Origin of the sequence: Halorubrum sp. SS7, assembly GCF_005435055.1 — an archaeon.
GTDB classification, from domain to species: Archaea; Halobacteriota; Halobacteria; order Halobacteriales; family Haloferacaceae; genus Halorubrum; species Halorubrum salinarum.
Genome location: NZ_SGXV01000005.1, coordinates 107,842 through 213,065 on the forward strand (window position 1 = coordinate 107,842; position 105,224 = coordinate 213,065).

General features: G+C 72.4%; 107 protein-coding genes and 1 pseudogene (1 of these 108 running past the window's edge). 38 read left to right on the forward strand and 70 right to left on the reverse strand.

Annotated features, from left to right (window positions below):
• The 3 genes from EXE44_RS07670 to EXE44_RS07680 form a co-directional block, all read left to right on the forward strand.
• Positions 1-387 carry the 3' portion of an aminotransferase class V-fold PLP-dependent enzyme gene (locus EXE44_RS07670; RefSeq protein WP_137716648.1) on the forward strand. 891 nt of this gene lie to the left of the window's left edge, so only the last 387 of its 1,278 coding nucleotides appear in the window; the start codon falls outside the window, past its left edge; the stop codon is at positions 385-387.
• A 255-nt stretch (positions 388-642) separates the two neighbouring features.
• Positions 643-1,173 (forward strand): response regulator, encoded by a 531-nt coding sequence (locus EXE44_RS07675; protein WP_137716649.1) that lies wholly within the window; start codon positions 643-645, stop codon positions 1,171-1,173.
• A gap of 311 nt (positions 1,174-1,484) precedes the next feature.
• Positions 1,485-2,060: a response regulator gene (locus EXE44_RS07680; protein WP_137716650.1), complete on the forward strand. Its 576-nt coding sequence runs from the start codon at positions 1,485-1,487 to the stop codon at positions 2,058-2,060.
• Positions 2,061-2,128: 68 nt separating this feature from the next.
• Here the strand turns inward: EXE44_RS07680 and EXE44_RS20710 are convergent, their stop codons facing one another.
• On the reverse strand, positions 2,129-2,290 hold the full coding sequence (locus EXE44_RS20710) for a hypothetical protein (RefSeq protein ID WP_173229912.1): 162 nt from the start codon (positions 2,288-2,290) through the stop codon (positions 2,129-2,131).
• A 113-nt stretch (positions 2,291-2,403) separates the two neighbouring features.
• On the opposite strand from EXE44_RS20710, the gene EXE44_RS07685 reads away from it, so the two are divergent.
• The 3 genes from EXE44_RS07685 (at position 2,404) to EXE44_RS07695 (ending at position 5,761) form a co-directional block, all read left to right on the forward strand.
• Entirely contained in the window at positions 2,404-3,504 is a 1,101-nt protein-coding gene (locus tag EXE44_RS07685) for an NADH:flavin oxidoreductase/NADH oxidase (protein WP_137716651.1), read from the forward strand.
• Between the two features lie 91 nt (positions 3,505-3,595).
• On the forward strand, positions 3,596-4,849 hold the full coding sequence (eis, locus tag EXE44_RS07690) for an enhanced intracellular survival protein Eis (protein WP_137716652.1): 1,254 nt from the start codon (positions 3,596-3,598) through the stop codon (positions 4,847-4,849).
• A gap of 75 nt (positions 4,850-4,924) precedes the next feature.
• Positions 4,925-5,761: a hypothetical protein gene (locus EXE44_RS07695; RefSeq protein ID WP_137716653.1), complete on the forward strand. Its 837-nt coding sequence runs from the start codon at positions 4,925-4,927 to the stop codon at positions 5,759-5,761.
• Positions 5,762-5,767: 6 nt separating this feature from the next.
• Here EXE44_RS07695 and EXE44_RS07700 read toward each other — a convergent pair whose 3' ends face one another.
• The 8 genes from EXE44_RS07700 to EXE44_RS07735 form a co-directional block, all read right to left on the reverse strand.
• Complete coding sequence (locus tag EXE44_RS07700) at positions 5,768-6,517, reverse strand: sugar phosphate isomerase/epimerase (protein WP_137716654.1); 750 nt, start codon at positions 6,515-6,517, stop codon at positions 5,768-5,770.
• A gap of 115 nt (positions 6,518-6,632) precedes the next feature.
• Positions 6,633-6,839 carry a hypothetical protein gene (locus EXE44_RS07705; protein ID WP_053770670.1) on the reverse strand — a complete coding sequence of 69 codons (207 nt, stop codon included), beginning with the start codon at positions 6,837-6,839 and terminating at the stop codon, positions 6,633-6,635.
• Between the two features lie 154 nt (positions 6,840-6,993).
• Positions 6,994-8,067, reverse strand: a complete 1,074-nt coding sequence (locus EXE44_RS07710; protein WP_137716655.1) for a methionine synthase — start codon at positions 8,065-8,067, stop codon at positions 6,994-6,996.
• The gene (locus EXE44_RS07715; RefSeq protein WP_137716656.1) at positions 8,067-9,083 is read right to left on the reverse strand and encodes a 5-methyltetrahydropteroyltriglutamate--homocysteine methyltransferase; all 1,017 of its coding nucleotides are present in this window, start codon (positions 9,081-9,083) and stop codon (positions 8,067-8,069) included. Before EXE44_RS07715 ends, EXE44_RS07710 begins: the two co-directional genes overlap by 1 nt.
• A gap of 75 nt (positions 9,084-9,158) precedes the next feature.
• Positions 9,159-9,776: a HemK2/MTQ2 family protein methyltransferase gene (locus EXE44_RS07720; protein ID WP_137716657.1), complete on the reverse strand. Its 618-nt coding sequence runs from the start codon at positions 9,774-9,776 to the stop codon at positions 9,159-9,161.
• Positions 9,773-10,951 (reverse strand): mechanosensitive ion channel family protein, encoded by a 1,179-nt coding sequence (locus EXE44_RS07725; RefSeq protein WP_137716658.1) that lies wholly within the window; start codon positions 10,949-10,951, stop codon positions 9,773-9,775. Before EXE44_RS07725 ends, EXE44_RS07720 begins: the two co-directional genes overlap by 4 nt.
• A 2-nt stretch (positions 10,952-10,953) precedes the next feature.
• Positions 10,954-11,865, reverse strand: a complete 912-nt coding sequence (locus EXE44_RS07730) for a 16S ribosomal RNA methyltransferase A (protein ID WP_137716659.1) — start codon at positions 11,863-11,865, stop codon at positions 10,954-10,956.
• A gap of 73 nt (positions 11,866-11,938) precedes the next feature.
• Positions 11,939-12,574 (reverse strand): DUF655 domain-containing protein, encoded by a 636-nt coding sequence (locus EXE44_RS07735; protein WP_137716660.1) that lies wholly within the window; start codon positions 12,572-12,574, stop codon positions 11,939-11,941.
• A 102-nt stretch (positions 12,575-12,676) separates the two neighbouring features.
• Here EXE44_RS07735 and EXE44_RS07740 point away from each other — a divergent pair, with 102 nt between their 5' ends.
• Both EXE44_RS07740 and EXE44_RS07745 read left to right on the forward strand, forming a co-directional pair.
• A complete protein-coding gene (locus tag EXE44_RS07740) occupies positions 12,677-13,480 on the forward strand; it encodes a hypothetical protein (protein WP_137716661.1) in 804 nt (267 codons plus the stop codon).
• Positions 13,438-14,187, forward strand: coding sequence for a class I SAM-dependent methyltransferase (locus EXE44_RS07745; RefSeq protein WP_137716662.1), 750 nt, complete (start codon positions 13,438-13,440; stop codon positions 14,185-14,187). Before EXE44_RS07740 ends, EXE44_RS07745 begins: the two co-directional genes overlap by 43 nt.
• 27 nt (positions 14,188-14,214) lie before the next feature.
• Here the strand turns inward: EXE44_RS07745 and EXE44_RS07750 are convergent, their stop codons facing one another.
• The 3 genes from EXE44_RS07750 to EXE44_RS07760 form a co-directional block, all read right to left on the reverse strand.
• Positions 14,215-14,649: a universal stress protein gene (locus EXE44_RS07750; protein ID WP_121562906.1), complete on the reverse strand. Its 435-nt coding sequence runs from the start codon at positions 14,647-14,649 to the stop codon at positions 14,215-14,217.
• 75 nt (positions 14,650-14,724) lie between these two features.
• Positions 14,725-15,081, reverse strand: coding sequence for an RNA polymerase Rpb4 family protein (locus tag EXE44_RS07755; RefSeq protein WP_137716663.1), 357 nt, complete (start codon positions 15,079-15,081; stop codon positions 14,725-14,727).
• Between the two features lies 1 nt (position 15,082).
• Positions 15,083-15,376 (reverse strand): 50S ribosomal protein L21e, encoded by a 294-nt coding sequence (locus tag EXE44_RS07760; RefSeq protein ID WP_008441398.1) that lies wholly within the window; start codon positions 15,374-15,376, stop codon positions 15,083-15,085.
• A gap of 273 nt (positions 15,377-15,649) precedes the next feature.
• Between EXE44_RS07760 and mptA the strand changes: the two genes are divergently transcribed.
• Positions 15,650-16,576 carry a GTP cyclohydrolase MptA gene (mptA, locus tag EXE44_RS07765; protein WP_137716664.1) on the forward strand — a complete coding sequence of 309 codons (927 nt, stop codon included), beginning with the start codon at positions 15,650-15,652 and terminating at the stop codon, positions 16,574-16,576.
• Between the two features lie 15 nt (positions 16,577-16,591).
• Here the strand turns inward: mptA and EXE44_RS07770 are convergent, their stop codons facing one another.
• The 3 genes from EXE44_RS07770 to EXE44_RS07780 form a co-directional block, all read right to left on the reverse strand.
• Positions 16,592-17,395: a TrmB family transcriptional regulator gene (locus EXE44_RS07770; RefSeq protein ID WP_137716665.1), complete on the reverse strand. Its 804-nt coding sequence runs from the start codon at positions 17,393-17,395 to the stop codon at positions 16,592-16,594.
• A gap of 124 nt (positions 17,396-17,519) precedes the next feature.
• Complete coding sequence (locus EXE44_RS07775; RefSeq protein WP_137716666.1) at positions 17,520-19,178, reverse strand: DUF255 domain-containing protein; 1,659 nt, start codon at positions 19,176-19,178, stop codon at positions 17,520-17,522.
• 179 nt (positions 19,179-19,357) lie between these two features.
• Positions 19,358-19,579, reverse strand: coding sequence for a hypothetical protein (locus EXE44_RS07780; RefSeq protein WP_137716667.1), 222 nt, complete (start codon positions 19,577-19,579; stop codon positions 19,358-19,360).
• Positions 19,580-19,859: 280 nt separating this feature from the next.
• Between EXE44_RS07780 and EXE44_RS07785 the strand changes: the two genes are divergently transcribed.
• Both EXE44_RS07785 and EXE44_RS07790 read left to right on the forward strand, forming a co-directional pair.
• A complete protein-coding gene (locus EXE44_RS07785) occupies positions 19,860-20,918 on the forward strand; it encodes an asparaginase (RefSeq protein ID WP_137716668.1) in 1,059 nt (352 codons plus the stop codon).
• A gap of 104 nt (positions 20,919-21,022) precedes the next feature.
• Positions 21,023-21,703 (forward strand): annotated as a pseudogene (locus EXE44_RS07790) (hypothetical protein); the annotation flags it as partial.
• A 109-nt stretch (positions 21,704-21,812) separates the two neighbouring features.
• On the opposite strand, the gene EXE44_RS07795 reads toward EXE44_RS07790, so the two are convergent.
• The 9 genes from EXE44_RS07795 to cheB all read right to left on the reverse strand — a co-directional run bounded on the left by EXE44_RS07795 (position 21,813) and on the right by cheB (position 31,942).
• The gene (locus tag EXE44_RS07795; protein WP_137716670.1) at positions 21,813-23,063 is read right to left on the reverse strand and encodes a carbohydrate kinase family protein; all 1,251 of its coding nucleotides are present in this window, start codon (positions 23,061-23,063) and stop codon (positions 21,813-21,815) included.
• On the reverse strand, positions 23,060-24,031 hold the full coding sequence (locus tag EXE44_RS07800) for a ribose 1,5-bisphosphate isomerase (RefSeq protein WP_137716671.1): 972 nt from the start codon (positions 24,029-24,031) through the stop codon (positions 23,060-23,062). The genes EXE44_RS07795 and EXE44_RS07800 overlap by 4 nt, the downstream gene beginning before the upstream one ends.
• Before the next feature lie 97 nt (positions 24,032-24,128).
• Positions 24,129-24,821 carry a class II aldolase/adducin family protein gene (locus EXE44_RS07805; protein ID WP_121600129.1) on the reverse strand — a complete coding sequence of 231 codons (693 nt, stop codon included), beginning with the start codon at positions 24,819-24,821 and terminating at the stop codon, positions 24,129-24,131.
• A complete protein-coding gene (locus EXE44_RS07810) occupies positions 24,818-25,531 on the reverse strand; it encodes an HAD family hydrolase (protein WP_137716672.1) in 714 nt (237 codons plus the stop codon). The genes EXE44_RS07805 and EXE44_RS07810 overlap by 4 nt, the downstream gene beginning before the upstream one ends.
• An 84-nt stretch (positions 25,532-25,615) precedes the next feature.
• Complete coding sequence (locus EXE44_RS07815; RefSeq protein WP_137716673.1) at positions 25,616-26,488, reverse strand: CheF family chemotaxis protein; 873 nt, start codon at positions 26,486-26,488, stop codon at positions 25,616-25,618.
• The gene (locus EXE44_RS07820; RefSeq protein WP_137716674.1) at positions 26,489-27,703 is read right to left on the reverse strand and encodes a HEAT repeat domain-containing protein; all 1,215 of its coding nucleotides are present in this window, start codon (positions 27,701-27,703) and stop codon (positions 26,489-26,491) included.
• Positions 27,703-28,521: a protein-glutamate O-methyltransferase CheR gene (locus tag EXE44_RS07825; RefSeq protein ID WP_137716675.1), complete on the reverse strand. Its 819-nt coding sequence runs from the start codon at positions 28,519-28,521 to the stop codon at positions 27,703-27,705. The genes EXE44_RS07820 and EXE44_RS07825 overlap by 1 nt, the downstream gene beginning before the upstream one ends.
• Positions 28,518-30,848 (reverse strand): chemotaxis protein CheA, encoded by a 2,331-nt coding sequence (locus EXE44_RS07830; protein WP_137716676.1) that lies wholly within the window; start codon positions 30,846-30,848, stop codon positions 28,518-28,520. Before EXE44_RS07830 ends, EXE44_RS07825 begins: the two co-directional genes overlap by 4 nt.
• Positions 30,848-31,942, reverse strand: coding sequence for a chemotaxis-specific protein-glutamate methyltransferase CheB (cheB, locus tag EXE44_RS07835; RefSeq protein WP_137716677.1), 1,095 nt, complete (start codon positions 31,940-31,942; stop codon positions 30,848-30,850). The genes EXE44_RS07830 and cheB overlap by 1 nt, the downstream gene beginning before the upstream one ends.
• Positions 31,943-32,044: 102 nt before the next feature.
• Between cheB and EXE44_RS07840 the strand changes: the two genes are divergently transcribed.
• The 4 genes from EXE44_RS07840 to EXE44_RS07855 all read left to right on the forward strand — a co-directional run bounded on the left by EXE44_RS07840 (position 32,045) and on the right by EXE44_RS07855 (position 34,366).
• The gene (locus tag EXE44_RS07840) at positions 32,045-32,518 is read left to right on the forward strand and encodes a chemotaxis protein CheW (RefSeq protein ID WP_137716678.1); all 474 of its coding nucleotides are present in this window, start codon (positions 32,045-32,047) and stop codon (positions 32,516-32,518) included.
• 108 nt (positions 32,519-32,626) lie between these two features.
• On the forward strand, positions 32,627-33,322 hold the full coding sequence (locus EXE44_RS07845) for an RAD55 family ATPase (RefSeq protein ID WP_137716679.1): 696 nt from the start codon (positions 32,627-32,629) through the stop codon (positions 33,320-33,322).
• Positions 33,322-33,714 (forward strand): hypothetical protein, encoded by a 393-nt coding sequence (locus EXE44_RS07850; protein WP_137716680.1) that lies wholly within the window; start codon positions 33,322-33,324, stop codon positions 33,712-33,714. Before EXE44_RS07845 ends, EXE44_RS07850 begins: the two co-directional genes overlap by 1 nt.
• Before the next feature lie 43 nt (positions 33,715-33,757).
• Positions 33,758-34,366 (forward strand): hypothetical protein, encoded by a 609-nt coding sequence (locus tag EXE44_RS07855; protein WP_137716681.1) that lies wholly within the window; start codon positions 33,758-33,760, stop codon positions 34,364-34,366.
• A 48-nt stretch (positions 34,367-34,414) separates the two neighbouring features.
• On the opposite strand, the gene EXE44_RS07860 is transcribed toward EXE44_RS07855, so the two are convergent.
• Positions 34,415-35,005 carry a DUF6517 family protein gene (locus tag EXE44_RS07860; protein WP_137716682.1) on the reverse strand — a complete coding sequence of 197 codons (591 nt, stop codon included), beginning with the start codon at positions 35,003-35,005 and terminating at the stop codon, positions 34,415-34,417.
• A 126-nt stretch (positions 35,006-35,131) separates the two neighbouring features.
• On the opposite strand from EXE44_RS07860, the gene glmM reads away from it, so the two are divergent.
• On the forward strand, positions 35,132-36,496 hold the full coding sequence (gene glmM, locus EXE44_RS07865) for a phosphoglucosamine mutase (protein ID WP_137716683.1): 1,365 nt from the start codon (positions 35,132-35,134) through the stop codon (positions 36,494-36,496).
• Between the two features lie 209 nt (positions 36,497-36,705).
• Here the strand turns inward: glmM and EXE44_RS07870 are convergent, their stop codons facing one another.
• From EXE44_RS07870 to EXE44_RS20715, 7 genes are all read right to left on the reverse strand, one after another.
• Positions 36,706-37,380 (reverse strand): Sjogren's syndrome/scleroderma autoantigen 1 family protein, encoded by a 675-nt coding sequence (locus EXE44_RS07870; protein WP_137716684.1) that lies wholly within the window; start codon positions 37,378-37,380, stop codon positions 36,706-36,708.
• 87 nt (positions 37,381-37,467) lie between these two features.
• Positions 37,468-37,890 carry an iron-sulfur cluster assembly scaffold protein gene (locus EXE44_RS07875; protein WP_121562930.1) on the reverse strand — a complete coding sequence of 141 codons (423 nt, stop codon included), beginning with the start codon at positions 37,888-37,890 and terminating at the stop codon, positions 37,468-37,470.
• Positions 37,891-38,008: 118 nt separating this feature from the next.
• Positions 38,009-38,395 carry a co-chaperone YbbN gene (locus EXE44_RS07880; RefSeq protein ID WP_137716685.1) on the reverse strand — a complete coding sequence of 129 codons (387 nt, stop codon included), beginning with the start codon at positions 38,393-38,395 and terminating at the stop codon, positions 38,009-38,011.
• Positions 38,396-38,498: 103 nt separating this feature from the next.
• Positions 38,499-38,714, reverse strand: a complete 216-nt coding sequence (locus tag EXE44_RS07885; protein ID WP_137716686.1) for a CbaC protein — start codon at positions 38,712-38,714, stop codon at positions 38,499-38,501.
• Positions 38,711-40,501: a b(o/a)3-type cytochrome-c oxidase subunit 1 gene (locus EXE44_RS07890; protein WP_137716687.1), complete on the reverse strand. Its 1,791-nt coding sequence runs from the start codon at positions 40,499-40,501 to the stop codon at positions 38,711-38,713. Before EXE44_RS07890 ends, EXE44_RS07885 begins: the two co-directional genes overlap by 4 nt.
• Positions 40,498-41,013 (reverse strand): cytochrome c oxidase subunit II, encoded by a 516-nt coding sequence (locus tag EXE44_RS07895; RefSeq protein WP_137716688.1) that lies wholly within the window; start codon positions 41,011-41,013, stop codon positions 40,498-40,500. Before EXE44_RS07895 ends, EXE44_RS07890 begins: the two co-directional genes overlap by 4 nt.
• 7 nt (positions 41,014-41,020) lie before the next feature.
• Positions 41,021-41,197 (reverse strand): hypothetical protein, encoded by a 177-nt coding sequence (locus EXE44_RS20715; RefSeq protein ID WP_199233699.1) that lies wholly within the window; start codon positions 41,195-41,197, stop codon positions 41,021-41,023.
• Positions 41,198-41,294: 97 nt separating this feature from the next.
• Between EXE44_RS20715 and EXE44_RS07900 the strand changes: the two genes are divergently transcribed.
• Positions 41,295-41,495 carry a hypothetical protein gene (locus tag EXE44_RS07900; RefSeq protein WP_121562935.1) on the forward strand — a complete coding sequence of 67 codons (201 nt, stop codon included), beginning with the start codon at positions 41,295-41,297 and terminating at the stop codon, positions 41,493-41,495.
• Positions 41,496-41,570: 75 nt separating this feature from the next.
• Positions 41,571-44,006 (forward strand): cation-translocating P-type ATPase, encoded by a 2,436-nt coding sequence (locus tag EXE44_RS07905; RefSeq protein WP_137716689.1) that lies wholly within the window; start codon positions 41,571-41,573, stop codon positions 44,004-44,006.
• Between the two features lie 5 nt (positions 44,007-44,011).
• Here the strand turns inward: EXE44_RS07905 and EXE44_RS07910 are convergent, their stop codons facing one another.
• The 6 genes from EXE44_RS07910 to EXE44_RS07935 form a co-directional block, all read right to left on the reverse strand.
• Positions 44,012-44,599: a hypothetical protein gene (locus tag EXE44_RS07910; RefSeq protein ID WP_137716690.1), complete on the reverse strand. Its 588-nt coding sequence runs from the start codon at positions 44,597-44,599 to the stop codon at positions 44,012-44,014.
• Positions 44,600-44,710: 111 nt separating this feature from the next.
• Positions 44,711-44,953: a SelT/SelW/SelH family protein gene (locus EXE44_RS07915; RefSeq protein ID WP_137716691.1), complete on the reverse strand. Its 243-nt coding sequence runs from the start codon at positions 44,951-44,953 to the stop codon at positions 44,711-44,713.
• Between the two features lie 85 nt (positions 44,954-45,038).
• The gene (locus EXE44_RS07920) at positions 45,039-46,121 is read right to left on the reverse strand and encodes a HAMP domain-containing sensor histidine kinase (RefSeq protein WP_137716692.1); all 1,083 of its coding nucleotides are present in this window, start codon (positions 46,119-46,121) and stop codon (positions 45,039-45,041) included.
• Positions 46,122-46,204: 83 nt separating this feature from the next.
• Positions 46,205-47,608: a heme o synthase gene (locus EXE44_RS07925; protein ID WP_137716693.1), complete on the reverse strand. Its 1,404-nt coding sequence runs from the start codon at positions 47,606-47,608 to the stop codon at positions 46,205-46,207.
• Between the two features lie 79 nt (positions 47,609-47,687).
• The gene (locus tag EXE44_RS07930; RefSeq protein ID WP_137716694.1) at positions 47,688-48,140 is read right to left on the reverse strand and encodes an adenylyltransferase/cytidyltransferase family protein; all 453 of its coding nucleotides are present in this window, start codon (positions 48,138-48,140) and stop codon (positions 47,688-47,690) included.
• On the reverse strand, positions 48,137-48,652 hold the full coding sequence (locus tag EXE44_RS07935; RefSeq protein WP_137705392.1) for a Mov34/MPN/PAD-1 family protein: 516 nt from the start codon (positions 48,650-48,652) through the stop codon (positions 48,137-48,139). Before EXE44_RS07935 ends, EXE44_RS07930 begins: the two co-directional genes overlap by 4 nt.
• Positions 48,653-48,793: 141 nt before the next feature.
• Between EXE44_RS07935 and EXE44_RS07940 the strand changes: the two genes are divergently transcribed.
• Positions 48,794-50,740, forward strand: a complete 1,947-nt coding sequence (locus EXE44_RS07940) for a DHH family phosphoesterase (RefSeq protein ID WP_121562941.1) — start codon at positions 48,794-48,796, stop codon at positions 50,738-50,740.
• 66 nt (positions 50,741-50,806) lie between these two features.
• Here EXE44_RS07940 and EXE44_RS07945 read toward each other — a convergent pair whose 3' ends face one another.
• Together EXE44_RS07945 and EXE44_RS07950 are read right to left on the reverse strand one after the other, a co-directional pair.
• The gene (locus tag EXE44_RS07945) at positions 50,807-52,612 is read right to left on the reverse strand and encodes a phospholipase D-like domain-containing protein (protein ID WP_137716695.1); all 1,806 of its coding nucleotides are present in this window, start codon (positions 52,610-52,612) and stop codon (positions 50,807-50,809) included.
• A gap of 54 nt (positions 52,613-52,666) precedes the next feature.
• Positions 52,667-54,112 (reverse strand): HEAT repeat domain-containing protein, encoded by a 1,446-nt coding sequence (locus tag EXE44_RS07950; RefSeq protein ID WP_137716696.1) that lies wholly within the window; start codon positions 54,110-54,112, stop codon positions 52,667-52,669.
• A 263-nt stretch (positions 54,113-54,375) separates the two neighbouring features.
• Between EXE44_RS07950 and EXE44_RS07955 the strand changes: the two genes are divergently transcribed.
• The gene (locus EXE44_RS07955; protein WP_137716697.1) at positions 54,376-55,854 is read left to right on the forward strand and encodes an MATE family efflux transporter; all 1,479 of its coding nucleotides are present in this window, start codon (positions 54,376-54,378) and stop codon (positions 55,852-55,854) included.
• 20 nt (positions 55,855-55,874) lie between these two features.
• On the opposite strand, the gene EXE44_RS07960 is transcribed toward EXE44_RS07955, so the two are convergent.
• Both EXE44_RS07960 and EXE44_RS07965 read right to left on the reverse strand, forming a co-directional pair.
• Positions 55,875-56,468 carry a cysteine hydrolase family protein gene (locus tag EXE44_RS07960; RefSeq protein WP_137716698.1) on the reverse strand — a complete coding sequence of 198 codons (594 nt, stop codon included), beginning with the start codon at positions 56,466-56,468 and terminating at the stop codon, positions 55,875-55,877.
• Positions 56,461-57,336, reverse strand: a complete 876-nt coding sequence (locus tag EXE44_RS07965; RefSeq protein WP_137716699.1) for a YqcI/YcgG family protein — start codon at positions 57,334-57,336, stop codon at positions 56,461-56,463. The genes EXE44_RS07960 and EXE44_RS07965 overlap by 8 nt, the downstream gene beginning before the upstream one ends.
• A 184-nt stretch (positions 57,337-57,520) precedes the next feature.
• On the opposite strand from EXE44_RS07965, the gene EXE44_RS07970 reads away from it, so the two are divergent.
• On the forward strand, positions 57,521-57,874 hold the full coding sequence (locus EXE44_RS07970) for a DUF1810 domain-containing protein (RefSeq protein WP_274595372.1): 354 nt from the start codon (positions 57,521-57,523) through the stop codon (positions 57,872-57,874).
• 48 nt (positions 57,875-57,922) lie between these two features.
• Here EXE44_RS07970 and EXE44_RS07975 read toward each other — a convergent pair whose 3' ends face one another.
• Both EXE44_RS07975 and EXE44_RS07980 read right to left on the reverse strand, forming a co-directional pair.
• Positions 57,923-59,407 (reverse strand): sodium:solute symporter, encoded by a 1,485-nt coding sequence (locus tag EXE44_RS07975; RefSeq protein WP_137716700.1) that lies wholly within the window; start codon positions 59,405-59,407, stop codon positions 57,923-57,925.
• The gene (locus EXE44_RS07980) at positions 59,404-59,673 is read right to left on the reverse strand and encodes a DUF3311 domain-containing protein (RefSeq protein WP_137716701.1); all 270 of its coding nucleotides are present in this window, start codon (positions 59,671-59,673) and stop codon (positions 59,404-59,406) included. Before EXE44_RS07980 ends, EXE44_RS07975 begins: the two co-directional genes overlap by 4 nt.
• Positions 59,674-59,852: 179 nt before the next feature.
• Between EXE44_RS07980 and dnaG the strand changes: the two genes are divergently transcribed.
• On the forward strand, positions 59,853-61,487 hold the full coding sequence (gene dnaG, locus EXE44_RS07985; RefSeq protein ID WP_137716702.1) for a DNA primase DnaG: 1,635 nt from the start codon (positions 59,853-59,855) through the stop codon (positions 61,485-61,487).
• Positions 61,488-61,844: 357 nt separating this feature from the next.
• Here dnaG and EXE44_RS07990 read toward each other — a convergent pair whose 3' ends face one another.
• Entirely contained in the window at positions 61,845-62,885 is a 1,041-nt protein-coding gene (locus EXE44_RS07990) for a prepilin peptidase (RefSeq protein ID WP_137716703.1), read from the reverse strand.
• A 179-nt stretch (positions 62,886-63,064) separates the two neighbouring features.
• Between EXE44_RS07990 and EXE44_RS07995 the strand changes: the two genes are divergently transcribed.
• The gene (locus EXE44_RS07995) at positions 63,065-63,601 is read left to right on the forward strand and encodes an HPP family protein (protein ID WP_137716704.1); all 537 of its coding nucleotides are present in this window, start codon (positions 63,065-63,067) and stop codon (positions 63,599-63,601) included.
• A 6-nt stretch (positions 63,602-63,607) separates the two neighbouring features.
• Here EXE44_RS07995 and EXE44_RS08000 read toward each other — a convergent pair whose 3' ends face one another.
• The 7 genes from EXE44_RS08000 to EXE44_RS08025 all read right to left on the reverse strand — a co-directional run bounded on the left by EXE44_RS08000 (position 63,608) and on the right by EXE44_RS08025 (position 68,939).
• The gene (locus tag EXE44_RS08000) at positions 63,608-64,903 is read right to left on the reverse strand and encodes a DUF6498-containing protein (RefSeq protein ID WP_137716705.1); all 1,296 of its coding nucleotides are present in this window, start codon (positions 64,901-64,903) and stop codon (positions 63,608-63,610) included.
• A 113-nt stretch (positions 64,904-65,016) separates the two neighbouring features.
• Positions 65,017-65,229 (reverse strand): hypothetical protein, encoded by a 213-nt coding sequence (locus tag EXE44_RS08005; protein ID WP_137716706.1) that lies wholly within the window; start codon positions 65,227-65,229, stop codon positions 65,017-65,019.
• On the reverse strand, positions 65,226-66,278 hold the full coding sequence (locus EXE44_RS08010; protein WP_137716707.1) for a GNAT family N-acetyltransferase: 1,053 nt from the start codon (positions 66,276-66,278) through the stop codon (positions 65,226-65,228). The genes EXE44_RS08005 and EXE44_RS08010 overlap by 4 nt, the downstream gene beginning before the upstream one ends.
• Positions 66,275-67,570 carry a Glu-tRNA(Gln) amidotransferase subunit GatD gene (gene gatD, locus EXE44_RS08015; RefSeq protein WP_137716708.1) on the reverse strand — a complete coding sequence of 432 codons (1,296 nt, stop codon included), beginning with the start codon at positions 67,568-67,570 and terminating at the stop codon, positions 66,275-66,277. The genes EXE44_RS08010 and gatD overlap by 4 nt, the downstream gene beginning before the upstream one ends.
• Before the next feature lie 129 nt (positions 67,571-67,699).
• Positions 67,700-67,975 (reverse strand): PadR family transcriptional regulator, encoded by a 276-nt coding sequence (locus EXE44_RS08020; RefSeq protein ID WP_004597247.1) that lies wholly within the window; start codon positions 67,973-67,975, stop codon positions 67,700-67,702.
• Positions 67,976-68,434: 459 nt separating this feature from the next.
• Positions 68,435-68,581 carry a hypothetical protein gene (locus tag EXE44_RS20720; RefSeq protein WP_006112955.1) on the reverse strand — a complete coding sequence of 49 codons (147 nt, stop codon included), beginning with the start codon at positions 68,579-68,581 and terminating at the stop codon, positions 68,435-68,437.
• 133 nt (positions 68,582-68,714) lie between these two features.
• Positions 68,715-68,939, reverse strand: a complete 225-nt coding sequence (locus EXE44_RS08025; protein WP_137716709.1) for a hypothetical protein — start codon at positions 68,937-68,939, stop codon at positions 68,715-68,717.
• A gap of 104 nt (positions 68,940-69,043) precedes the next feature.
• Between EXE44_RS08025 and priS the strand changes: the two genes are divergently transcribed.
• The 4 genes from priS to EXE44_RS08045 are packed head-to-tail and all read left to right on the forward strand — an operon-like array spanning position 69,044 to position 73,287.
• Positions 69,044-70,207, forward strand: a complete 1,164-nt coding sequence (gene priS, locus EXE44_RS08030) for a DNA primase small subunit PriS (protein ID WP_137716710.1) — start codon at positions 69,044-69,046, stop codon at positions 70,205-70,207.
• 10 nt (positions 70,208-70,217) lie between these two features.
• The gene (locus tag EXE44_RS08035; RefSeq protein ID WP_137716711.1) at positions 70,218-71,360 is read left to right on the forward strand and encodes a hypothetical protein; all 1,143 of its coding nucleotides are present in this window, start codon (positions 70,218-70,220) and stop codon (positions 71,358-71,360) included.
• A gap of 9 nt (positions 71,361-71,369) precedes the next feature.
• Positions 71,370-72,011, forward strand: coding sequence for a DUF998 domain-containing protein (locus EXE44_RS08040; protein WP_137716712.1), 642 nt, complete (start codon positions 71,370-71,372; stop codon positions 72,009-72,011).
• A 25-nt stretch (positions 72,012-72,036) separates the two neighbouring features.
• On the forward strand, positions 72,037-73,287 hold the full coding sequence (locus tag EXE44_RS08045; protein ID WP_137716713.1) for an MBL fold metallo-hydrolase: 1,251 nt from the start codon (positions 72,037-72,039) through the stop codon (positions 73,285-73,287).
• A 75-nt stretch (positions 73,288-73,362) separates the two neighbouring features.
• Here EXE44_RS08045 and EXE44_RS08050 read toward each other — a convergent pair whose 3' ends face one another.
• Positions 73,363-73,620, reverse strand: a complete 258-nt coding sequence (locus EXE44_RS08050; RefSeq protein WP_121562984.1) for a hypothetical protein — start codon at positions 73,618-73,620, stop codon at positions 73,363-73,365.
• A gap of 117 nt (positions 73,621-73,737) precedes the next feature.
• On the opposite strand from EXE44_RS08050, the gene EXE44_RS08055 reads away from it, so the two are divergent.
• The 4 genes from EXE44_RS08055 to EXE44_RS08070 all read left to right on the forward strand — a co-directional run bounded on the left by EXE44_RS08055 (position 73,738) and on the right by EXE44_RS08070 (position 77,140).
• Entirely contained in the window at positions 73,738-74,610 is an 873-nt protein-coding gene (locus EXE44_RS08055; protein ID WP_137716714.1) for an inositol monophosphatase, read from the forward strand.
• Positions 74,611-75,080: 470 nt separating this feature from the next.
• On the forward strand, positions 75,081-75,611 hold the full coding sequence (locus tag EXE44_RS08060; RefSeq protein ID WP_137716715.1) for a DUF5817 domain-containing protein: 531 nt from the start codon (positions 75,081-75,083) through the stop codon (positions 75,609-75,611).
• 69 nt (positions 75,612-75,680) lie between these two features.
• Positions 75,681-76,694: a PGF-CTERM sorting domain-containing protein gene (locus tag EXE44_RS08065; protein ID WP_137716716.1), complete on the forward strand. Its 1,014-nt coding sequence runs from the start codon at positions 75,681-75,683 to the stop codon at positions 76,692-76,694.
• Positions 76,691-77,140, forward strand: a complete 450-nt coding sequence (locus EXE44_RS08070) for a hypothetical protein (protein ID WP_137716717.1) — start codon at positions 76,691-76,693, stop codon at positions 77,138-77,140. Before EXE44_RS08065 ends, EXE44_RS08070 begins: the two co-directional genes overlap by 4 nt.
• Before the next feature lie 18 nt (positions 77,141-77,158).
• Here the strand turns inward: EXE44_RS08070 and EXE44_RS08075 are convergent, their stop codons facing one another.
• Entirely contained in the window at positions 77,159-77,554 is a 396-nt protein-coding gene (locus tag EXE44_RS08075; protein ID WP_241991807.1) for a hypothetical protein, read from the reverse strand.
• A gap of 92 nt (positions 77,555-77,646) precedes the next feature.
• Positions 77,647-78,486, reverse strand: a complete 840-nt coding sequence (locus EXE44_RS08080; RefSeq protein WP_137716718.1) for a ubiquinol-cytochrome c reductase iron-sulfur subunit — start codon at positions 78,484-78,486, stop codon at positions 77,647-77,649.
• Positions 78,487-78,710: 224 nt separating this feature from the next.
• Here EXE44_RS08080 and ppc point away from each other — a divergent pair, with 224 nt between their 5' ends.
• The gene (gene ppc / locus EXE44_RS08085; RefSeq protein ID WP_137716719.1) at positions 78,711-81,413 is read left to right on the forward strand and encodes a phosphoenolpyruvate carboxylase; all 2,703 of its coding nucleotides are present in this window, start codon (positions 78,711-78,713) and stop codon (positions 81,411-81,413) included.
• Between the two features lie 49 nt (positions 81,414-81,462).
• Here ppc and EXE44_RS08090 read toward each other — a convergent pair whose 3' ends face one another.
• The 6 genes from EXE44_RS08090 to EXE44_RS08115 all read right to left on the reverse strand — a co-directional run bounded on the left by EXE44_RS08090 (position 81,463) and on the right by EXE44_RS08115 (position 88,017).
• The gene (locus EXE44_RS08090; RefSeq protein WP_137716720.1) at positions 81,463-81,939 is read right to left on the reverse strand and encodes an MOSC domain-containing protein; all 477 of its coding nucleotides are present in this window, start codon (positions 81,937-81,939) and stop codon (positions 81,463-81,465) included.
• A gap of 316 nt (positions 81,940-82,255) precedes the next feature.
• Positions 82,256-82,711: a 30S ribosomal protein S19e gene (locus EXE44_RS08095; protein ID WP_137716721.1), complete on the reverse strand. Its 456-nt coding sequence runs from the start codon at positions 82,709-82,711 to the stop codon at positions 82,256-82,258.
• Positions 82,712-82,834: 123 nt separating this feature from the next.
• Positions 82,835-84,178, reverse strand: coding sequence for a hydroxymethylglutaryl-CoA synthase (hmgB, locus tag EXE44_RS08100; RefSeq protein WP_137716722.1), 1,344 nt, complete (start codon positions 84,176-84,178; stop codon positions 82,835-82,837).
• A 77-nt stretch (positions 84,179-84,255) separates the two neighbouring features.
• Positions 84,256-85,809 carry a carboxypeptidase regulatory-like domain-containing protein gene (locus EXE44_RS08105; RefSeq protein WP_137716723.1) on the reverse strand — a complete coding sequence of 518 codons (1,554 nt, stop codon included), beginning with the start codon at positions 85,807-85,809 and terminating at the stop codon, positions 84,256-84,258.
• An 83-nt stretch (positions 85,810-85,892) separates the two neighbouring features.
• Entirely contained in the window at positions 85,893-87,731 is a 1,839-nt protein-coding gene (locus EXE44_RS08110; RefSeq protein ID WP_137716724.1) for a hypothetical protein, read from the reverse strand.
• A gap of 97 nt (positions 87,732-87,828) precedes the next feature.
• Positions 87,829-88,017 (reverse strand): hypothetical protein, encoded by a 189-nt coding sequence (locus tag EXE44_RS08115; RefSeq protein ID WP_137716725.1) that lies wholly within the window; start codon positions 88,015-88,017, stop codon positions 87,829-87,831.
• A gap of 187 nt (positions 88,018-88,204) precedes the next feature.
• On the opposite strand from EXE44_RS08115, the gene EXE44_RS08120 reads away from it, so the two are divergent.
• On the forward strand, positions 88,205-88,930 hold the full coding sequence (locus EXE44_RS08120) for a nucleoside phosphorylase (protein ID WP_137716726.1): 726 nt from the start codon (positions 88,205-88,207) through the stop codon (positions 88,928-88,930).
• Between the two features lie 30 nt (positions 88,931-88,960).
• On the opposite strand, the gene EXE44_RS08125 is transcribed toward EXE44_RS08120, so the two are convergent.
• Entirely contained in the window at positions 88,961-89,407 is a 447-nt protein-coding gene (locus tag EXE44_RS08125; protein ID WP_053770592.1) for a UPF0179 family protein, read from the reverse strand.
• Between the two features lie 129 nt (positions 89,408-89,536).
• On the opposite strand from EXE44_RS08125, the gene tmcA reads away from it, so the two are divergent.
• Entirely contained in the window at positions 89,537-91,810 is a 2,274-nt protein-coding gene (gene tmcA / locus EXE44_RS08130) for a tRNA(Met) cytidine acetyltransferase TmcA (RefSeq protein WP_137716727.1), read from the forward strand.
• 446 nt (positions 91,811-92,256) lie between these two features.
• On the opposite strand, the gene EXE44_RS08135 is transcribed toward tmcA, so the two are convergent.
• On the reverse strand, positions 92,257-92,586 hold the full coding sequence (locus EXE44_RS08135) for a ferredoxin family protein (protein WP_137716728.1): 330 nt from the start codon (positions 92,584-92,586) through the stop codon (positions 92,257-92,259).
• Positions 92,587-92,678: 92 nt separating this feature from the next.
• Positions 92,679-94,451 (reverse strand): glutamate--tRNA ligase, encoded by a 1,773-nt coding sequence (locus EXE44_RS08140; protein ID WP_137716729.1) that lies wholly within the window; start codon positions 94,449-94,451, stop codon positions 92,679-92,681.
• Positions 94,452-94,809: 358 nt separating this feature from the next.
• Here EXE44_RS08140 and EXE44_RS08145 point away from each other — a divergent pair, with 358 nt between their 5' ends.
• The gene (locus tag EXE44_RS08145) at positions 94,810-95,046 is read left to right on the forward strand and encodes a hypothetical protein (RefSeq protein ID WP_121563394.1); all 237 of its coding nucleotides are present in this window, start codon (positions 94,810-94,812) and stop codon (positions 95,044-95,046) included.
• Between the two features lie 57 nt (positions 95,047-95,103).
• Here the strand turns inward: EXE44_RS08145 and surE are convergent, their stop codons facing one another.
• Positions 95,104-95,988 carry a 5'/3'-nucleotidase SurE gene (gene surE / locus EXE44_RS08150; RefSeq protein WP_137716730.1) on the reverse strand — a complete coding sequence of 295 codons (885 nt, stop codon included), beginning with the start codon at positions 95,986-95,988 and terminating at the stop codon, positions 95,104-95,106.
• A 245-nt stretch (positions 95,989-96,233) separates the two neighbouring features.
• Complete coding sequence (carA, locus tag EXE44_RS08155) at positions 96,234-97,295, reverse strand: glutamine-hydrolyzing carbamoyl-phosphate synthase small subunit (protein ID WP_137716731.1); 1,062 nt, start codon at positions 97,293-97,295, stop codon at positions 96,234-96,236.
• A 96-nt stretch (positions 97,296-97,391) separates the two neighbouring features.
• On the opposite strand from carA, the gene EXE44_RS08160 reads away from it, so the two are divergent.
• Complete coding sequence (locus tag EXE44_RS08160) at positions 97,392-97,805, forward strand: Lrp/AsnC family transcriptional regulator (protein ID WP_137716732.1); 414 nt, start codon at positions 97,392-97,394, stop codon at positions 97,803-97,805.
• Positions 97,806-98,234: 429 nt separating this feature from the next.
• On the opposite strand, the gene icd is transcribed toward EXE44_RS08160, so the two are convergent.
• Both icd and EXE44_RS08170 read right to left on the reverse strand, forming a co-directional pair.
• On the reverse strand, positions 98,235-99,497 hold the full coding sequence (gene icd, locus EXE44_RS08165; protein WP_137716733.1) for an isocitrate dehydrogenase (NADP(+)): 1,263 nt from the start codon (positions 99,495-99,497) through the stop codon (positions 98,235-98,237).
• Positions 99,498-99,632: 135 nt separating this feature from the next.
• The gene (locus EXE44_RS08170) at positions 99,633-100,637 is read right to left on the reverse strand and encodes a glycosyltransferase (RefSeq protein WP_137716734.1); all 1,005 of its coding nucleotides are present in this window, start codon (positions 100,635-100,637) and stop codon (positions 99,633-99,635) included.
• Between the two features lie 169 nt (positions 100,638-100,806).
• Here EXE44_RS08170 and EXE44_RS08175 point away from each other — a divergent pair, with 169 nt between their 5' ends.
• Entirely contained in the window at positions 100,807-101,781 is a 975-nt protein-coding gene (locus tag EXE44_RS08175) for an isoaspartyl peptidase/L-asparaginase (RefSeq protein WP_137716735.1), read from the forward strand.
• 56 nt (positions 101,782-101,837) lie between these two features.
• On the opposite strand, the gene EXE44_RS08180 is transcribed toward EXE44_RS08175, so the two are convergent.
• Positions 101,838-102,488: a TrkA family potassium uptake protein gene (locus EXE44_RS08180; RefSeq protein ID WP_137716736.1), complete on the reverse strand. Its 651-nt coding sequence runs from the start codon at positions 102,486-102,488 to the stop codon at positions 101,838-101,840.
• Between the two features lie 3 nt (positions 102,489-102,491).
• Complete coding sequence (locus EXE44_RS08185; protein ID WP_137716737.1) at positions 102,492-103,955, reverse strand: APC family permease; 1,464 nt, start codon at positions 103,953-103,955, stop codon at positions 102,492-102,494.
• Between the two features lie 95 nt (positions 103,956-104,050).
• On the opposite strand from EXE44_RS08185, the gene cofD reads away from it, so the two are divergent.
• Positions 104,051-105,088, forward strand: a complete 1,038-nt coding sequence (gene cofD, locus EXE44_RS08190) for a 2-phospho-L-lactate transferase (RefSeq protein WP_137716738.1) — start codon at positions 104,051-104,053, stop codon at positions 105,086-105,088.
• Positions 105,089-105,224: the final 136 nt, after the last annotated feature.

Here is a 105,224-nt window from a genome sequence, read left to right on the forward strand (position 1 = left end):
ATCGCGCAGGGGGTCGGCCTCGCGGCCGCCATCGAGTACCTCGACGAGGTCGGCATGGACCGGATCGAGGCCCACGAGGACCTGCTGGCCGAGTACGCCTACGACGAGCTGACGGCGCTCGGCGGCGTCGAGATATACGGCCCGCCGGGCGACGACCGCGGCGGGCTCGTCTCGTTCAACGTCGAGGGCGTCCACGCCCACGACCTCTCCAGCATCCTCAACGACTACGGCGTCGCGATCCGCGCCGGCGACCACTGTACCCAGCCGCTCCACGACGAGATGGGCGTCGCCGCCACCGCGCGCGCCTCCTTCTACTTCTACAACACCGTCGAGGAGGTCGACGCGCTCGTCGACGCGGTCCGCGAGGCGCGCGACCTGTTCGCCTGAGCGGGCCGGGGCCCCACCGACCCGCCGCCGCGGTCGGATACGCGGACGCGAACGCGACTCGGCAACGCGCCGCCCGCACCGTCGGGGAGCCGCTCGGTGCGTATTCGGTGATACCACCGAATAATCGGCGTAGGCGCCGTGACAACGGTGATCGCACAATTATTATTAAACCACTCCGGCAATTATTGTTCGAAGAAATATCACAACTCGCGTAGTACGTTGCGCTTCGCCGAGTCGTCGCCCGCCGCCAAACGAATGACCGACCACACATCTCCGCCGTCCGACGCGCAGGCGGACACGAACGCAGCCGCCGACCGATCAGCACAGACAGCAGACGGGCCCGCGACGGAGGCCGACGAGCCGATCACCGTCCTCCAGGTCGAGCCCGACGCGCGCTCCGCTGAACTGCTGGAGACGTTCGCGACGCGGCTCACCGAACGGGTCCGGATCCGGTCCGTGGAGCGCGCCGCCGCCGCCGTCGACGCGGTCGAGGAGGGCGTCGAGGTCGACGGCGAGCGGGTCGAAGTCGACTGCGTCGTGACCGAGCAGCGGCTCCCCGACGACGACGGCGTCGGCCTCACCGGACGGCTCCGCGAGGCGGGCCACGAGGTCCCAGTCGTCTTTCACACGACGTGTTCGGGCGAGGAGTGCGAGGCGGCGGCGTTCGGCGCCGGCGCGGACGCGTACTTCGAGAAGCGGTCCGAACGCGGCCGCTTCGGTTCGATACTCGATCGGATCCGCACGGTCGTCGACGGGGATCGGGAGGCGCGCGACCTGTTCGCCTGACGCGTCCCCCGAACCGCGTCGGCCCGCATCCCGCCTCGCGTCCCGTGTTCGACCCCGACGGCGGAGTGTAAAACGAAGTTAATCCGGGGAGATCCGGGTTGACCGTCGCCCGGTAATACGTGGAAGGGGTGCGTCCGCCGATCCATGACGACGGACCGACCCACGGCTACGGGGCGACCGCGGACGGGACGCGGCGACCAGCCGGACGGCGTTCCGGACGAGCGTCCGAGACGCGCGACCGGGACACCGGGTGTCGAACGGGGGATCCCCACCGGAAACGGCGGGCGACCTCGGATCGGTGTCCCGGACAGATGAAGGACTCAGTACGGCCGTCGCCCGCGTCGGATTCCCGATCGGACGGGGTGATCGGTACCGACGGCGGGCGGGGCGCCGTCGACCGGCCCGTCCGCCTGCTCCACGTCGATCCGGACCCGTACACCACGGAACTCCTGAAGGCGTTCTCGCTGCGGCACGCCGACGGCGTTCGGGTGCGCTCCGTGAACGGCTTCGCCGAGGCGGTCGACGCGGTCGAGACGGGCGTCGAGGTCGGCGGCGAGCGGGTCGCGGTCGACTGCGTCGTGACCGAACAGCGACTCCCCGGCGGTGACGGCGTCGCCCTCACCGAGCGGCTGCGCGACGCGGGGTACGGGGTCCCGGTCGTCTTCCACACCACGTGCCCGAGCGAGGATCAGGAGGCGGCGGCGTTCGGCGCCGGCGCGGACGCCTACTTCGAGAAGCGGGCCGACCGCGGTCGGTACGACGCGCTCTTCGATCGGGTCCGCGCGCTCGTCGCCGAGCGCCGCGAGGGAGGGAGCGTCACGGATCGGGCGCCCGGGTCGACGCCGCGGACGCCGGGGGGCGGCGGGACGCTCCGCTCCGAGGAGTGAACTCGGGGGCGCCGGACGGCGCCGGAAGCGGAGCCGCCGCGGCGGCGCGAGCGGCGAGAGGAGGTTCGTTACCGTTCGAGTTCGACCGTGAGGTCGGTCGCGATCCACGCGTCGGTGTTGCCCTGTTCTGCGAAGACGGTCCGGTCCTGCGAACAGCGGGTCGCGGCGACCGTCGGCCGCTCGTCGGTCGCCGACTCGGCGTCCCGCTCGATCCGGTCTCCCGTTGTCATTACAACCCGCTCAGGGGCCGGCGGTGTTATAGATTTCGGTCGGCCTAAACCACAGGCGGCGATCCGCGCGGGGGATCGGAGGGCCTTACGTGGCGGGGGTCGTTCGTCGACCCGTGACTGACACGCTGTTCACGCCGCTTACGCTCCGCGACACAGAGTTCCGAAACCGGGTGATGCTGTCGCCGATGTGCCAGTACTCCGCCGACGACGGCCTGGCGAACGACTGGCACCGCGTCCACCTCGGCGCCCGCGCCGCCGGGGGCGCCGGCGTCGTGATGACCGAGGCGACCGCCGTCGAGGCCCGCGGCCGGATCACGCCGAACTGCCTCGGGATCTGGTCCGACGAGCACGCCGAGGCGATCGAGCCGATCGTCGAGTTCGTCCGGTCGCAGGGCGCGACGCCCGGGATCCAGCTGGCCCACGCCGGGCGGAAGGGCTCCCACAGCCCGCCCGCGGAGGGGGGCGGTCCCATCCCCGCCGACGAGCCCGCGGGCTGGCAGACCGTCTCCGCCACCGGCGAGCCGTACCCGCATTCCGAGGTCGACGACGGGGACCTGGCCGACACCCGACGGCTCGACGGAGACGGGATCGACGCGGTGATCGACTCCTTCGTGGCCGCCGCCGAGCGGGCGCGCGACGCCGGCTTCGAGGTCGCGGAGGTCCACGCGGCCCACGGCTACCTGCTTCACCAGTTCCTGTCGCCGGTCACCAACGACCGCGACGACGAGTACGGTGGGAGCTTCGAGGACCGCACCCGGCTCCTCCGGGAGGTCGTCGCGGCCGTCCGCGAGGTCTGGCCCGACGGCAAGCCGATCTTCGTCCGGATCTCCGCGACCGACTGGCTCCCCGACCGCGACTCGTGGGACGTGGACGACTCGGTCCGGCTGGCCCCCCTGCTGGCCGAGGCGGGCGCCGACCTGATCGACGTCTCCGGCGGCGGGATCCACCCGGACCAGGAGATCCCGAGCGCGGGACCGGGCTACCAGGTGCCCTACGCCGAGGCGGTCCGCGAGGGGACCGACGTGCCCGTGGCCGCGGTCGGCGGGATCACGGAGCCGACCCACGCCGACGCGCTCGTGCGAAACGGGCGGGCCGACCTCGTCGCGCTCGGCCGCGAGATGCTCCGCCACCCGTACTGGCCGCTGGAGGCCGCCCACGAGCTCGGCGAGCAGGCCGAGTGGCCGGTCCAGTACCGGCGCGGTCAGTTCGACTGAGCGAGGCGTCCGGGCGAGCGCCGGCGCTGGGGGATGAGAACCACCCGCAGGCGCCGGGAAGGCTTATCAGGCTCCCGGGCGCCGACGGCGTATGGGCGACCTCGACTACCGGCCCTTCCCCGAGGAGCGCGGCGACGAGTTCAGCGCGTTCATGCGCTACGCCTTCTCGCCCGAGGAGGGGCCGTACGACCCCGAGGAGGACGACGACGACCGCGAGCACCTCGCGGAGTACCGGGGGCTGTTCGACGGCGACGAGCCCGTCGCGGTGTGCGGACACCACGACTTCTCGCTCCGGATCCGGGGACGCGACCGCGACGTGGCCGGCCTCTCGGCGGTCGCCTCGCCGCCCGAGCACCGGCGCAACGGGCACATCGAGCGCCTCCTCCGCGAGTCGCTGACCGAGTACCGCGACGACGGGGTGCGCTTCTCCGCGCTGTGGCCCTTCGAACACCCGTTCTACCGCCGGTACGGCTGGGGGACGGTGAACCGGTATCGATGGGTGAAAACGCCCCCCGAGCAGCTGGCGTTCGCAGCCGAGGAGAGCGACGGCAGCGACGAGGCGGGGCGGTTCCGGCGGCTCGGCGAGGAGGACCACGGCGCGGCCGCCGACCTGCTGGCCGCGACCGCGGAGCGTTACGACTTCACGATGGCGCGGACCGAGGCGTGGTGGCGCGAGCGCACCCTCCGGGGGTGGCAGACGGACCCGTACGTCTACGGCTTCGAGCGCGGCGGCGACCTCAAGGCGCTCCTCTCGTACACCTTCGAGGAGCGCGACGACGGCGACGGGCGCGCGATGGTCGTCTCCGACGCCGCCGTCGCCGACCCCGCCGACTGGGACCGCGTCTTCCGGTTCTGTCGCGACCACGACTCGCAGGTCGAGCGCGTCCGGCTCCGGCTTCCCGCAGACGTGAGCCTCCTCGACCGCGTCGACGACCCGCGTGCGGTGACCGAGGAGGTCCGCGCCGGCCCCATGTTCCGGCTCGTCGACGTCCCCGACGCGCTGCCCGCGCTGGCGCCCGACCCCGAGCTCGAAACCGCGTTCACGCTCGGCGTCGACGACCCGCTCGTCGGCTGGCACGACCGACCGATCCGGGTGACCGTGGGGGACGGCGAGGTCGCCGCCGAGCGGGTCGCCCCCGAGGAGGACGGCGCTCCCGGGGCGACGGCGGTCGACGTGACGGCCGGGATCGGCGCGCTCTCGCAGCTGTACGCCGGCTACCGCGACCTCGACGACCTCCGGGCGCACGCCGACCTCGACCTCGCGAGCGGCGCCCCGGACGGCCTCGCGGGCGACCTGGCCGCCCTGTTCCCGCCGCGGCGCACGTTCCTGCGCGAGGGGTTCTGAGCGGCGCGCCGCGACCGATCGGGGCGCCACGCGGCGCTGCCGGGCTTTTTATTCGCGGCCCGCCTACGAGGCGGCATGAGTTCCCGCGACCGACGCGACGACGACCTCGAGGAGCGGCTCGACGAGCTCGAATCGGTGTTGGGCGAGCTCCGCGCCGACCTCCGGGAGAGCGAGCGCGACCGCCGCGGGCCGCCGCGGCCGCCCCGGCTCTCGGAGCTGGTGCGGTTCACCGAACAGTACACCATCCCGACGGTCATCGCGCTGCTGGAGACGACGATCAAGTCGCTGGAACTGCTCCGGGGCACCCTCCGGCTCGCCGACCCCGGCCGGAGCGTCGCCGAGGGGACCGAGGGCGCGGGCGACCGCCTCGCCGACGTCCGCGACGGCGCGACGGCCGGGCTCGCCCGGTCGCTCTCGGAGCTCCGCACCGCGCTCTCGGAGGCCGACCTCCCCGAGGACGCCGCCTCCCGGTCGATCATCGCCGACGCCCGCGACCTCACCGCGGAGATCGAGTCCCGGATCGACGAGGGGCGCCGCGAGGCGGACGCCGCCCGGGACCGCCGGCTCGGGCGCGACCGCGACCGGGGCCGCGGCGACGAGGACGGATCCCGGAGCGCGCCGGACGCCGGGCGTAACGACGACAGCCCGGTCCAGATCGACGTGACCGAGCCCGGCGACGGCGGCGACGACGCCGAGAGCGAGGCGGCCGAAGACGACCCGCCGGAGGTGGACGTCGAGTCCGAGTTGGAGTCGATAAAGCGCCAGATCGACGGGGACGCTGCGGGGGACGAGACCGACGCGGAGGCGGTCGAGGCCGACGATGCGCACGACGACGCAGACGACGCGAGCGCGGACGACGACGCGAGCGCGGACGACGATGCGGACGGGCAGGGCGACGACTGGGCGGACTGACGCCCGTCAGAAGGAGGCGCCGAGCCGGTCGGCGACGCGCTCCGCGGAGTCGACGAGGAGCGCCTCGTCGTCGGTGAACACTTCGAGCGCGACCGTGCCGTCGAAGCCGGCGAGTTCGGACGCGACGAGGTCGTAGTCGACCTCGCCGGCGCCCACGGGGAGGTGCGTGTCGCCGCGGCGGCGGGCGTCGTGGCAGTGGAGGTGCGAGACCCGGTCGCCGTGGCTCCGGAGGAACCGCTTTATCGCCTTGTTGCCGCCCTCCATGTAGGCGTGGCCAACGTCGAAGCAGACCGGCGTGTCGGTCTCGCGGGCGAGGTCGCCGAGGACGGAGAGCTGGAGCCCCGCGTGCTGGTGGCCGACGTTCTCGACGACGACCTCGACGCCCGCCTCGCGGCCGGCGTCGGCGACGCGGCGGAGCTGCTCGGCCGCGGTCTCGCGGAACTCGATGTCGTCGCGGTCGGCGGAGGTGGCGTGGATGACCGCCTTCTCCGCGCCGAGGTCGCCGACGGCTTCCAGCAGCCGGCGCTGGTAGTCGACGATGGCGTCGTTGACCTCGGGGACGTACGTCGCCAGCCGCTGGCTGTACGGGAGGTGGACGAGCAGGTCGCGACCGGCGAGCGCGTCGGTCAGCCGCTCCGGGTCGATCTCGCCGGGGACGAGCGTCGGCTCGCCGACCCCGACCTCGCAGAAGTCGAACCGCGTCGGCGACGCCGCGAGGCGGCCGAGGTCGTCGCCGACGGTGAGACCGATCTCCATGTCGGTGGTGGGGTCGGCGCGGTTTTATAAATAGTGGCGCGGGCTCCGCAGCGCGGTCGGGACCGAGCGCGGCCGCGACGCGCCCCGATCGCTCGGCCGCCGGGACCCGCGTCCGTCAGTACCGGTCCGGCGCGGAGTCCACGTACCCCTTCAACGCGATCGGAACCACGAAGAAGCCGATCACGCAGGCGATCGTCACCGCGATCTGGTCCGCCCTCGGGAGGTCGCCGAGCCCGACGAGCAGCGTCAGCGACGTGCCGAGGTAGAGGAACGCGATCGCCCATCGGACGGCGGGGTTCGCCAGCAGCCGAACGGCGTTCACGGTTAGAACCGTACGTGGTCTCGGTACGAAACGTTTGGCCTCGGTCCGACCGCGCTCGCAGCGGTCGGGGGTTTCGGAGGGGTATCGCCGACCCGGAGCGCCACAGAAGGACCGAGCCACGGGAGCGGTCCCGAGGCGAACCGTCGACGGCGCCTCAGTCGTCCGCGATCGGGTTCTCGAGGTCGATCTCGCCGGAATCGATCTCGGCCTCGACCTCGCGGACCGCGGTGACCATGTTCTCGGTCTTGCCGTACGCGATGTCGCGCGGGAGGAGCTTCAGCCCGCAGTCGGGGGAGATCGTGAGCTTCTCCGGCGGCACGACGCGCAGGCCCTGCCGGATGTTCCGCTTGATCTCCTCAACGGACTCCACCTCGGCGGTGTGGGCGTCGACGACGCCGAGCGCGAGGTCCGGCTCCAGTTCCGGCTCCTCGAAGACGGGGATCTGCTCGTAGTCGCCGTTCGACAGTTCGAGGTCGAACTCGTCGATCGGGTAGTCGTTGATCTCGGGGTACACCCGCGAGTAGTCGCCGTAGCAGACGTGGAGGCCGATCCGGACCTCCTCGGGGATGCCGGCGGCGATGCGTTCGAGCGCCTCGCCGACGATGGCGTGGTCCTCGGGGGTCGTCGCCAGCGCGGGCTCGTCGATCTGGATGTAGCGGGCACCCGCCTCGACCAGCTTCTCGACCTCCTCGTTGACGAGGTCCGCGAGGTCGTAGACGAGCTCCTCGGTCGAGGGGTACGCCTCGTTGAACGCCCAGAAGCCGAGAGTGTACGGCCCCGTGATCGGGACCTTCACCGGGCGCTCGGCGACGTTCGAGGTGAACTCGAACTCGTCGACCAGCCACGGCTCGTCGTACTCGACCTCCTCGACGACGCTCGGCTTGTCGAAGTAGTTGTGGCCCCACACCTTCACCGGCCCGTTGAACTCGTAGCCGTCGATGCGGTCGGCGAAGAACTCCACCATCTCGTTGCGGCGCATCTCGCCGTCGACGACCGTGTCGAGGCCGGCGCGCTCGTGCTCGTGCGTGATGAGCCGACAGGCGTCGTCGTGGGCCTCTTCGAGGTCAGACTCGTCGAACTTCGAGTCGGGGTCCGCCACCAGCTCGTCCGCCCGGTTGAGCCACTTCGGCTTCGGATACGAGCCGACGACGGTCGACAGCAGGAACGTCTCGTTCGGGTGGTCGTCCGGGCGGAACTGGTCGCGGTTCGCTTCGGGGTTTCGGACCATCAGTCGAGCACCTCCGCGGCGGCGGCGAGAGCGTTCAGCTTCTCTCGGTACTTGTTCGTCGGCAGGTAGAACAGCTCGGTGTTCGGCGTGAGGTAGGTCCGTTCGAACCCTTCGAGGGGGATCTGCGACTCGAACCACTCGACGCGCTCCGCGACCGTCTCGGCCTCCTCGACGAGCGTGTTCTGCCCGTCGACGAGCCCGAGCGACAGCGAGTCGGTCGAGCCGAACTCCTGGACGTTGTAGACGGTGTCGTCGCGGTCGCCGGCGACGAGGTCGAGCCCGATTGCGTCCGCGCCCGCCTCGTCGACGAGGTGGGCGTACAGCTTCTCGCCGAGCGCGCCGTAGAACGTCTGGACGACCACGTCGGCGTCGGTCGCGTCGGCGACCGTCGCGATGGCGTCCGTCGCCGTCGACTCGTCGCCCTCGGCGGGCGGGTCCGTGACGAGCGACGGTTCGAGGAGGAACAGCGTCTCGTGGGCCGGGAACGCCTCGACCTCGCCCGCGAGGAACTCGGCGACCGCGGCCTGGAACTCGGCCTCGTCGCCGTAGTGCTCGTCGGTCGCGAGGGCCGCGAGCGAGTACGGGCCGGGGAGCGTCGCGGCGAGCGACGCGTCGTCGCCGCCGTCGGCGGCCGCGAGCAGGTCGGCCGCGTCCGTCAGTTCGTCCGCCACGTCGCCGGAGAAGCGGAGGTCGTCGACGACGCGCGGGTCGCGGTAGAAGTTGTTGTTGTCGTAGTACCGGACGATCCCCCCGGTCTCGACCGCGTCGCTGACGGTCAGCGGGTGCGCGATCATGTCGTCCCAGCGGCCCTGCCCCTCGGAGATCAGGTCGAGGCCGGCGTCGAGTTGGTCGTCGACGTACTCGGCGCGCACCTCGTCGTACTCCGCGACGATCGCTTCGCCCTCGTCGCCGCTCAGGAGGTCCCCCTTCTGGTGGCCCTTCAGGTCGGAGAGCGTCTCTTTCGCCCGGTCCGGGAGCGGATACAGCCCCGGCGTCGCCGCGACACGTTCGGTCATCACCGTCCGTTGGATATGCCGTCGTATAATATTTGCTAATACGTTTTATGCCCTATAGTAATCCGCCGCGGAGGCCTACGCCCGGCGGAGGGCCAGCACCGTGAGCGTCTCGAAGGGGAACGACTCCTCGACGACCGGCTCGGCCGCGAAGCCGGCCTCGTCGACCAGGTCGAGCACCTCGTCGTAGCCGGTGAGCGAGGAGACGAGGAGGAGGACGACGCCGTCCGGCGCGAGCGCGCGCCCCACGTCCGCGAGGAACGGTTCGATGAGGTCGCGGCCCGACTCGCCCCCCGAGAGCGCGTGCTCCATCCAGTCGTCCCACTCGTTGTCGGGGTCGGTGGGCAGGTACGGCGGGTTGAAACACACCGTGTCGAACGCGTCCGCGCGGAACGGCGAGAGCAGGTCGGCGACGACCGCCTCGACGCCGCGCTCGCGGGCCTGACGCGCGGCGTGCGGGTTGAGGTCGGTCCCGACCACGTCGAGGCCGCGCTCCTCGGCGATCCGCTCGGCGACCCACCCCGACCCGGTGCCGACCTCCAGCACGCGGCCGTGCGCCTCGGCGACCGCCGCCTCCGCGAGCAGGCCGGAGTCCTCCGCGGGCTGGTAGACGACCGCGTCGTCGACGCCGCGCCGCGCCGCGAGGCCGTCGTCGTTTCCGTTTCCGCCGCCGCCCCCGCTCCCGTCGCCGCTCATCGGTCGCCCTCCACCGCGTCGCCGTCGGTCGACGCCCCGTCCGCGTCGGCCGCGTCGGCCGAGCCGCCGCGCGTCGCCGCGCGCCCCTCGACCGCGGCGTCCAGCTGCGGGCCGGAGGCGCCCTCCGTGCGGGCGGAGAGCGTCTGCTGCGGGAACGGGATGACGATCCCCTCGTCTTCGAGGGCGTCCTTCATCGCGCCCATCGCGGCGGTCTGGGTCCGCCAGCGCTTGCGCATGCTCGGGTTGCGGATCCAGTACCGGAGCCCCAACACGACCGCCGAGTCGCCGAAGCGCTTCGTCACGGCGTTCGGCTCGGGCATCTCGGCGACGTCCTCGACGCCCGCGACCGCCTCCTCGACCACCGCGGCCGCGCGCTCGACGTCGGTGTCGTAGTCGACGCCCACCTCGATCTCGATCCGCAGCCGGTTCCGGCGCGACCGGTCGACGATCGACCCGGACCGGACGTCGTCGTTCGGCATCGTGATCACCTCGCCGTCGAACGACCGCAGCCGCGTGCTCATGATCGATATCTCCGTCACGGTCCCCTCGTGGTCGCCGATCACCACCCAGTCGCCGACCTCGAACGGCCGGGAGAACATCAGGACGAACCCGGCCAGTATCGCGCCGAGCGTCTGCCGCGCCGCCATGCCGACCACGATACCCAGGAACCCCGCGCCGACGAGGAGACTGCCGACGTTGTCGGTGAACAGGCCGACGACGGCGAGGATCGCGGACGTGTAGACGCTCAGCTGCGTGATCCGCAGGATGACCTCCTGCTGGTGTTGCGAGATCGAGGCGCTCTCGGCGCCGATCTCGCGGATGACGCCCCCGAGGAAGTCCGTGAGCGCGTACGCGATCGCCAAGAGCAGCACGGCGAGGACGACGTTCGACAGCTGGTTCGCGCTCAGCGCCGACCGGGCCGTCTCGAAGAGGGCGCCGCTCTGGTCCCACACCGCGATCAGCGTGATCGCGCCCAGCGCCGTGGCGCCGCCGACGCCCGCCGACAGCAGGAGCCGCTGCGTCGAGCTGAGCTCCCTGTCTCCCCTCCGCAGTCGCCGCGTGAGGAGCCGGACCCCGAGCACCGCGGCGACGATCCCGACCGAGGCGGCGAACCGCTCGGCGTTGCCCGCGAGCGCGCGCTGAAGCTCCGTCACGAGGCCGACCCAGCCCGTCATCGTCACGCCTCCGCGGGGGAGCCGCGCTCGCGGGCCAGCTCAGCCAGCGCCGCGAACGCCGCCGGCTCCAGCGTGCCGGGGCGGCTGCTCAACAGCTCCTCGTCAGCCGCGTCCACGACGGCCTCCGGGTCGTCGAGCCCGGAGATGTGCGCCGTGTTCCGCACCGCGTTCCGCACCGTCTTGCGCCGCTGGGTGAACAGCGCCTTCACGAACCGGAGGAAGAACGCCTCGTCGCCGACGGCGTAGTCGGGGTCACGAGGGGTACAGCGCACGACGGCGCTCTCGACGGCCGGCTGGGGGTCGAACGCCTCCTTCGGCACGCGCTCGACGATCTCCACGTCGGCGTAGTGCTGCGCCGACACCGAGAGGCGGCCGTACGCGGACTCGCCGGCCGAGGCCACCATCCGGTCGGCGAACTCTGCCTGAAACATCACCACGAGCGGCTTCTTCTCCGGGAGCAGCCGGAAGGCGATCTCCGAGGAGACGCCGTACGGCAGGTTGGCGACGCAGGCGGAGAAGGGCGGGAGGTCGACGTCGAGCGCGTCGCCCTCGACCACGTCGAGGAGCCCGTCGGCGACCGCGGCCGCGAACTCCTCTCGGAGGAACTCGGCGAAGGCGCCGTCGCGCTCGATCACGGTGACGCGGCGGGGCGGGGAGTCGCCGGTCGCGGCGGCGTCGCCCGTCGCCGCGGCCAGGAGTCGGTCGGTGAGCGCCCCCGCGCCGCCGCCGATCTCGAGGAGGTGGCTCCGGTCGGCGTCGTCCGGGAGGTAGCCCGGGATCCGGTCGAGGACCCGGTCGTCGACGAGGAAGTGCTGGTCGCGGTCGGGGTCCGCCCGCGCGCCGGCCCGCCTCGCGAGCGCGTCGGGGTCGCGCTGCCCGTACGCGGCGCCCTCACCCGTCGATGAGTCGGTCATAGCCGGGGTACACGCGGTGTTCGGGTAAAAGTCTCGTTTCGGGGACACCGGGAGGACCCGGGGGCGGCGCGGCTCACTCCTCGCGCCCGACGAACGTCCGGTACTTCAGGTCGGACTCGCGGATCTCCTCGACGATCCGTTCGAGGATCACCTCCCGGGGGCGGTGGAGCCCGGAGATCCGCTCCTCGACGTCCGCGAAGCTCTCGAACGGGCCGCGCTTCCGCTCGTCTAAGAGGTCGTTGCGCAGCTTCTTGCCGATCCCCGGCAGCAGGTTCAGCTGGTGGAGCCGGAGGGTGATCGGCCCGGCCTCGTTGTAGAAGTCGACGAACCGCTCCTCGTCGGCCTCGACGATGGCCTCCGCGGCGTACTCGACCTCCGCGGCCGCGTTCCGGGTGAGGTCGTCGAACGACACCTCGCGGTAGCGGCCGACGTGCGGGCCGTCCAGCGCGATCCGGTCGCCGACGGAGGCGTCCGCGTCGTCGGCGAGCGTCAGTTCGTACAGCGCGAACGACGGCGCGCCGAGCGCGTACGCCACCGGCGACTTGCGGGACTGCGGACGGTCGTCGTCGGGGCGCCCGTTCGGCAGCACGTCGAGCAGGACGGCGGTGGGGCCGCCGCCGTCGTCGCTCCGTTCCGCTCCGGCGTCCGCGGCGGCGCCACCCCCGTTCCCGTCTTCTGCCGGCGTCCCGTCGCCGTCGGCGTTGTCCATGTATCGTTTATCGCTCCGAGCGGTGAAAAAACCGCTGGCGAGGCGGGTCGCGGCGCGGCCGCCGACGGTCGGATTCAATAGCGTCGGGTGCGACGTGGTACCATGGCGAAACCGGACCCCGAGGAGCTGGTTCGACTCGTCGAGGCGTTTCCCGGACCGTCGGTCGAGGCGGACGGCCCCGACCGCGGCGGGGCGACTGAGGCGACGGAGATCGGTCGGGTCGACGAGTTGCTCGACGGCGCGTACGGCGCCCTGACGCGGCGCTGGTACCCAGAGCTCCGCCGGCGCGCCGCGGCGCACGCGGACGGCGACTGCCTCCGCGAGCGGGTGCTCGAACACGTCGAGGCCGTGCCGTCGTTCCGCCTCTCGGACGGGCCGACCGCGCTGACGGAGCGGCGCGAGGCGCTCGCGGAGGCGGCGGCCCTGGCCGACGAGGTCCGCGAGATCGCGGAGTGGTACGGCACGCTCCGGTCGCGGCTGGAGGGCGACCGCGCGTCGCTGACGCGGGGCGAGCGGCTGCTCCACGACTTCGGCTACGCGCTGGCGCACGTCCTGTTCCTCGGCGCGTCGTCGCCGCGCGCCGTCGTCCGCCGGCTCCGGCTGGCGTACCGGTCGGTCGGCGTCAAGATCGACGAGACGGCCTCCGAGGGCGGTATCGAGGAGACGACGTTCACCTGTCCGTACCGGAACGTCGCGGCCGGGACCCGCGGGAAGCGGTGGGTGTGTCACGAGAAGCTGGACCGCGTCGACGACGGCTACGTGTCGTACCTCGCGGAGCGCGGGATCAGCTACCAGCGGCCGCGGGGCTGTGCGGGCTCGGAACAGTGTCAGTCGACGGTCGCCCGGGACGGGCCGGCGCGGTGGTGGCCGAAGACGCCCCCGGCCGCGGTCGGCGCCGACCCGTGACCCGCGACGGCGCGGCGGGCGGCCGGGAGGGTTCGGAGGCGCCCGCCGCGGAGCCGGACTCGGGGCGCCTGCGTCGGGTCCGGCGCAGCTACGACGCGTGGGCCCGCGTCTACGACTGGTTCGCGCGGGCCACGGCGTCGGTCGGCGGCGTCCGCGCCGCCTGCGTCCGCTCGCTCGACCTCGCGCCGGGCGACACCGTCGTCGAGTTCGGCTGCGGCCCGGGGGTGAACCTCCCCGCGCTCCGCGAGGCCGTCGGACCGAGCGGCCGCGTCGTCGGCGTCGACGTCTCGACCCGGATGCTCGACCGGGCCGCGGGGCTCGTCGCGCGGCGCGGCTGGGAGAACGTCTCGCTCGTCGAGGCGGACGCCGAGCGCCCGCCGGTCGCGGCCGCTGACGCCGTCCTCGCGACGTTCGTCACGTCGCTCTTCCCCGACCCGTACGCGGTCGTGCGCCGCTGGTGCGACCTGGCGGACGCCGTCGTCGTCGCGGCGTTCGTCCCGGAGGGGAACCGCGCGGCGAACGCCGCGCTCCGGGCGTTCGTGGCTCTCAACGGGCGGCTCTTCGACGCCCGGACCGGCGATCCGCTCGGCATGCTCGCGGAGCGGACCGGCGCGGCGCGGCGCGCGCTCGACGACGGCGCGGCTGTGCGCGAGCGCGACCGGCGGCTCTTCGGAACGATCGTCGTCGAGGCCGGTCGCGACCGGTGACGCGCGGGACCCGGCGCCCGCCCGGGGTCACCCGGAGACGGGGACGGAGACGACCGTGGCGTCCGCGGTCCGGATGACGCGCTCGGTCGTGCTCCCGAGGAGGTCGTCGGCCGCGGCGTCGAGGCCGCGCTTGCCCATCACGACCGCGTCGGCGTCGACGGCGTCCGCGTGCGCCGCGATCTCGTGGGCGGGGACCCCGGACTCGATCGCGGTCTCGCTGTCGATGCCCGCGTCCGCGACGGCGGTCGCGACCCGGTCGACCGCCGCCGCCAGCCGCTCGCGGCGCTCGGGGTCGTCCTCGTCGAACTTCTCCGGTTTCCCCGAGCGCTCGTACATCGGTATCTCCTCGACGACGCCGAGGACGTGTACCGTCCCCTCCGCCGCCGTGATCTCGATCGCGTCGTCGACCGCGTCGAGGGCGGCGTCGCCCTCGCCGGTCGGCACGAGGGTGGTCTGGTACATGCGGCTCGACGTAGGGGCGGAAATCTGAAAAAACGTGTCGGCGACCCATCCCGCCGGGCCGGGTGGGACCCGCGGTCAGGCGTACTTCGCGACGACGTTGAGGATCTCGTCGAGCTCGTCGCCGTCGAGCGAGTAGCGCTCCTGGGCGAACACCGAGCGGAGCTCCGTGCGGTCCTCGGGGAGCAGGTCGGCGATCTTCACCGCGGTCGGCACGTCGATCTGGTCGAGGTCGGTGAGCTCCTCGACGAGCTCGCGGGACTCGTCGGCGTCGAGGTCCGCGAACCGGTTGACGTGCTCGATCGCGCGGGCGAGCTCGTAGCGGAGGTCGCGGTCCTCGTCGGCCGCCCGCTCTTCTTCGATCTCCACGAGGATCTCCTTCGCCTCGGAGGTGGTGACGTACTCCTCGTCGAGCTTCTCTTTGAAGATCGTCATCTCAGTTCTGCTGCGCCCGCATGTGGGCGGCGGTGACGATGAGGGTCTTCGTCTTGCCGCCGTCCGGAATCTCGACTTTGAACGCCGACCCCTGCTTGCCGACGACGGTGCCGGTCCGACCGTCGAAGCGGGGGTGGAAGCGGCCATTGGGGACGCTCGGGTCGATCTTGAGGTGGACCTGCGACCCCTCGTCGAACTCCTGGATCGCTCGCTGCGGCGGGGAGGTGCCGCGGTTGCGGGGCTTGTTCGAGAGCTTGTCGCGAGTCGCCTTCTGCGGCCCATTGGAACTCGGCATGGTCTTGGGATACCTTCCGCTGCCGCCGTTATAAATCGTGCGTTACGACCCGCAGGACGTTGGCTCCTCACACACGCGGCGATCCGCGGGACCCGGCGACGCGGGAACCGCCCGATTGACGGGAGTTCGAGGACGCCGTTCTCGTGACCCGGTTCCTCGCGCGACCCGCTCCTCTCACCACTCGCTCCTCGCGCGGCCGGGTGCGCACGCGACTACCAGACGAACCTCCCCCTTCCGAAAGGGCTAATCCCGGGAGTCCCTATCATGTTCGTAATGAGTCATCAGCTGCCGGACGTACAGGCGTCGTCCCCCGACGTCACCGTCGGGCTATCGCAGGTCGGCGTCACCGGCGTGGAGAAGCTCGTCAAGCTGGCGCGCGGCGACAAGCGCCCCATCGTTCTCATGGCGGAGTTCGAGGTGTTCGTCGACCTCCCGAGCGGGCGGAAGGGGATCGACATGTCGCGGAACCTCGCGACGGTCGACGAGATATTGGAAGACATCACCCGCGAGGAGGCGTACCGCGTCGAGGACGTCTGCGGCGACGCCGCCGAGCGGCTCTTGGAGAAGCACGACTACACGACCACCGCCGAGGTGTCGATGACGGCGGAGCTCGTCACCCGCGAGCACACGCCGGCGTCGGACATCGAGACCCAGAGCACGGCGACGATCGTCGCCAGCGCGACCGCCACCGAGGACGGCACCCGCGAGGAGATCGGCGCCGAGGTCACCGGCATGACCGTCTGCCCCTGCTCGCAGGGGATGAGCGAGTCGCGGGCCCGCGAGAAGCTCGCCGAGCTGGGCGTCGACGAGGAGACGACCGAGGAGTTCCTCGACGCCGTCCCGCAACCGGGCCACTCCCAGCGCGGCCACGCGACCCTGACGATCACGACCGACGGCCACCCGGACGTGGACCTCCGGGACGTGATCGACGTCGCCCGCGACTCGATGAGCGCGCGCATCTACAATATGGCGAAACGGCCCGACGAGGACCACATGACCTACGAGGCCCACGCCGACGCGAAGTTCGTCGAGGACTGCGTCCGCGCGCTCGCCGAGGGCACCGTCACCGAGTTCCCGCACCTCTCGGACGACGCCGTGATCCACATGAAGCAGTCGAACGACGAGTCGATCCACCAGCACAACGCCCACGCCGAGCGCGAGGTCCGGCTGGGCGACCTCCGCGACGAGCTCGACCGATAGCCCGCCGCCACGGACTCAGAACGTCAGCGGCTCCGAGTCCGCCCAGCGCGGCTCGAACTGCTCTTTCACGCTCGTCGCGAAGTCGATGTCCTTCACGTCGATCATCGCGAACGGCTCGTCCGCCGACAGCGGGTGCGGGACCTCGATGCACACCTCTATCTCGTCGAAGACGTTGAACGTCCCGTCGACGTTCGGGGAGGTCCGGACCTCGAACCCGTCCATGTCGGCCAGCTCCGACGTGTACCGGCGCCCGACGCTCCGCGGGAGCGCGTCGACCGTCGCCGGCGACAGCAGCACGCGGATCTCCACGCCGCGTTCGAGCGCGGACTCGAGCTCGGCGGTCACCTGCTCGCCGATCGTTCCGAGGTCGAAGCCGGTCGCCGGCGCGCCCGCGACCACGACGACCCGACGCTCCGCGGCGGCGATCCGCTCTAAGAGGAGGTCCGTCGCCTCCTCGGCGCCGACGGCCGCGGTCCAGAACTGGCCGTCGACCGGCTCGCCGGCGTCGAGCTCCGCCGAGAGATCGTCGACCACGGCCTCGTACTGCTCGGCCTGCGTCCGCAGCTCCTCCTTCTTCTCGTCGAGCAGCCGGTCGAGCGCCGCGTCCGGCTCGACCGCGACGTACTTCTTCGGGCGGCTCGCGGCCTGACTGCGGACCAGGCTGTGTTGCTCCAAGCTGTTGAGCACGTCGTAGATCCGTCCCATCGGGACCTCGCTGGCCCGCGAGAGGTCCTTGGCCGTCGTCGGCCCGGTCCGAAGGAGCGCGCGGTACGCCCGGGCCTCGTACTCGGAGAGCCCCAGGTCGCGAAGAGATGCCATACGCTGGGATGCCCCGGCGTCCGTATAAACGCATCGTCCGTTTACGATCCGCGAAGGGCCTCGCGAACGACCGTCGAAGCGAGGTCGCTGCCCCCGACGCGTCGATCCAGCCCGGTCGCGGATCTCAGGCGAGCACGTCGCCGACCCGATCCATCAACTCGTCGGGCGTTTCCGCCGGCTCCGAGGCGCCGGCGCCGGCGAGGACGACCGCGGTCCCCTCGGGGACCGTCCGCGGCGCCGGCGCGTCGGCCTCGTGGGCGTTCGGCGCGACGACCTTCTCGTGGTCGGCGACCCGCCACGCGGCGCGGTGGAGGTCGCTCCCGGGCTCCGTCCCGACCGCGATGACCGTCGTGCCGCGCCGGAGTCGGGCGGCGAGGCTCCCGTAGGCGGCGACCTGAACGCTCAGCCGCTCGGTGGCGCCGGCGAACGCCTCGGCGGTCTCCCGCGCGACCTCGCGGTAGCGGTCCTCGCCGGTGAGCGCCGCGAGGTCGCAGAGCGCCGTCGCCATCTCGACGTTGGCGTCGAGCGGGCGGAACGACCGGTCGAGCAGCCCCGGGCCCGAGCGCGGGCCGTCGACGAAGGAGCCGTCGACGCGGAGCCGGTCGACCGCTCGGTCCGCGACCGCGCGGGCGACGGCGGCGCCCTCGCCGCGCACGCCGGCGGCGCGGACGTACGCGCCGACGACGCGGGCGGCGTCTTCGAGCAGGTCGGACTCGCCGGCCTCGTCGCTGCCGCGGTAGTGCGTCACCTCGCCGGTGTCGGCGTCGATCAGGTCGCGTTCGAGCCCGTCGAGGATGCGCCCGCCGTACTCGCGGGCCCGCTCGTCGTCGGTGTAGGCGGCCACCGCGAGGAGCGCGTCCGCGGCGAGCGCGTTGCCGCCCGCGAAGACCGTGAGGTCGCGGCGGGGCTCGTCCAGGTCCGCGCGGTCCTCGGCGGGCGCGGCGTAGTATGCGCGGCCGAGCCCCGGACCGAGGCTCCCGCCGACGCCGTAGCCCGTCCAGAGGTCGTCCGTGAGGAAGGAGACGGCGTTGAGCGCGGGGTCGAGGTAGGCCTCGTCGCCGGTGTAGAGGAAGGCGTTGGCGAACGCGCGGGTCACGGCGGCGTTCGTGTCGAGCGGCTTCTCGTAGGCCACGTCGCCCCAGTCCGACGTGCCCGCGTACCGGAAGAACCCGCCGTCGACGTCGTCGGTCAGGTGGTCGCGGACCGCGTCGAGCGTCCGGAGCGCCCGGTTCCGGTCGCGCTTCAGCGCGAACTCGACGGTGCGCGGGAGCGGGAACTTCGCGTCGGTCCCCCAGCCGGCGTGTTCGGCGTCGTACTTGGCCTCCAACTGGCCCGCGAGGTGGCTCTCTATCGCGTCGGTCACCTCGCCGCGGGGCGGCAGGTCGGCGTCGAGCGCGCGGGGGACGCGCCCGGCCTCCCGGCCCTTGTCGGCCCACATCTGCCGGACCGACTCGAGGACCTGCCGCATCCCGTCCACGTCGAGGTAGCCCGCGCCCGTCAGCAGCGTCCCCTCGGGCGCCAGGAAGGCGGTCGTCGGGAACCCGCCCATGTTGTACCGCTCGCGCACCCGCGGGTGGCGGTCGACGTCGACGCGGACGGGGACGAACCCCTCGTTGACGTTGGCCGCGATCCGCGGCTCCGCGTAGGTGATCGCGTCCATCTCGTGACAGCCCTCGCACCAGGTGGCCGACAGCGAGAGCAGCACCGGGCAGTCGCGCTCGTCGGCCTCGGCGAACGCCTCGGGGCCCCAGTCGCGCCACTCGACGCGGGTCTCGTCGCTCATATCCCCAGTCGGACTGGGGCGGGGGTAAGCGCTTCGAGAGCGGCCCGCTGGGACGGGACGCGGAAGGCCGCGGAGCGGCGGCTGTGAGGGGAAACGACGGAGGGCGGAAGGAGGGCGCTGCGTCGGTGTCCACGCGACGCGTCGGCGTTCGGACGGGCGGTTCTATCGGCGGTCCGGCGTCAGCGCTTGTAGTCGTGGCCGAGCGCGAGCGCGAGGGCGTTCGCGAACAGGAGGGCGACGAACAACTGCCCGGTGCCGCCGTCGAGCCCCGAGTACAGCAGCACGGGGTACGTCGCCGGGATGGCGATGGCCGCCCAGAAGGCGGCCGCCTTGACGGTACCGGTCATCAGCCCGGCGAGCCGTTCGCCGGAGGCGATCTGGGTGGGAGCGGGGGTTGACATGGACACTTCCGCGTACGACGGGGACCCACATATACCCCGCCGAGGGTTCGGCGAATTTCATGGCGTTTCTCGACGGATCGAGTCGTTTTACAACCGTCTCAGAAACGTTTTAACCGTTCATAGAGCTCGCTAATCCTTTGTTCTCGGATCGCCGCCGATCCGGGTATGTTGGTCGCTCACGGGGCGTCCCGCGGGGCCGACCGCGGCGCCCCGGCGAACGCGGGCCTGAACGACTGCCACGGCACCAACCGCTTTGTCCGTCGGGCGGCGAGGGAGGGGCATGACCGAGACCGATCGCCGCGACCGACGCAATGACCGGACGAGCCGAGACGACGACGCGCGCGCCGACGGCGGCCGCCCGCGGGTGGCGGTCGTCGCCTGCGGCGGGACCATCGCCTCGGAGCCAGGCGACGACGGCGCGGCGCCCGAGAAGACCGGCGACGACCTCGTGGCCGCGGTGCCGGCCGTGTCGGACCACGCCCGGGTGACGACGACCGAGGTGTGCTCGCGGCCGGGGTTCGACGTGCGGTGGCGGGACGTGCTCGCGACCGCGGGGGCCGCCCGCGACGCGGTCGGCGAGGGGGCCGACGGCGTCGTCGTCACCCACGGGACGGACACCCTCGCGGACACCGCGTTCGCGCTCGACCTGCTCACGGACCTCGACGCGCCGGTCGTCGTCACGGGCGCGCAGCGCCGCCTCGACGAGCCCTCCAGCGACGTGCCGGCGAACCTCGCGCTCGCGGTTCGGGCGGCCGCGGACGACCGGTTCTCGCCCGGCGTCCACGTCGCGTTCGACGACGAGCTCCACGCCGCGCGCGACGTCGTGAAGGGGCACAGCAACGCGCTGTCGACGATGACCTCGCCGGGGACGGGGCCCGTGGCGACGTTCACCCGCGACGCCTCGCGGCTCGTCCGGGCCCCCGAGCGCGGCGTCGCGGTCGACCCGCTCGCGGACGCGATCGAGGGCCCCTCCGACGTGCCCGAAGTCCCGGTGATCCACTCCGGGACCGGCGTCGGCGCGGGCGCGATCGAACGCGCGCTCGACGCGGGCGTCGGCGGCGTCGTCGTCGAGGGCACCGGGCTCGGGAACGTCACCGGCGCGCTCGGCGACGCGATCGGCGAGGCGGTCGCGTCCGTGCCGGTCGTCGTCGCCGGCCGCCCGCCCGCCGGGCCGACGGAGCCGGTGTACGGGACGTCGGGCGGCGCCGTCACGCTCGCGGGCCACGGCGTGACCTTCGCCGGCGACCTCTCGGCCGCGAAGGCGCGCGTCGCGCTCGCGCTCGGCCTCGCGGCGGGGCTCGACGGCGAGGGGATCGAGGCGCTGTTCGCGCCGGCGTGAGGCGACCGCGGGCGCGCTGAAGAGCGGAATCGCCCGCCGGTGTCGGTCAGACGGTTGTTTTCGTTTACACGAGGCCCTTATGTGCCGCCCGCGTATCGGGAGGTATGAGTCAGCTCACGCGACGAGCGGCCCTCTACGGCGTCGCCGGCGGCGTCGCCGCGCTCGCGGGGTGTACCGAGGCCGGCGTCCCGGCGGACGGGGACGGCACCGACGGCGGGGACGGAGACGGAAACGGCACGGACGGGAGCGACGGAGACGGAAGCGACGGAGCCGACGGGGACAGCGGTGACGGAGCCGACAGCGACGACGAGGAGGTGACGACTGTCGTCCAGCAGGTCGGTGCCGCCCTCTCGGGCCCCACGTGGGACCGGACCGAGCGGCGCGGCCTCTGCGCGCTGATCGCCGAGGAGGGGGACGCCTCGTGGCTCCTCGACGACGCGCCCGAAGCGGTCCGCGCGTTCGTCGAGGAGACCGACTTCGCGGCGTCGGTGCTCGTTTACGTCGAGTCCGTCGGTCCCGACACCTGCCACGACGAGATCACGTTCGATAGCACCGGCATGGGCGTCGAGGACGGGACCTTCGTCGCGGACGCGACGGTCCAGGGGCCGGGGAGCGACGACGTCGCCTGCGGCGAGGCGATCACTTACCCGGCCGCGCTGATCCGGGTCACGAGCGACCCGCTCCCCGACGCGGCCCGGCTCTCCGTCACCGACGGCTGGGGCGAGACGGGGACGGTGCGCGACGGCGAGGGCGTCCCGGACTCGGACAGGCTCGCCGGCGGGATCTGATCCGCCGGGGACCGCTCGACCGTTCCTGTTTCGGTCGCCAACGACGTGGAGCGGCCCGCTCCGCGCCGCTGTGCGAGGCCGCGGCCCGCGGACGACGCCCGCCCGCTCAGGCCCGGACCTCGATCAGGAGGTCCGTCTCGGGCGACTCGCCCATCCGCTCGCGGACGCGGTCCCACGAGAGGTCGGTGCGGGCGGTCACCGACTCGGTGGCGACGGCGCCGCAGGCGTTGCCGACGAGTATCGGCACCTGGTAGTCGCGCGGGTCGTGCGAGAAGCCGTCGCCGGTGATCTCCGGCTCGCGGAGCGCGGCCGCGAGGAACCCGGCCGCGAAGGCGTCGCCCGCGCCGGTCGTGTCGACCGGGTCGACGTCGAACCCCGGGTGCGAGACGCTGCCGTGCGGTGTCCGAACCGTCGCGCCCTCGTCGCCGAGCTTGATCGCGACGACGCGGTCGTCCGGCTCCCACGGGTCCACGTCGGTCGCCGCGTCGAGCGCGTCGGCCTCGCGGTCGTTTAAGAAGAGCACGTCGCTCGCGTGAAGCGCGGCGTCGAACTCGCGGTCGGCGACGCGGCGACCGGGGTCGAAGCTGCGGGTCGCGCCGGCCTCCGCGGCCGCCGTCGCGAGCGCCGCCGCGGTCTCGGGCTGCTGCCCGGTGAGGTGGAGGTGGTCGGCGGCCGCGAGGGTGTCGCGGTCGAGCCCGGCGGCGGAGAACGACTCGTTGGCGCCGTCGTTCGCGAGCATGAGCAGCTCCCCGCCGCCGTCGACGATGACGTACTTCACCGAGGTGGGCTCGTCGGCGTCGACGAGCACCTGTCCGGGGTCGACGCCGGCGCTGGCGAGCTCGCGCAGGGCCAGCGCGCCCGACTCGTCGCCCCCGACGCTGCCGTAGACGACCGACTGGCCGCCGAGGTCGACGAGCCCGACCGCGACGTTCGCGGCGCTGCCCCCGCCGGACTGTTCGAGCCGGTCGATCCGCGTCTCGCCGTCCGGCTCGGGGAGGCTGTCGACGTGGATCGTCACGTCCCAGTTGATGTGGCCCGCCGAGACGACCTTCGGCACGCGGTCGGCGTCGTCCGGGGTGAGATCCGGGTCGCGGTCGACCGCGGGGTCGACGTCGTCGGCGGGGCCGGAACCGCCCGCGGCGGTCCCGTCACCGGTGCCGGCGGCGTCGCCGCCGTCGCTCCCGTCGTCGGGAGGTTCTTCCTCCCACTCGTCGACCTCGCTTTCCCACTCCGCGACGGTCTCGTCCCAGTCGTCGACGCCCTCGCCGTCGTCGGGGTCGGCGCCGGCGGGGCGGTCGCCGTCGGCTGGGTCGTCCGCCGAGGGCTCGTCCCCCGGAGCGCCGTCGCGCCCGCTCATGGCTCGGCCCACGGCTCGGCGGCGCCCTCGCCGAACAGCTCCCGCATCAGCGTCACGATGCTCTCCGGCGGGAACTGCCCGTGTTCGGTGACGATCGCGTCCATGTACCGCGGCGGCGTCACGTCGAACGCGGGGTTCTCGACGGTTATCTCGCCGATCGCGTCGCGCGTCCCCGGCTCGATCACCTCCTCTTCCGAGCGCATTTCGATCTCGACGGTGTGGCCCGTCAGCGTCTCCGGGTGGAGCTTGATCGTTTGGGCCGCAGTCATGATCGGCACGCCGCGCTCGCGGGCGTTGACCGCGAGCCCCGAGGTGCCGATCTTGTTGATCACGCCGCCGTCCGCGGCGATGGAGTCGGCGCCGACGACGACGTGGTCGACCTCGTCGAGGTAGCGCCGGGCCGCGGAGTCGACAATGAGCGTGACCGGAACGCCCATGTCGCGGAGCGCCTCGGCCGTGATGTGCCCCTGCTGGCGCGGGCGCGTCTCCTTGACGACCGCCGAGATGGACTTGCCCTGCTCGACGGCCGCCTCGATACACGCCAGCGCGTCGGTGGAGTGGCAGTGCGTCATCACCGTGTCGCCGTCCGCGAGGCGGTTCGCGCCCACCTGGCCGAGGTCCTCCTGCGCGCGGTCGAGCTGGTCGACGAACGCCTCGCTGGCGTCGACGACGCTCCGGCGGAGCCGGTCGACCGAGTCGCCCTCCATCCGCTGGAGGACGTACCGGAGTGCGTTCGGCAGCGACACCGCGGTCGGGCGCGTCTCGCGGAGCGTCCGCGCCGCGGCGCGCATCGACGCGCGGAACGCCTCTGGGTCGCTCGCGGTCGCGTCCGCCTCGGCCGCGGCGGCCGCCTGGTCGGCGAGCGCCTCGGCGGCGGCGGATGCGATGGTGGCCGCGCCGCGGATCTCCATGGTCGCGATCGACTCGGCGGTCTCGCGGACCGCCGGCGACGGCTCCGTGTCTGTCATACCGATCCGGTAGCCGCCCGTGTATTTATAAAACCGGCCGACTGGCGGCGCGGGGCGTCGGGCCGCGTCACCGCGACCCACTCTGCGCCGGGGCGCCCTACTCCGCGTCGGGCTGTTGCCCGTAGCTCTCGAACCGCTCCTCGACCGTCGCCATCTGCTCGTCGGTGAGGACGTGCGGCTCGCCGACGGCCGACGCGCGGAGGTAGAGCCGGCAGATGTCCTCGACGTGGCGGGTGTTCTCGACCGCCGTCGCCACGTCCGGGCCGGTGACGACGAGCCCGTGGTTCGCTAAGATTGCTGCGTCGGAGTCGGCCTCGGCCATCGCGGCGACGACGTTCGCGGCCAGCTCCTCGGTGCCGTACGGCGCGTAGTCCGCCAGGGGGACCTCTCGGCCCACCGCGGCGATCATGTAGTGGATCGGCGGGAGCCGCCGGTGGAGCGTCGCCATCGTCGTCGCCCACGGCGAGTGGGTGTGGACGATCGCGCCGGGCCGGTCGTGTTGGTAAATGCCCGTGTGCATCGGCACCTCGCTCGACGGCGCCATCCGGCCAGCGAGCCGCTCGCCGTCGAGCGAGACCACCGGCACGTCGACCGCGTCGAAGGAGTCGTACGGGACGCCGGTGGGCGTGACGGCGACGCGGTCGCCCTCGCGGACGCTCAGGTTCCCGGTCCGGCCGGGCGTCAGGTCCGCGAGCGCCGGGGCGTACTCGACGACCGCCTCGCGCGCCTCGCGCAGGAGGTCGGGATTCGCGTCGGGGTCGGAGCCGGCGCCGGAGCCGTCGGGGCTCACGCCGCCACCTCCGTCAGGTCGGCGAAGGCGTCGAGCCGGTGGTCCGGGCGCTGGCGCGCCGGCAGCTCCGCATTGGGGGGCGCGTCGCCGTCGGCGACGAACAGCGCCGAATCGAGTCCGACCGCGTCGGCGCCGGAGATGTCGGTCTCGACGTTGTCGCCGACGGCCAGCGCCTCGCTCGGGCGGCGGTCGAGCTCCGCGAGCGCGGTCGTGAACGGGAGCGCGCTCGGCTTCTCGCGGCCCACCTCCTCGGAGGTGACGAGCAGGTCGATCCGGTCGTCGATCCCGAGGCGCACGAGCTTGCGAAGCTGGACCCGCGTCGTGAGGTTCGTCACGACCGCGACGTCGGTCCCCGTCGCGTCGAGGGCGTCGAAGACCGCCTCGACGCCGTCACAGAGCGACATCGCGCCGAGGAAGCCGTTCCAATAGGCGTCGCCGGCCGCCAGCGCGCCCGCGGGGTCGGGCCCCCCGGCGTGCCGGGACAGCCCGCGCTTGAAGTAGACGTGTCTGGAGTGCGAGGCCGCGGTGCCGCCGGTCTCGCGCTTCGTCTCCCGCCGCCCGGTCGCGTACAGGTCGTCGAACGCCGCGCGGTCCAGCTCGTACCCGCGCTCGCGGAGGGCGTCGAGCGCGGCCCGCTTCCCCGCCTCGTTACAGGGGGCGTACGGGTACAGCGTGTTGTCGAGGTCGAAAAGCACTGCCTCGTAGCTCATGCCCGTACTGCGCCGGGCGGCGACTTAAGCGTGGTTCGACGCGCCGACGGGGAGGCGGGATCGCCTCCGAAGAGCGGGGCCGCCCTACTGCTCGTTCATCGCCTCGCTGGCGATGTTGCGGCCGCGGGAGTTGAGCGCGACCTCGCGGCGGATCCGGACCTCCTCGACGACTTCCAGGTCGACGAGCCGCTCGAACGTCTCCTCCACGTCGTCGACGTCCATCCCGAGGAACGAGGGGATCTCGAACGGCGAGACGCCGGAGTACAGCGCCATCAGCACCTCGCGGTCGCGGCTGGAGAGGTCGACGTTCGTCGACGACCGCTCCTCGCCCTTGCGGAGCCACGACTCGACGAACCGCATCCGGCTCGGCTCGCCGGCGACGTGCGTCTCGATGCTCGTCCCCTCGTCGTCGGTGTGCGACACCTCGATGACGGGCTTCTTCTCGCCGTTCACCGTGCGCTTCGCGGCGTCGAGGCCGCTGATGTCGTCGAGGTCGAACTTCACGAACGCGCCGCGCTCTAGGGCCGCGTTGAGCCCGTTCTCGTCGATCTTCACGCGGGCCTGCTCCCACTCGGTGTCCTGGACGACGCCCCCCTCGATGGCGGGGTGTTTCGCCATCACGGTCTTCTGGTCGAGCAGGGCGCGGTACACGTCGCGCTCGAACGGCTCGTGGTCCGAGGCGGCGACGAGCAGCACCTGCTCGCCGAGGTCGAAGCTCACGTAGTTGGAGACGCGCGCGACCGACTGGTTCGCGTCGTGGCGCCCGCCGAGCCGCTCCAGTTTCGACAGCGGGACGGTCCGCTTCCCGTCGTTGCCGGCCAGGATCAGCCGGCGGTTCGAGAGGAGGACGCGACCGGGCGTCCACGACACGTCGCTCACCTTGCGGCCCTCGCGGACCGCGACGGCGAACTTCGCCTGCGTGTCCGTGATCTTGTACTCGCCGTCCTTCTGCGCCATTTACGGACCCCCCGCGCGGAGCTTCGAGACCGCCGAGAACACGCGCTTCCTGACGGCCTGGCTGTCGTCGTCGGCGTACTCTTCGAGTTGGTTGAGCGTCTCCTGCCCGCCGATCTGTCCGAGGACGAACACCGCCTTCGCGCGGGCGTCCTCCGGGTGTTCGGGCCCGAGCTTGTCGAGCAGTCGGTCCTCGACGACCGGACCGCCGAGGCTCTTCAGGCTCGTGGCCGCGAACTGGGCGGTCTGCGGGTCGTCGTCCGCGAGCGCGTCGGCGAGCGCCTCCACCGCCGCCGACGCGTCCGGGTCGGCCACGCGCCCGAGGATCCACGCCGCGTTCCGCCGCTGGCGGGACTGCTGGCCCTCGGTGAGGATCTCGACCAGCGGCTCGACGACGGTCGCGTCGTCGGCCGCCTTCAGCTCGGAGACCACCTGGTCGCGGACCGCGTGGCTCTGCTGGGTCGGCACGTTCGAGAGCAGCTCGATCACCGAGTAGACGGCGGCGTTGCGGACGACCGCGCTCTCGTCGCCGAGCGCCCGCGCGAGCGGCTCGACCGGTTCCGGGTTGCTCGCCTTCCCGAGCGCGCCGGCCGCGATCCGGCGGATCGACTCGTCGCCGTCGTCGAGCAGGTCCAGCAGCGGCGACAGCGCCTCGTCGGTCCCGATCGTGCCCAAGGCGTTCGCCGCGGCGCGCCGGACGCGGGGCTCCGCGTCGCCGAGCCGCTCGCGAAGCCCCGGGATCGCCCGGGGGTCGGCGAAGGTCCCGCAGGCCTGCGCCGCGCGGAGCCGGACGCGGGGGTCGTCGTCTTCGAGCGCGGTGACGAGGGGTTGGAGGCCGCTCGCGTCGTCGAGGCGGCCGAGCGCGTTCGCCGCCGCCATCCGGAGCTCCGGTCGGTCGGCCTTCAGCGCCCGCGCGAACTTGCGCGCGGTGACCCACTCGGCCTCCGAGTCGCCGCCGCCCCCCGTCAGCTCCTTCAGGAGCTGCTGGAGCGCGCCCTCGCCGATCTCGTCGAGCGCGTCGACCGCCGCCCCGCGGACCTCGGGGTCGTCGTCCGTCGTCGCCGCGCGGAGCAGCGCGTCGATCGTCGGCTGATCGCCTTCCTCGCCGACCTCGCCGAGGAACTCCGCCGCGCGCCGCCGGACGGCCGCGCTGTCGCTGCCGAGCGCGTCACGGAGGCGCTCCGCGTTCCCGTCCCGAGCGTGCTGGTACAGCGACATCAGCGCCTCCCGAACACCCGCCGTCGCTTGTCGATCGGTTCGTAGCGGTCGGACCGGTCCGGAGGGACGCTCTCGGTCATCCCCAACACGAGGACGCCGTCCTCGGCGAGCGACGCCTCCAGCGTGTCGAAGAGGGCGGCCTTGTGGTCGACGTCGATGTAGATCAGCAGGTTCCGACACAGCACCACGTCGAAGGGATCGCGGGCGCCGTCGCGGATCAGGTCGTGCGTCTCGAAGTCGACGAGCCGCTTGACAGCGGGGCGCACCCGGAACGCGTCGCCGTCGCGCTCGACGTACCGGTCCGGGTCCGAGAGCGGTTCGAGCTCCTCGGCGATGTCGGTCGTCCGCGTCGTGTGGTAGACGCCCTCGCGGGCGTTGTCGAGCGCCTCCTCGCTGATGTCGGAGCCGAGCACCTCCACGCGCGACTCGTCTATCTCGGGGTCGTCGCAGGCCAGCATCGCGACCGAGTACGGCTCGCGGCCGTCCGCCGACGGCGCCGACCAGACGCGGACGCGCCGCTGCTCGCTCGTCCGCTCGCGCAACACGTCGCGGAGCACGTCCCACATCTCCGGGTTGCGGAAGAACTCCGTCACGTTGATCGTGAGCGCGTCCATCAGCGCCTGCCGCTCCTCGGCGTCCTCGCGGAGGATGCGCTCGTACTCGGCGTGCGACTCGGTGTCGCGGCGGCGCATCCGCGCCGTGATCCGGCGGTCGAGGTACGACTCGTTGTAGTACCCCGGCTCGAACGGGACCGTGTCGTCGATCTGTCGGAGCACGCCTTCGAACGCCGTCTCGCCGTCGTCCGCGGACCCGCTCATAGGCTCACCACGTCGAGCACGGCCACGACGTCCCCGTCGCCGAGGACGGCCGTGCCGCTGAGGCCCGGCGTCCCCGAGAGCGGGCCGTCGAGGGGTTTAACCACCACTTCCTCCTGGTCTAACACCGCGTCGCAGTGGAGCGCGACCTGGCGCGTCTCCTCGCGGATGCGGACGAGCATGCCGTCGTCGTCGGGGTCGCCGTCGGACCCGTCGGCCGCCGTGGGGTCTGCCGGGACGAACCCGTCGTCGCCCGGCTCGTCGACCGCGACGCCGCCGTCCGCGGCGGGCGACTCGGTCGGCGCCGGCTCGGCCGCGTTCGGGTCGATCTCGCCGAGCCGCTCGTTCAGCCGGATGACCGGGTAGAGGTCGTCCTCGTGTCGCACGACCTCGTCGCCGTGGACCTCCTCGACGTCGTCGGCGCGGGCGACCTCCGCGATCGACTTGATCGGGATGCCGTACTCCGTGCCGCCGACGTCGACGAACATCACCTTCACGATGGCGACGGTGACGGGCAGCCGGAAGCGGACCGTGCTCCCCTCGCCCGGCTCGCTCTCGATGGAGACGGAGCCGTCGAGGTCGCGGGCGGTCGTCCGGACCACGTCCATCCCGACGCCGCGGCCGGAGACGTCGGTGACCTCCTCCGCGGTGGAGAAGCCGGGGTGGAACACGAGGTCGTACACCTCGTCGTCCTCCATCGCCTCGACCGCCTCGCGGCTCTTGACGCCCTCGTCGACCGCCTTGTCGCGGAGCTGGTCGGGGTCGAGCCCGCTCCCGTCGTCCGAGACCTCGATTATCACGTGGTCCCGCTCGCGCTCGGCCGTGAGCTCCACGTGGCCGGTCGGGTCCTTCCCGGCGGCCTCGCGCTCCTCGGGCGACTCGATCCCGTGGTCGACCGCGTTCCGCAGGACGTGGACGAGCGGGTCGCGCATCTCCGTGAGGATCGTGCGGTCTAACTCCACGTCGTCGCCCTCGATCTCGAAGTCGATCCGCTTGTCGAGGTCCCGCGAGATGTCGCGGACGAGCCGCGGGAACGAGTCCGACACCTGCGAGAACGGGATGAGCCGCATATCCATCGCCGTGTCCTGGAGGCTGGAGGCGAGCTTGTCGAGCTCGTCTAAGGCGTCGGACTCCGCGTCCGTCCCCTCGATCTCCCGGCGGAGCTTGATCCGGCTCGTCACCAACTGCTCGACGAGGCCGTACAGCTCGTCGACCTGGTCGACGTCGACGCGGATCGACTTGATCTCGTCGCCGGACTTGGAGTCGGAGCCCCCGGCGGAGCCGGAGTCGCCGCCGTCGTCGGACCGGTCGTCCGCCTCGTCGGCCTCCTCGTCCGAACTCGCCTCGTCGGCCGCTTCGGCGGGCGTCGGGTCGGCGGCCGCGTCGTCTTCGGCCGAGTCGTCTGCGAGCGCGTCGTCCTCCGCTGCTGTGTCGTCCTCCGCTACATCGTCCGCTTCGGTGTCGGCCGACTCGGTTTCCTCGCCGCCTGCGTCGCCCGAGTCGCCCACCGCGACGGCGGCGACGGACTCGACCTGCGTGAGCGCCCGGAGCCCCTCGGCGACGACGTCGGGGTCGGCGCCGCCGACGAAGGCGTCGAACGACTCGTCGTACTCGCCGTCCTCCAGCGCCTCCGGGGACGGGTCGGTCGCGTGGCCGTCGAACTGCTCGTCGAGGGCCTGGAGGACGAGCGCCGCGTCGACGCCCGGCATCTGGGCGTCGCCGATCGTCACGTCCGCGTACGCGACCGGGTCCGGCAGGTCGGCCGCGCCCGCGGGCGGCTCGGGGACCGACACGTCGGGCGCGTCGTCGGCGTCGCCGCCGGCGTCGCCGTCGCCGGACTCCTCCGGGTCGGCGGCCGCGTCCTCGGCATCTGCGTTCGCGGCATCGGCGTCCTCGGCGTCGGCTTCCGCCGCCTCCTCGCTCCCGCCGTCGGCGCCGTCTCCGCCGCCGACGGTGCCGTGTTCCTCCATCTCGCGCAGCCGCGATTCGAGGTCGGAGGGGTCCGTCGACACCTCGCCGGTGTCGGCGATCTCCTCGACCATCGCCTCGACGGCGTCGACCCCCTCGAAGAGGAGGTCCATCAGCTCCGGCGTCACCTCGCGCTCGCCCTGCCGGACCGCGTCCAGCAGGTCCTCCAGCGCGTGCCCGAAGTCGGAGACGTCCTCGTACCCCATCGCCGCCGCGTTCCCCTTCAGCGTGTGGGCGACGCGGAACACGTCGTCCATCGCCTCGGCGTCCTCGGGGTCGGCCTCCAGGGCGAGTAAGGCGTTGTTGAGGTCGGTGATGCCGTCCTCGGCCTCGGCGACGAACGCCGCGCGGTGGGAGTCCATCAGGCCTCACCCCCGACTATCGCGCCGGCCACGTCGTCGAGGTCGTACACCGCGTCGACCCCGCCGGTCTCGACCGCGCGCTTCGGCATCCCGTAGATGACGCAGGTGTCCTCGCTCTGCGCTAACGTGCGCGCCCCGGCGTCGGCCATCGCGCGGATCCCCTCGGCGGCGTCCGAACCCATCCCGGTCAACACGACGCCGACGAGCGGGTCGTCGATCACCTCGGCCGCGGAGCGCATCGTCACGTCGGCCGCGGGGGTGACGGTGTGGGTGTCGTCGTCCGCGTCGAGCTTGACGCGGAGTCGCCCCGCCCGGTAGCTGTCGATCACCGTGTGGCTTCCGCCGCGGGCGACGAGCGCCTCGCCGGCGCCGATCCGCGCGCCGTCGCTCGCCTCGCGCACGTCGTACGCGGAGGCGGCGTCGAGCCGGTCCGCGAACCGCGAGGTGAACGCCTCCGGCATGTGCTGGACGATCACCACCCGGCAGTCCGCCATCGGCAGCGCCGACAGCACGCGCTCGACCGCGTTCGGCCCGCCGGTCGAGGCCGCGATCACCACGGTCAGCGGCCCGTCGACGGCCGCTCCGTCCGCGTCGGAGCCGGCGTCCGGCGAGCGCGACGCCGCCCCGCTGGGGTCGTCGCGCTCCCGGGTCGCGGCGTCGAGGTCGGCGCCCGCGACCGAGCGCACCGCCTCCACGAGCCGGTCCGACTCCCGCGAGACGCCGGTCGACACCTCGCCGCCGGGCTTCGCGAAGAAGTCGACGGCCCCGCGGTCCAGCGCCTCGAAGGTGACCTCCGCGCCCTCGTCGGTGTGCGCCGACAGCATCAACACCGGCGTCGGCGTCTCCTCCATCAGCCGCTCGACCGCTTCGAGTCCCCCCATCCCGGGCATCTCCACGTCCATCGTGACGACGTCCGGGCGGGTCTCGGCGACCACCGAGAGCGCCTCTTCACCGTCCCCCGCCTCGCCGACGACCGCGACCCCGGCGTCGCTCAAGAGGTCGCTTATCAGCCCCCGCATGAACGGGGAGTCGTCGACGACCACCACCCGCGGCGACCCGTCCCGACCGCCGCGCCGATCCGTCGTCCTGCTCATGTCACAGGGCGGGCGCAGAATCAGCATAAATCCACGGACCCAGTAATCACCCCTGATAATTCAGGGAACACGGTTATTTGTCGGTTTACCGCAGGTGTGGGCATGGCAGCCACAGAGGCGGAGGCCGAACCGACCAAGGTGTTGGAGTTCGGGCTAGGCGACGGGACGTACTGTCTGGACATCGGCGTCATCGACGAGATCGTCGACGCGGGCGAACTGACGCGAATTCCCAACTCGCCGGACCACGTCGAGGGGGTAATGGACCTCCGCGGCCGGACGACGACGATCGTCGACCCGAAGACGCTGTTCGACATCGAGGGGGACGGGAAGCGCGAGCGGATCGTCGTCTTCGACGACGCCGAGATCGACGAGGGCGGCACCGTCGGCTGGATGGTCGACGAGGTGTTCCAGGTCCGCGACGTCTCGCCCGAGGACGTCGACCAGGGCACCACCGTCGAGGACGAGGGCGTCCGCGGCATCGTCAAGTCCGACGACCGGTTCGTCGTGTGGGTCTCGCCGGACGTCGACGACGCGCTCGCCGCGGACCTCGACGACGTCGACGCCGCGGAGGCGTAGACGGGGGATCCGGCCGTCGCGCGGGCGCCGACCCGCCGCGGCCGATCGGTTCTCACCCGTGAGAACCGGGTGCCAACGCTTATCAGCGGTCCAACGGGTCACATACGTATGCGTGTCTCAAGCGGCGTCCCGGGGTTCGACGACCTCGTCGACGGCGGGTTTCCCGACGGCCGGCTGTACGTGGTGAGCGGTCCGCCCGGGAGCGGCAAAACGACCTTCTGTTCGCAGTTCGCGGCCCAGGGCGCCCGGAACGGCGAAGACGTCCTCTACATCAGCATGCACGAGACCAAGGAGGGGATCCGCGAGGACATGAGCGGCTACGACTTCGGGTTCGACCGCGCGCTCGACTCCGACCGCGTCACCTTCCTCGACTCCTTCTCGTCGGACGGCCGCCGCTTCTTCGGCCTCCCCGGCGACCGCCGCGACCGGTCCGGCGTCACCAACCGGCTCACCGGCTTCATCAACTCCCGCGACATCGACCGGGTCGTCTTCGACTCGACCATGCTGTTGCGGTTCCTCCTCGACGACGACGAGGACACGATGATCCAGCTGCTCTCCTCGCTGAAGCGGACCGACGCCACGACGCTCCTGATATCGGAGATGACCGACCCGAGCGCCTACTCGGAGGAGCACTACCTCGCGCACGGCGTCGTCTTCATGCACAACTACCTCGAAGACGAGGGGATGCGGCGCGGGGTCCAGGTGCTGAAGATGCGGGGGACGAACGTCGACACCGACATCCAGGACGTGGAGTTCACCGACGGCGGGCTCCGCGTCGGCTCGGCAGCGACGGTGACGCACTGATGTACGACCGCACGTTCGGCACGGAGTGGGACGACCTCTCCCGGGAGGAGGCCGTCGAGCGCGCCTTCGCGCTCGGCGTCGCGGCCGGCGTCGACAGCCCCCGTCCGGAGGAGTTGGAACGGGTGCTGGAGGCGTTCCCGGGGAGCTACGACCAGAGCATCGTGGAGCTGGCGTACGACGAAGGGCGGACGAAGGCGCTGGAGGCGGCGGCGGAGCGGGACGACCCCGACGACGAGGCCGTCTGGCGGTCGCTCGTCGACGGGGCCGGGGAGCCGCGCGAGTCCCCGGTGCCCGCCGCGCTGCCCGGTGCGATACGCGAGCTGACACTGACCGACGGGCCGCGGGAGGGCCCGCCGTCCTCGCTCGACCTCCCTTCCATGCTCCGAAAGTGATCCCTCGGAAGGGTTTTATCCGACACTCTCTCACGTCCACCAAATGACTGTGCTTCCCGACGCTGTCCGCGGTGCCGACAGCGTCCTCATCAGCGGTCCACCGATGAGCGGGAAGTACGACCTGTTCAACCGGCTGCTCGCGGCGTGGTCCGACGGCCCCGTCGTCATCTCGACGGGGCGGACCGCCGAGAAGGTCCGCGACGACTACGAGGGGCTGACGGGCGGCGACGGCGACGACGTGGTCGTCATCGACTGCGTCACCCACGAGCAGGGCGACAAGCGCGAGGACACCCCGACGACGAAGTACGTCGCCAGCGCGGGCAACCTCACCGACATCGGGATCAAGTTCACCGACGTCGTCGAGTCCTCGGCGGGCCGCGACCGCGCCGTCGGCGTCTACTCGCTCTCGCAGCTGCTCATGTACTGGGAGCCCGAGCGTATCTACCGGTTCACCCGGGTGATGACCTCGCAGACCTCCGGCGAGGGGTGGCCGTTCGTCGGCGTCGTCGGCTCGACCGCGCACGACGAACAGGTCGTTCATACCCTCCACGAGCCGTTCGAGGTCGTCGTCGAGACCCGCGTGGACGACGACGACCGGGAGTTCCGCGTCCGCGGCCGCGTCGGCAAGCCCTCCGACTGGCAGCCGTTCTGAGCCGATCCGGGGCGGTCCGCGACCGACCGCGCGGGCGTCGTATGCCTCTCAGCCGACCAGTTCGAACTCCGCGCCGATCGGCGGCGCGTCGACGAGCCCCCAGTAGACGAACCGGTAACTCCCGGGGCCGAGCGGCGGGCAGACCGCCAGGTCGACGCCGTCGACCGCCTCGGCGATGCCCGACTCGGTCAGCGTGACGTCCCAGGCGTACGCCGAGCTCGTGTCGAGCGTCGACTCGCTCCGGGGGAGCTCGACCGCCTCGCCGGTCGTCGACCCGCGGACGTCGAGCCACCCCTCGCCCGTCTCGCGCTGGATCGAGTAGGCGGCCTCGCCGCGCGTGGGCGTCGGGGCGTCGCCGGTGTTCCGGAGGACGAGCCGGAGCGACTGGCCGTACGTCTCGGTCGTCCCCTCGGAGGAGAGCTCCACGGTGGTCTCGCCCGTCTCGACGAGGGTCTCGGTGACCGACGCCTCGAACGGCCGATCGAGGCGGACGAATCCGTCGTCGTCGCAGGTCAGCGTCGCCGGCGTGCCCTCGGGGCCCTGCGGCCCGTCGCCCGCGGCGAAGTCGAGGCAGCCCGCGGTCGCGAGGGACAGGGCGAGCGCGCCCCCGGCGAGCGCGTCGCGTCGCGTGTGGTCCATACTGGGCGAACGGGCGCCACCGCCATGAACCGCACGCGTCGTCGCGGCGGGCTCCGTCCCGCGGCTCCCGGCGCGCGGCCGCGGCGGTTCGGAACCGCTTTCCCCTCGGCCGGCGGATGGGCTCGCATGGAGCTGTTCGGATCGAGCGGCATCCGCGGGGTCGCGCTGCGGTACCTCACGCCCGCGCTCGTCCTCGACATCGCGAAGGCGGCCGGGACGGCCTGGGACGCCGACCGCGTCGCCGTCGCCCGGGACACGCGGACCACCGGCGAGCTGTTCGCGAACGCGGCCGCGAGCGGGCTCGCCGCCGTCGGCTGCGACGTCGACCGCCTCGGTGTCGTCCCCACGCCGGCGGTCGGCAACTACTGCGAGTCGGCCGGCGTCCCCGCCGTCCTCGTCACCGCCTCGCACAACCCGCCGGAGTTCAACGGGATCAAGCTCGTCGGCGACGACGGCGTCGAGCTCTCCGTCGACGTGTTAGAGCGGATCGAGCGGCGCGTCCTCGACGACGAGTACGACCACGCCGACTGGCGGTCGGCGGGCGCGACGACGCCGGTCGAGGGGGTCGTCGACGAGTACGTCGACCAGCTGACCGCCGCGGTCGACGCCGAGGCGGTCGCCGACGCCGACCTCACGGTCGCGGTCGACCCGGGCCACGGCGCCGCGTCGGTCGCGTCCCCGCGGATCTACCGCGAGCTGGGCTGCGAGGTGCTGACCGTGAACGCGACCCCGGACGGGCGCTTCCCCGGCCGCGACTCCGAGCCGGTCCCCGAGAACCTCGCGGACCTCTCGCGGCTGGTGGCGACCTCCGACGCCGACGTGGGGATCGCCCACGACGGCGACGCGGACCGGGCCGTCTTCGTCGACGAGGACGGCGGGTTCGTCGACGGCGACACCTCCTTCGCGGCGCTGGCCGACGCCTGTCTCGAACCCGGCGACGCGGTCGTCAGCGCGGTCAACGTCTCCCAGCGGCTCGTCGACGTCTGCGCCGCCAACGACGCCGACCTCGAACTGACGCCCATCGGTGCGACGAACATCATCACCCGCACCCGCGAGCTCCACGAGGGGGGGGTCAACGTCCCCATCGCCGGCGAGGGCAACGGCGGGGTCTTCTTCCCCCCGTACCGGCTCTCGCGGGACGGGGCGTACATCGGCGCGCGGTTCCTCGAACTGCTCGCCGCCGCGGACGGCGCGCCCGTCAGCGAGGTCGTGGCGCCGTACGCCGACTACCACTTCGTGCGGGAGAACGTCGAGTACGCGGACGACGACGAGCGCGCCGAGATGCTCTCGGCCGCGCGGGCGTACGTCGAGACCGCCGAGGCGGAGCCGAACACGACCGACGGCTACCGGCTCGACTACGGCGACGCGTGGGTGCTCGTCCGCCCCTCCGGCACCGAGCCGAAGATCCGGATCTACGCCGAGTCCGCCGACGCCGACCGCGCCGAGCGGCTGGCGAAAGACATGCGCGTCGCCGTCGAGAGCGGTCGATAACGCCGGACCACGAGTACGATCGCGGTAGCGCGAGCCGGCACGCGCGAGGTCGCCGGCGCTACCCGCCGGCTGTCGACCTCCGGTCCCTCGCTGGAGTCGGCCGACGGTAGGGAGGCCGACGAGGCTGGGATGGTGTGAGGTGCTGTGCGGTCGGGTGAGGATCTGGTGGTGCTCTCCGACAATCCGTTGTCAGCAGGTTATGAACAGTATCAGTCCAGCGCCGCGAGCGCCTCGGCCGCCTCGCGGGCCGCTTCGAGGTGGTCGCGGGCGCGTCGCGGGTCGTCCGTCTCCTCGGCGGCGCGGGCGAAGCGCGTCAGCGTCCGCGTCAGCGACGCCCGGGCGGGCCCGACGCTCTCGGCGTCCGCCGCCGACGGCGATGGACGCGACCGGGGGGTCTCGGCCTGCGGGTCGTCGGCGGACTGCGCCTCAGTCTCTCGGGCCGCCGTCCGCTGTGGCGGTGCTGTGGGTCGTGACTGCGCGGGGCTCGACGCTGACGCTCCCGACCGACCGGCGTCGCTCGCGGCGGCGTCGACCGCGTCCCCGCCGACCGCGCCGTTCTCGGCCGCGGCGTCGGCGCCGACCTGCGGGTCCTCGTCGGCTGAGGTCGCGGGCTCGGCGGGCGGAGCGTCGCCCGCGTCGGCCGGCGCCTCACCGGCGTCCGCGGCCGCGGCGCCCTCGACCTCGTTCCCGCAGGTGGGACAGAACTCGCGGCCGTCGTGGCGGAAGATGGGGTCGCCGCACTCCTCGCAGTGGCGGTTCGTCATCGTCGCGCCCTTCAGGAGGAGCTCGGACATCCGCTGGGTGTGCTCGCGCTTCTTCTCGTCCTCGGCGAACTTCTCGCGGAGCTTCTCGCGTTCCGCCTCCTTGTCGAAGCCGTCGCTCATGGGCGGACGAACGTGGTTCGCGGGCAAAAGTCCGGTGGGCTCGGGACGGCCCCCGCGAGGAGGTCGAGGACCGCCGACCGCGGCCGGCTACTCCTCGGTGATCGTGCGGTCGTCGGGGTCGAGCTCGCCCCGGTGGATCTTCGCGCCGTCCTGCGCGACCTGTCGCCCGAGCACCGCGCACTTCACGCGCATCGGGGAGATGTCGACGCCGAGCATCTCGGTGACGTCGTCGGTGTCGAGCGCGTCGAGGTCGTCGAGGGCCATCCCGTGGAGCCGCTCCGAGAGCATGCTCGCGGAGGCCATCGAGATGGCGCAGCCGTCGCCGGTGAACCGCACCGCCTCGACCGCCTCCTCGGCGTCGTCGAGTCGGACCTCCATCCGGATCGTGTCGCCGCAGGAGGGGTTCTCGCCGACGTGCGTGAAGTCCGGATCCTCGAGTTCCCCGTAGTTGCGCGGGTTCTTGTAGTGGTCGAGGATCTGCTGCCGGTACATGTCCGAGCCCAGTCCCATACTGGCTCCGAGTAGGCCGGTCCGGCTCAAAAGGGTTCCGTCGGCCGGGCTCCGCACCGTAATCGGCGACGGTTCATCGCGGCGTGCGCCGCCGCTCCCGCCCCCGGGAGTCGTCGCCCTACGGCGCGTGTTCCTCGACCCACGCCGTCAGTTCGTCGCCGGGGATGAACCCCTCCGCGCGCCGGGCGACCGGCTCGCCGTCGACGAAGAGGACGAACAGCGGGACGCTCCGCACGTCGAACCGCTCGACCAGCGGCGGGTCGTCGCGGGGGTTCACCAGTCCGACCGCGAGGTCGACCTCGACGCCGCGAGCGACGTTCCCGATCACCGGTTCCATGCTCGCGCAGATGCCGCAGCCGTTGGTGTAGAACTCCACGAGCGCGACGTTCGCGTCGCCGACGAAGGCGTCGAGGTCGGCCTCGTCCGACAGCGATACCGGACGGCGAGCGTCCGAGGCGCCGCCGCCGGTCGCCTCGGACGCGTTCGAGGCAGTATTGGATTCCATACACACTATCGGTCGCGGACGGCCATAACTGCTTCTGTCGGCGAAGTCGACTCCGGGGGAGAAGCGGGAAGCGAGAAGAGCGCGAACGGCGGCGCCCGCGTCGCTACGCGGGCTCGTCGCCCTCGGGTTCGGTCCGCCATCCGCCCTTCAGCGTGACGTACCAGACCGAGGCGCCGGCGAGGACGAAGACGGCGGCCATGTACGGGATGATGGGCAGTTCGATCCCGACGAAGTCGAGCACGGTCCGCATCTCGTAGACGATCACGCCGAAGATGGCGAGCGTCACGAGCAGGCCGCCGCGAGAGATGTCGACGCTCATCGGACCACCTCGACCAGCGCGGCCGACGCGTCGCCGACGGCGCCGACGAGCGCGGTCGTCGCGTTCGCGAACGCGTCGAACAGCGGCGCGAGCCACACCGGGTAGGTGCCGACGCCGGGGCCGAGCAGGCCGCCGCGCTGGATGATCGCCGCCAGCGGGAGCGCGTACGCCAAGACGACGAGCGTCAGCGCGATGCCGACCCACAGCCGGAGGTTGTCGAGCACCTTCGGCGAGTCGGCGGGCCCGGACAGCGCGGGCGGCAGCGGGTCCGCGAGCCCGGACACCGTCGGGTTCCCCATCGTGAGCAGGAGGTTCCCGATGAACAGGATCGTCGAGACGAACAGCAGCGTCCCGCCGATCGCGATCTGGACGTTGAGCTCCTCGAACCCGCCGAACATCGTGGCGTACTCGAAGCCGGAGTACTCGGGTTCGGCGGTCCGGCGCGGGACGCCCATGATCCCCTGCGCGTGCATCGCGTTCGACATCAGCGCCATGCCGATGAACCAGACGACGACCTGGACCAGCCCGATCGTCCGGCTGTAGATCGGCTTGTTACTGATCTGCGGCCAGAGCCAGTAGGTGGCGGCCATGAACGTGAGCGCCACCGCGGTCCCCACGGTGAGGTGGAAGTGGCCCGGCACCCAGATCGTGTTGTGGATCATGTAGTTGATGTTCATCCCGGCGTTCACCATGCCGGAGAAGCCGCCGGCCGCGAACATCAGCCCCGCGAGCATCATGCCGGTGAACTCGGGCTTCCGCCACGGGAGGTCGGTGAGCCAGCCGAGGATCCCGCTCCCGCCGCGCTGGCGGGCGCCGTACTCGACGCTCGCGACGACGGTGAACGCGGTGAGCAGACTCGGTAGCAGCAGGAACAGCGTGTTCGTCATCGAGATGAACTTGAACCCCTCCGCGATCCCCGGGTCGAGGTACTGGTGGTGGATCCCGACCGGGGTCGAGAGCAGGAGGAACAGCACGAACACGACCCGAGCCAGCGGGTCGCTGAACAGGCGCCCGCCGGCGATCTTCGGCAGCACGGTGTACCAAAGCAGGTACGCCGGCATCAGCCAGAAGTACACCACCGGGTGGCCGAAGAACCAGAACAGCGTGCGGGTCAGCGTCGGGTTCACCTGGTCGATCAGCCCGAGCGACCACGGCAGCAGGAAGATCAGCACCGACGCCGCCACGGCGGACGACGCGATGTACCACATCGCCATCGTCGTCAGCACCATGAACGTCTGGAGCGGGATCCGCTCGTCGGGGTGCTCGCGCTTCCACGCGAGCCACGTGCGGAAGAAGTCGGCGCCGGCGATCCACGACCCGACGATGAACACGGCGAGCCCCGCGTAGAACATCGGGTGCGCCTGGAGCGGCGCGTAGAAGGTGAACAGCACGTCGGCGCTCATGTCGATCGAGTCGACGAAGCCGGCGAGGATCGCCACGCCGGTCATCGTCATCCCGACGGCCATGAGCGCGTACCAGGTCCACGTGATCTTGGTGTTGAGGAGCGGCCGGTCGAGGCTCCGCACGACCGCCCACGTGAACAGGCCGACGAGGAAGAACGTCGTGAAGCTGATCGCGAGGAACACCCCGTGAGCGGTCAGGACGGTGTAGTAGTCGGTCGACGGGATGATCCGCGCCACGTCGGTGCGGTGGAGCGTCTGGATGATCCCGAGGATCGCCCCGATCACCAGCGCGAGGAAGGAACTGAGGAGCGCGGCGCGGACGATACGCGCCTCCTCGGGGAACTTGTCGGCGAAGGTCCGGTCGCCTTCGAGCGCCTGGCTCATTCGCCGTCACCCCCGTCGGTCCGCTCCTCGAAGGCCGACTGACTGACGACGTTCACCTTCCCTTCCATCACGTGGTGACCGGCGCCGCAGTACTCGTTACAGAGGAGGCCGTACTCCTGCGGCTCCTCGACGCGGACGGTTATCTCGGAGACCTCGCCGGGGACGACCATCGTGTTGGCGTTCGTCCCGGCGACCTCGAACCCGTGTATCACGTCCGCCGACGTGATGTAGAACGTCACCGTGCTGTTCGCCGGCACGACGATCGGGTCCGGCTGGAACCCGAACTGTCGGGCGACGACGTACGCCGCGTACTCGTTCTCTCCGACCCGTTCGACGCGGGGCTCGGAGAACCGCTCGTCCTCGTCTAACGCCCCGGCGTCGATGGTCGGTTCGGTGTCGCTCACCATCGCGACGCCGGGCCCGACGGCGCCGTAGGTGACGGAACCGAGGAGGAACAGGATCAGCAGTACCGACGCGGCCAGCCAGATCTTCTCGTAGGCGTGGATGTGCATCTCGTGATCACCCCACGACGACCAGATCGCGGCCGAGGAACTCGATGTAGTAGATGTACACCCACGACAGCACCAGGATGACGAAGTATATCCCGATGAGCGTGAGGGTCCCGATCGGATCGAACTCCTCGGTGTCACCGCTCACGTCGCCCGGCGGACCGTGTGCGGTCTCGTTTCGGCTCATGGGCGGGCTTGACAACAGAGAGCTATATAAGATCCATCCGTTCTCGGACCCTGAAAACACGGGTATTATATATTCCCAGCGGGCGCTAGGCTACGGTATGGACTTCTCGATCCAACAGGCCGTGCTCCTGATCCTCGGCGGGATCGTCCCCGCGGCGGTGTTTATCGCGGATCGGGCGGAGGTCTTCGTCGCGATCACGCTGGTGAACGTCCTGCTCATCTGGGCGAGCCTCCGGATCGCGACCGGCGGGAGCTTCCCGGGAGTAGGCGGCGACGCGAACGACGCGGAACAGGCGTAGCCGGTCGGCCCGCGAGACGCGACAGCCCGCGAGACGCGACGGACCGGTCGCGCGGGACGCCGGAATCGAATCCACATGTCACGTTGTACGCTCTGTGACCTCCCGACCGGGGACGACCCGCACACCGCCCCCGACGTCGACGGCGAGTTCTGCTGCCGCGGCTGCCTGACCGTCGCGCGCTCGCTCGACGGCGTCGAGGACCTCGACGACCTCGACGAGCGGCGCCCGGACGCGACGCCGGGCGACGATTTCGACGGCGAGACGACGTTCCTCCACGTCGACGGGATGCACTGCGCGACCTGCGAGTCCTTCCTGGAGATGCGGGCGGGCGAGCAGGAGGGGGTCGCGGCCGCGGAGGCGAGCTACGCGACCGACACGATCCGCGTCGACTACGACCCGGAGGCGGTGGACGCGGACGAGCTCCCCGATCGGCTCTCCGTCGCGGGGTACTCGGCGAGCGACCGCGCGGACCCGGACGCCGACGAGGACGACGCCGTCGTGCGGTTCCTGATCGGCGGCGGCTTCTTCGGGATGATGGCGATGCTGTGGTACGTGCTCTTCCTGTACCCGACCTACTTCGGGTACGAGCCGATCCTCGACCTCGGCGGCGTCTCCGGCACCTACCTCTTCGCGCAGATCTGGCTGTTCGCCTCGATCGTGCTGTTCTACACCGGCTACCCGATCCTGCGGGGCGCGTACGTGAGCCTCCGGGCGCGACAGCCCAACATGGACCTCCTCGTGTCGCTCGCGGCGACCAGTTCGTACGCGTACAGCACGCTCGCGCTGCTCGTCGGCCGGACCGACCTCTACTTCGACGTGACCATCGCGGTGGTCCTCGTCGTCACCGCGGGCAATCACTACGAGTCGGTCATCAAGCGCCGCGCGACCGGCATGCTCGCCGACCTGACGACGACCGAGGACCGGACGGTGCGGACCGAGGCGGGCGATCGCCTCGACGCCGACGCGGTCGACCCCGGCGACCGCCTCCTCGTGCGCCCCGGCGAGCGGGTGCCGTTCGACGGGACCGTCGCCGAGGGGACCGCCGCGGTCGACGAGGCGCTCGTCACCGGCGAGTCGCTCCCGGCGACGAAACGCGAGGGGGACCCGGTCCGCGGGGGGACCGTCGTCACGGACTCGCCGGTCGTCGTCGAGGTGGGCGAGGACGCGGCGAGCACGCTCGACACCCTCGTGCGGCTGCTGTGGGAGATCCAGAGCTCGCGGTCCGGGATCCAGCGCCTCGTCGACCGGCTGGCGACGGTCTTCGTGCCGCTCGTCGTCGCGGTCGCGGCCGTCGGCGCCGCCGCCACGCTGGCGCTCGGGTCGGCGCCGGTCGACGCCGCGCTCGTCGGGTTGACGGTGCTGATCGTCTCGTGTCCCTGCGCGCTCGGACTGGCGACCCCGCTCGCGGTCGCCGCCGGGATCCGCGACGCGGCGAAGCGGGGCATCGTCGTCGTCTCCGACGCCGTCTTCGAGTCCGCCGCCGACGTCGACACCGTCGTCCTCGACAAGACCGGCACGCTCACCGACGGCGAGATGCGGCTGCTCGACGCGACGGCCGCCGAGGGGGAGTCGGTCGAGCGCGTGCGGGAGCGCGCCGCGGCCGTCGAGCGCGCCTCGGTCCATCCGGTCGCGGAGGCGATCGTCGCGGGCGTGCTGGGCGACGGGGAGCGACCGGCGGGGTCGCGACCGGCCACCGACGGCGGCGAGGCGTCCGCCGCCGGCGACGCGACCGACGGCGCGCCGGCCCAGGTCGACGCGCTCGACTCCCTGTCCGCGACCGGCGTCGACGTGTTCGACCGCGGGGTCGCGGGGCGGGTCGACGGCGACGAGGTCGTCGTCGGCCACCCAGACTGTTTCGACGAGCGCGGCTGGCCGGCGTCCGACCGACTGCGTGAGGCGGGAACGGCCGCCCGCGACCGCGGGAACGTCCCCGTCTACGTCGGCTGGGAGGGCCGCGTGCGCGGGGTCCTCGCCGTCGGCGACGAGGTGCGCGACGGGTGGGAGTCGGTCGTCGCCGACCTCGACGCGGACGGGCGGCGCGTGGTCGTGCTCACCGGCGACGCGCCCGCGGCCGCGGCGCGGTTCGCGGACCACCCCGCGATCGACGAGGTGTTCGCCGAGGTGCCGCCGGAGGCGAAGGCCGAGACGGTCCGGCGCCTGGGGGCCGACGGCCCGGTCGCGATGGTCGGCGACGGGAGCAACGACGCGCCGGCGCTCGCGGCGGCCGACCTCGGCGTCTCGGTCGCCTCCGGCACGGACCTCGCGGCCGACGCCGCGGACGCGGTCCTGCTGGAGGACCGGCTCTCGGCGGTGCCGGAGCTGTTCGCGGTCACGCGCGGGACGAACCGGCGCCTGAAACAGAACCTCGGCTGGGCGTTCTGCTACAACGCCGTGGCGATCCCGCTCGCGCTGACGGGCGTCCTCAACCCCCTCCTGGCGGCGCTCGCGATGGCGTCGAGCAGCGTCCTCGTCGTGACGAACTCCGCGCGGGCGGTGTTCGACCCGGACTGACGCGGTCAGGTCCCGCCCCGCCCGGAGCGGTCCTCCCCCTGACCGCTGCCCGAGGGGAGGAGCCGGCGCGCCAGCGCGCCGAGGCGCTTGTACGCGAGGTTCACGTACAGCCCAGAGAGGAAGACAAGCCCGACGACGAGCGGCACGTCGTCGACGCCCTGCCCGAGGATCAGGTCCGAGAGCAGGTAGACCCCAACACCGAGCGGCAGCGCGGCCGGCAGCCGGAGGTTGTACCGGAGGAGCCTGCCGACCGAGGCGTCGAAGCGCTCGATCAGGGCGGTGGAGACGAACCCCAGCGCCCCGAGCAGGCTGAACAGGGGGACGAACGGGGGGACGATCCCGGGCCCGAGACCGTCGATCCCGGCGTACGGCGCGTCGACCGCCACGGAGGCCGCGGCGGTGAGGGCGACGGCGAGGAGGACGTCGCCGGCGACGACGGCAGTCCCGAGCCGGGACCGATACCAGGCCCGGGCGAGCCACGGCCGGTCGTCCGCGCCCGGCGCGGCGTCACCCCCGAGCGTCGAGTCGTCGGCCCCGAGCGTCGGGTCGTCGGCGGGAGGGTCGCCTCGCTGCCGCTGCGATGAGTCCGACATCGCCGGGGGTGTTCGCGGCCGAGCGACAATTAGCTTGTGCCGCGTGAACGAGACGCAAGGACGTCTGCGGTGCTACTCGAAGAAGGAACTGAAACCGAACCGCGGCCGGAGTTACGCCGTCGCGCCGACGTGCGGCTTGACCGCCCGGACGATGGCGTCGACGTCGTACTCGTCTTCGGTCTTGTCGAACACGACCTCGCCGCCCGCGCGGACGACGAACACGCCGTCGTCGCCGGTCACCAGGGCGACCTCGTCGACGCCCTCGCCGAACTGCTTGAGGATCGCCTCCGAGACGTCTTGCGCGCGGTTCAGCATGCCACAGGGGACGCAGTACTCGACTTCGACGCGTGTCATACGGCCGTAGTTCACGTCGAACGTACTTAAAATGGCCCGCGCGGTCACTGGTCCCACCGGACCGGGTCCCGTCGGTCGTGACCGTTCAGGAAGGCCGGGAGACACCGACTACCTCGAAGCGCGCGCCGCCGTCGTCGGCCTCGTCGATCCGCAGCGTCCAGCCGTGCGCGTCGACGATCCGCTCGACGATCGACAGTCCGAACCCCGTTCCGTCCTCCGCCGTCGAGAAGCCCGTCTCGCGCACCCGTTCGACTCGGTCGTCGGGGATTCCGGGGCCGTCGTCCTCGACGAAGAATCCGGTCGCTCCGTCGAGCTCGCCGACCCGAACGGTCACGTCTCGGCCGCCGTGTTCGACCGCGTTCCGAAAGAGGTTCTCGAAGACGTGCGAGAGCCGGTCGGGGTCGGCTCGCACCGTCACCGGCCCGGTCACCCGAAGCGTCGCGTCGGCCGTCTCGACCCTCGACCAGCACCGACGCGCGCACTCGTCGATGGCGACCTCTTCGACCTCATCGACGCTTTTCCCCTCGCGGGCGAGCGCGAGCGTCTCCTCGACGATTTCGCCCATCCGGTCGAGCGCGGACGCGACGACTTCCAAGTGCTCGTCGTCCGGGCGTTCCGCCGCCGCGAGGTCGACGCGGCCGCGAGCGACGTTGAGCGGGTTCCGGAGGTCGTGTGAGACGACGCTCGCGAACTCCTCGAGGCGGTCGCGCTCCCGGCGGAGCTCCGTCTGTCGCATCCGGTCGCGTTCGGCCCTGACCTCGCGTTCGATCGCTCGCGCCTCGAAGACGCCGATCGTCAGCCCGACCCCGCCGCCGAAGCTGACCGCCCACCGAACCCAACTGAACAGCTGGAAGTCCGACTCGGTGGACAGCGTCGCCATGAATCCGACGTTGATGAGCAGGAACCCCGCCGTACCGGCGAGCAGCCATCGGTTGAGTCGCGGGTATCGGGCGACCGAGAGTCCGGAGTCCGGGACCCACCGGAGGAAGTATCCGAAGCCGAGCAGGATCGCCACGGAGGAGAGGTACCCCACCCAGAAGCCGCCGGGAACGGTTCCCGCCCCGAGCGCGATGACGGCGACCTCGGCGACCAGCGAAAGGAGGACCGCGAGGCCCACCCCCCAGACCGGCCACAGCGCTCTGACGGCCGCCCGCGTCGAGGAATCCATCGCCCATCGGTTACGGTCCGAGACGTATAAACGGCGCTACCCGACTGTCGGTTTCGAGACGGTCCGTCGGCCCGAGCGGCGGGTCAGACCACCAGGGCGTCGAAGACGACCGCGAACAGCAGCAGCCCGAGGTAGGCGTTCGAGGCGTGGAACGCGCGGAACGCCGCCTTCTCCGTCTGCTCGTAGTGGAGCCGGACGACCGTCCAGAGGAAGACGGCGCCGACGCCGACGCCGACGACCGCGTACAGCGCGCCGAGCGGGTCGGCGGCCGCGGCGAGCGCGACCGCGGCGACGAGCGTCGCGCCGAGGTACCAGAGGATGTGGCGGCGGGTCGCGGTCTCGCCGCGGACGACGGGCATCATCGGGAAGCCGCCGCGCTCGTAGTCGTCCTTGTACGCCAACGCGAGGTTGTAGAAGTGCGCGGGCGTCCACAGGAAGATGACGAGGGCGAGCAGCAGCCCGCCGCCGCCGACCTCGCCCGTGACCGCGGCCCAGCCGATGAGCGCCGGCAGCGCGCCGGCCGCGCCGCCGATGACGGTGTTCTGGACCGTGTTCGGCTTGAGGACGAGCGTGTACACGACGCTGTAGAACACGATCGCGACCAGCCCGAGCGCGGCCGTCAGGGCGTTCACGCTCCAGAACAGCCCGAGCGAGACGACCGTGAGGAGCCCACCGAACGCCAGGGCGTGCGAGACCGGGACGAGGTCGGTCGCGAGCGGGCGGTCGCTGGTGCGTTGCATCCGCTTGTCCACGTCGCGTTCGAGGACGTGGTTGAACGTGCCGGAGGCGCCGATAGAGAGCGCGCCGCCGGCGAGCGTTGCGGCCACGACGCCGGGCGTGAACCCGGCCCCGCCCGCGAGCGCCATCGCGGCCGCGGCGACGAGGCAGAGCAGCCACATCAGGCGCGGCTTCATGAGCCGGAAGTACGCCGCCGCGGTCGCCCGCAATCGCGGGAGCGTCGCGGTCGGGATCTCCGGCTCCGGCGCCTCCTCGACCGGCGGGAGGTCGTCGGTGCCGGGCTCGAAGTCCTCGGGGGCGTCGCCCGGGACGCCCGTCTCGGCCTCCAGCCACCACGCGAGCGCGGCGAGGACGGCGCCGAAGATGCCGATCCCGAGGAGGAGGTGGGCGGAGCCGAGGGCGGCGGGCAGGTCGCCGAGCGCGACGAGCGCCCCGACGCCGGCCTGCGCCGGGTAGACGACGAGCGCGACCGCGAGGGCGGCGCGGACCCGGCGGTCGGCGCCGTCCCGCCACGCGAGCGCGGCGGAGAGCGCGACGAGGAGGCCGACGACGACCGCGAGGACGCGGTGGCCGAGGGCGATCCAGCCCTCGGTCGCCGTCGGCAGGGCGGCGCCGCTCCCGCAGGCGGGCCAGCCGCCGCAGGCCGCCGCCGCCTCCGTGAGGGAGGTGGTGGCGCCGACGACGACGAGGAGGTACACGCCCATCGCGGCCGCGGCCAACACCGCGGGGAACTTGTCGGGAATATTCACTCACCTCGGTTTGGGAGTCAGTCCATTTAGATGCCGCGCTTCCCCGCCCGCGCGCCGTCCGGCGGGGCCGACCGCCGGGTCACCGCGGCGTCTCGTCCGAGCCGTCGCCGCGCTCGCGGACGATCCGGTCGACGATGTCGCCGCTGGAGAGCAGTTCGTCCTCGTACTTCGGCTCTCGGCCCGACGCGCGCTCGACTCGGCAGTCGATGCCGCGGGCCGCGAGCGCGTCGGCGATGGCGGCCTCGTCGTGGTGCTGGTCGAACCCCAGCACGATCACGTCGGGGTCGAGCCGCTCGATGGGGACGAACACGTCCTCCGGGTCGCCGAGGTGGGCCTCGTCGACCGCGGCGAGCGCGGCGACCATGTCGCGGCGCTGGCGGGCGCACAGCACCGGCGCGGGCTTGTGCGTGACGTTGGTGCGACGGGCGACGATGGCGTGGAGCTCGTCGCCGTACGTCGCCGCGTCCTCGAGGTAGTGGACGTGGCCGGGGTGAAGCAGGTCGAAGGTGCCCTGCGCGACGACCCGCGTCATCGGAACCACGAGAGGAAGCCGCCGCCGTCGCGGTCATCCAGCTCGCGGTCGATGTCCTCCTGGGTAAAATCGAAGAAGTGCTCGTCGGGGACCGCCACGTCGAGCACGTCGAGAGTCGTCTGCTTGCCCTCGTTGTCGAACGCCTTCCAGTCGCCCCACCCGTAGGGGGCGCCCACGATGATGTGTACCTTCCCCTGCCCGAACGTGGCGAGGTCGGCGTCGCTCGGCCGGAGCGCGCCGTTCGGGTGGGAGTGGACCGAGCCGACGGCACGCATGTCGTTCGGCTTCATGTTGGTGCGGACGGTGGCGCTGGTCGGGCTCGACTCCGTGCCCGGGATGACGAGCACGTCGGTGATCACCTGCCCGTCTCGGTCGAGGTCGAGCTTCCGGGCGTCGTCCGCGCGGAGGAACCCCATGTACTCGTTGGGGTGAGTCTCCTCGCTCGCCTCGAGGACGAACTCCAGGGTCTCTCGGGCGATGCCGAGGAGCTCGTCCGAGCGGAACAGTCGCATGGGTCAGACAAGTCGCCGTCGCCTCATAGGGGTTCCGGACCGCGGGACGCCGGGCGGGCTCCACGCTCCGGGCGTCCGCCGGTCCGCGGGCGAGAGCCCCGAGAGAACAGGCTTAACACCGGCCGTTCCCGATTGCTCTCCATGAGCGAGAACACCGCCGGGGATTCCGGCACGCGGGGCGATTCGAGCCCCGAACCCGACGCCGACGCGGCGGAGGGGGCGGCCGACGACCGGCCGACCGTCTACGACCTGGCGCCCGACTGTACCCTCGAAGACGCCGAAATCGACGCCCTGTACCACGCCGAGGTCAACGGCGTCGTCGACTACGGCGTGTTCGTCGACCTCTCCGACGCCGTGAGCGGCCTCGTCCACGAGTCGAACCTCGACGGCGACTACGCCGTCGGCGACCGGCTGATCGTCCGGCTCACCGAGGTGAAGGAGAACGGCGACGTCGCGTTCGACGACGTCGACCCCGACGGCTACCGCACCGAGACCGTCGCCCACGAGCCGACGGTCTCGCGGGTCCGCGGCCTGACTCCGGGCGACGAGGCGACCGTCGAGGGCGAGGTCGTTCAGGCGAAACAGACCGGCGGCCCCACCATCTTCGCCGTCGCGGACGCCTCCGGGGTCGTCTCCTGTGCCGCCTTCGAGTCCGCCGGCGTCCGGGCGTACCCGGAGGTCGAGGTCGGCGACATGGTCCACGTCTCGGGGACGATCGAGAGCCGCGAGGACGCCCTCCAGCTGGAGGTCGACTCGCTGAAGCGCCTCCCCGACGACCGCGCCGCCGAGGCCCGCGAGCGCTTCGAGGCCGCCCTCGACGAGCGCGCCGAGCCCGCCGACGTCGACCCCCTCGTCGAGTGGGAGGCGTTCGAGCCCATCCACGAGGACCTCCGCGACCTCGCGCGGCTGCTCCGCCGGACCGTCCTCGCCGGCCGCCCGATCCGCGTCCGCCACCACGCCGACGGCGACGGGATGTGCGCCGCCATCCCGGTCCAGCTCGCCGTCGAGAACTTCGTTCGCGAGGTCCACGGCGACCCCGACGCGCCGCGACACCTGTTCAAGCGGCTCCCGAGCAAGGCCCCCTACTACGAGATGGAGGACGTCACCCGCGACCTCAACTTCGCCCTGGAGGGCCGCGCCCGGCACGGGCAGAAGCTCCCCTTCCTCCTCATGCTCGACAACGGGTCGACGGAGGAGGACGTGCCGGCCTACGAGAACCTCGCGCACTACGACATCCCCATCGCGGCCGTCGACCACCACCACCCGGACCCGGAGGCGGTCGAGCCGCTGCTCGACGCCCACGTGAACCCCTACCTCCACGGCGAGGACTACCGGGTCACCACCGGGATGATGTGCGTCGAGCTCGCCCGGCTGATCGACCCGTCGCTCACCGAGGAGCTCGAACACGTGCCGGCGGTCGCCGGGCTCTCCGACCGCTCGAAGGCCGAGGCGATGGACGACTACGTCGCGCTCGCCGAGGGCGCCGGCTACGACGAGTCCGACCTCCTCGACATCGGCGAGGCGCTCGACTACGCCGCCCACTGGCTCCGCTACTCCGAGGGGAAGACCCTCGTCAACGACGCGCTGAACGTGGGCTGCGACGACGAACAGCGCCACGAGGAGCTCGTCGAGTTCCTCTCGGAGCGCGCCGAGCGCGACGTGGAGCGCCAGCTCGACGCGGTCGACGACCACGTCGAACACGAGCGGCTCGCCTCCGGCGCGCACCTCTACCGGATCGACTTAGACGAGTACGCCCACCGGTTCACCTACCCCGCGCCGGGCAAGACCACCGGCGAGCTCCACGACGAGAAGGTGACCGAGACCGGCGACCCCGTCATCACCATCGGCTACGGCCCCGACTTCTGCGTCCTCCGCTCGGACGGCGTCCGGCTCGACATCCCGAACATGGTGACCGAGCTGAACGAGGAGCTGCCCGAGGCGGGCGTCTCGGGCGGCGGCCACCTCGTCGTCGGCTCCATCAAGTTCGTGAAGGGCCGCCGGAGCGAGGTGATCGAGGCGCTCGTCGAGAAGATGGCGGGCGCGGAGATCGACGAGGCGCTCTCGTCGACCATCGCGCTCGACGACTGACCCGACGGCGCCGCGACCTCCCGGGCCGGTCCCCGGCCGGGCGACCGATCGCCCCGATACCGCTTCTCAGCCGAACGCGATCTCCCGACGAGCGACAGTACCGGCCGCGGCGAGCGCGACGCCGAAGCCGGCCGCGAAGCCGACCGGGAGCTGGACCCCGCCGCCGCGCCAGTCAGCGGCGTACGCGCGGGCGTAGAAGTCCGCGACCGACTCGCTCTCTATCGCGAGCAGCACCTCCCGGTTGTTCGTCTCCGCGCTCGGGTTCCAGTTGAGGCTGCCGACGACCGCCGCGTCGTCGACGACGAGCCCCTTCGCGTGGACCTTCCCGAACCGACCGCGCGGCGCCGCGAGGTCGACCGCGATCGGTTCGTCGGCGAGCGCCTCGGAGAGGTTCCGGTTCGCCTCGCGGTCGTACCAGGCGTCCGAGAGCAGCAGGTGGACGTCGACCCCGCGGTCCGCGGCGCGCCGGAGCGCGCGGACGATCCGGTCGTTCGGCCCGCCGACCCGCGGCACGACCGCGAGCACGCGCTCGTCGGCGGCGTCGATCCGGGCGACGATCCGGTCTGCGGCGTTGCCCGGCGCCGTCAGGACGGTCACGTCGGCCGTCGACGGCGCCGCGGGCGCCTCAAACCGCGTCGGGTAGGAGCCGTTCGCGCGACCGCCCTCGTGGAACTCGGTGTCGGCGCGGAAGGCGCGCCACGGCCGCGCGTCGCGCGCCTCGAAGTCGGCGCGGAACAGCGCCGCGAGGTCGTCGGCGACCGCCGCGCTCCGGTCGGTACCGTCCCCGACACCGGCGTCGACCTCGCCCGCGGCGCCGCGGTCGTCCCCGACGAGGACGCCCCACCCGCGGTTGCCGTGCCCGCCCGTGCCGGACGGCTTCCAGTTCTCCGTGAGGACGACGGCGCGGCCGTCGGCGACCGCGTACTTCGGGTGGTGGAACCGGAACCGCTCGACCTCGCCGTCGAGGATCCGGACCGCGACGCCGGCGGCCGTCAGCCGGTCGATCAGCGCCGCGCTCCGGGCCGGGAACCCGCCGACCGGCGACCCCTCCAGCAGCACCCGGACCCGCACGCCGCGGTCGGCGGCCGCGACGAGCGCGTCGGCGACCCGCTCCGAGGTCAGCGTGTAGCCGGCCACGAACAGCCGCTCGTCCGCGGCCCGGAGCGGCTCGACCGGCATCCCGGGGCTGTCCGGGAGGACGAAGGGGGTCACGGCGGCGTCCGCGGTCGACTTCGGCGAGCGAGAGTCGTAGCCGCGCGGGCGCCACTCCCCCCAGTCGGCGCGCCACCGGTGCCCCTCGGGCGCGCGGTCGTACGCGACCACGGCGACGGCCGTGCCGTTCCGGCGGAGCTCGATCCGGTCGCCGGACGCGGCGAGCGGGAAGTGGTCGTCGAGCGCGCGGAGCGTCGGGTCCCCGGTGCCGCCGTTGCCCGGGGCCGCGGTCTCGTCGGCGAGCAGCGGCGTCGCGTTCGCGGGGTCCATCGAGAGGGCGACGACGCCGCTGGCGTTCGCCGGAATCTCGGCCTCGTGGTGGCCGTCCGAGAGCGACCAGTCGCCGCGCTCGGGGAGCCGGACGACGAGGTACTCGCCGCGGTTCTCCGCGGCCGCCGGGTTCGGGAACAGCTCGACGATCCGCGGCGTCGTCGAGACGAGCGTCACGTTCGCCGCGCTGCCGTTCGACCGTTCGGCGGCACCGCCGGGATCGACTCCGACGGCTGGCGAGCCGGGATCGACTCCGACAGCCGGCGAGCCGGGTCCGGCGTCGCCCGCGGCCGCGACCGGGACGAGGGCCGCGAGAGCGAGCAGCGCGAGCGCGACGGCAGCGACGCTCGCTGTCGCGTCGCCTGCGGAAGGAGATGAAACGAACGACACGCCGGGTCTCGCCCCGGCTTCCGATAAGAAGGGTCGGCCGAGCGGCGGGCCGCGTCAGGCGGTCGGCGCGGGCTCGGCGCCGTCGTCGAGGGCGTCGCGCGCCTTCTCGCCCTCGGTCGAGACGACGAAGGAGCGCTCGTCGGCGTACTCGGCGACCGCTTCGAGCGCCTCGCGGGTGCCGATCTGCCGGAGGGCCCAGCCGGCCGCCGCGCGCACGTCGTCGGACGGGTGCGCTTCGAGCGCGTCGGCGAGCGGGTCGACCGCGCGGGTGTCGCCGATCAGGCCGAGCGCGCGGGCGGCGTGGGGGCGGACGAGCTCGTCGGTGTCGCCGTCGGGGTCGAGCTGGTTCGCGAGCGGCTGGACGGCCTCGGCGGCGCCGATCTCGCCGAGCGCCTTGAACACCGCCTTCTGGAGCTGCGGGTTCGAGTCCTCGTCGACGTACTCGACGAGGGTGTCGGTCGCCTCCTCGGCGGCCATCTTCCCGAGGATCCGGATCGCGGGGCGGTCGCGCTTCTCGGCGCGGCCGAGGATCTCCTCGACGGACGCCTCGGTCTTGCCGCGCTTGCCCATCCGCTCGAACGCCTCCAGGCAGTGGCGCTCCATGAACTCGGACTGGAGCGAGTCGAGCGCGAGCAGGATCATGTCGACGTTGCCCCGCGCCTCGTGCTCCTTCAGCGCGGCCCACTCGACCGGGAAGTCCTTGTAGTGGCCGAGCACGTCGTAGTACCCCTGCGCACGGAGCTGCTCGTGGGTCTCGAGGTCGTCCCACTCCTCGGCGTCCTCGAGGGCGGCCTCCAGGTCGTCGGTCGCCGCGAGCAGCGCCGCGATCACGTCCGCGTCGTCGTCCGCGTCGAAGCCGGCCTCGACGACCGCCGCGGCGACGGCGTCGAGCGCGGCGGTGAGCTGATCGACGGGGATCGGCTCCGCGGCGTCGGCCTCTTCGTCGTCCGCGGGCTCCGCCAGGAGCGCCTCGGGGTCCTCCTCCGCCCCGTCGATCGCGTCGGGAGCGGCGTCGTCGATCGCGTCGGCGGCCTCGTCGACGAACGACGTGACGGCGGCCGCGATGTCGTCGTGGCCCGCCTCGGTCCACTCGGTGTCCGCGACCGTCCCGGACGCGGCCTCGACCGCGTCGGCGACGTCCTCGCCGTAGGGGCCGCGGGCGTCGTCGACGCCGTCGCGGAGCTCCGCGACGCGGTCCTCGAGGTCGCCGCGGGGGTCGTCGGCGTCCTCGTCGTCCTCGTCCGGCTCGGGGAGGTCCGCGTCCTCGATGCCGGTCTCCGCGTCGTCTAAGAGCGCCTCGACGTCGTCGAGGTCGGCCTCCGTCTCGGCGGCCTCGAGCCGGTCGGCGATCTCGTCGAGGTACTCGTTCAGGGACTCCTCGGTCGCGTCATCGGGGAGCGTCGGGGCGGCCGTCTCCGTCGACTCGTCGGCGTCCCCGCCGTCGTCCGCGGCCTCGGCCTCCTCGGAGGCGTCGGCCGGGTCGTCGTCGCCGTTGCTCATATACCACGAACTCCGTGTGTAGTCCATTAAGAGGTTTCCCTTCGCGGGCGCCGGGCGACCGCGTGCGGGGGCGAGACGGTGCGCTCGCCGGGCCGGACGGGCGCGCCGGCCCTCCGATCCGCCCGTCACCGGAACCCCGCCCCGGCGCGAGGCGGTCGACCGCTCGCTATCCCGGATCGAACCGGCCGACAGCGCCCCAACGCGAGTGTCGTGTTCACCACCAGCACACTTTTATTATCTCCTTCTAATACCGTAACGATTCGATGCTGGACGTCGACCGCGAGGCGATCACCGAGGGGCCGGTTGGGCGGGTGCTGCTCGTCCTCGCCGCGCCGCTCGTCGCGCAGAACGTCGTCTACGTCGCCAACGCGCTGGTCGACACGTTCTGGCTCGGGCGGGTCGGCGAGGACGCGGTCGCCGCCGTCGGGCTCAGCCTCCCGGTCCAGTCGCTGCTCGGCGCGACGGTCGTGATCGGCGCGGTCGGCACCCAGATCCTCGTCTCGCAGCGCGCCGGCGACGGCGACGAGGCGGGCGCGCGCCGGGTGGCGGTCAACGGCGCGCTCGTCGCGCTCGCCGTCACCGCGGCGGTCGCGCTCCCTGTGGTCGCCTACGCCGACGAGGTCGTCGCGCTGCTCGGCGCCGACCCCGCGCTCGCCGGGACGACCGCGACGTACCTCGCCATCGTGATCGCCGCCCTCCCGGTCGGCGCGGTCGGCGATACCGTCGAGAACTGCTTCACGGCGTACGGCGACACCCGCGCGGTGTTCCACGTGACCCTCGTGGGCGTCCTCGTCAACGCCGTCGCCGCGCCGGTCCTCATCTTCGGCGTCGGCCCGGCGCCGGCGCTCGGCGTCGCGGGCGCCGCCCTCGGCACCGCGCTCGCGGGCGTCGCCGGCCTCCTGTGGGTCCTCGGGTACGCCGCGGGGATCGGCCGCGACACCTTCCGGCTCACCCGCGACGCGTTCGCGCTCGACGCAGCGGCCGTCCGCGAGGTCGTCGCCGTCGGCCTCCCGCTCGGCGGCCAGCGCGGGGTGAGCGAGCTGGTCCGCGTCCTCGTCGTCGGCCTCGTCGCGGTCGCCGGCGGCGCGGCGGGCGTCGCGGCGTACACGGTCGGCGCCCGGGTGGCGACGCTCGCAATCGTCCCGGCGCTCGGGATGCAGCAGGCCGCCCAGTCGATGATCGGACAGAACCTCGGCGCGGACGCTCCCGAGCGCGCTCGCCGCACGACGACCGTCGGCACCGGGATGGTCGTCGCGGGGTTCCTCGCGCTCGGCGCCCTCCAGTTCCTGTTCGCCGGCGGGATCGCGGACCTCCTCGCGCCCGACCTCACCGCGACCGGGCGCGACCTCGCGGTCACCTACCTCCGGATCCTCGGCGCCTCCTACTGGGCGCTCGGGGGCACCTACACGCTGCTGGCCGGGTTCAACGGCGCCTCCCGCACCCGGACCTCCTTCGTCGCCGACCTGGTCAAGTACTGGGCGGTCCGGTTCCCGATCGCGGTCGCGGCCGTCCCGGTCGCGACGACGGTCGGCGCGTTCGGCGTCACCGTGACGCCGGGGCTCGGCTGGGGCGTCGAGGCGGTCTTCTGGGCGGTCGCGGCCTCGAACGTCGTCGGGTTCCTGGGCCTCGGGGCGTACTTCCTGTACACCACTCGCCGCGGCATGTTCGCGAACGCCGCCGAGCGCGCGGGTGGCGGCGACGCGGGCGACGCGGCCGCCGCGGAGGCGGCCGACGACGACTGACGGCGGTCGCGTCGGGCAGGTCAGTCGGCGAGCAGGTCGGCGCTCTCGACGACCGTCGCGAACTCGCCGTTCAGGTGCGTGAGCGCGACGCGGTGGGAGGTCTCCGGGTCGATCCGCTCGCCGTCGGGCGCCTCGCGGGCGTGGGTCGCGGTCGCGTCGGCGACCACGCGCACGTCGTAGCCGCGGTTCTCGGCCTCGCGCGTCGTCGTCGAGACGCAGTGGTCGGTGGTCAGCCCGCAGACGACGAGCGACTCGTATCCTTCCTCGCGGAGCCACGCGTCGAGGCCGGAGTCGAGGAACGCGCCGTTGACCGACTTCTCGAAGGTGGGCTCGCCCTCGACGGGCGCCGTCTCCGGCTTCCACGCGAAGCCGGGGGCGTCGGGGCGGAGCGGCGAGTCCGGCTCCGTCGAGGCGTGGCGGACGTGGGCGACCGGCCGGTCGGCGTCGCGCCAGCGGTCGAGGAGCGCGGCCGCGACCGCCTCGGCGTCGGGGTTGTTGCGCTCGCCCCACCCCGGCTCGTCGAAGCCGGTCTGGAAGTCGACGAGGAGGAGGACGGCGTCGTCGGGGACGGCCGCGTCGGGCGTCGCGTCGCCGCCCGCACCGACGTCAGTCATCGCCGAGCCCCGACGTGACCGCCGCGTCCCCGTCGGCAGCCGAGGCGTCGTCGTCCGCGAACCGGCGCCACGCGCCGGGTTCGAGGAGGTCCGCCGGCGCCCGCGGGTGGTCGCGGGCCGGCGAGAGCGGGCAGGCGTCCGGGCTCGCGTCGTCGTCCTCGCGGAACAGGTACTGTTTCCACTCGCGGTCGCCCTCGGCGCCCCAGTCGCCGAGGTCGGCGTGGGGACAGACGCCGTCGTAGTCGCCCATGCGGTCGCGGATCGCCTCGCGGGCGCGCTCGCCGGCCTCGGTGTCGGCGGTGATCCCCTCGAAGACGGCGCGGGGCTGGAAGGTTATCTCCAGCCCGACCGGCGAGTACCGGCTCTTCCGCTCCTCGTAGAACGGCGCCCGCGACGTGGGGAACAGCGGCTCGCCGCCGAAGCAGAACTCCCAGCGGGGCGTGTCCGGGTCGGTCGGGATGTCGTCGGGCCACGGCTCCGGGTCGTGGACGTGGAGGAACTCCAGCACGTGCCAGAGCCGCTCGTGGTAGTGCGCCTCGCCGCGCTCGCCGTCCGGCGGCCTGAAGAACACCGCGAGCGGCGCGCGGTCGGCGTGGTCGGGGTACGTCTCCAGGTACTCGACGAGCACGTCGCGCAGCCGAAGGAGCGCGGCGGGGTCCGTCGTCGACTCGCAGGCGGCGTACAGGAGGTCGCCCTCGCGCTCGACCTCGATGCCGAAGTAGCAGGGGAACGGCGACCCGTCGCGCTCACCCAGCATCGACTCCCGGAACGTGCGGTAGTGCTCGCGGAGCCACGGCGGCGCGTCGTCGAGCCGATCGCGGAGCGTCGCCTGGTCCAGCAGCACGCCCTCGGTGCCGGGCTCGTTCATACCCGTATTCGGGGACAGACCGGCTTTTGACTTTCGGGGAATCCGACGCGACGAGACGGATGAGCGCGGGGATTTATCACCGATCGCACCGACGCTCACCGACGACATGTCGGCAGACGACCCGCACGACCTCGAACGCTTCCTCGACGCGCAAGAGGGCGTGATCGAGTCGGCCAAGCGGTAGCTGCGGTCGGGGCGGAAGCGCGGTCACTGGATGTGGTTCGTGTTCCCGCAGGTCGAGGGGTTAGGGAGCAGCCGGACCTCGCGGCGCTACGCGATCGGGTCCCGGGAGGAGGCGGCCGCGTACCTCGCGCACCCGACGCTCGGGGCGCGGCTGCGGGAGTGTACGGCGATCGTCAACGGGATCGACGGGCGGACCGCCCGCGAGGTGTTCGGGTCGCCGGACGACCTGAAGTTCCGGTCGTCGATGACGCTGTTCGACGCGGTCGCGGACGGGTCCGAACCCTTCGGGACCGCGCTTGACCACTACTACGACGGGCCCGACGAGAAGACGCTCCGGTTCCTGCGAGGGGAGTGAGGTCGGCGGCCGAGAAGTCGACCGCCCGACCGGCCGCCGATCCCGGGCTCAGTCGCCCGCCACCGCGAACCGCGAGGCGTCCTCCTCCTCGGTCGGCGCGGTGAGCAGCGAGACGCCGACGGTGAGGACGGCCGACAGCGCCATCAGCCCGAGCGCCACGTCCCAGCCGCCCGCGACGGTGCGCGGCAGCGTCGGGACGGCGCCGACGACCGCCGACAGCACGACCGCGAGGTACGCGACCTGTGGGACGGCGACGCCGGCGAGCATGCCCGTGCGCGTCGTCCGCGGCCAGTAGAGCGCGCAGATCACGGGGAGCGCGAGCAGCGCGAACCCGGAGAACGCGGTGCCCCCGACCTCGACCAGCGTCCCGGGACGGAACAGGCTGGCGACGAACGCGAGCGCCGCGAACCCGGCGACGCCGACGCGCGCGACCCACGCCTCGCGGCGCTCGGAGGCGTCGGCGTTCACCACGGGTCGGTACAGGTCCCGCGTGAAGTACGACGACCCCGACAGGAGCATCGAGTCGGACGAGGACATCATCGCGGCCATCGCGCCGGCGATGACGAGCGCCGTGAACCACGCCGGCGTGTACTCGCCGAGCACGACCGGGAGCACGTTGGCGTTCTCGGGGACCGTCACCGGCGTCCCGGCCGCCCACGCGCCGAGCATGAACGCGGGGAGGAAGAGCAGGAGGACGAGCACGGGCCACAGCGCGAACGACCGCTTCAGCGTCGCGGCCGACTTCGCGACGAAGAACCGCTGGTTGATCTGCGGGAACATCGTCACGCCGAACGCGATGGTGATCGCCGTCGAGATGATGAACCCGGGCGTGTACGTCCCGCCGCCGAAGCTCCCGAACTCGGGCCGGGCGGCCAGCATCCCCTCGGTCGCGGCGCCGACGCCGCCGAGCGCCGAGACCAGCCACGCGGCGGCGATCCAGACGACGGAGAGCATGAACAGCCCCTGGAGCGTGTCGGTCCACGCCACGCCCCGGAGCCCGGCGACGGCGACGTAGAGGATCATGAACGCCGTGATCAGCGCCGCGCCGCCCCAGTAGGGGACCGCGCCGTCGGTGAGCCCCACGAGCGCCTCGCCGGCGCCCATCTGCTGGAGCATGACGTACGGGAACAGCCAGAGGAGGCTGACGCCGGCGACCAGCGCGCGCAGCCCGGTCGAGCCGAACCGGTCGCCGAGCATCTCGCCGAGCGTCACGTAGCCGTTGCGGGCGCCGATCAGCCACTGCTTGTAGCCGATCACGTACCACAGCACCGCGAACAGCACGCCGTCGAGGGTGCCCATCACGATCAGCCACTCGGGGCCGGCCGCGTACGCGAGGTTCGGCCCGCCGAAGAAGGTGAACGCCGACAGCAGGGTGGCGAACGTCGTGAACAGCAGCACGAGCGTGCCGATCGACCGGTTCGCGAGGTAGTAGTCCTCCGCCGTCGACTCCGAGACGCGGTAGGCGACCAGCCCGAGCGCGAGCGCGGCGACGAGGTAGCCGACGACGACGCCGAGCGAGAGCCCCAGCGTCATCGGCGATCACCGTCGGCGGGCGCCGGCGCGTCGCCGCCGGCGACGTCGTGCCCCGGTCGCCGCCCCATCCCGCGCTCCCACGCGCCGCTCCGGACGAACAGCGCGAACAGGGCCGTACACAGCCCGAGCCACGCCACGTGCCACCAGATCCACACCGGCAGCCCCGCGACGACGCGGTCGACGCCCCACAGGGGCCACGGCACCGCGAAAGCCACGAGGACCGCGAACGTCGGTATCCACACGAGATCGCTCCGTGATCGCGTCATGTGAGAAAATAGAGTTTCTATAGGTACAAAGAACCATCGAACAGATTCGGATATCCTTTTCGTAGAGAAATTTTCTTCAATAGTCGGCGCCGGAGGAGGAGCGTGCGATAGCTATTTTCCGCGAGGAGCGCAACCATACACGGACGGGCGCTACCGCCCGACATCACCATTCACCCATCATGAAAGACACAGAGAAATACCTGATACACGCCACCATCGCGGCCGACGGCGTCGTCGAGCGGAGCGACGTCGTCGGGGCGGTGTTCGGCCAGACGGAGGGCCTGCTCGGCGACGAGTTGGACCTCCGCGACCTCCAGGAGTCCTCGCGCGTCGGCCGGATCGACGTCTCCGTCGAGTCCGAGAACGGCCAGTCGTTCGGCGAGGTCACCGTCGCGTCGAGCCTGGACAAGGTCGAGACCGCCATCTTAGCGGCCGCGCTGGAGACGATAGACCGCATCGGTCCCTGTCACGCCTCCGTGGAGGTGACGAGCATCGAGGACGTGCGGGCGGCCAAGCGCCGCGAGGTCGTCGAGCGCGCCAAGGAGCTGATCGCCGGCGGCTTCGAGGAGACGAGCCTCGCGAGCAGCGACGTGTTAGACGAGGTGCGCGACGCCGCGCGCGTCGAGGGCATCGTCGACTACGAGGGGCTCCCGGCCGGGCCGCGCGTCGGCGACTCCGACGCCGTCATCGTCGTCGAGGGGCGCGCCGACGTGCTCACGCTGCTCGACTGCGGGATCAAGAACGCCGTCGCGGTCGAGGGGACGAACGTCCCCGAGGCGGTCGCCGACCTGACGGCCGACCGGACCGTCACCGCGTTCCTCGACGGCGACCGCGGCGGCGAGCTCATCCTCCGCGAGCTGGCGCAGGTCGGCGAGGTCGACTACGTCGCGTTCGCGCCGCCCGGCGAGTCCGTGGAGGACCTCGACCGCGACGCCGTCTTCGAGGCGCTCCGCGGGAAGGTCCCGTACGCCAGCCTCGCGGACGCCGCCGACCTCCGCGCGGCCGCCAGCGACGAGGAGGTCGCCCGCGTCGGCGACGGCGGCGCGGTGCCGGGCGACGCCGGCGGCGGCTCGGCCGGCCCGTCGACCCGATCGCCCGAGCCCGATCCGGAGGCCGAGTCGACGGACCCGGACGACGTTGACGCGGCGGCCGAGGCCCGCGACCCGTCTCCCCCCGACGACGCGGGCGAGGCCGCTGGGCCGGCGTCGACGCCGACCGACGACCCCGACTCGACGCTCGACGCCGACGCGGCGTCGGCCGTCGAGCCCGACACGGCCGCCGAGCCCGTGTCGGAGCCGGTCGACGACTCGGACTCCGAACCGGCTGACGAGGAAGACGACGGGACGGCCGAGGAAGCGGACGCCGAGTTGGCGGAGGAAACGGACGACGGGTCGTCGGACGGAGCGGACGCCGAGTCGGCCGAAGAGGCGGATCCCCCGTCGGCCGCGGAGGCGGAGTCCGACGGGAGTGACGACGGGGAGGGCGACGCGGCCGACGACGGGCCCGACGAGCCGCGGTCGATGGGGGCGCACGTCAGCGAGGTCGTCGACGGATCGACCGGCCGCGCCCGGCTCCTCGGCGACGAGTTCGAGGTCCTCGACGAGGTCGACGCCGGCGAGGCCTTCGACGCGGTCGAGGGCGCCGAGCCCGCGCCGCACGCCGTCGTCGTCGACGGGACCGTCGACCAGCGGCTGCTCGACGTGGCGGCCCAGCGCGGCGTCGGCGACCTGGTCGGCCGCGACCTCGGCGAGTTCGTCAAGCGGCCGGCCGGGACGCGCGTCCTCGCCGCCGCGGACGTCTGGGCCGGGAACTGACGATACGGCGCGGTCGCGCCTTTCATTTATACATAGTTGACCGAGGATCGGCGTCGAACACCTCCGAAGCCCCAGTCGCGAGGGCTCGGTGCGCTCGCTGCGGTCCTCGGCGCTCACTCCGTTCGAGCCTGCGGTCCTTGCGTCGCGCGCCTTTGCCCTCGCGACTGCCCCTTTGAGTCCCGCCCCGCACAGCACCGCACCTCGCGCCTCCCCAGCCTCGCGGTTCGCTCCGGGCTCCCTTCGGTCGCCCGTCGCTCACCGCGTCCCTCGCGCGTGCGATTCGCGCCCTTCGGGCGCTCATCGGCACGCGCCGCCGCACCGCATCGTCTATTTATAACTCAAGTCGTTGCCGCCGGCTCACACCAGTCCGACCGCGCCCAGCAGCGCGAACAAGGCGTCGCCGTACGTCAGCGAGACGACGAGCCCGACGGCCATCGGGACGACGAACGGCATCCCGGGCGAGACCAGCACGCTGTCTTCGCGGGCGACGACGTCGAGGCCGTCGCGGAGCGTCGCGGCGTCGGTGCCGTACGCGCCGTGGTCGATGTCGTCGAGGAAGCGCTCCGCTGCCCAGGGATCGTCGCCCTCCGGCTCACCGTCGGCCGCGCGTTCCACGTCGGGGGGCGCGTCGTCTGCTGCGCGCTCCCCGTCAGGAGCCGCGTCGTCCACTGTGCGCCCCCCGTCGGTCCGCGGTCCGACGTGGGTCCCGCCGTCCGTGGGGTCGAACGTCTCGCCGACTGAGGCCGGGTCCCGGAGGCCGTCGGGGTCGGCGCGCAGGTCAGCGAGCGTGAGCCCGCGCCACCGGAGGTACATCCGGAGCGCGTCCAGGTCGAGCCCCCCTCTGGTGGGCCCCTCCGGGTCCTCGAACAGGCGACCGTGGCGGTCCGGCAGCGAGTCTGTCGCGACCGGGCGCGCGAGGAACATGCTCGAGGAGACCTCGCCGCGGACGAGGTTGAGGGCGGCGAGCCCGACGGGGTACGCGAGCCCGATCAGGACGGTGTTCGTGAGGATCGTCAGCGAGAACACGCCGAGCTGGGTGCCCACGAGCGGGAGCGTGACGCCCCCGACCTCGTAGGCCGGGAACGTCGGGAAGATCACCGCGAGCGCGATCATCGCCTTCGCGTCGGCGCCGCCGAACGCGCCGAGGTACCAGAAGGCGTAGCCGAGCGGCGCGACGAACAGCAGGCTGATCGCGGCCCGAACGAGGAAGATCCGCCCGTCGAACCCGGCGAACGGCCACAGCGAGGCGGCCTCCCAAACCAGGAGCAGCGCGCCGAACAGGTACAGCGGCGGCCACAGCCGGTTCGGGAGGCGCCGGGTCCGGACGTCCCGGATCGCCGCCCACGCGAAGACGGGGACGACGAGCAGTCGGAGGAGGTCCGGCAGCGTCGCGACCATGTCACCACGGGCGAGACGGGGCCAATTAGGCGTTCGGGTTCGGCTATCGCGAGCGATAGCGCCCCGCGGTCCCCCGGGGGTCTCGTCCCCGGTCCGGCGGGGCCCCGTCCCCCGATCCGCGAGGCGTCCCGCTCCGCGATCCGCCGGTCCTTTGTGAGTCGCCCGCCGACCGGAGCGCAATGCGCCGCCGCCTCGGGACGAGCCTGTACGCCGGCCTCCTGTTCACCGTGCTCGGCCTCGTCGCGTGGGCGACCGGCCGGCCGTTCGTCTTCCCGAGCCTCGGGCCGTCCGCGTTCGGCCTCGCGTTCGACCGGCGGAGCGAGCGGGATCGGGCCGTCCGCGTGGTCGCGAGCCACCTGATCGGCGGCGTCGCCGGATTGGCGGCGTGGACGGCGATCGCCGACGGCGCCGCGCTGACGGCGACGCCGCCCGCCCTCTCGCCCGAGGGGTTCCGGCTGACCGCGAGCGCGGTCGCCTCGCTCGTGGCGACCAGCTGGGCGATGATAGCGACCGGAACGGTCCACCCGCCGGCGTGCGCCACGACGCTCATCGTCTCGCTCGGCCTCCTCTCGACGCCGACGGAGGTGGCGATAATCGTCGCGAGCGTGACCGTGCTCGTCGCCTTCCACGCCGGGGTCATCCTGCTCTTCAAGCGCCTCGTCGGAGACACGCACCCGCTATACGGCCGGGACGAGGCGGGCGACGCGGACGGCTGAGGCGAGTCAGTCGCCGGGTCGCTCCGGTCCGTCCGGGCGGTCCGCCCGCCGGTCGAAGACGGCGAGTATCGGGTCGGGGTCGGCGACCCCCGGGATCCGGTACTCGTCGTCGCGGAGCTCGATCGCGACGGTCTCGGTCCCGAGCCGCCGGTCGAGCCCGCTCCGCTCCACCCGGAGGTCCGTCTCGTCCCACGGTTCGACGCGCCACAGCGCGGTGCCGGAGAGGCGGTCGCGGGCGACGAGCGCGTCGTCGCCGGCGCGGTACTCGACGAGCCCGTACCGGAGCTCGTGATCGAGCGCGGCGGGTCCGAGCGGGACCGCGACCGCGGCCGCGGCGAGGGCGGCGGCGGTCGCCCACTCGCCGCCGATCGCGAACAGCGCGGCGCCGAGCGCGGGGAGCGAGGCGAGGTACCACAGCCCCGGGTGGCCGAGCGGAGTCGTCAGCGCCCCCGCGACCCGCGAGCGAGGGGGCTGGCGGACCGTCTCGACCGGCTCCGCGAGCGAGCCGTCGACGGGCTCCGCAGCGGGCGGGTCGTAGGAGAGGCCCAGGTCGAGCGCGGACGACTCGTCGAACGCGGCCAGCCGGTCGCCGTAGAGGCTCGCGAGGTCGAACGCGAACTTCACCGCGACGATCCCGAGCAGCAGCGGGAGGCCGATCGCGTCCGGGTCGAGCGCCGAGATCGGCGCGTCGCCCTCCAGCGTGCCCGCGGCGACGATCGTGACGGTGAACAGCGCGCCGAGGAAGACCGCCGCGCCGCGCACGAACACCCCCTGGATCGCCGTCTGGGCGCTGTGGTCGCGGTACTCGCCGCGACCGAAGTACTCGACGAGCGTCGTCGCCCCCTCGCCGACGAAGACGGCGATCACCGCGAGCGTCACGGTGTCGAGCGCCTGCGGCGACAGTCCGCCGTCCGCGACGACGCCGACGGTGAGCGCGCCGACGACACCCCAGACGACCGCGAGGATCGGGGCGGCGATCGGGAGGACGAGCAGCGACGAGACCCGGACCTCGACGCCGGTCCACGGGACCGACAGCCCGCCGCGGCGCTGCGCGAGCGGGCCGACGATCAGTCCGTCGCGCTCGATCTCGGACGGCCGGCCGGCGAACAGCGCGCGGACGAGCGCCCAGCCGGACGCGATCCCGAGTTCGAACCAGTACAGCGTCATCAGCGCGGCCGCGTTCCAGCCGAGCGCGACGACGCCGACGAGCGGGAGCAGGGTGGCGACGGCGACCGAGAACGCGCGCGGTCGGCGGCCGCGACCGAGCGCGCGCAAGCGGTCGGGCAAGCGGGAGGAGGGCATCCGTCGGTCGTTCCGCGTCGTCGCACATAAGCGGTCTGGAGCGGGCCACCACAGGAGCCGGGCGAGGGAGCCAGCGCGGACCGTCGCGGGGCCCGACCGACGGCGGGGTCCCCTTACCGCGCCGGGCCGGTCTCCCGGTGGAGGTAGAGGTACGCGAGCACCGGGACGATGGTGAAGAGGAGCGTCGAGAGCGCCCAGAGGGGCGCGTAGCGGCTCCCGCGGGCCTTCGCGTCGCGGTAGATCCAGACCGCCGCGGCGACGACGACGCCGTAGATCACGAGCGTGAGCGGGAGCGACCACGGGAGGGCGACGCCGAGGAGCGTCATAGGTCACCGGTGAGGTCCGCGCACATCACGAAGTCGGGTTCGGTCGCGACCGACACGCGATTCGCGGCGACGTCGCTCACGTGGTCGACCGTCTCGGGGATCAGCACGCCGGCGCCGTCGGCGTCGGCCGCTGCGGCGTCGGCGGCGACGGCGTCGAACAGCGTCCCCGCCGCGTCGGCGTCGCGCCACGCGGCGACGCCGTACGTCGCCGTCCGGGTCGTCTCGCCGTCGACCTCGCGCTCCGTCACGCGCGTCCGGACCGCGAAGCCGGCGACCGCGGCCGCGTCGCCGACCGCGATCAGGCGGTCCTCGGCCGCCGCGGCCGCGAGGCGCTCGCGGGTGAGCTGCGAGCAGGCCCACGACTCGTCGGGGTCGAGCGCGAGCCCGCGCAGGTGGTCGCGCGCGTCGCTGTCGCTCCAGAACGCCCACGCCGCGTCCGGGTCCGGGTCGGCGAGGGGGGCGACGCCGGCGTCGGCCGCGTCGTCGAGCGCGGCCGCGTCGGGCTCCGGCTCGGCGAACCGGAACTCCGTCTCGGGTTCGAAGCCGACGGCGCGCGACTGGCCGAGGCCCATGGCGTTCCACGAGAACACCATGTTGCGGCAGACGGTCGCGCCGCGCTCGCGGGCCCAGTCGAGGGCGGCCTCCGAGAGCGCCGTGCCGACGCCGTGGCCGCGCGCCGCGGGGTCGACGCGGATCCCCTGCCCCCACGCCTCCCACTCCGACAGCGAGACGGCCTGGATACAGCCGACGACCGCCTCGGGGTCGCCGGCGTCGGCGGCGCCGGTCCCGTCGCCCTCGACGCGCGTGTCGCCCGCTTCCCGGCCGTCGAGGTCGGCGGAGGCCGCGGCCTCCGGCGGGAGGGTCGCGACGAAGGTGCCGCGGTCGGGGTCGTCGGACGCCGCCCAGTCGGGGAACACCCGCGGGATGTAGTCCTCGTGGCGCTCGCCCCACGTGTCCCGCGTGAAGGCCGCGACCGCGTCGGCGTCGGCGGGGCGCGCCTCGCGGACGACGACCGCCGGACCGTCGGCGGCGGACCCGCGGCCGCTCATCGCCAGGGCCGCGACTCCTCGGTCAGTTCGCCGGCGAGGTCGCGGCCCATCGCCTCGGCGGGGTCGGAGCGGTTCGCCAGCGCCCACATGAGCTTCACCTTCGCGGTGCCGGGGAGGGTGTCGCCGGCCTCGACGACGCCCGCGTCGAGCAGGTCGCGGCCGGTGTCGTACACGCGGTCACAGACTCGGCCGGCGAGGCACTGGCTCGTCATGGCGACGACGGTGCCGCCCTCGACCAGCTCCTCGATCCGGGGGATGAGGTCGGTGTGGACGTGGCCGAGCCCGGTCCCCTCGACGACGACGCCGTCCTTCCCGTCGAGGTAGTCCCACGCGGCCGGGTCCATCCCGGGCGTGAACTTGACGAGTTCGACGTCGCCGTCGAGGTCGGACTCGACGCCGACGGTCCCCTCGTCGTCGCCCCGCGGGAGCGGCTCGCGGTTCCACTCGATGGCCGCGTCGGCCGCGTCGCCGTCGGCGCCCGCCTCGGCGGCCGCCCCGTAGTCGATGACGCCGAGGGGCGCGGCGCCGACCGTCTCGAAGGCGTCCCGACGGGAGGTGTGGTTCTTGCGGACGCGCGTGCCGCGGTGGAGCGCGCAGGCGTCGTCGGAGGGGCCGGCGTGCATACAGACGAGCGTCTCGGCGTGGTCGGCCTTCGCGGCCTCGACGGCGCAGACCGCGTTCATCACGTTGTCGGAGGAGGGACGGTCCGCCGAGCGCTGGCTCCCCGTGAACACGACCGGCACGGGCGAGTCGAGCATGAAGGAGAGCGCGGACGCGGAGTACTGCATCGTGTCGGTGCCGTGCATCACCACGACGCCGTCGGCGCCCGCCTCGACCTCCTCCGCGACCGCCGCGGCGAGGTCGCGCCAGATGGACGGCTCCATGTTCTCCGAGAGGATGTTCGCGACGACCCGGCCGCGGTAGTTCGCGCGGCCGGCCAGTTCGGGGACCGCGCGGAGCACGTCCTCCGCGTCGAACTGGGCGGTGACGGCGCCGGTCCGGTAGTCGACGGTGGAGGCGATGGTCCCGCCGGTGGAGATGAGCGAGACCGTGGGGAGGTCTTCGTCGAAGGTGATCTCCGAGGTGGCGTCCCCGTCGTCGGTCTCGGCCGCGGGGTCGACCTCGCGGACCCCGGACTCCACCACCTCGACGTCGGCCGCCTCGCGGTCGACGCCGACGTTGTAGCCGCCGTCGAGCTTGACGACGAGGTGGTCGCGCGTCGTGGAGGGGAGCAGTACGCCCTCGTTGGTGACGCCCCCGCGCTCGACGCGGACGCGATCTCCCGGTTGCATACGCTCCGATTCCGCCGGGGCGGACTTGAATCCAACCGTTCGCGGCGCGGAGGGTTGGGGGACGGGAAACGGGGGAGAAGACGGAGGCCGACGGCTATCGACCGACCGCGGGAGCGGCGGACGGCGGGGTCAGTGCTCGATGTACTCGGCTTCCCAGTCGGTCCGGGCCTCTATCTCGCGGCGCCCGCGGCGAGTCAGCGTGTAGTAGTTCGTGCGGCGGTCGCGCTGGCCCTTCTCGACGAGCCCCTTCTCGACGAGCGTGTCGAGGTTCGGGTAGAGGCGGCCGTGGTGGATCTCCTTCTCGTAGTACTCTTCGAGCTCCTCTTTGATGGCCAGCCCGTGCGGCTCGTCGAGCCCCGCGATCACGTAGAGCAGGTCACGCTGAAAACCTGTGAGGTCGTACATACAACTGCCTCTACATACCTGTCGAAAATAAATAAATATACCGTTATATCAGTCCACGTACGACCGGCGAGCGGCCCCTACGTCCCCGGAACGCCGGCCTCCGTTCTGTCAACTCCGCAACCGTCGCGCGAGTCCGGACTGCGTGTTCACCGGCGGCAGTCGTTTCGCGGGAGTGATACGTGACCTCGACCGGGCCGGACGACGCGCTCGGAGGCGAGTGACGGAACTGCGCTGCGGTCCGGCGGCGCCGCTCGGTCCGAACGTGGTACCGCGCGCTCCGCTCGGGCGCGACGCGAGACGGACCGACCGCTGGGCGGTCGAGCGTCGGAAGAAGGCACGCCCGACGCGGAAAAAAGCCGCGTCGGGCCTGCCGATTGGTCCCCGCTGACGCTTCGGCCCTCCAGACGAAGCGTCACCGGATCGTACAGCGTAGAGAGTGATAAACGTGTCGTACGTCGCTCACATGTGTTCCTCTTCTAACACCCAGCCGAGCGCGCGCTTGTAGTGCGCGAACAGCTCCTCGACGCCGCGGTGGTTCATCTCCTCGTCGTCCAACTGCTCGCGGAGGAACTCGTACTGCTCTCTGACCTCCTCTTCGGAGCGCATGCGAGACGGATACGGAGCGGTCCCGGATAGTGTTTGGCCGACGGTGGCCGTTCCCGGGTCGTTCACGGAGGGCGACCGGCGTCCGACGCGCGGCGCTTGAGGGCAGAACGGGACCGCAGGGCTGGGACGCCGATCAGCGGTACCACGCGACCAAGACGCCGCCCACCATCGACACCCCGACGACGGTCAGGAGTCCGCCGAGGCGCACCGACCCGTCGAGCGTCGTCGTTCCGAGGAGCATCGCCACGCCGATCGTCGTCGCCAGGGCGCCGGCGATCAGGAACAGGGCGCCCCACACGACGTTGGGGATCAGTTCGGCCACCGCACCGATGAACACGTCGAATATCTCGTCGAGCATGGGGACCGGGCGTGTGCGGCGACGGCGCTCCCGAACAAAACGCTGTCGGCGGTCGCCGGCGAACGGTAACGTTGATACGTCGACCGCGGGTACGAGAGGAGACGATGGACGACCGGACCCGCGAGTACCTCCGGGGGCGGTTCGGCGACTACTACCGGTCGGTGTCGCTGTCGCTCCCGCCCGACGCGAACCTCCGCGAGTGGGGCCACATCCCGTGGACCCCCGGGTCGGGGACGACGATGGTCCGGCACCAGTCGCTGTTCGACCTCGGCGACGTGGACACGTTCTTCGCGGACAACGCCCCCCGGCACGCCTACTTCTCGGCCGCGCGCTACGACGATCCCGGCGCGGCGACGATGGGGCAGAAGGGGTGGCGGAACGCCGACCTCGTCTTCGACCTGGACGCCGACCACCTCCCCGGCGTCGACCCCGAGACCACCTCGTACCCGGAGATGCTCGCGGCGTGTAAGGACGCCCTCCTGCGGCTCTTGGACTTCATCGACGACGACTTCGCGTTCGAGGACGTGACCGTCGTCTTCTCGGGCGGGCGCGGCTACCACGTCCACGTCCGCGACGAGGGCGTGAGGGAGTTGGACAGCGACGCGCGCCGCGAAATCGTCGACTACGTGCGGGCGATCGACCTCGACACCGACGGCCTGATCCGCACCGTCTCAGACCGGGGGACGACGAAGCGGGTCCTCCGCACCGAGGGCGGCTGGGGCGCGCGCGTCCACGACGCCTTAGTCGAGTACGCCGACGACCTCCGGGAGATGGACGACGAGGCCGCGCGCGAGCGGCTGACGGAGCTCGACGGGATCGGCGAGGGGCGCGCGGAGACGATCCTCGGCGCGTTCGACCGGAACCCGACGGCGGTGCGCGAGGGCAACGTGGAGGCCGGCGGGCCCGGGGTGCGCCGGCTCGTCTCGGCGCTCGCCGCGCGCGTCGCCGCGGAGGACGCCGCGCCGATCGACGAGCCGGTGACGACCGACACGCGGCGGCTCATCCGGCTGCCGGGGACGCTCCACGGCGGCTCCGCCCTCGTCGTCACGCCGCTGGACCGGGACGAGATCGCCGACTTCGACCCGCTCCGAGACGCGGTTCCGGACCGGTTCGTGGGCCGCGAGATCCGGATCGAGACGGACGCGGATCGGACGGTAGAATTAAACGGCGAGCGCGTCAGAGTTGAATCCGGTAGAAACACCGTGCCCGAGTTCGCGGGGGCGTTCCTGATGGCCCGCGGCGAGGCGCGGAAAGCCCCCGAACGATGATCGACGAGCAATGAACCTCGACGAACTCCGGTCCGCGCAGGCGAAGGAGCGCCGGAAGGACAGCCTCCAGCACCTGCGAGACTCGTTTTACGACGACGTGGGCGCGTACGTCGCCGACCTCCGCGCCGCGCGCGACCGCCGCGCCGAGCAGGTCGAGAACCCGTTCGCGGACGACGACGTCCGCCGGCTCTCCGACGAGGTCGAGACCGCCGAGGAGGTCGCCGAGGCCCTCTACGAGCGCCGCGTCGGGAAGGTCGTCAAGCTCGCCTCCTTCGCCGCGGCCGACATGTCCGTCGACGAGGAGGGGATGACGACCGAGGAGCGCCGGCTGTTCGACGACCTCGTCGAGCGCATCACCGCGAACAAGTCGGAGGTCCTCGACGTCCTCGCGGGCGAGTCGCCGGTCCGGGAGGGGTCGCCGATCCGAGACGAGTCCTCGACCGGCGACGCCGCGTCGGCCGCCCGCGACGCCGATGCGTCTCGCGACGCGACGCCGGCCGACGCGACGCCGAACGGCTCGGCGACCGAGACCGAGACGGCGCCCGTCGGGACGGAACCGGACTCGGCGAGCGCCGGCGACGCCGCTCCCGAGAGCGGCTCCGCCGCCGCGGACGCGCTCGCCGGGGCGATGGGCGGACGCGAGGCCGAGTCGACCGCCGACGCCCCGCCCGAGCCGACCGAGGGCGACGCGGACCCCGCCGCCGCGGAGCCGACCGGCGACGCCGGGACCGCGGGGGACGGCGAGCCGACGCCGGTGCCGCCCGAGCCGGCGCCACCGGGGGCGGTCGGGGTCGACGACGATCCGGACGGGACCTCTACGGGCGACGCCGACGAGGAGTCGACCGCCGGCGCGACGACGGACGGCGGCGCGGTGCCCGTGGGGACGGCGACCGGCTCGACGCCCGCTGATACGGAGCCGGCCGAGGCAGAGCCGACCGCGGGTTCGGAACCGGCCGCCGAAACGGAACCGGCGGCGGGTTCTGAACCGGCCGGCGGGACCGAGCGAGCGACCGTCCGGATCACCCGCGACGTCGGGGCCATCTTCGGCGTCGACGAGCGGGAGTACGAGCTCGCGAGCGAGGACGTCGTCTCCCTGCCGGTCGAGAACGCCGACCCGCTGGTCCAGCGCGACGCCGCCGAGCGCATCGACTGACCGCGGCCGATGGCGGCCTCCGCGACCGACCGTCTGGACGGTGCCGGCGCGGACTCCGACGCTCCGGAAGCCGGACGCGTCGCGGCGGCGTGCGGCGCGGTCGCGACGCTCTCCGCGCTCGGCGGCATCGCGCTCGCGGTCCTGCTCGACCCGACCTTCTCGTGGACGACCGACGCGCTCTCCGACCTGGGGGTCCGCGACGGGAGCGCCGTCGCGTTCAACGGGGGGCTGATCGCCGGCGGGGCGGCCGGGGTCTGCTACGCGGTGGGCCTCGGACGGGGCGGGCGCCCGGTCCGGGCGCTCCTCCTCGCGCTCGCGATGGTCGCGATGGCCGGCGTCGGCGTCTTCGACCTCACAGAGCCGCTCCACGGCCCGGCCGCGATCGGGTTTTACGGGCTCGTCACGGCTGTGTTCGCCGTCGACGGCTGGTTCAGGCGACGGGAGTCGACCGGCCGCGTCGCGCTCGCGTTCGCGCCGGTCCACGTCGGCGTCTGGGCGACGTTCGCCGCCGGGTGGTGGCCTGTGACCGGCCTCGCGCTCCCCGAGCTTCCGGGGGCGCTCATGCTCGCCGCGTGGGTGTGGGTCGTCGGGCCGGCGCCGGTGATCGAGGCGCTCCGGTCCGCGCTCGGCGACCCGACCGACGGACACTAACGCTGCGGGCGGCTACGGCCCGTCGATGGAGTTGGAGTTCCTCGGCGGCGCCCGCGAGGTCGGCCGCAGCGCCCTCCTCGTCGACGACGCGCTGCTGCTGGACTACGGGCTCATGACGGCGGACCCGCCGCGGTACCCGGTCCGGGACCCCGAGCCCGAGGCGGTCGTCGTCTCGCACGGGCACCTCGACCACGTCGGCGCGATCCCTGCGCTGTTGAAGGGCGACCGCCGACCGCCGGTCCACTGGACGCCGCCGACCGGCGACCTCGCGCGCACGCTCGCCGAGGACACGCTGAAGCTCCACGGCAACAGCCCGCTGTGTCCGTTCGGCGCCGAGCACGTCGCCCGGCTCGGCGAGGTGGAGCGCCGGCACGGCTACGGCGAGCCGTTCCCGGTCGCGGGCGGGGTCGACGGCGGCGGGTACGAGGTGACGCTGTTCTCCGCGGGACACATTCCGGGCTCCGCGCACGTCCTCGTCGACGACGGCGACACGCGGCTGCTGTACACCGGCGACTTCCACACGGACGACCAGCGGCTGGTCGCGGGGACGACCGCGCGGCCCGACGCCGACGTCGTGGTCTGCGAGTCCACCTACGCGGACGTGACCCACGAGGAGCGCGCCGCGGTGGAGTCGGCGTGGGCCGACAGCGTGGAGCGAACGGTCTGGGAGGGCGGCACGGTCGTCGCGCCCGCGTTCGCCATCGGTCGCACGCAGGAGCTGCTCCTCGTCGCGGCCGCGCACGGGCTCACCCCGTACGTCGACGGGATGGGCGTCGAGGTTACCGAGACGCTCCGCCGGTACCCGTCGTTCCTGCGCGACGCGGACGCGTTCGGCGAGGCGGTCGGGCGGGCTCGGGTCGTCACGGGCCGCGACGGGCAGCGGAAGCGGATCGCGGCCGAAAACGCGCTCATCGTCACCACCTCCGGGATGCTCGCCGGCGGGCCCGTCCAGACGTACCTCCCCGAGATCCGGGCGAACCCGACGAACCTCGTGACGCTCACGGGGTACCAGGTGGAGGGCACGCCCGGCCGCGAGCTCCAAGACCGCGGGCAGTTGGAGCTGAACGGGCGCGTTCAGCCGGTGAGCGCGCGGGTGGAGTCGTACGACTTCTCCGCGCACGCCGACCGCGAGGGGCTGGAGTCGTTCGTAGAGTCGTACCGCGGGGCGCGCGTGCTCGTGAACCACGGTGACCGCTGCGAGGCGTTCGCCGCGGATCTGCGCGCGGACGGGTTCGAGGCGAGCGCGCCCGAGATCGGCGAGCGAATCGCTCTGTAAAAATAGGTGAGCACAATGCTGAAGGACAATTCAGGGGCGGGAGAGAGAGAGAGAGAGAAAGAGGTTCGTCGAGTGCTACTCCCCGCCGTCAGTGTACGCCCAGTCGTCGAGCACGCGCTCGGCGACCGCGTTCGCCTCGGCCGGCGACGGACAGGAGCCGGATACAACCTCCTCGGAGAGCTCGCCCGCGAGGTCGTACACCGCGGCCCCGTCCGCGCGCTCGGCCACGCGCTCGAAGGTGGGCCGGTAGCCGGCGGCGGCGCGCTGACCGATCTCGTCGAGCGAGGCGTCGATGGTGTACTCGAGCTGACGGACCGCTTCCTCTGGTTCCATACGCGATCCACCGCAGCCGATCCACTTAAAGGTACTCGGATTCGGAACTGAGTTAATTCCGCGGCGTCGCCCGCGCCGAACCGACGTTTATACGCGGCCGGAGGTGCGACCGACGCCATGACCGACGCAGACGAGCGCGGCGCCGACGCCACCGGACGCGGCGCCGAGGCCGTGCCCCCCGTCGCGGAGCGCGCAGACGACGTCGCCGAGCGCGCCGCGGTCGCGCAGCGCGCGGCGGAGGCGGGCGCCGCCGTCGCGCACGAGCACTTCCGCAGCGACATCGCGGTGGAGACGAAAGGCGAGGACGACGTGGTGACCGAGGCCGACCGCGCGGCCCAGCGCACCGTCATCGAGGCCATCCGCGAGTCGTTCCCGGACGACGCGGTCGTGGGCGAGGAGGAGGACGAGCGCAAGACCGTGCCCGAGGCGGGCCCCGCGTGGGTGATCGACCCCATCGACGGGACGAACAACTACGTCCGCGACATGCGCGTGTGGGCCACCGCGGTCGCGGCCGTCGTCGACGGCGAACCGGTCGCGGCCGCGATCGTCGCGCCCGCGCTCGGCGACACGTACACCGCCGACGCCACGGGCGCGTACCGCAACGGCGAGCCGATCGCGGTGAGCGACGTGAACGACCCCCGCGACGCCGCCGTCGACCCGACGATCTGGTGGGACTACGACGCCCGCGACGAGTACGCCCGCGCGTGCGAGGCGATCGTTACCCGCTTCGGCGACATGCGCCGGTTCGGCGCCGCGCAGGTGGTGCTCCCGACCGTCGCCGCCGGCGGGCTGGAGGGGACGATCACCAACGTCGCCGCAAACCCCTGGGACACGGTTGCGGGGGTGTTCGTGATCCGGCAGGCCGGCGGGCGCGTGACGGACTTGGCGGGGAACCGGTGGCGGCACGACTCGAAGGGGCTGGTCGCCTCGAACGGCGCCCTCCACGACGACGTGCTCGCGGCCGCGAACGAGATCGAATCAGACGACTAAGTGGGGTACGGACCGGTTTCCAGTCGATTCTCGGTCGACAAGTAACGAGGTCGGACCGCGGAGCGCTCTGGGTGAAACACCGCCAAATCCCCAGCCGCTCGGTGCTACGTCGTCGCTGACGGATCGCCGGGGAACACCGCCAAAGCCCCAGCCGCGAGGGCTCGATGGGCTCGCTGCGGTCCTCGTCGCTCGCTTCGCTCGCTCCTGCGGTCCTTGCGTCGCCCGTCTTCGCCCTCGCGGCTGCCCCTTCGCGTCCCGCCCCGCACAGCACCGCAACCGCACCTCACACCTCCCCAGCCTCGTCAGTCGCCTCCGCTTCGCTCCGGCGACTGACTCCCTCGCGCGTGCTCCTCGCGGCCGCCTTCGGCGGCCACTCGGAGGCACGCGCCACGGCGGTTGGTGGAGTGTTCGAGGGGGCGGCGGCGTCCCGGAGCCGAGGGTTCAAATTCCGGGGCGGCGAACTCCCTCATATGTACGCGGTCGTGGGCTGTAACGAGTGCGCCAACATGTGGCTGGTCACGGACCCGGAGGCGAGCGAGACGGCGCAGTGCTCGCGGTGCGGCAAGACCCACCGCACCGCCAAGCTCAAGCGCTTCTTCGAGTCCGAGGACTGCGCGGCCGCGCGCGAGGCCCGGTCCGCCCTGCTCGCGAAGAAGCGCGGCGACAGCGCCGCGTTCGCCGATGTCGACCACGTCTCGGAGCTGGAGGCCGCGGTCGAGGACGCCGGCATCGACGACCGCGAGTACCTCGAAGCGTCCGGGCTCGACGCCGACGCGGTCGACGCGGCCGGCGAGCGAGCCGAGGGCGGCGGGGGCGGGTCGCGGAGCCGAACCGAGGTCGTCCGCGACGCGGTCGACGCCGTCGACGACCCGACCGAGGCGGCGGTCGTGGAGCGCGCCGAGCGGGACGGCGTCCCCGGCGACGCGGCCCGCGAGATCCTGACCCGACTCGCGCGCCGCGGCGAACTCACCGAGTCGAACGGGCGGTATCGCGTCCTCTGACCCCGGTTTCGCCCGGCGACGGTCGGCGACTGGACAAAGCACTTATATCAGGCTCGTAACCGGTCGCACATGGACACCCGCACGGCCCTCCTGGCGGCAGCGGCCGCGCTCCTCGTCGCGGGCGCGGTCGGCGCCGTCGCCGCCCCCGACGCCCTCACCGACCCCCGAGCGACGGACGAACCGCCCGGCCGGATCGACGTCGCCGGCGCGACCGTCGCCCCCGGCGAGGTGCGCGGCGAGACTGCGGAGCTCCGGCTCGGCACCGACCTCCGCCACCGCGGCGGCACCGTCGAGAACGTCACCGTCCGCCACCGCGCGATCGGCGCCGAGTCCGGTCTCCTCGTCGACGAGACGACCGTCGAGATCGGCGACGTCGACTTCGAGGGCGAACGCACCGTCAACGGCACCGTCACCGTCGAGCGCGAGGGCGGCTACCGCGTCGAGACGGTCGTCTTCGCGGACGGCCAGCGCCGCGAGCAGCAGACCACGCGCGTCGCCGGCGTCGCGGCGCTCACGCCCGACTACGCCGACACGCAGGTCGGGTTCACCGACGGGAGCGTCTGGCCGACCGTCGCCGTGAGCGTCGTCGAGGCCGACGACGAGACGGCGACGCTGTCGGCGTCGGTGTCGGTGACGAACCGCGGCGACGAGGCGAGCGACGACGTCGACCTCCGGCTGTACCTCCGGCAGGCGGAGTCGAACGTCATCGCCGCGGAGGCGACGGAGACGGTCGGCACCGTTCGCCCCGGCCGCACCGACACCGTGACGGCGACCGTCGAGGTGCCCGACGGCTACAACTACTACATCGACGCCGCGCTGTTCGACGACGACGTGCTCGTCGACGAGACGCAGGGCGTCGCGAACCTGAACCCGCGGGAGACCATCACCGCGAACGAGACGGTCCGCGACGTACAGTTCTCCGTCGAGGACTTCGAGCGCGACGACGTCGGCGGCGACGGCGCCGACGGCGCCCCGCGGGAGGGCGGCGACGGTGCCAGCGACGACGCGACGCCCGGCTTCGGCCCGCTCGCCGCGCTCGTCGCCTTGGTCGTCGCGGCGCTGGCGGCGCGGAGGCGACGATGACGGACGACCCGCCGCGCGAGGGGCCGAGCGACGAGGAGGCGACCAGCGACCGCGATCACACGAGCGACCCACCACAGCCCATGACCGACGACACCGACGCGACCGAGCGCACGGCGACGGACGCCGACCGCACCGACCGCGAGGAACCGGACCCCGACCGCGACGAGGGGAGCCACTGGACGGAGCCGGTCGACGCCCCGGGAGGCGGCGCCCTCTCGACGGACGGCCTCCGCGGCCTGCTCGACCGGGTCGGGCTGGCGGCGCTGTCGCTGCTCGCGGTCGTCGCCGGCTGGGGGTTCTACTCCCAGTCCGGGGAGGCGATCCGCACGTGGCTGGACCCGGCCTACCAGCCGATCGCGCTCGCCGTGTTCAACCTCGCGGTCCTGTTCGTCGCGCTCGCCGGCGTCGCCCACCAGCTCCGCCGGATCCGCTCGACGGAGCCCTGACGCGACCGGCGACGGGCGTCACTCGTCGGGGAGTTGGTCGGTGCTGGCCGGGATCTGCTCCACCTGCCCCGCGAGCGTCGCGGCGTCGCCGGCGACGGTGGAGGGCTCGACGCCGGCCTCGCTCGCGACCAGCCTGACGTGCGCGGCGAGCAGCGCGAGCGCGCGGAGGCCGGCGCCGTCGGGGTCGCCGTCGGTGCGCTGGGCGAACGTGGTGTCGACCTCGCCGTCGCGGACGACGCCGACGTGGACCGCGTCGATGTCGTCGCCGTCGAGGAGGTCGCGGGCGCGGGCGATCTCCGTCTCGAAGTCGTCGCCGTCGGCCGCGTCGGAGGCCGCGGATCGGTCGTCGCTGGCGGCCTCATCGGAAGCGGCCTCGTCGCGGGCGGAGTCGTCGGAAGCGGGGTCGTCGCTCATGTCGTCCTCTCGGGCGAGCGACGTGAAAAGCGCGGCGGGACTCTCGGTCGCGGAGCGGGAGACGGACGGAAGGTCGGAACGCGGAGGCGGCGTTACTCCTCGGGGCGAGGCCGGGCGATGAACAGCGCCTCCTCGATGGTGAACGGGTCGTACGTCGACTGGTGGCAGACGCAGTAGGTCCCGTCGGCGGCGTCGTAGCGGGCGGACTCTTCTAACACCTTGTACCCCGGAATACAGCAGAAGTGGGTACAGACGTTGAGGTACGCCATGAACCCCTGGTCGGTGGAGGCCTGGAGCCACTCGTCGTTCTGGGCCGCCTCCTCGATCTCCGGCGATCGGATGACGATCGCGTTGAGGTTCGTGTCGGCGTCCTCGGAGCGCCACGTGACCGACGCGGGCTTGCCGACGCCCTCGCTGCCGATCCCGTTGCCCCACTCCTCGTAGTCGGAGAAGTCGTCGACGTGGATCCGGTCGCCGCCGGAGTAGGTGTTCGACTGCCAGTCGTACGGCGGGCCGCTCGCCGCGCGGAACAGGTTGTCCGACTCGAAGTTCGGCTGGACGTTCTCCTGCGACTCGACGCCGCAGTACTGGAACCACGCGCCGGAGTAGGTCACGCCGCCGAGCTCCTCCTGGGCGACCTCGATCTCTTGACCCTCCTGGGTGACGGTGGTCGTCTCGGGCCAGATGCCCTCGATGTACCCCTCGTCGGTGACCCGAACGGGGATCTGCGGGAGCCCCCGGGGCGCCGGGCCGCCGGTGTGCGCGATGGTCCTCGCGACCGTCGACCCGCCGCCGACCCCGCCGGCGGTCGTCAGGGTGTTCACGGTCGCCGACCCCATCGCACCGACCCCCGCGAGGGCCGCGCCGCCGACGACGCCCTTCACGAAGCGTCGCCGCCCGGACTCGGACGGATACTTGTCGGACGCACTCATACTCGCACCTGAGGTTGGATCGGTAAAAAGGGTGACGAACCCTCCACCGGCCCGAGAATCGGCGCCGTCGTCGGTCGTCGCCGGCGTTCCGAGCGCGGTCACCGCCGAACGCGCCCCCGCGGCCGCCGTCGAACAGGAACGTTCGTGATCGAATTAACTCGGAACCGAGGCAAACCTTCGTCCAGACCGCGCTTTTAACCGACCGCGACCGCAGTGTGTGTGGTATGAAGTTGCACAATCGGGACGTGCGGACGGACGTTCGGGAACTCGGGGCGCTGGTGGGAGACGTCTTGGCCGCGCAGGCGTCGACGGAGGCGTACGAGACGGTCGAGACGCTTCGGAACGCGGCGATCGACTACCGGCGCGGCGACGCCGAGGACCGGGCGGCCCTCCACGAGGCGGTCGACGACCTCTCGACGACGCGCGAGGAGGTGGTCGCCCGCGCGTTCACGACCTACTTCGAGCTCATCAACCTCGCCGAGGAGCGCGAGCGGGTCCGCGCGGTCCGGAACGCCGACGACGGGAGCGCCCTCCACGACTCATTCGACGCGACGATCGCCGAGTTCGCCGAGGCCGGCGTCGACGCCGACGAGCTGGAGGAGCTGCTCGCCGACGTGCTCATCGAGCCGACGTTCACCGCCCACCCGACGGAGGCCCGCCGCTCGACGGTGAAGTCCAAGCTCCGCTCGATCGCGAACCACCTCGGCGAGCTCGACGAGCGCAACCTCACCGACCGCGAGCGCCGCGCCGTCTGGCGCGACGTCACCGCCGAGGTGACCAGTCTCTGGGGCACCCGGCAGGTCCGACAGCGCGCGCCCGAGCCCGAAGACGAGGCGCGGAACGTCCAGTGGTACCTGGAGAACACCCTCTTCGACGTGGTCGGCGACGCCTACGAGGAGTTCGAGGAGACCATCTCGAAGGAGTACGACGACGTCGACTGCCCGAAGCTCTTCGAGTTCCGCTCGTGGGCCGGCTCCGACCGCGACGGCAACCCGTTCGTCACGCCGGAGGTGACCGACGAGACGCTCGAACGCCAGCGCGAGGTCGCCGTCGAGAAGTACCGCGACCGCTGTAAGCGGCTCTCGGCCGTGTTGAGCCAGGACGGCGAGCGCTACGCCGCGGGCGACGCGCTGGCGCGGTCGCTCGCCGCCGACGCCGAGCGGTTCCCGACGGTCGTCGAGGAGGCCCGCGAGCGCTACCCCGACGAGCCGTACCGGCAGAAGCTCCGGCTGATGCGCGAGCGGCTCGACCGCGTCAACGACGTGCGCCCGGGCGAGTACCCCGACGGCGACGCGTTCCTCGACGACCTCGACGTCATCGCCGAGTCGCTGCGCGAGGACGGCCAGGAGTCGGTCCTGGAGTCGTTCGTCGAGCCGTTCCGCCGCCAGGTGGACACGTTCGGGCTCACGCTGGCGTCGCTCGACCTCCGCGACCACCGCGAGAACCACACCGAGGCCGTCGCCGAGGCGGTCGCCGTGGAGGGCGTCGACTACGAGGGGATGAGCGAGGACGAGCGCGTCGACTTCCTCACCGAGGCGATCCTACAAGAGGAGCCGGTCGTCGACGTCGACGAGCCCGGCGACGTCTCTGAGACGACGGAGCGCGTCCTGCGGCGGTTCGCGTCGTTCGCGGAGTGGCAGGAGGAGTACGGCCAGCAGGCGATCGACACCTACTGTATCTCGATGACCGAGGAGCCGAGCCACGTGCTGGAGGTGCTCTTCTTGGCCGACCAGGTCGGCGTCGTCTCCCTGCCCGACCACTGCGCGGTCGACGTGGTCCCGCTCCTGGAGACCGAGTCCGCGCTCAACGGCGCCGAACGCATCCTCGGCACCCTCTTCGAGAACGAGGCGTACGCGACCGCGCTCGACGCGCGCGGCGAGGTCCAAGAAGTGATGTTAGGCTACTCCGACTCCAACAAGGAGAACGGGTTCCTCGCGGCGAACTGGGACCTCTACGAGAACCAGCGCCGGATCGCGCGGTTCTGCCGCGAGGAGGACGTGACGCTCCGGCTGTTCCACGGCCGCGGCGGCTCCATCTCGCGCGGCGGCGGCCCGATGAACGAGGCGCTGCTCGCGCTCCCGAACGAGACCGTCACCGGGCAGGTGAAGTTCACCGAGCAGGGCGAGGCCATCGCCGAGAAGTACGCCAACCCGCGGATCGCCGAGCGCGAGCTAGAGCAGATGCTCGACGCGCAGATCCGCGCCCGGAAGGAGGCGAACGAGGAGCCGGTCGAAGACGTGCCCGACCGCTGGGTCGAGGCGATGGAGATCATGGCGCCCGCGGCGCGGGAGACGTACCGCGACCTGCTGAACACGGACGGGTTCGTCTCCTACTTCGAGCAGGCGACGCCGATCAGCGTCGTCGAGGACCTCAACCTGGGCTCCCGGCCCGCCTCGCGGTCGGGCGAGCGCAGCGTCGAGGACCTGCGCGCCATCCCGTGGGTGTTCTCGTGGACCCAGACCCGGCTCATCCTCCCCGGCTGGTACGCGATCGCCTCCGGCATCGACGCCTACCTCGACGAGGTCGGCGAGGAGGAGGGGATGGAGACGCTCCGCGAGATGTTCGACGAGTGGCCGTTCTTCCGGACGACGCTCGACAACGCCTCGCTGGCGCTCGCGCGCACCGAGCCGGAGATCGCGGCCGAGTACGCCGACCTGGCCGACGACGAGCTCCGCGAGCGCTTCTTCCCCGACCTGGTCGCCGAGTACGAGCGCGGGCGCGAACTGGTCTTGGCGATCAGCGGCCGCGACCAGCTCCTCCGCCGCGAGTGGCTCGAAGAGAGCCTCAACCGCCGGAACCCCTACGTCGACCCGCTGAACCTCCTCCAAGCGAACCTGCTCGGGCGCACCCACCGCACCGACGAGGAGGAGCGCACCCTGCGGCTCACGGTCAACGGCATCGCCGCCGGGATGAAGAACACCGGATAGCTCGGGTCGCGACGGCGCACCGCCCTCCTCTCCTGCCGCCGTCGAGTGCCTATCGGACGACCTCGTCGCCGACCGCGATCGTCCCCGACTCGACGATCCGGGCGTCGAGCCCGCCGCGGCCGTCGAGGGCGGTCGCCGCGTCCGCTTGCTCCGCGAGATCCGCCATGTAGCCGCACGGCTCGCAGTGGCCCGTCCCCTCGACGACCGCCTCGCCGACCCGGAACCGCTCGCCGACCAGTTCGTCGAGGGCGACGCCGCGCGTCGTGACGTTGCGCCGGTGGGCGCCCGCGTCGAGGTCGACGCCGTACTCCTCGGCCGCGGCCGCGAGCGCCTCCGCCGCGATGAACGTCACGTCGCTCGGCTCCAGGTCCGCCTGCTCGTTGTAGATCCCGTCGCCGTCGAAGTAGCGGTCGCCCCTGAGGCCGCGGTCCGCGACCGCTTCGACCGCCTCCCGCGGCTCCGGCTCGCCGCCCGTCCCCGAGGCGACGTGAATCCGTTCGACCGTGCCGACGCCTGATCCCGTCATTCGCGACTCACAGACGAACTCCGGCGCGCGGGATCAAGAAGCTAGCGGCGGGATGAGAGTCAGGGAGAGCGGCGGAGCGAGAGTCGGGAACGCGGCGACGGGCGGCGTCCGTCCGCGGCGACGCGCCGGCGCGACTGCGCGTCGGGTGTCGGACCCGCCCGATCGTAATTCGATATAGCGACATCAGGTGTATGGCGCGTATCGAGGCCGAACCGGACGGTCGGAGCGATCGCTCGCGAGATCGGCGCGGCGTGCCCGGAGTTGGGGAAAAAGCGGTGGCTAAGCGGGTTACGCGAGCAGAAACGAGAGAAACGGCTTACGCGTAGCGTTCGAGTTCCGGCCGGTCGAGGTCCTCGAAGACCTCGGTCGCGACCTCCGAGAGGAACGCCTCGCCCTCGTCGGAGAGGCGGCGGCCCTCGCCGGAGGCGGTGGTGACGAGGCCCTCCTCTTCGAGCGCCTGCAGCGCCGTGCGGATGAGGTTCCGGGAGCCGCCCTCGTGTTCCGGGGGACGGACGACGTAGCGGTTCGAACCGCGCTTCTTCGAGCCGTACTCGGTCGCGAGCCGCTCGATGCCGATCGGCTCGTTCTGGGCGACCTTCCGCAGGAGGCTCGCGGAGCGGACGTACCAGAAGTCGTCCTGCTCCGGCGGGAGCTCCTTGCCGGCGCCGGTCTTGGCGAACTCCACCCAGTCCGGCTCGTCGATGCGGTCCTCGAGTCGCGCGGCGACGGCCTCGATGAGGTCGTCGGCCGGCACGTCGTAGATGGTTACCATTGGGTCTCGATTCACGCCAGCGTCGTTTAAAACCATCGTATCGCGTACGGCCCGTGTGAGCCGTTTTCACGGTGCTGCGGGCCGCTGCGGGGGGCTCGCGGATCCGGGCGGAGCCGCGCGGCGCTACTCGACGTACTCGTACTGCCGCTCGTTCATCCGACCCCAACCGGTGAAGACGAACTCACCGTCGGGCTGGGTGAACTCCTCGATCTCGCGGCCGAGGTCGGCGTCGTACTCGTGGACGTCGTGAACGTCCTCGTACTCGTCCCACGTGAGGTCGTAGCGGGCGTCGAGCTGGGCGTCGATGTCGAGCGCCTCGACCTCCGCGCGCCACCCCTCGCGGATCGTCTCGGCGTGGATCTCGGCCTGCGCGCCGGAGCCGTAGGAGGCGACGAGCAGCGTCTCGTCGACGAAGTCGCGGTCGCGGGTCAGGGCGTCGCGCAGGGCGCTCACGCGGGCGATGTGGACGGAGCTGGTGTACCAGTTACCGACCTCCCGAGAGAGCCCGAGCGTCGGCTCGACGGCCGCGTCGTACCACGACTGGTACTGCTCGGTCGTCTTCAGGTCGTCCATGTAGCCGCGGATCGCCTCCTCGTAGGCCTCGCGGTCGTCGTACTCGTGCTCGCGGGGCTGACGGCCGATCTCGCCGGCCAGCGCGTCCTCGTGGTCGGTGTCGCGGATGACGTGCCGGTAGGCCAGAAGCGCCGCCTTCCGGACCATCCCGGGGAACGGCGTGTGGAACGGGGCGTACGCGAAGTCCTCCAGTTCGATGTCGTCGGTGACGGACTCGTAGTCCTCTAAGGCCTCGCGCATCCGGGAGAGGTACACCTGGACCGACCGCTTCCCGTCGACGCTCGGGAACTGCTGGTTCGGCTTGAGGAAGTCCGTCTCGTCTTTCGACCCGTACCCTTGGTCGGTCGAGAGCTCGACGATCGAGGGGTCCTCGTCGATCAGCATCGCGACGGCGCCGGCGCCCTGCGTCGCCTCGCCGGGGTCGCCGCGGGCGTACAGCGCCGTGTCGGTGGTGATGACGATCGCCGGTCGGTCGCGGTTCCGGCCCGCTCGGATCCAGTTGTACGCGTCGTCTATCGCCTGCGTACCGGCGAGGCAGGCGAACTTGCGCTCGCCCTTGTTGGCGTGGGTGAAGTCGCCGTCGTACACCTGTTCGAGACAGCCCGCGATGTACGTCGACACCGGCTTCGAGTGGTCGAACGCTGACTCGGTAGCGACGTCGATCCGGCCGACGTCCTCGGGTTCGAGCCCCTTCCGGTCCATCAGCCCCTTGGCGGCGTTCGCGCCCATCGTGACGATGTCCTCGTACACGTCGGGGAACGAGGAGTTGTTGAGCCCGAGCCCCTTCGTGTACTTCTCGGGGTCGTCGCCCTGCTCCGGCGCGAACGTGCCCGGCAGGTCGAGCTTGAGCTTCCCGGTCCAGATCTCGACGCCGTCGATCCCGACTGCGGTCATACACGGTCGTTCACGGGACTGGCATATGGCTTTGTCGATGGCGAGTACGTCGATCGTGGAAGTGCCGTGCCGACGCCTCACTCCCGCGGCGGGTCGAAGGAGGCGCCCTCGGTCCGGACCGTTCCGCCCGCTGTGACGGTGATCCGGCCGTCGCTCCGCCCGAAGAAGCCCACGCCGACCGCCTCGAACGTCCCGTCGCGGAGGTCCGCGTCCCCGCCGGCGGTCAGGGCGATGTCGCCCGCGCTGGCGAACAGCGCGCCGGCGGAGGTGGTGACGGCCGCGTCGCGGGCGTCGAGGTCGCCGCCGGCCCGCAGCGAGACGTCGCCGGCGCCGGCGAAGAGGAAACCGCGCGACGAGGCGTCGAGGACGGCGTCTTGCCCGACCGAAAGGTCGCCCGCGGCGGTGAGGTCGATCCCGTTCGCCCGGACCGTCACGCCGTCGCGGACCGTGACGCGGTCCGCGGTCGCGCCGACCGGAGTCTGGACGGTGACGTCGTCGTACACGACGAGGTGGCCGTCGACGGCGCCGAGGAAGGCGAGTTCGACGGCGGTGTACGTCTCGTCCGGGTCGCCGTCGCCGTCGCGGTCGACGTACGCGACCGCGTCAGTCGCAGCGTCGAGGACTTCGACGGTCGTCGTGGCCGCGTCGTCGCCCGCATCGACGGTCAGCGTCTCCTCGCCGGCGTCGGTCGGGAGGGTCTGCCAGCGCAGCGAGACGGTCCGGGACTCGCCGGCGTCGAGCGGGAGCTCGACGGAGTCGACCCGCTCGTCGCCGACGCGCAGTTCGACGGTCTCCGTCCCCCGCTCGTCCCCGACGTTCTCGACGGTCGCGTCCACGGTGACCGGGTCGCCCGCGTCGACCCGCGCGTCGACGCCGGCGATCTCGACCGCGAACTCGGCGGGCCGGAGCGGGTCGAGCCGGAAGTCCACGGTCGCCGTCTCGTTCGGCTCGACCTCGACGGTCGTCGCCGAGACGGCGAGCCCGGGCGCGGTCGCCGACACCTCGTACTCGCCCGGTTCGAGCCCGTCGATCCGGTAGGCGCCGCCGACCCCCGTCCGGGCCTCGGCGACGCGGCCGGCGCCGTCGACGGCGACCGTCGCGCCGGAGAGCGGCACGACGGACGGCCGGAGCCCGAGCGAAGCGCCCGACGCGACCCGGGTCGCGGCCGCGCCGGGACCGACGACGACGCCCTCGATCGACCCCGTCTCGGCCGCCGGCGACGGTGTCGCCGTCGGCGCGAGGGTCGTCCGCGCTATCCGCTCGCCCGAGGCCTCGTGGTAGAGCGCGACCTCGTTCGTCGCGTTCGCGACGAGCGCGTCCGAGAACGTGCGTCGCTCGCCGGGCGCGAACTCCCCCGCGGGCGGCGCGAACGGGTAGCGAGTGGCGTTCCCGTCCGCCCTGACGACGACCGCGAGCTCGCCGTTCGGGAGCGCGTCGCCGCCGAGGTGGTCGACGCGGAGGTCGGTCCCGTCGGCGCTGAGCTCCGCGGAGACGACGACCTCGTCAGTGTCGGAGCCCACGCCCCCGACGTAAGCGACCCCGATGGCGCTCGCGCTCACGACGAAGACGGCGACGAGGAGGATTATCCCGACCGTCTCCGACTGTGCGCGGGCGGTTGTGGGACGGGACATGCTGGTCGTGGCTCAACCGATTCGGGCGTGGTATATCAACAAACGGCCGTACCTATCAGCAGCGATAACAGTCCGGTGGACCGCTACTGCTCGACCAACCGCTGGTAGTCGATCTCGAGGTCGTCGTTCTGCCTGTCCGCCGTGTACCGGACCGTGACGTCCTGCTCGGGGTCGATCGTTCCCACGTTGAAGGACACGACGGAGTTCGAGTCACCGTCTTCGAGCGTCGTCGACCCGAGGACGGCCCCGCTCTCGTCTTCGACCACCACGTCGATGCCGCCGGAACTGCCCTGAAGATCGACCGTCCCGACGCCCAGTTCCAACGTGTAACTACCGGAGGGAACGGATTGGGTCGTCGTTTCGACGTCGAACGCGTTCGAACCCTGGCCGTCGAAGACGGCGACCGTTCCGTCCTCGTCCTGCATGTTGGGGAAGTCGGTGATGCTACCCTGGAGCTCCGTAGCGGTGTCCGGGTACAGCCTCGTGGGTCCGCCGGCGGCGACTACCTCCACGGTGAGCCGGTCGACGTCGTCGCCGGCGGTCGCGTAGAGCGTGAAGTTGTCGCCCGCGCTCGCCTCGTTGGTATCGAACGTGCTGACGGTCGTTCGACCGTTAGCGTCCGTCTCGGGTGGGTCGGGAACGCTCGGAAGCCCGCTCACCGCCCCCTGAGGCGCGAACGAGACGTCGACAGCCGCGTCGTTTAGTCGGGTGCCGGAGACGGCGTCGGAGACCAGAATGTCGAGCGCTTCGCTCGTTCCCTCTTCGACTTGGATGGGATCGATCTCGTCCCACTCGACGTCGTACGTCCGGTTCGCTGCGCCGCCACCGCCCGCGGACACGTCGAACGTCACCGACTCGTAGACGGGCCCCGCGGAGCCGTTGATCGCCGCGACGAGCGGCCCCCTCGCGGTCGGCTCGAAGAACGCCCGTCCCTCGTCGCCCGTGGTCCGGTTCTCACCGCCGAACGACACCGTCGCGTCCGGCACCGGGTTGTTATAGCGGTCGCGGACCTCGACCGCGACGGTCTCACCGACCGCGGCGCTCTCGGAGCCGACCGGCACGACGTACGCCGGCTCCGTCTCGCCGGTCGCGTCGAGCGACACCTCGGAGAGCGCCAGTCGGTAGGGGTCCGAGCCGTTCGCCAGCGTGACCCGGATCGCCTCGCCGGTCGCGTTCGGCGCCGCGGTCGCGCCCGCCGGAAGCGCCCGGTTCCAGCGGTCCGCGAGCCGAGAGGCGTTCCCGACCGCGGTCGGGAGTTCGAGGGTGACGTTCCCGCCGGTCGGTTCGAGCGGGACGGTGGTGTCGCTCGCCGAGACCGCACGCGGGTCGACGCTCTGGGGGGCGACGCCGCTTTCCGAGACCGAGCCGGTCAGCGCCGTCAGCGAAACCCGGCCGTCGGAGACGACCGTCTGCCCCGTCCGGAGCAGGACCGCGTCGTCGAACTCGGCGGCGACGACGGAGTGCTCGTAGACGAGCTCCGGGGCGCCGTCGAACTCGTTGTAGTCCGCGTCGTAGCGGAGCGAGCGCGTCGGGAACGTCGGGGTCGTGTTCCAGAACGCGGCGGCGTTCGGGTGGGCGCCGTCGCCGACCGTCGCGTTGGAGACCCGTATCGACCCCGTCGGCTCGGTCGAGAGCGACCCCGACACGGGCGGCGGGTTGATGAAGAACGTCCGGGCCGGGTACCGCGTCCCCAACCGGATCTGCGTCGACCCCGTCGACCCGGTCGATCCCGCCCTGAGAACGTCGTTCCGGAGGTCGCCGAAGTCGTCCTCGACCGCCTGGCTGTGCTCGAACTCGACATTCGCGTTCTCCGTCGGGACGACCTGGACCTGAAAGACCCCGAGCGCGACGATCAGGAACCCGAACAGGATCACCGTCCCGACCACGACCGACTGGCCCCGACGGTCGCGACTGAATCGCATTGTGAGAGGTCGACGCCGAGCGGGTATAAAATCCTCCGTCCGACCTCTCAGTCGCGATACTTGGGCGAGTGCGGCCGAGCGCCGGCGGCGAAGACGGCTAGTCGTCCCCCGACCGCCGGGCCGTCAGCCACGCCGACGCGACGGCCACGGCGCCGGCGAACCCGCCGAGCAGCACCGCCTGCGTCCAGTTGAAGCCGAAGAGCGTCCCGGCGACGAGCGTGACGAGGACGAACGCGACCGCCAGCGCGCCGAGCGTCGAGCCGAGGTCCGCCGAGGCGTCGGGCATATCTGAACGTCGAGCCGTCGCGCGATAAACGAGGCGGTTCGACCGGACCCGCCGTGCTCGTTCGGGGGCGAACGGCGCCGAGATCGCACACTGATAAAGCACATAGCGCGATATCAAATCCGCACCGCGGCGCGATCCGGGCCCGCCGACCGGTCCGTTTTTGCGCGCGGCGGCTGTTGGCGCGCGTATGGCGAAACAGCCGCATCTGCTGGTCGAGGAGGGCGACGTACACGAGGTCGCGGTCATCCCGGGCGACCCGGGGCGCGTCGACCGGATCGCGGACCTCTGTGACGACAGCGAGGTCGTCGCGCAGAACCGCGAGTACAAGGTCGTCAACGCGACGTACGAGGGCGTCGACCTGACGATCTGCTCGACCGGGATCGGCTGCCCCTCCGCGGCCATCGCCGTCGAGGAGCTCTCGCGGGTCGGCGTCGAGACGTTCGTCCGGTGTGGCACCTGCGGGGCGCTCCAGCCGGACATGGAGGTCGGCGACATGGTCGTCGCGACCGGCGCGGCGAAGGAGGAGGGGACGAGCAAGCGCTACGAGGACGAAGTGTACCCCGCGGTCCCGGACTACGACGTGCTCACGGGGCTCGTCGGGGCGGCCGAGGAGAACGGCGAGGAGATCCACGTCGGCCCCATCGTCTCCGACGACGCGTTCTACAACGAGGACGACGAGTACGTGGCCGACTGGAACGACGCCAACCTGCTCGCGATCGAGATGGAGGCGGCGACCGTCTTCTCGCTCGCGCGGCGCAAGGGGCTCGCCGCCGGCGCCATCTGCACCGTCGACGGGAACCTCGTCGCGGGGTCACAGAAGGGCGCGGACTCCGACGACGAGCTGCCGGCGAAGGCGAAGGACAACGTCGAGCGCGCGATTCGGATCACGCTGAACGCGGTCACGTCGCTGTAACGCTCCGGACGGTCGGCCCGCTCCGGCTCCTCACTCCTCCGCGCGGAACTCCACGAGCGTCAGGTCGCGGTCGAGCGCGCACGTCTCGTGGGGCGGGTCGCCGAGCACCTGGTCGATGACGCGCTCCTCGTCGAAGTCGGCGCCGTCGGGGACGCAGTAGCCGTGGCTCGGGCACTCGGTGTGCGGACAGGGGCCGGCGAGCGACGCCTTGCTCCCGGCGTACGCGCGCTTCGCGGGGACGTTCGCGGGGACGGAGGCGGGCTCGACCTCGACCGCGCGGACGCCCGCGTCGTGGACGGCGCAGTCGAGCGTCTGCGCGTTCTCGCGGATCCCGGTCACCCGGTAGCGGGTGCCCTCGGAGAGGTTGAGACACTGGCCGCGGTAGGGACACCCCTCGCAGTCGGCCGATTCCCCCTCGTAGACGAACTCGCGGCCCACGTCCGCGAGCCGGGTCCCGATGAGCGTGACCGTGGTCATGCCCGGAGCGACGCGCCGAGCGTCCGTAAGCCTCCCGCCTTCGCGGCCGTCGGCGGACCGGTCGGAACGCGGCGGACGGCGGCGCGGAGGGCAAGACACATCCGCTCGCCTCGGCAACGACGAGCGGAGATGATCGCGGGAGTCGCGCGCGACCTGCGCGCCGAGGCCGAGCGGGCGAACGAGCGGCGCGTCCTCGTGCTCGCGGGCGACCGCGAGCGCGGGGTCGACGCGGCCTACGACGCGGTCGAGTCGCTCGGGGTCGACGACGGGGACGTGACGATGGTCTCGACGCGCGAGGGGTTCCGGTTCGAGGAGACGCGCCCGCGGAACGCCGACGAGCTCCTCGGCCGCACCCGCGAAGCGGTCGTGCTCGACTGCCACGAGCGGTTCGTCCCGAACGCGCTCGGCCGGGCGGTCGGCGCGGTCGACGGCGGCGGCCTCCTCGTCCTCCTGACGCCCCCGCTCGACGACTGGCCCGGGATCCGCGACCGGTTCGACGACTCGCTGGCGGTGCCGCCGTTCGGCATCGACGACGTGACGGGGCGGTTCCGCGAGCGCCTCGTCGCGACGCTCCGGACACATCCCGGGGTCGCGGTCGTCGCGCTCGGCGGCGACCCGACCGGCGACGTCCTGAAGCGCGACGGGCTGACGGGGAACGCGGGCGACGAGCGCGACGAGACGGCCGACGCCGGCGGCGCGCGACGCGCGCCACCGGGCGCAGCGTTTCCCGCGGCCGCGTACGGAGCCTGCCTCACCGCCGACCAGTCACGGGCGCTGCGCGCGTTCGAGTCTCTCGCCGACCCCGGCGCCGCGGTCGTGGTCGAGTCGGACCGGGGGCGCGGGAAGTCGAGCGCGGCCGGGCTCGCGGCCGGCGCGCTCGCTACCGCGGGCCGCGACGTGCTCGTCACCGCCCCCGCGTTCCGGAACGCCGCGGAGGTGTTCGCGCGAGCCCGGGAGTTGATCGGGACCGAGGCCGACGGCGACGGCGGCGACAATGAGGCGGACGAGCGCGAGATCCGGACTCGGGCCGGCGGTCGCGTCCGGTTCCTCCCGCCCGCGGCCGCGGCGGACGTCGCCGGCGAGGCGGACGCGGCGGTCGTCGACGAGGCGGCCGCGCTCCCGGTGCGGCTGCTGGAGGGGTTCCTCGACGCGCCGGCGGTCGCGTTCTGTACGACGGTCCACGGCTACGAGGGCGCGGGCCGCGGGTTCGCGGTCCGGTTCCGCGAGCGCCTGCTCGACTCCCGGTTCGCGGTCCGGGACGTGCGGCTCGACGAGCCGATCCGGTACGCGCGGGACGACCCCGTCGAGGCGTGGGCGTCGCGCGCGCTCCTCCTCGACGCTCGGCCCGCGGTCGACGCGGCGGTCGACGATGCGGCGGTCGGCGACGCGACCTACCGCGCGCTCGACCCGGACGACCTGTGCGCCGACGAGACGCTGCTCGGCGAGGCGTTCGGCCTGCTCGTCGCCGCCCACTACCGGACGGAGCCGAACGACCTCGCGCGGCTGCTCGACGCGCCGAACCTCGTCGCCCGGGCGCTCGTCGCGGACGGGCGCGTGGTCGCGGTCGCGCTGCTCGCGCGCGAGGGCGGGCTCGACGCCGCGACGCGCCGCGGGATGTACGAGGGCGAGCGCGTCCGCGGCAACATGGTGCCGGACGTGCTCACGAGCCAACTGCGCGACGAGGAGGCCGCCGCGCCGCGGGGCCTGCGGACGGTCCGGATCGCGACCCACCACGCGCTCCGGGACGCGGGGTTCGGCACGCGGCTGCTCGACGAGGTCCACGCGGAGTTCGCGGGCGGCCTCGACTACTTCTCGGTCGGCTACGGCGCGACGCCGCGGCTGCTCCGCTTCTGGCGCCGGGCGGGCTACCGGACCGTCCATCTCTCGACGAGCCGCAACGACGCCTCGGGCGAGTACTCGGCGGTGATGCTGCGTCCGGAGACCGCGGCCGGCCGCGATCTGCTCGACCGGCACGCGGTCGCCTTCCGAGACCGGGAGCGCGACGGGCTCTCGGACGCGCACCGCGACGTGGACCCGGACGTGGTCCGCGGGGCGCTCCGCGCGTGCCCCGCGCCCGCACCGGTCGACCTCACCGAGACCGAGTGGCGCTCCGTCGTCGGCGCCTCGGTCGGGCCGGGGATGTACGACACCGCGCCCGGCGCGTTCCGGGACCTCGCGCTCGCGGCGCTGATCGACGGGGAACCGGCGCTCGACGACCGAGAGGAGCGCCTGCTCGTCCGGAAGGTCCTCCAGGGCCGACCGTGGGAGGGGGTCGCCGACGAACTCGACTACGTCTCGACGAGCGCGTGTATGCGCGCGCTCGGCGACGCCTACGTCCCCATCGTGGAGCGGTACGGGACCGAGTTCGCGCTCGCGGAACGGGAGCGATTTTCGAACGAGTGAGCGGGCAGGCGGCGGCTATTCATACATAGGTCCGCGGTGGCGCGTGCCGGCGAGCGGCCGGAGCGAAGCGACGGCCGCGAGTCGCACGCGCGAGGGACGCGGCGAACGCGAGCGGCGAAGCCGCGAAGCGTGAGCCGCGAGGCTGGGGAGGCGTGAGGTGCGGGGCTGTGCGGTCTGGGTGGGGCTCGAAGGGGCAGCCGTGAGGCCGCCGTAGGCGACGCAAGCACTGAAACGAGGGAGCGAACGGAGTGAGCGACCGAGTGAAGCGCGCAGCGAGCGTACGGCGGCCTCACGGCTGGGGCTTTGGCGGCGTTCGCCGTCGATCAGTATTCACCGACGTATGTCCGGGCGACTGGGGCTTTGGCGGCGGTCGCGGTCGACCGGGGAGAAAGTGAGCGACCGAGACGCGGGAGACTCACCGTGCCGCCAACGCCGACACCGACCGATTAGATCCGGTTCTCGCGTCCAGGGTCGACGTCGATGGCGTCGACCGGACACACGTCCACACAAAGCATACAGTCGATACACTGGTCCTCGTCGGCGGGGTTCGCCTTCCGCTCGGACTCGGGGTGGCCGGGCGTGTCGACCCACTCGAACACGTCGACCGGGCAGTCCTCTAAGCACGCGCCGTCCGCGAGACAGATGTCGAAGTCGACCGCGACGTGGGTGCCGCGGATCCCCTGCTTCTCGGGCGGTTCGACCGGGCCCCACACGGCGACGCCGTCCTCCTCGCCGACCTGCTCGCGGTTCGTTTCGAAGTTCGAGTCGATGGCCATCGTTGCCCTCGCTTCGCCGGTCGCGGGTTTAAACTCCGCGACGAACGGATTCGGTCGGCCGAGCGGGGGCGGCCGGCCGCCCGGCGACCGATCTACGGGTGCGCGTAGTACGCCAGCGCGTCCTCGGTGCCGTCCGGGCCGTCATCCTCGTCGGTCGCCGCGGGCTCGAACGCGTCGACCCGGGCGAAGCCGACGCGCACGAACTGGACCACGGTGTCGGGCTCGACGTCGGCGAGGGCGGGCTCGGCGACGCCTCGAACGTCGCCGTCGACCGTGCGGAGGAGGGTGTCGAGGCCCTCGTCGGCCGGCGCCCAGTGGATCACGTCCACGTCGCCCTCGCGGACGACGTCGATGTCGGCGTCGAGGAAGGCCAGTTCGTCGCCCTCGTAGCGGACGCAGCCGTACCCCTTCAGCCAGACGCGCTCGCCCTCGCTCGGGAGGTCCGGCGACTCGACGACGACCGTCCCGGCGGGCACCTCGCGGTCGCCGCGGTCCGGGTGGTCGGGATGGAGCGGCGGGTGACCGGCCTCGGGCGCGGGCGCGTCGCCGTCGACGACCGGGAGCTCGACCGCGGGGGCGTCCTCGCGGTCGCGGACGAAGAAGTAGCGGTTCGCCGCGTCGTCGACCAGGTCGCGGTTGTTCGCGTAGACGGACGACATCGCGAGGTCGACATCGGAGGTGGACATGCCGAGCTCCGTCATCGAGTCGACGAGCGCCTGACCCTGGATGCCGCGGCGGCGCATCGACTGGATCGTCGGGGCGCGCGGGTCGTCCCAGCCCGTCAGTTCGCCGTCCGCGATGAGCTGCTTGATCGTCGACGTGGACAGCTTCACGTCGTACTCGTCGACCTGGACGTGGCCCCAGTGGAGCACCTCGGGGTACTCCCAGCCGAAGTAGTCGTAGACGAACCGCTGGCGCTTCGCGGAGTCCTGGAGGTCGATGCCGCGGATGATGTGGGTGACGCCCGTGAGGTGGTCGTCGACGCCGGACTGGAAGTCGAGCATGGGCCAGCAGCGGTACTCGCTGGCCGCCTCGCGCGGGTGCGGCGTGTCGATCATCCGGAAGGCGACCCAGTCGCGGAGGGCGGGGTTCTTGTGCTCGATGTCGGTCTTCACGCGGAGCACCATCTCGCCGGAGCCGTACTCGCCGTCGACCATGGCGTCGAACTCCTCGTGAACCGTCTCGGCGTCCTTCCCGCGGTGCGGACACGCCTCGCCGGCGTTCTTCAGCTCCGAGAAGTCGTCGCCGGAACACGAGCAGGTGTAGGCGCCGCCGGCGTCGATCAGGTCGCGGGCGTGGTCGTAGTACGTCTCCAGCCGGTCGGACGCGCGGAGCACGCGGTCCGGCTCGAAGCCGAGGTACTCGATGTCGTCGAGGATGGCGTCGTACGCGTCGAGGTCGGGCCGCTTCGTCTCCGGGTCGGTGTCGTCGAACCGGCAGATGAACTCGCCGTCGTAGCGCTCCTTGTACGTCCCGATGACGGCGGGCATCCGCGCGTGGCCGACGTGCCACGGGCCGTTCGGGTTGGGCGCGGCGCGCATCACGACCTCGCCGTCCTCGGCGTTCGGGAGGTCGGGGAGGACGCGCTCGTCCTCCTCCTCGTCGGCCTCGAGCTCCGCGAGCCGCTCGGGGGCGAGCTCGCCGAGCCGCTCCCGGCGCGCCGCCTCGTCCATCTCGCCGACCTCGTCGACGACCGGCGCGAGGACGCCCGGGATCTCGTCGCCGTGCGGGCGGAACTCGGGGTTCTCGCCCATGATCGGGCCCATGATCGCGCCCACGTCCGGGTCGCTGCCGTGCTTGAGCGCGTTGTAGAGCGCCGCGGCCTCGCCGGCCGCCGCGACGCGCTCGCGGAGTTCGTCGTCCATGGGCGTCGCTTGTCGGGGTCGGGTCAAAAACGCCGCGAAACGGCGGGGAGGGGCGGATCCCGAGGGACCGCCGGGGCGGCGGGCGCCGGTGGCGGCCCGGGAGCGGGTAGGGGCACTCGACACGAGCGGTCGGACGGGTTTAAACGGCCCAGACCGTTCACGCCGGCGACGGCCCGCGACCGGCGTGAACGGTCGAGACGCTTTTCACCGATCGGGTCCGATCGGCGTAGTCGGTCGCCGCGTCGACCGGGCGTCGCGCCGGGCGGACCGAACGGGTTCGTCGCCTTGATGGTCGCCGGGAGCGTGGGTGACGCATGAGCGTCGCGTCGGTCGCCGTCGGAACGCGGGGGGGATCGCGGTGGTAGGACCAATCTCCGAGGCGGAGCGAGACGCCGGCAACCGGAAGATCAGGCTCGTGCTGCTCGCGATCGTCACGGCCACGCCGCCGCTTATCGCCCTCCAGTTGGACCCGACGCCGGTCGAGCTGCTTGCGGCGGCCGGGGCCGGGTTCGGCCTCGGCCTCGTGGTCGTGTGGTACCTCGGTCGCCTCGCGGCGGAGTTCGCCGGGAGCGGGCGTCGGCGCCCGCGGCGCTGAACTCGATCGGTCGACCGTTTCTGTCGCGTCAGCTTCCCGCCCGAGCGGCGCGACCGGTCAGTCGGCGCCCGTCTCGGCGCCCGGAGCGGGGTCGACGAGCTCGCCCGTCCGCTCGCCCGCGACGGACCGGGAACTCGACAGCGGCGAGATGCTCACCTCGCCCTCGACGGCCGCGCGGCGGTCCGAGCCGGGGTCGTCCTGAACGTTCCCGCGCAGGAACTCCCGCCAGAAGCGGTCGCGGAGCTCCATCCCCATCTCGCCGCGCCGCTCGCCGAACTCCCACCCCTCCGGGACGTTCTCCTCCTCGGGCCCCTCCTCGCCCGGACGGAACTCGATGACGTCGAAGCCGCGCGCGGGCTCGGTCAGCCGGTAGGTCGGGTCCGCCGCCGCCTCGTCGTCGGCGGCCGGGACGTTCACGTTCAGCACGTCGGCGCCGAACGGGAGTTCGAGCCCCCCGTCGCTCCCGACCGCGGCGCGGTCGAGCAGGTCGGCGACGACCTCGCCGGCGACGGCGAAGTCGCCGTTGTCGAGCGTCGGCGGCACGGGGAGGTTGCCGCGGTCGTACAGCGAGACCGCGACCGCGGGCGTGCCGAGGAACGACGCCTCCATCGCGGCGCCGACCGTGCCGGACTGCCCGAGGATGTGCGCGCCGATGTTCGGCCCGTGGTTACAGCCGGAGACGACGACGTCGGGGTCGAGGTCGAGCGCCACGTCCGCGACCGCGACGCAGTCCGCGGGGGTCCCCTCGACCGCGTAGCCGCGGTCGGTCTCGGTGTAGTCGACCGTCGTGTCCCACCACGAGCGCGCGCCGCCGACGCCGGACTGGTTCGTCGCGGGCGCGACGACCGTCACGTCGTAGTCGCGGGAGAGCGCGTCCGCCAGCGCCCGGAGGCCGACGGCGTCGATCCCGTCGTCGTTGGTGAGCAGGATCTCGGTTGGCATACGACACCGTGCGCGGGGACGGGAGAAAACGTCGCCGGTCCGGGGCGAGGAGGGGGACGGGCGCGGGGCGTGACGGGCGCGAGGAGCGAGCCGGGCACAGAGGACGAGGCGAGAGGAAACGGGGAACGAACGCGAGAGGGAGACGAGCGCAAGGGGACGAACGTCGCGGGCGTCGGCCGGGTGGTACTCCGTGTGGTCAGCGGAGGGCTCGGAACCGCGGAGAACGGGGCGTTCGGACCGTCGGGTCAGTCGGCCGCCACTCGACGCGACGAGGACGCGAGGTCCAGCACCTCGTCGAAGAAGCCGAGCGAGTCGTGCGGGCCGGGGTTCGCCTCGGGGTGGTACTGGCGCGTGATGACGTCGAGCTCCTCGCTGTCGAGCCCCTCGACGGTGTCGTCGTTGACGTTCACCTGCGTCACCTCCAGCGGGCCGGTGTCGTCGACCGTGTAGCCGTGGTTCTGCGTGGTCATCACGACCTTGTCGGTGCGGAGGTCCTTGACGGGCTGGTTGACGCCGCGGTGGCCGAACGCCATCTTCTCCGTCGAGCCGCCGAGCGCGCTCGTGATCACCTGCTGGCCGAGGCAGATGCCCGCGAGGGGGAGCTCGCCCGCGAACTCGTCGACCACGTTTTGCGCGGCGACGAAGTTCTCCGGGTCGCCCGGGCCGTTCGAGACGAAGAGCACGTCGGGCTCGACGGCGGCCACGTCCTCGGGGGTCGCGTCGTACGGGAGGACGTGGACGTCCGCGCCGCGGTCGGTGAGCGAGGAGATGATAGAGCCTTTCGCGCCGCAGTCGAGCAAGGCCACGTCCACGTCGCCGCCGCCCTCGTGGACGGTCGGCTCGGTCACCGACACCTGCGCGCCGATGTCGACGTGGTCGCTCATCGGCTTACACGCCTCCATCTCGTCGACCGCGTCCTCGGGGGTCGCGTCCGGGCCGGCGGCGATCCCGCAGGCCATCGCGCCCTCCTCGCGGACGGTGGTGACGATCTCGCGGGTGTCGACGTGGTCGACGGCCGGCACGCCCTCGCCGGCGAGCCAGTCGGCGACGTCGTCGGTCAGCTCGCGGGCGATCGCCGCGCGGGGCTGGACCGACTCGGACTCGAACCGCTCGGTTCGGACGCCGTAGTTCCCGATGAGGGGGTACGAGAAGGTGAGGATCTGCTCGGCGTAGGAGGGGTCGGTGAGCGACTCCTCGTAGCCGGTGTACGCGGTCGTGAACACCAGTTCGCCGCGAGTGCGCCCCGGCGCACGGGCGCGCGCTTCGAGCACGCGTCCGTCGGCCAGCGCGATGTAGGCGTCCGACATTACGAGAAACGTACGCGCAGTGGATAATAAATGCGTCGTTCGAAGGTTCGTTACGATATTCGTAACGGGTAAGGCGACGGGGAGAAAGGCAGTGGTATGGACGACCTCGACCGACGGATCCTCTCGATCCTGCGACGGGACGCGCGGACCCCGTACACGGAGATCGCGGACCGGGTGGGGACCTCCGAGGGCACCGTGCGCAACCGCGTCGACCGCATGACCGAGGAGGGCGTGATCGAGCGGTTCACCGTCACGACCCGCACCGGGAACGTGAAGGCGATGATCGAGATCTCGGTGGAGATGAACGTCAACACCGACGAGGTCGGCCAGCGGATGGTCGAGTGGGAGGAGGTCGACTTCGTCTGGCAGGTGTCGGGCGAGGAGGATGTCGTCCTCGTCGTCGACGCGGTCGACACGCGCGCGGTCAACGAACTGATCACGAAGGCCCGGGAGATGGACGAGGTCAAGTCGACGAAGACGCGGCTCATCCTCGACGAGCGGTTGGGGTAGGCGGGCGACGCGGCAACAACTTATAACTGAATCCGCGGCGGCGCGCCTGCGAGCGGCCGCCACCGGCGGCCGCGAGCCCGCCCGCGAGGGAGTCGGTGGTCCGGAGCGGAGCGACGGACCACCGACGAGGCTGGGGAGGCGTGAGGTGTGGTAGCGGTGCGGGGCGGTGCGGTACGGGGTGGGACTCAAAGGGGCAGCCGGGAGGCGGGCGCAGGCGACGTAAGGACCGCAACGAGGGAGCGAACGCAGTGAGCGACCGAGTGAGGACCGCAGCGAGCGTGCGCCCGCCTCCCGGCTGGGGCTTTGACGGTGTTCGCCGTCGATCCACTGACAACGGTCGTTTATAAGTAAAGACGCCGCTCACGCCCGCAGGCAGAGAGAGAGAGAAAACGGAGTCGTCGACCGCGAGGTCGACGCCGCCGAACCGGCCTACGCCAGCTCGTCGATCTTTTCGACGACGGCGTCCGCGAACTCGCTGGTGGCGAGCTTCTCGCCGCCCTCGATCTGCCGGTGGAGGTCGTAGGTGACCTTCCCGGAGGCGATGGTCTCCTCGACGGCGTCGCGCACGAGGTCGGCGGCGTCGGACCAGCCGAGGTAATCGAGCATCTCGCGGCCGGAGAGGATCATCGCGGTGGGGTTCACCTTGTCCTCGCCCGCGTACTTGGGCGCGGAGCCGTGGACCGGCTCGGCGAGACAGCGGCCGTGGCCGAAGTTGGCGCCGGGCGCGATGCCGAGGCCGCCGATCTGGGCGCCGGCGGCGTCGGACATGTAGTCGCCGTTGAGGTTCATCGTCGCGATGACCCCGTACTCCTCGGTGCGGGTCAGGAGCTGCTGGAGCATGTTGTCCGCGATGCGGTCCTTGACGACGAGGGTACCCTCGGGCTGCTCGCCGTCGTGGTCCTCCCAGAGCTGGTCTTCGGTGATCACGTCCTCGCCGTACTCCTCCTCGGCGACCTCGTAGCCCCAGTCGCGGAAGGCGCCCTCGGTGAACTTCATGATGTTCCCCTTGTGGACGAGGGTGACCGAGTCGCGGTCGTTGGCGAGCGCGTAGTCGATGGCCTCGCGGACGAGGCGCTTCGAGCCGAACTCGGAGATGGGCTTGACGCCGATGCCGACCGGGCCGTCGTGGATGACGTCCGCGATTCCCATGTCGTCTTCGAGGAAGTCGCGTACCTCCTCGACCTCGTCGGTGCCGGCCTCCCACTCGACGCCGGCGTACACGTCCTCGGTGTTCTCGCGGAACGTGACCATGTCCATCTTCTCGGGGCTCTTGACGGGCGACGGGACGCCTTCGAGGTGGTAGGTGGGACGGACGTTCGCGTACAGGTCGAGCGTCTGACGAAGCGCGACGTTCAGCGAGCGGAACCCGGCGCCGACGGGGGTCGTCAGCGGGCCCTTGATCGCGACGCGGTGGTCGCGGATGGCCGAGACGGTGTCCTCGGGGAGGTTCTCGTCGTACTTCTCGCGGGCGCTGGCGCCGGCGTAGACGCGCATCCACGCGATGGAGCGGCCCGTCGCCTCGGCGGCGGCGTCGAGCACCTGCTGTGCGGCCGGCCCGACGTCGGTACCGATCCCGTCGCCGTGGATGATCGGGATGATCGGGTTCGAGGGAACGTTCAGCTCGCCGGTCTCCTCGTCGGCGAGCGTGATGGCTTCGCCGTCGTCGGGGACGTCGACCTTGTCGTAGCTCATGAACGTTCGAGGATTTTTGTGCCCCCCTAAAGTGCCTGCCGTTTTCGGCGTGAGCGTCGCGCTCGCAGCGTTTGCCGGTTTTCGCCCCGGGCGCCGCCCGCGGCGGCCGGCCGGCGCCCCGCGGCCGTCCGGGGGTCAGACCGGCTCGACCTCAACGTCGAACATCGACCGCCAGCGGTAGCGGCGACCGCCCCACACGAAGGTCCGGCGGGCGAGCGCGTACGCCATCAGCGGCGGCGCGATCAGCACGCCGGGCGCCGCGAGCAGGAACGTCGCGCGAGCGATTCCGAACTTGGCGTACGCGGCCCCCGCGAGCGCGGTGACGAGGGGCACCCCCACGAACGGCGCGAACAGGCACAGCGCGGCCATCGCGACGCCGAAGGCCGCGTTGAACGCGGTCGCCCCCGGCGCGTGGTACCGGGTGATCGTCAGGAACCGGACGAACCGCTCCAGCGAGCCCCGGAGCGACCCGCCGGCGCGGACGTAGCGCGTCCGGTCGACCGCCGACACGTCGAGGTGCTCGGTGAGCGTCCCGTCGTCGCTGACGGTGCGCCGGAGGTCGCGGCGGAACGCCGCCTCGCCGTCGCGGAGGTCGTCGCGCTCGAATATCACCGCGCCGCCCCACGCGACGCCGGCCGCGAACACCGCGAGCGTCCCGCCGATGACGTACGCCGGCTCGAACAGCCGCGCGAGTGGGTCCTCGCCGACGAACACCGGCACCTCCGTGGTCGGGCCGTGGCGGTCGTAGTCGGCGTCGAGCGTCGCCAGCCAGTCCGGCGGGTGCCGGAAGTCGTCGTCGGTCCACGCGATCCGGTCGTTCGCCGCCGCCTCCATCCCGGCCGCGATGGCGTTCGCCTTCCCGGAGCACCCCTGCGGCTCGCCGGCGACGAGGATCCGGACGCGGTCCGGGAGGTCGCCGCGGCGCGACGCGACCGGGTCGTCCGGCGAGTCGCAGATCACGAGGAGCTCGTCGGCGGCGCGGTCGCCCCCGCGCTCGTCCGCGTCACCGGCGGCGAACGCAGCCGGGCCGCGGAGCTGGTCCGCCACCTCGTCGCACGCCTCGGTCCAGCGGACGGTCGGGAGCAGGACCGACACCGGCGTCGGGCGCCCCGACCCCGCGGTCGGATCCGAATCGGTCACGTCGGTCGCTTCGGGCGGCGGGGAGTAAACGCCGGCGGTCACGGAGTCGAACGCGGGCGCGTCCCGCGACCGTCGGCCTCGGCCGCCCCGGTCTCGCGGTGCGCGTGTGAACGCCCGAGCGGGCCGCCGCCTTCCGGGCGCTTATGTGGCCGCCGCGGGTGCCCCCGGTATGCGAGTCATCGTTCACGGCGGCGCCGGCGGCGCCCCGGACGACCCGGAGCCCAGACAGGCGGTCCTCGACGAGGCGGCCGCGCGCGGCGCGGAGGGCGCGACGCCGCTCGACGCGGTCGAGTCGGCGGTCGGCGTCCTCGAATCGGACCCGCGGTTCAACGCGGGCGTCGGCGGCGCGGTCCAGTCTGACGGCGTCGTCCGCACCGACGCCGGCGTGATGACCGCGGACCGCGAGGTCGGCGCGGCCTGCTCGATGCCGGGCGTCGAGCACGCCGCGAGCGTCGCCCGGATCGTCCACTCCGAGACGCCGCACGGCTTCGTCTCGGGCGAGCACGCCGTCGACCTCGCCGCCGATTTCGGGGTCGAGACCGGCGCCGACCTGCTCACCGACGAGACGCGCGAGCGGTACGAGGCCGAGGACCCGCCGCGGGGGTCGACGCGCGAGCACCTCGACTGGCTCGCCTCGCGGTTCGGGTCGGGCGACGACCAGGCGGGCGGGGCGGGAGACGGCGAAGACGACGGCGAAGGGGCGGTAGAGAGAGACGACGAGGAAGCGGGAGCGGCCGAGTCGGGCCGCGCCCCCGACCACGACACGGTCGGCGCCGTCGCGACCGACGGCGAGCGCGTCGCCGCGGTCACCTCGACCGGCGGGCGGTCGTTCGCGCTCGCGGGGCGCGTCGGCGACGTGCCGCAGGTCGGCTCGGGCTTCTTCTGCACCGAGGCGGGCGGGGCGAGCGCGACCGGCGCGGGCGAGGACATCGCGCGCGTCACGCTCTCGCGGCGCGCGGTCGACTTCCTCGACGAGGGGCTCGGCGCGCAGGCCGCCGCCGACCGCGCGATCGAGGAGTTCGAGGCGGTCACCGGCTCGGGCGCGGGCGTCATCGTCCTCGACCCGACGGCGACCGGCGCGGAGGCCGCCGGGAGCGCGTTCAACACCGAGGGGATGCAGACGAGCGTCGCGCTCGGCGAGTGACAGTCGGGCGGGCCCGTCGCCGCCCGGCGCGGCTCACCGGCGCGACCCGTCAGCGCCTACCCGCGGAAGAGGTTCAGCACCTCGTCGACGACGGAGGGCTCGACGGCGACGAGGTACGACTCGCCCGCGTGAAGCACCGTCTCCGCGCCCGCGAGGGTGTCGCCCGCGGCGTCGGAGACGATCAGGCTCCCGCGGGGCAGCGCCACCTCGTCGAGCGAGCGCCCGGCGACGGGCGCGCCGTCGGCGACGTGGACCTCTAGGATGTCGAGCGTCCCGGTCACGTCTTCGAGCGCGCTCACGTCGGGTTCGATCGCGTTCACCGCGGCGCGGGCGCCGGCGCGCTCCGGGAAGATAACCTCGTCGACGAAGCGGTCGAACTCCGCGCCCGGCTCGCTCTCCGTCCGGACGACCGTCTGCGTGTCCGGGGCGAGCTCGCGGGTCAACAGGCAGACCGCCAGGTTCGTCCCGGTCTGACTCGTCAGCGCGGCGACCACGTCGGCGCGCTCTAACCCCGCCTGTTCGAGGACGCCCGGGCGCGTGGCGTCGCCCTCGATCACCGTGGCGACGTAGTCGTCCGAGAGCGCCTCGGCCCGCTCTGGATCCCGCTCGACGACGGTCACGTCGTGGCCCCTGTCGTCGAGGATGTGGGCGACCCGGTTCCCGACGCGGCCGCCGCCGGCGATCACGATCCGGAAGTTCCCGTCCATGTGTCAGCCGTCGCCGGCCTCCGCATTAGAACTGTCCGTGCTCGCCGGGGCCGCGCCCTCGCCGCGGCCGCGCAGGGCGTAGTACGCGGCGACGCCCGCGAGGATCCAGCCGACGCTCAGCGCCAGCGCGAGGGGGTCGGTCCGGACGAGGTACACCACGAGGACGCCGGTGAGCAGGAGGTTCAACGCGATCCCGAGCACCGCCGGGATGGGGTAGTACGGCATCTCGTACGGGCGGCGCATGTTCGGGCGGTCGCGGCGGAGCTTGATCACGGCCGCGTTGACGACGATGAACGAGAGCAGGAAGAAGAGGCTGGAGACGTTGCCGGCGCTCTCGGTCGGCAGGACGACGGACCCGAGCATCACGACCGCGCTGAGGAGGATGGCGAAGAACGGGGTGCCGTACCGGTGGTGGATGCGGCCGATCCGCGGGAGCAGCTGCCCCTCTCGCCCCATCGAGAAGGCGACCCGGGAGGAGGCGATGACGACCGCGTTCAGCGCCGTCAGCGTCGAGAAGACCGCGCCGAAGACGATGAGGGCGCCGCCGTTCCGGATGATCGGGAGCCCGGTCGGCATGAAGGAGGTGGCGGCCTGCGCGATCCCCGCCTCGCCGGCCTCGGCGAGCCCCTGCGCGCCGAGGGTCCCGATGGCGACGACGACGACCAGCGCGTAGACGATCACGGTGGCGCCGAGGCTGTAGAAGATCGCTCGCGGGATGTTCTCGCGCGGGTTCTCGACCTCCTCGGTGACGGTCGTGATGAGGTCGTACCCCTCGAAGGCGATGAACGTCAGGCCCATCGCCGGGAGGATCGAGAACGCGGAGTTCCCGGCGGGGAACAGCGGGTCGAACTGCTGGAAGGTGAAGCTCGTCTCCCCGCCGCCGCCGGCCGAGAGGAACCCGAAGGCGACGAAGACGACGAGGATGGCGACCTTGACGGCCGTGAACAGCGTCTCCGCGCTGCCGCTCGCGGCCGTCGAGAGGGCGTTGACCGTCACGAGGAGCGCGACCGCGACGAGCGCGAGCCCGACCGCAGCCGGGATCGATACCGGGAGGAGCGGCACCGCGATCGCGCCGACCTGTCCCGGGGCGGCCGTGACCCCGTAGACGTGGAGCAGCTCCAGGAAGTTCGGCGCGAACCCGAGCGCGTAGAGCCCGCCCGCGATCATGTACGCGAACCAGAGCATCCACCCCATCAGGAACGAGGGGAGGTCGTCGAACGTCTCGCGGACGAAGGCGTACCCGCCGCCGGACTTCGGAATCGAGGCGGCGAGCTCGGCGTACGAGAGCCCCGTGAACGCCGTGACGATCCCGTTGAACACGAAGACGAGGATCGCCGCGGGCCCGGCGATCTCGGCCGCGAGCCCGGTCAAGACGAATATCCCGGCGCCGATCATCGCCCCCATCCCGATCATCGTCGCGTCCAGCAGCCCGAGTTCGGCAGCTGGCGCGCGCTCACCGGCACTCATCGTCGTGTCCCACCGTCCCCACGCGAATAGTTGTTTGGCCGTCGGGGCCGCCGCGCGAGGCGAGGATACAAATCCGGGCGTCGCCTTGCGCCGGTATGGTAACCTTCCTCGCCGGGGGAACGGGCACGCCGAAGCTCCTCGACGGCGCGGCCCGGGTGTGGGAGCCCGCCGAGACGGCGGTCGTCGCCAACACCGGCGACGACGTCGAGCTGGGCGGCCACCTCGTCTGCCCGGACGTCGACACCGTGCTGTTCGCGGGCGGCGGCGTCCTCGACCGCGAGACGTGGTGGGGGATCGACGGCGACACGACCGCGACCCACGCGGAGCTCGGCCGGCTCGCCGAGGCGGCCGGACTCGAAGCGGGCCCACGGTACCTCGACGCCGACGCGCAGACCGCGGGCCGGGAGATCGCCCGGTGGCGGCGGTTCTCGGCGGTTGCCGAGTTCATGGAGATCGGCGACCGCGACCGCGCGGTCCACCTCACGCGGACGGGCCTGCTCGACGAGGGGCACACGCTCACGGCCGCGGTCCGGACGCTCGCGGACGCCTTCGGCCTCGACGTCGACCTCCTCCCGATGTCCGACAACCCGGTCGCGACGCTGGTCCACACCGAGGCCGGCGAGACGCTCCACTTCCAGGAGTACTGGGTCGCGCGGCGCGGCGAGCCCGCGGTCGCCGACGTGGAGTTCCGGGGCGCGGACGACGCCGAGCCGACCGACGCCGTGCTGGCGGCGCTCGACGACCCGGTCGTGATCGGCCCCTCGAACCCGGTGACGAGCATCGGGCCGATGCTGGCGCTCCCCGGGTTCGAGCGCGCGCTCCGGGAGACGCCCGTCGTCGCCGTCTCGCCGTTCGTCGGCGACGAGGTGTTCTCCGGGCCGGCCGCGGACCTGATGGCCGGCGTCGGCCGCGAGCCCTCGACCGCGGGCGTGGCGGCGGCGTACCCGTTCGCGGACGCGTTCGTCCTCGACGACGCGGACCCGACCGAACTCGACCGACACATCGAGCGCACCGACACCGAAATCGACGACGCGGACGACGCCGAGCGCGTCGCTCGCGCCTGCGAGCGCGCGCTGGCGGCGGTCGACGACGACGCGGCGGACGCGCCGCCGCCGCGGGAGGGCGCGGAGTGACCCGGAGCGGGAGCGAGCGGGAAGCGTCAGACGAGAGCGATGACGGCGGGAGCGGCGCGCCGACCGACGGCGATCCGTTCCTCGTCGCCGCGAGCCTCAGCGGCGCCGCCGACGCCGCGTGGGCCCGGGCCGCCCG

What these genes read in the sequence shown, in the direction of transcription:
- EXE44_RS07675 (WP_137716649.1), top strand. Translation starts at nt 643, where the DNA reads ATGACCGACCACACATCTCCGCCGTCCGACGCGCAGGCGGACACGAAC.
- EXE44_RS07680 (WP_137716650.1), top strand. Translation starts at nt 1,485, where the DNA reads ATGAAGGACTCAGTACGGCCGTCGCCCGCGTCGGATTCCCGATCGGAC.
- EXE44_RS20710 (WP_173229912.1), bottom strand. Translation starts at nt 2,290, where the DNA reads ATGACAACGGGAGACCGGATCGAGCGGGACGCCGAGTCGGCGACCGAC.
- eis (WP_137716652.1), top strand. Translation starts at nt 3,596, where the DNA reads ATGGGCGACCTCGACTACCGGCCCTTCCCCGAGGAGCGCGGCGACGAG.
- EXE44_RS07695 (WP_137716653.1), top strand. Translation starts at nt 4,925, where the DNA reads ATGAGTTCCCGCGACCGACGCGACGACGACCTCGAGGAGCGGCTCGAC.
- EXE44_RS07700 (WP_137716654.1), bottom strand. Translation starts at nt 6,517, where the DNA reads ATGGAGATCGGTCTCACCGTCGGCGACGACCTCGGCCGCCTCGCGGCG.
- EXE44_RS07710 (WP_137716655.1), bottom strand. Translation starts at nt 8,067, where the DNA reads ATGGTCCGAAACCCCGAAGCGAACCGCGACCAGTTCCGCCCGGACGAC.
- EXE44_RS07715 (WP_137716656.1), bottom strand. Translation starts at nt 9,083, where the DNA reads ATGACCGAACGTGTCGCGGCGACGCCGGGGCTGTATCCGCTCCCGGAC.
- EXE44_RS07720 (WP_137716657.1), bottom strand. Translation starts at nt 9,776, where the DNA reads ATGAGCGGCGACGGGAGCGGGGGCGGCGGCGGAAACGGAAACGACGAC.
- EXE44_RS07725 (WP_137716658.1), bottom strand. Translation starts at nt 10,951, where the DNA reads ATGACGGGCTGGGTCGGCCTCGTGACGGAGCTTCAGCGCGCGCTCGCG.
- EXE44_RS07730 (WP_137716659.1), bottom strand. Translation starts at nt 11,865, where the DNA reads ATGACCGACTCATCGACGGGTGAGGGCGCCGCGTACGGGCAGCGCGAC.
- EXE44_RS07735 (WP_137716660.1), bottom strand. Translation starts at nt 12,574, where the DNA reads ATGGACAACGCCGACGGCGACGGGACGCCGGCAGAAGACGGGAACGGG.
- EXE44_RS07740 (WP_137716661.1), top strand. Translation starts at nt 12,677, where the DNA reads ATGGCGAAACCGGACCCCGAGGAGCTGGTTCGACTCGTCGAGGCGTTT.
- EXE44_RS07750 (WP_121562906.1), bottom strand. Translation starts at nt 14,649, where the DNA reads ATGTACCAGACCACCCTCGTGCCGACCGGCGAGGGCGACGCCGCCCTC.
- EXE44_RS07755 (WP_137716663.1), bottom strand. Translation starts at nt 15,081, where the DNA reads ATGACGATCTTCAAAGAGAAGCTCGACGAGGAGTACGTCACCACCTCC.
- EXE44_RS07760 (WP_008441398.1), bottom strand. Translation starts at nt 15,376, where the DNA reads ATGCCGAGTTCCAATGGGCCGCAGAAGGCGACTCGCGACAAGCTCTCG.
- mptA (WP_137716664.1), top strand. Translation starts at nt 15,650, where the DNA reads ATGAGTCATCAGCTGCCGGACGTACAGGCGTCGTCCCCCGACGTCACC.
- EXE44_RS07770 (WP_137716665.1), bottom strand. Translation starts at nt 17,395, where the DNA reads ATGGCATCTCTTCGCGACCTGGGGCTCTCCGAGTACGAGGCCCGGGCG.
- EXE44_RS07775 (WP_137716666.1), bottom strand. Translation starts at nt 19,178, where the DNA reads ATGAGCGACGAGACCCGCGTCGAGTGGCGCGACTGGGGCCCCGAGGCG.
- EXE44_RS07780 (WP_137716667.1), bottom strand. Translation starts at nt 19,579, where the DNA reads ATGTCAACCCCCGCTCCCACCCAGATCGCCTCCGGCGAACGGCTCGCC.
- EXE44_RS07785 (WP_137716668.1), top strand. Translation starts at nt 19,860, where the DNA reads ATGACCGAGACCGATCGCCGCGACCGACGCAATGACCGGACGAGCCGA.
- EXE44_RS07795 (WP_137716670.1), bottom strand. Translation starts at nt 23,063, where the DNA reads ATGAGCGGGCGCGACGGCGCTCCGGGGGACGAGCCCTCGGCGGACGAC.
- EXE44_RS07800 (WP_137716671.1), bottom strand. Translation starts at nt 24,031, where the DNA reads ATGACAGACACGGAGCCGTCGCCGGCGGTCCGCGAGACCGCCGAGTCG.
- EXE44_RS07810 (WP_137716672.1), bottom strand. Translation starts at nt 25,531, where the DNA reads ATGAGCTACGAGGCAGTGCTTTTCGACCTCGACAACACGCTGTACCCG.
- EXE44_RS07815 (WP_137716673.1), bottom strand. Translation starts at nt 26,488, where the DNA reads ATGGCGCAGAAGGACGGCGAGTACAAGATCACGGACACGCAGGCGAAG.
- EXE44_RS07820 (WP_137716674.1), bottom strand. Translation starts at nt 27,703, where the DNA reads ATGTCGCTGTACCAGCACGCTCGGGACGGGAACGCGGAGCGCCTCCGT.
- EXE44_RS07825 (WP_137716675.1), bottom strand. Translation starts at nt 28,521, where the DNA reads ATGAGCGGGTCCGCGGACGACGGCGAGACGGCGTTCGAAGGCGTGCTC.
- EXE44_RS07830 (WP_137716676.1), bottom strand. Translation starts at nt 30,848, where the DNA reads ATGGACTCCCACCGCGCGGCGTTCGTCGCCGAGGCCGAGGACGGCATC.
- cheB (WP_137716677.1), bottom strand. Translation starts at nt 31,942, where the DNA reads ATGAGCAGGACGACGGATCGGCGCGGCGGTCGGGACGGGTCGCCGCGG.
- EXE44_RS07840 (WP_137716678.1), top strand. Translation starts at nt 32,045, where the DNA reads ATGGCAGCCACAGAGGCGGAGGCCGAACCGACCAAGGTGTTGGAGTTC.
- EXE44_RS07845 (WP_137716679.1), top strand. Translation starts at nt 32,627, where the DNA reads ATGCGTGTCTCAAGCGGCGTCCCGGGGTTCGACGACCTCGTCGACGGC.
- EXE44_RS07850 (WP_137716680.1), top strand. Translation starts at nt 33,322, where the DNA reads ATGTACGACCGCACGTTCGGCACGGAGTGGGACGACCTCTCCCGGGAG.
- EXE44_RS07855 (WP_137716681.1), top strand. Translation starts at nt 33,758, where the DNA reads ATGACTGTGCTTCCCGACGCTGTCCGCGGTGCCGACAGCGTCCTCATC.
- EXE44_RS07860 (WP_137716682.1), bottom strand. Translation starts at nt 35,005, where the DNA reads ATGGACCACACGCGACGCGACGCGCTCGCCGGGGGCGCGCTCGCCCTG.
- glmM (WP_137716683.1), top strand. Translation starts at nt 35,132, where the DNA reads ATGGAGCTGTTCGGATCGAGCGGCATCCGCGGGGTCGCGCTGCGGTAC.
- EXE44_RS07870 (WP_137716684.1), bottom strand. Translation starts at nt 37,380, where the DNA reads ATGAGCGACGGCTTCGACAAGGAGGCGGAACGCGAGAAGCTCCGCGAG.
- EXE44_RS07875 (WP_121562930.1), bottom strand. Translation starts at nt 37,890, where the DNA reads ATGGGACTGGGCTCGGACATGTACCGGCAGCAGATCCTCGACCACTAC.
- EXE44_RS07880 (WP_137716685.1), bottom strand. Translation starts at nt 38,395, where the DNA reads ATGGAATCCAATACTGCCTCGAACGCGTCCGAGGCGACCGGCGGCGGC.
- EXE44_RS07885 (WP_137716686.1), bottom strand. Translation starts at nt 38,714, where the DNA reads ATGAGCGTCGACATCTCTCGCGGCGGCCTGCTCGTGACGCTCGCCATC.
- EXE44_RS07890 (WP_137716687.1), bottom strand. Translation starts at nt 40,501, where the DNA reads ATGAGCCAGGCGCTCGAAGGCGACCGGACCTTCGCCGACAAGTTCCCC.
- EXE44_RS07895 (WP_137716688.1), bottom strand. Translation starts at nt 41,013, where the DNA reads ATGCACATCCACGCCTACGAGAAGATCTGGCTGGCCGCGTCGGTACTG.
- EXE44_RS20715 (WP_199233699.1), bottom strand. Translation starts at nt 41,197, where the DNA reads ATGAGCCGAAACGAGACCGCACACGGTCCGCCGGGCGACGTGAGCGGT.
- EXE44_RS07900 (WP_121562935.1), top strand. Translation starts at nt 41,295, where the DNA reads ATGGACTTCTCGATCCAACAGGCCGTGCTCCTGATCCTCGGCGGGATC.
- EXE44_RS07905 (WP_137716689.1), top strand. Translation starts at nt 41,571, where the DNA reads ATGTCACGTTGTACGCTCTGTGACCTCCCGACCGGGGACGACCCGCAC.
- EXE44_RS07910 (WP_137716690.1), bottom strand. Translation starts at nt 44,599, where the DNA reads ATGTCGGACTCATCGCAGCGGCAGCGAGGCGACCCTCCCGCCGACGAC.
- EXE44_RS07915 (WP_137716691.1), bottom strand. Translation starts at nt 44,953, where the DNA reads ATGACACGCGTCGAAGTCGAGTACTGCGTCCCCTGTGGCATGCTGAAC.
- EXE44_RS07920 (WP_137716692.1), bottom strand. Translation starts at nt 46,121, where the DNA reads ATGGATTCCTCGACGCGGGCGGCCGTCAGAGCGCTGTGGCCGGTCTGG.
- EXE44_RS07930 (WP_137716694.1), bottom strand. Translation starts at nt 48,140, where the DNA reads ATGACGCGGGTCGTCGCGCAGGGCACCTTCGACCTGCTTCACCCCGGC.
- EXE44_RS07935 (WP_137705392.1), bottom strand. Translation starts at nt 48,652, where the DNA reads ATGCGACTGTTCCGCTCGGACGAGCTCCTCGGCATCGCCCGAGAGACC.
- EXE44_RS07940 (WP_121562941.1), top strand. Translation starts at nt 48,794, where the DNA reads ATGAGCGAGAACACCGCCGGGGATTCCGGCACGCGGGGCGATTCGAGC.
- EXE44_RS07950 (WP_137716696.1), bottom strand. Translation starts at nt 54,112, where the DNA reads ATGAGCAACGGCGACGACGACCCGGCCGACGCCTCCGAGGAGGCCGAG.
- EXE44_RS07955 (WP_137716697.1), top strand. Translation starts at nt 54,376, where the DNA reads ATGCTGGACGTCGACCGCGAGGCGATCACCGAGGGGCCGGTTGGGCGG.
- EXE44_RS07960 (WP_137716698.1), bottom strand. Translation starts at nt 56,468, where the DNA reads ATGACTGACGTCGGTGCGGGCGGCGACGCGACGCCCGACGCGGCCGTC.
- EXE44_RS07965 (WP_137716699.1), bottom strand. Translation starts at nt 57,336, where the DNA reads ATGAACGAGCCCGGCACCGAGGGCGTGCTGCTGGACCAGGCGACGCTC.
- EXE44_RS07975 (WP_137716700.1), bottom strand. Translation starts at nt 59,407, where the DNA reads ATGACGCTGGGGCTCTCGCTCGGCGTCGTCGTCGGCTACCTCGTCGCC.
- EXE44_RS07980 (WP_137716701.1), bottom strand. Translation starts at nt 59,673, where the DNA reads ATGACGCGATCACGGAGCGATCTCGTGTGGATACCGACGTTCGCGGTC.
- dnaG (WP_137716702.1), top strand. Translation starts at nt 59,853, where the DNA reads ATGAAAGACACAGAGAAATACCTGATACACGCCACCATCGCGGCCGAC.
- EXE44_RS07990 (WP_137716703.1), bottom strand. Translation starts at nt 62,885, where the DNA reads ATGGTCGCGACGCTGCCGGACCTCCTCCGACTGCTCGTCGTCCCCGTC.
- EXE44_RS07995 (WP_137716704.1), top strand. Translation starts at nt 63,065, where the DNA reads ATGCGCCGCCGCCTCGGGACGAGCCTGTACGCCGGCCTCCTGTTCACC.
- EXE44_RS08000 (WP_137716705.1), bottom strand. Translation starts at nt 64,903, where the DNA reads ATGCCCTCCTCCCGCTTGCCCGACCGCTTGCGCGCGCTCGGTCGCGGC.
- EXE44_RS08005 (WP_137716706.1), bottom strand. Translation starts at nt 65,229, where the DNA reads ATGACGCTCCTCGGCGTCGCCCTCCCGTGGTCGCTCCCGCTCACGCTC.
- EXE44_RS08010 (WP_137716707.1), bottom strand. Translation starts at nt 66,278, where the DNA reads ATGAGCGGCCGCGGGTCCGCCGCCGACGGTCCGGCGGTCGTCGTCCGC.
- gatD (WP_137716708.1), bottom strand. Translation starts at nt 67,570, where the DNA reads ATGCAACCGGGAGATCGCGTCCGCGTCGAGCGCGGGGGCGTCACCAAC.
- EXE44_RS08020 (WP_004597247.1), bottom strand. Translation starts at nt 67,975, where the DNA reads ATGTACGACCTCACAGGTTTTCAGCGTGACCTGCTCTACGTGATCGCG.
- EXE44_RS20720 (WP_006112955.1), bottom strand. Translation starts at nt 68,581, where the DNA reads ATGCGCTCCGAAGAGGAGGTCAGAGAGCAGTACGAGTTCCTCCGCGAG.
- EXE44_RS08025 (WP_137716709.1), bottom strand. Translation starts at nt 68,939, where the DNA reads ATGCTCGACGAGATATTCGACGTGTTCATCGGTGCGGTGGCCGAACTG.
- priS (WP_137716710.1), top strand. Translation starts at nt 69,044, where the DNA reads ATGGACGACCGGACCCGCGAGTACCTCCGGGGGCGGTTCGGCGACTAC.
- EXE44_RS08035 (WP_137716711.1), top strand. Translation starts at nt 70,218, where the DNA reads ATGAACCTCGACGAACTCCGGTCCGCGCAGGCGAAGGAGCGCCGGAAG.
- EXE44_RS08040 (WP_137716712.1), top strand. Translation starts at nt 71,370, where the DNA reads ATGGCGGCCTCCGCGACCGACCGTCTGGACGGTGCCGGCGCGGACTCC.
- EXE44_RS08045 (WP_137716713.1), top strand. Translation starts at nt 72,037, where the DNA reads ATGGAGTTGGAGTTCCTCGGCGGCGCCCGCGAGGTCGGCCGCAGCGCC.
- EXE44_RS08050 (WP_121562984.1), bottom strand. Translation starts at nt 73,620, where the DNA reads ATGGAACCAGAGGAAGCGGTCCGTCAGCTCGAGTACACCATCGACGCC.
- EXE44_RS08055 (WP_137716714.1), top strand. Translation starts at nt 73,738, where the DNA reads ATGACCGACGCAGACGAGCGCGGCGCCGACGCCACCGGACGCGGCGCC.
- EXE44_RS08060 (WP_137716715.1), top strand. Translation starts at nt 75,081, where the DNA reads ATGTACGCGGTCGTGGGCTGTAACGAGTGCGCCAACATGTGGCTGGTC.
- EXE44_RS08065 (WP_137716716.1), top strand. Translation starts at nt 75,681, where the DNA reads ATGGACACCCGCACGGCCCTCCTGGCGGCAGCGGCCGCGCTCCTCGTC.
- EXE44_RS08070 (WP_137716717.1), top strand. Translation starts at nt 76,691, where the DNA reads ATGACGGACGACCCGCCGCGCGAGGGGCCGAGCGACGAGGAGGCGACC.
- EXE44_RS08075 (WP_241991807.1), bottom strand. Translation starts at nt 77,554, where the DNA reads ATGAGCGACGACCCCGCTTCCGACGACTCCGCCCGCGACGAGGCCGCT.
- EXE44_RS08080 (WP_137716718.1), bottom strand. Translation starts at nt 78,486, where the DNA reads ATGAGTGCGTCCGACAAGTATCCGTCCGAGTCCGGGCGGCGACGCTTC.
- ppc (WP_137716719.1), top strand. Translation starts at nt 78,711, where the DNA reads ATGAAGTTGCACAATCGGGACGTGCGGACGGACGTTCGGGAACTCGGG.
- EXE44_RS08090 (WP_137716720.1), bottom strand. Translation starts at nt 81,939, where the DNA reads ATGACGGGATCAGGCGTCGGCACGGTCGAACGGATTCACGTCGCCTCG.
- EXE44_RS08095 (WP_137716721.1), bottom strand. Translation starts at nt 82,711, where the DNA reads ATGGTAACCATCTACGACGTGCCGGCCGACGACCTCATCGAGGCCGTC.
- hmgB (WP_137716722.1), bottom strand. Translation starts at nt 84,178, where the DNA reads ATGACCGCAGTCGGGATCGACGGCGTCGAGATCTGGACCGGGAAGCTC.
- EXE44_RS08105 (WP_137716723.1), bottom strand. Translation starts at nt 85,809, where the DNA reads ATGTCCCGTCCCACAACCGCCCGCGCACAGTCGGAGACGGTCGGGATA.
- EXE44_RS08110 (WP_137716724.1), bottom strand. Translation starts at nt 87,731, where the DNA reads ATGCGATTCAGTCGCGACCGTCGGGGCCAGTCGGTCGTGGTCGGGACG.
- EXE44_RS08115 (WP_137716725.1), bottom strand. Translation starts at nt 88,017, where the DNA reads ATGCCCGACGCCTCGGCGGACCTCGGCTCGACGCTCGGCGCGCTGGCG.
- EXE44_RS08120 (WP_137716726.1), top strand. Translation starts at nt 88,205, where the DNA reads ATGGCGAAACAGCCGCATCTGCTGGTCGAGGAGGGCGACGTACACGAG.
- EXE44_RS08125 (WP_053770592.1), bottom strand. Translation starts at nt 89,407, where the DNA reads ATGACCACGGTCACGCTCATCGGGACCCGGCTCGCGGACGTGGGCCGC.
- tmcA (WP_137716727.1), top strand. Translation starts at nt 89,537, where the DNA reads ATGATCGCGGGAGTCGCGCGCGACCTGCGCGCCGAGGCCGAGCGGGCG.
- EXE44_RS08135 (WP_137716728.1), bottom strand. Translation starts at nt 92,586, where the DNA reads ATGGCCATCGACTCGAACTTCGAAACGAACCGCGAGCAGGTCGGCGAG.
- EXE44_RS08140 (WP_137716729.1), bottom strand. Translation starts at nt 94,451, where the DNA reads ATGGACGACGAACTCCGCGAGCGCGTCGCGGCGGCCGGCGAGGCCGCG.
- surE (WP_137716730.1), bottom strand. Translation starts at nt 95,988, where the DNA reads ATGCCAACCGAGATCCTGCTCACCAACGACGACGGGATCGACGCCGTC.
- carA (WP_137716731.1), bottom strand. Translation starts at nt 97,295, where the DNA reads ATGTCGGACGCCTACATCGCGCTGGCCGACGGACGCGTGCTCGAAGCG.
- EXE44_RS08160 (WP_137716732.1), top strand. Translation starts at nt 97,392, where the DNA reads ATGGACGACCTCGACCGACGGATCCTCTCGATCCTGCGACGGGACGCG.
- icd (WP_137716733.1), bottom strand. Translation starts at nt 99,497, where the DNA reads ATGAGCTACGACAAGGTCGACGTCCCCGACGACGGCGAAGCCATCACG.
- EXE44_RS08175 (WP_137716735.1), top strand. Translation starts at nt 100,807, where the DNA reads ATGCGAGTCATCGTTCACGGCGGCGCCGGCGGCGCCCCGGACGACCCG.
- EXE44_RS08180 (WP_137716736.1), bottom strand. Translation starts at nt 102,488, where the DNA reads ATGGACGGGAACTTCCGGATCGTGATCGCCGGCGGCGGCCGCGTCGGG.
- EXE44_RS08185 (WP_137716737.1), bottom strand. Translation starts at nt 103,955, where the DNA reads ATGAGTGCCGGTGAGCGCGCGCCAGCTGCCGAACTCGGGCTGCTGGAC.
- cofD (WP_137716738.1), top strand. Translation starts at nt 104,051, where the DNA reads ATGGTAACCTTCCTCGCCGGGGGAACGGGCACGCCGAAGCTCCTCGAC.